This is a genomic window from Kluyvera ascorbata ATCC 33433 (assembly GCF_000735365.1).
Classification (GTDB): Bacteria; Pseudomonadota; Gammaproteobacteria; order Enterobacterales; family Enterobacteriaceae; genus Kluyvera; species Kluyvera ascorbata.
On the sequence record NZ_JMPL01000001.1, the window covers coordinates 1 to 114,296 of the forward strand.

General features: G+C 54.3%; 107 protein-coding genes, 2 tRNA genes, 1 other RNA gene and 2 pseudogenes (1 of these 112 running past the window's edge). 50 read left to right on the plus strand and 62 right to left on the minus strand.

The features are described 5' to 3' along the window. Positions 1 to 37: 37 nt before the first annotated feature. The 6 genes from GKAS_RS00005 to GKAS_RS00025 all read right to left on the minus strand — a co-directional run bounded on the left by GKAS_RS00005 (position 38) and on the right by GKAS_RS00025 (position 6,623). Positions 38 to 1,363, minus strand: coding sequence for an SLC5/6 family protein (locus tag GKAS_RS00005; protein ID WP_035891018.1), 1,326 nt, complete (start codon positions 1,361 to 1,363; stop codon positions 38 to 40). A gap of 547 nt (positions 1,364 to 1,910) precedes the next feature. Then, positions 1,911 to 2,291: RNase P RNA component class A (rnpB, locus tag GKAS_RS23425), an RNA gene on the minus strand. A 32-nt stretch (positions 2,292 to 2,323) separates the two neighbouring features. Continuing rightward, complete coding sequence (gene garK, locus GKAS_RS00010) at positions 2,324 to 3,469, minus strand: glycerate 2-kinase (RefSeq protein WP_035891022.1); 1,146 nt, start codon at positions 3,467 to 3,469, stop codon at positions 2,324 to 2,326. A 95-nt stretch (positions 3,470 to 3,564) separates the two neighbouring features. Beyond that, positions 3,565 to 4,455, minus strand: coding sequence for a 2-hydroxy-3-oxopropionate reductase (gene garR / locus GKAS_RS00015; RefSeq protein WP_035891024.1), 891 nt, complete (start codon positions 4,453 to 4,455; stop codon positions 3,565 to 3,567). Between the two features lie 30 nt (positions 4,456 to 4,485). After that, the gene (garL, locus tag GKAS_RS00020) at positions 4,486 to 5,256 is read right to left on the minus strand and encodes a 2-dehydro-3-deoxyglucarate aldolase (RefSeq protein ID WP_035891260.1); all 771 of its coding nucleotides are present in this window, start codon (positions 5,254 to 5,256) and stop codon (positions 4,486 to 4,488) included. Between the two features lie 26 nt (positions 5,257 to 5,282). Further along, complete coding sequence (locus GKAS_RS00025; protein ID WP_035891026.1) at positions 5,283 to 6,623, minus strand: MFS transporter; 1,341 nt, start codon at positions 6,621 to 6,623, stop codon at positions 5,283 to 5,285. A 412-nt stretch (positions 6,624 to 7,035) separates the two neighbouring features. Between GKAS_RS00025 and garD the strand changes: the two genes are divergently transcribed. Next, positions 7,036 to 8,607 carry a galactarate dehydratase gene (garD, locus tag GKAS_RS00030; RefSeq protein ID WP_035891028.1) on the plus strand — a complete coding sequence of 524 codons (1,572 nt, stop codon included), beginning with the start codon at positions 7,036 to 7,038 and terminating at the stop codon, positions 8,605 to 8,607. Positions 8,608 to 8,661: 54 nt separating this feature from the next. On the opposite strand, the gene GKAS_RS00035 is transcribed toward garD, so the two are convergent. After that, the gene (locus GKAS_RS00035) at positions 8,662 to 9,471 is read right to left on the minus strand and encodes a DeoR family transcriptional regulator (RefSeq protein ID WP_035891030.1); all 810 of its coding nucleotides are present in this window, start codon (positions 9,469 to 9,471) and stop codon (positions 8,662 to 8,664) included. A gap of 268 nt (positions 9,472 to 9,739) precedes the next feature. Here GKAS_RS00035 and kbaZ point away from each other — a divergent pair, with 268 nt between their 5' ends. The 10 genes from kbaZ to GKAS_RS00085 all read left to right on the plus strand — a co-directional run bounded on the left by kbaZ (position 9,740) and on the right by GKAS_RS00085 (position 19,965). Further along, on the plus strand, positions 9,740 to 11,017 hold the full coding sequence (gene kbaZ, locus GKAS_RS00040) for a tagatose-bisphosphate aldolase subunit KbaZ (protein ID WP_035891032.1): 1,278 nt from the start codon (positions 9,740 to 9,742) through the stop codon (positions 11,015 to 11,017). A 19-nt stretch (positions 11,018 to 11,036) separates the two neighbouring features. Beyond that, positions 11,037 to 11,510, plus strand: a complete 474-nt coding sequence (agaV, locus tag GKAS_RS00045) for a PTS N-acetylgalactosamine transporter subunit IIB (protein WP_035891033.1) — start codon at positions 11,037 to 11,039, stop codon at positions 11,508 to 11,510. Between the two features lie 10 nt (positions 11,511 to 11,520). Next, positions 11,521 to 12,300, plus strand: a complete 780-nt coding sequence (gene agaW, locus GKAS_RS00050; RefSeq protein WP_035891034.1) for a PTS N-acetylgalactosamine transporter subunit IIC — start codon at positions 11,521 to 11,523, stop codon at positions 12,298 to 12,300. After that, positions 12,290 to 13,168, plus strand: coding sequence for a PTS N-acetylgalactosamine transporter subunit IID (gene agaE / locus GKAS_RS00055; RefSeq protein WP_035891035.1), 879 nt, complete (start codon positions 12,290 to 12,292; stop codon positions 13,166 to 13,168). Before agaW ends, agaE begins: the two co-directional genes overlap by 11 nt. 17 nt (positions 13,169 to 13,185) lie before the next feature. Further along, positions 13,186 to 13,620, plus strand: coding sequence for a PTS galactosamine/N-acetylgalactosamine transporter subunit IIA (agaF, locus tag GKAS_RS00060; RefSeq protein ID WP_035891037.1), 435 nt, complete (start codon positions 13,186 to 13,188; stop codon positions 13,618 to 13,620). Beyond that, the gene (gene nagA / locus GKAS_RS00065) at positions 13,617 to 14,750 is read left to right on the plus strand and encodes an N-acetylglucosamine-6-phosphate deacetylase (RefSeq protein ID WP_035891039.1); all 1,134 of its coding nucleotides are present in this window, start codon (positions 13,617 to 13,619) and stop codon (positions 14,748 to 14,750) included. Before agaF ends, nagA begins: the two co-directional genes overlap by 4 nt. Before the next feature lie 301 nt (positions 14,751 to 15,051). Next, positions 15,052 to 16,206, plus strand: a complete 1,155-nt coding sequence (locus GKAS_RS00070; RefSeq protein ID WP_035891041.1) for an SIS domain-containing protein — start codon at positions 15,052 to 15,054, stop codon at positions 16,204 to 16,206. Positions 16,207 to 16,218: 12 nt separating this feature from the next. Beyond that, entirely contained in the window at positions 16,219 to 17,091 is an 873-nt protein-coding gene (gene kbaY, locus GKAS_RS00075) for a tagatose-bisphosphate aldolase subunit KbaY (protein ID WP_035891042.1), read from the plus strand. Positions 17,092 to 17,213: 122 nt separating this feature from the next. Beyond that, positions 17,214 to 18,785 carry a maltose/glucose-specific PTS transporter subunit IIBC gene (malX, locus tag GKAS_RS00080; RefSeq protein WP_035891043.1) on the plus strand — a complete coding sequence of 524 codons (1,572 nt, stop codon included), beginning with the start codon at positions 17,214 to 17,216 and terminating at the stop codon, positions 18,783 to 18,785. Positions 18,786 to 18,798: 13 nt separating this feature from the next. Next, complete coding sequence (locus GKAS_RS00085) at positions 18,799 to 19,965, plus strand: MalY/PatB family protein (protein WP_035891046.1); 1,167 nt, start codon at positions 18,799 to 18,801, stop codon at positions 19,963 to 19,965. A gap of 44 nt (positions 19,966 to 20,009) precedes the next feature. On the opposite strand, the gene GKAS_RS00090 is transcribed toward GKAS_RS00085, so the two are convergent. Both GKAS_RS00090 and rsmI read right to left on the minus strand, forming a co-directional pair. Beyond that, positions 20,010 to 21,011 carry a Fic family protein gene (locus GKAS_RS00090; protein WP_035891048.1) on the minus strand — a complete coding sequence of 334 codons (1,002 nt, stop codon included), beginning with the start codon at positions 21,009 to 21,011 and terminating at the stop codon, positions 20,010 to 20,012. A gap of 2 nt (positions 21,012 to 21,013) precedes the next feature. Beyond that, positions 21,014 to 21,877 (minus strand): 16S rRNA (cytidine(1402)-2'-O)-methyltransferase, encoded by an 864-nt coding sequence (rsmI, locus tag GKAS_RS00095; protein WP_035891050.1) that lies wholly within the window; start codon positions 21,875 to 21,877, stop codon positions 21,014 to 21,016. 62 nt (positions 21,878 to 21,939) lie between these two features. On the opposite strand from rsmI, the gene GKAS_RS00100 reads away from it, so the two are divergent. From GKAS_RS00100 to dolP, 4 genes are read left to right on the plus strand one after another with little or no spacing between them, the layout of a single operon-like run. Next, on the plus strand, positions 21,940 to 24,033 hold the full coding sequence (locus GKAS_RS00100) for a penicillin-binding protein activator (RefSeq protein ID WP_035891052.1): 2,094 nt from the start codon (positions 21,940 to 21,942) through the stop codon (positions 24,031 to 24,033). Then, a complete protein-coding gene (locus GKAS_RS00105; RefSeq protein ID WP_035891054.1) occupies positions 23,991 to 24,380 on the plus strand; it encodes a YraN family protein in 390 nt (129 codons plus the stop codon). Before GKAS_RS00100 ends, GKAS_RS00105 begins: the two co-directional genes overlap by 43 nt. Positions 24,381 to 24,396: 16 nt before the next feature. Further along, positions 24,397 to 24,987, plus strand: coding sequence for a DnaA initiator-associating protein DiaA (diaA, locus tag GKAS_RS00110; RefSeq protein WP_035891056.1), 591 nt, complete (start codon positions 24,397 to 24,399; stop codon positions 24,985 to 24,987). A gap of 9 nt (positions 24,988 to 24,996) precedes the next feature. Then, positions 24,997 to 25,572 carry a division/outer membrane stress-associated lipid-binding lipoprotein gene (gene dolP, locus GKAS_RS00115; protein ID WP_035891058.1) on the plus strand — a complete coding sequence of 192 codons (576 nt, stop codon included), beginning with the start codon at positions 24,997 to 24,999 and terminating at the stop codon, positions 25,570 to 25,572. A 24-nt stretch (positions 25,573 to 25,596) separates the two neighbouring features. Here the strand turns inward: dolP and GKAS_RS00120 are convergent, their stop codons facing one another. The 5 genes from GKAS_RS00120 to GKAS_RS00140 form a co-directional block, all read right to left on the minus strand. Further along, on the minus strand, positions 25,597 to 26,235 hold the full coding sequence (locus tag GKAS_RS00120) for an NAD(P)H-binding protein (RefSeq protein ID WP_035891061.1): 639 nt from the start codon (positions 26,233 to 26,235) through the stop codon (positions 25,597 to 25,599). A gap of 125 nt (positions 26,236 to 26,360) precedes the next feature. Next, a complete protein-coding gene (locus GKAS_RS00125; protein ID WP_035891062.1) occupies positions 26,361 to 29,504 on the minus strand; it encodes a CusA/CzcA family heavy metal efflux RND transporter in 3,144 nt (1,047 codons plus the stop codon). Between the two features lie 10 nt (positions 29,505 to 29,514). After that, complete coding sequence (locus GKAS_RS00130; RefSeq protein WP_035891063.1) at positions 29,515 to 30,750, minus strand: efflux RND transporter periplasmic adaptor subunit; 1,236 nt, start codon at positions 30,748 to 30,750, stop codon at positions 29,515 to 29,517. Beyond that, on the minus strand, positions 30,750 to 31,094 hold the full coding sequence (locus tag GKAS_RS00135; protein ID WP_035891064.1) for a copper-binding protein: 345 nt from the start codon (positions 31,092 to 31,094) through the stop codon (positions 30,750 to 30,752). Before GKAS_RS00135 ends, GKAS_RS00130 begins: the two co-directional genes overlap by 1 nt. A 24-nt stretch (positions 31,095 to 31,118) precedes the next feature. Next, positions 31,119 to 32,504 carry a Cu(I)/Ag(I) efflux RND transporter outer membrane protein gene (locus GKAS_RS00140; RefSeq protein ID WP_035891065.1) on the minus strand — a complete coding sequence of 462 codons (1,386 nt, stop codon included), beginning with the start codon at positions 32,502 to 32,504 and terminating at the stop codon, positions 31,119 to 31,121. 508 nt (positions 32,505 to 33,012) lie between these two features. On the opposite strand from GKAS_RS00140, the gene GKAS_RS00145 reads away from it, so the two are divergent. The 3 genes from GKAS_RS00145 to GKAS_RS00155 all read left to right on the plus strand — a co-directional run bounded on the left by GKAS_RS00145 (position 33,013) and on the right by GKAS_RS00155 (position 36,538). After that, the gene (locus GKAS_RS00145; RefSeq protein ID WP_035891066.1) at positions 33,013 to 34,299 is read left to right on the plus strand and encodes an ABC transporter substrate-binding protein; all 1,287 of its coding nucleotides are present in this window, start codon (positions 33,013 to 33,015) and stop codon (positions 34,297 to 34,299) included. Between the two features lie 120 nt (positions 34,300 to 34,419). After that, complete coding sequence (locus GKAS_RS00150; protein ID WP_035891067.1) at positions 34,420 to 35,103, plus strand: copper/silver response regulator transcription factor; 684 nt, start codon at positions 34,420 to 34,422, stop codon at positions 35,101 to 35,103. After that, positions 35,093 to 36,538, plus strand: a complete 1,446-nt coding sequence (locus GKAS_RS00155; RefSeq protein WP_035891068.1) for a Cu(+)/Ag(+) sensor histidine kinase — start codon at positions 35,093 to 35,095, stop codon at positions 36,536 to 36,538. Before GKAS_RS00150 ends, GKAS_RS00155 begins: the two co-directional genes overlap by 11 nt. On the opposite strand, the gene GKAS_RS00160 is transcribed toward GKAS_RS00155, so the two are convergent. Continuing rightward, a complete protein-coding gene (locus GKAS_RS00160; RefSeq protein ID WP_035891070.1) occupies positions 36,535 to 36,960 on the minus strand; it encodes a YhbP family protein in 426 nt (141 codons plus the stop codon). The genes GKAS_RS00155 and GKAS_RS00160 overlap by 4 nt on opposite strands. Positions 36,961 to 37,014: 54 nt before the next feature. On the opposite strand from GKAS_RS00160, the gene GKAS_RS00165 reads away from it, so the two are divergent. Further along, positions 37,015 to 37,299, plus strand: coding sequence for a GIY-YIG nuclease family protein (locus GKAS_RS00165; protein WP_035891072.1), 285 nt, complete (start codon positions 37,015 to 37,017; stop codon positions 37,297 to 37,299). On the opposite strand, the gene GKAS_RS00170 is transcribed toward GKAS_RS00165, so the two are convergent. Both GKAS_RS00170 and ubiT read right to left on the minus strand, forming a co-directional pair. Next, positions 37,286 to 37,789, minus strand: coding sequence for a GNAT family N-acetyltransferase (locus GKAS_RS00170; protein WP_035891073.1), 504 nt, complete (start codon positions 37,787 to 37,789; stop codon positions 37,286 to 37,288). The two genes, GKAS_RS00165 and GKAS_RS00170, sit on opposite strands and share 14 nt — an antisense overlap. After that, positions 37,783 to 38,307 carry a ubiquinone anaerobic biosynthesis accessory factor UbiT gene (gene ubiT / locus GKAS_RS00175; protein WP_035891075.1) on the minus strand — a complete coding sequence of 175 codons (525 nt, stop codon included), beginning with the start codon at positions 38,305 to 38,307 and terminating at the stop codon, positions 37,783 to 37,785. The genes GKAS_RS00170 and ubiT overlap by 7 nt, the downstream gene beginning before the upstream one ends. Before the next feature lie 220 nt (positions 38,308 to 38,527). On the opposite strand from ubiT, the gene ubiU reads away from it, so the two are divergent. The 3 genes from ubiU to GKAS_RS00190 all read left to right on the plus strand — a co-directional run bounded on the left by ubiU (position 38,528) and on the right by GKAS_RS00190 (position 41,553). Beyond that, a complete protein-coding gene (ubiU, locus tag GKAS_RS00180; RefSeq protein WP_035891076.1) occupies positions 38,528 to 39,523 on the plus strand; it encodes a ubiquinone anaerobic biosynthesis protein UbiU in 996 nt (331 codons plus the stop codon). 8 nt (positions 39,524 to 39,531) lie between these two features. Then, on the plus strand, positions 39,532 to 40,410 hold the full coding sequence (locus GKAS_RS00185) for a U32 family peptidase (protein ID WP_035891078.1): 879 nt from the start codon (positions 39,532 to 39,534) through the stop codon (positions 40,408 to 40,410). A 135-nt stretch (positions 40,411 to 40,545) separates the two neighbouring features. Beyond that, a complete protein-coding gene (locus GKAS_RS00190) occupies positions 40,546 to 41,553 on the plus strand; it encodes a luciferase-like monooxygenase (protein WP_035891080.1) in 1,008 nt (335 codons plus the stop codon). A 104-nt stretch (positions 41,554 to 41,657) separates the two neighbouring features. Here GKAS_RS00190 and mtr read toward each other — a convergent pair whose 3' ends face one another. The 12 genes from mtr to GKAS_RS00245 form a co-directional block, all read right to left on the minus strand. Further along, positions 41,658 to 42,902, minus strand: a complete 1,245-nt coding sequence (gene mtr, locus GKAS_RS00195) for a tryptophan permease (RefSeq protein ID WP_035891082.1) — start codon at positions 42,900 to 42,902, stop codon at positions 41,658 to 41,660. 145 nt (positions 42,903 to 43,047) lie between these two features. Then, positions 43,048 to 45,009, minus strand: coding sequence for a DEAD/DEAH family ATP-dependent RNA helicase (locus tag GKAS_RS00200; RefSeq protein ID WP_035891085.1), 1,962 nt, complete (start codon positions 45,007 to 45,009; stop codon positions 43,048 to 43,050). Further along, positions 45,002 to 45,082, minus strand: coding sequence for a protein YrbN (yrbN, locus tag GKAS_RS24730; protein WP_100249910.1), 81 nt, complete (start codon positions 45,080 to 45,082; stop codon positions 45,002 to 45,004). Before yrbN ends, GKAS_RS00200 begins: the two co-directional genes overlap by 8 nt. 106 nt (positions 45,083 to 45,188) lie before the next feature. Next, a complete protein-coding gene (gene nlpI, locus GKAS_RS00205) occupies positions 45,189 to 46,073 on the minus strand; it encodes a lipoprotein NlpI (RefSeq protein WP_035891088.1) in 885 nt (294 codons plus the stop codon). Positions 46,074 to 46,184: 111 nt separating this feature from the next. Continuing rightward, positions 46,185 to 48,320, minus strand: a complete 2,136-nt coding sequence (pnp, locus tag GKAS_RS00210) for a polyribonucleotide nucleotidyltransferase (RefSeq protein ID WP_035891091.1) — start codon at positions 48,318 to 48,320, stop codon at positions 46,185 to 46,187. A 357-nt stretch (positions 48,321 to 48,677) separates the two neighbouring features. Beyond that, entirely contained in the window at positions 48,678 to 48,947 is a 270-nt protein-coding gene (gene rpsO, locus GKAS_RS00215) for a 30S ribosomal protein S15 (protein WP_035891092.1), read from the minus strand. A gap of 152 nt (positions 48,948 to 49,099) precedes the next feature. Continuing rightward, positions 49,100 to 50,044 carry a tRNA pseudouridine(55) synthase TruB gene (truB, locus tag GKAS_RS00220; RefSeq protein ID WP_035891093.1) on the minus strand — a complete coding sequence of 315 codons (945 nt, stop codon included), beginning with the start codon at positions 50,042 to 50,044 and terminating at the stop codon, positions 49,100 to 49,102. Further along, entirely contained in the window at positions 50,044 to 50,448 is a 405-nt protein-coding gene (rbfA, locus tag GKAS_RS00225) for a 30S ribosome-binding factor RbfA (protein WP_035891095.1), read from the minus strand. The genes truB and rbfA overlap by 1 nt, the downstream gene beginning before the upstream one ends. 101 nt (positions 50,449 to 50,549) lie before the next feature. Beyond that, positions 50,550 to 53,243: a translation initiation factor IF-2 gene (gene infB, locus GKAS_RS00230; RefSeq protein WP_035891097.1), complete on the minus strand. Its 2,694-nt coding sequence runs from the start codon at positions 53,241 to 53,243 to the stop codon at positions 50,550 to 50,552. A gap of 24 nt (positions 53,244 to 53,267) precedes the next feature. Further along, entirely contained in the window at positions 53,268 to 54,755 is a 1,488-nt protein-coding gene (gene nusA, locus GKAS_RS00235; protein ID WP_035891100.1) for a transcription termination factor NusA, read from the minus strand. A gap of 28 nt (positions 54,756 to 54,783) precedes the next feature. After that, positions 54,784 to 55,236 (minus strand): ribosome maturation factor RimP, encoded by a 453-nt coding sequence (gene rimP / locus GKAS_RS00240; RefSeq protein ID WP_035891101.1) that lies wholly within the window; start codon positions 55,234 to 55,236, stop codon positions 54,784 to 54,786. Between the two features lie 208 nt (positions 55,237 to 55,444). Next, positions 55,445 to 55,521, minus strand: a tRNA-Met gene (locus GKAS_RS00245). 334 nt (positions 55,522 to 55,855) lie between these two features. On the opposite strand from GKAS_RS00245, the gene argG reads away from it, so the two are divergent. Further along, the gene (gene argG, locus GKAS_RS00250) at positions 55,856 to 57,199 is read left to right on the plus strand and encodes an argininosuccinate synthase (protein WP_035891104.1); all 1,344 of its coding nucleotides are present in this window, start codon (positions 55,856 to 55,858) and stop codon (positions 57,197 to 57,199) included. Positions 57,200 to 57,258: 59 nt separating this feature from the next. On the opposite strand, the gene GKAS_RS00255 is transcribed toward argG, so the two are convergent. Then, positions 57,259 to 58,164 carry a cupin domain-containing protein gene (locus GKAS_RS00255; protein WP_035891106.1) on the minus strand — a complete coding sequence of 302 codons (906 nt, stop codon included), beginning with the start codon at positions 58,162 to 58,164 and terminating at the stop codon, positions 57,259 to 57,261. Between the two features lie 116 nt (positions 58,165 to 58,280). On the opposite strand from GKAS_RS00255, the gene GKAS_RS00260 reads away from it, so the two are divergent. Further along, positions 58,281 to 58,817 (plus strand): carboxymuconolactone decarboxylase family protein, encoded by a 537-nt coding sequence (locus GKAS_RS00260; RefSeq protein ID WP_035891107.1) that lies wholly within the window; start codon positions 58,281 to 58,283, stop codon positions 58,815 to 58,817. Between the two features lie 149 nt (positions 58,818 to 58,966). Here GKAS_RS00260 and GKAS_RS00265 read toward each other — a convergent pair. From GKAS_RS00265 to rlmE, 6 genes and pseudogenes are all read right to left on the minus strand, one after another. Beyond that, positions 58,967 to 59,053, minus strand: a tRNA-Leu gene (locus GKAS_RS00265). A gap of 13 nt (positions 59,054 to 59,066) precedes the next feature. After that, on the minus strand, positions 59,067 to 59,399 hold the full coding sequence (gene secG / locus GKAS_RS00270; protein WP_035891109.1) for a preprotein translocase subunit SecG: 333 nt from the start codon (positions 59,397 to 59,399) through the stop codon (positions 59,067 to 59,069). A gap of 225 nt (positions 59,400 to 59,624) precedes the next feature. Further along, entirely contained in the window at positions 59,625 to 60,962 is a 1,338-nt protein-coding gene (gene glmM / locus GKAS_RS00275) for a phosphoglucosamine mutase (RefSeq protein WP_035891112.1), read from the minus strand. Beyond that, a pseudogene (gene folP / locus GKAS_RS00280) lies at positions 60,955 to 61,804 on the minus strand (dihydropteroate synthase). The gene glmM and the pseudogene folP overlap by 8 nt, the downstream one beginning before the upstream one ends. Before the next feature lie 95 nt (positions 61,805 to 61,899). Then, on the minus strand, positions 61,900 to 63,831 hold the full coding sequence (gene ftsH, locus GKAS_RS00285) for an ATP-dependent zinc metalloprotease FtsH (RefSeq protein WP_035891115.1): 1,932 nt from the start codon (positions 63,829 to 63,831) through the stop codon (positions 61,900 to 61,902). A gap of 103 nt (positions 63,832 to 63,934) precedes the next feature. Beyond that, entirely contained in the window at positions 63,935 to 64,561 is a 627-nt protein-coding gene (rlmE, locus tag GKAS_RS00290) for a 23S rRNA (uridine(2552)-2'-O)-methyltransferase RlmE (protein ID WP_035891117.1), read from the minus strand. A 126-nt stretch (positions 64,562 to 64,687) separates the two neighbouring features. Here rlmE and yhbY point away from each other — a divergent pair, with 126 nt between their 5' ends. Continuing rightward, positions 64,688 to 64,981, plus strand: a complete 294-nt coding sequence (gene yhbY / locus GKAS_RS00295; protein ID WP_035891263.1) for a ribosome assembly RNA-binding protein YhbY — start codon at positions 64,688 to 64,690, stop codon at positions 64,979 to 64,981. Positions 64,982 to 65,134: 153 nt separating this feature from the next. On the opposite strand, the gene greA is transcribed toward yhbY, so the two are convergent. Beyond that, positions 65,135 to 65,611 carry a transcription elongation factor GreA gene (gene greA, locus GKAS_RS00300; RefSeq protein WP_035891119.1) on the minus strand — a complete coding sequence of 159 codons (477 nt, stop codon included), beginning with the start codon at positions 65,609 to 65,611 and terminating at the stop codon, positions 65,135 to 65,137. Between the two features lie 246 nt (positions 65,612 to 65,857). Here greA and dacB point away from each other — a divergent pair, with 246 nt between their 5' ends. Beyond that, positions 65,858 to 67,291 (plus strand): serine-type D-Ala-D-Ala carboxypeptidase, encoded by a 1,434-nt coding sequence (gene dacB / locus GKAS_RS00305; RefSeq protein WP_035891120.1) that lies wholly within the window; start codon positions 65,858 to 65,860, stop codon positions 67,289 to 67,291. Between the two features lie 123 nt (positions 67,292 to 67,414). Here dacB and cgtA read toward each other — a convergent pair whose 3' ends face one another. From cgtA to rplU, 4 genes are all read right to left on the minus strand, one after another. Beyond that, on the minus strand, positions 67,415 to 68,590 hold the full coding sequence (gene cgtA / locus GKAS_RS00310) for an Obg family GTPase CgtA (RefSeq protein ID WP_035891123.1): 1,176 nt from the start codon (positions 68,588 to 68,590) through the stop codon (positions 67,415 to 67,417). Positions 68,591 to 68,605: 15 nt separating this feature from the next. After that, positions 68,606 to 69,571, minus strand: a complete 966-nt coding sequence (locus tag GKAS_RS00315; RefSeq protein WP_035891126.1) for a DMT family transporter — start codon at positions 69,569 to 69,571, stop codon at positions 68,606 to 68,608. Positions 69,572 to 69,684: 113 nt separating this feature from the next. Further along, a complete protein-coding gene (gene rpmA / locus GKAS_RS00320; RefSeq protein ID WP_035891128.1) occupies positions 69,685 to 69,942 on the minus strand; it encodes a 50S ribosomal protein L27 in 258 nt (85 codons plus the stop codon). Positions 69,943 to 69,961: 19 nt separating this feature from the next. Next, positions 69,962 to 70,273, minus strand: coding sequence for a 50S ribosomal protein L21 (rplU, locus tag GKAS_RS00325; RefSeq protein ID WP_003025032.1), 312 nt, complete (start codon positions 70,271 to 70,273; stop codon positions 69,962 to 69,964). Positions 70,274 to 70,529: 256 nt separating this feature from the next. Here rplU and ispB point away from each other — a divergent pair, with 256 nt between their 5' ends. Further along, a complete protein-coding gene (gene ispB / locus GKAS_RS00330) occupies positions 70,530 to 71,501 on the plus strand; it encodes an octaprenyl diphosphate synthase (protein WP_035891132.1) in 972 nt (323 codons plus the stop codon). A gap of 194 nt (positions 71,502 to 71,695) precedes the next feature. Next, a complete protein-coding gene (gene sfsB, locus GKAS_RS00335; RefSeq protein WP_035891135.1) occupies positions 71,696 to 71,968 on the plus strand; it encodes a DNA-binding transcriptional regulator SfsB in 273 nt (90 codons plus the stop codon). A 54-nt stretch (positions 71,969 to 72,022) separates the two neighbouring features. Here sfsB and murA read toward each other — a convergent pair whose 3' ends face one another. The 7 genes from murA to mlaF form a co-directional block, all read right to left on the minus strand. Beyond that, complete coding sequence (murA, locus tag GKAS_RS00340) at positions 72,023 to 73,282, minus strand: UDP-N-acetylglucosamine 1-carboxyvinyltransferase (RefSeq protein WP_035891138.1); 1,260 nt, start codon at positions 73,280 to 73,282, stop codon at positions 72,023 to 72,025. A gap of 65 nt (positions 73,283 to 73,347) precedes the next feature. Further along, a complete protein-coding gene (gene ibaG, locus GKAS_RS00345) occupies positions 73,348 to 73,602 on the minus strand; it encodes a BolA family iron metabolism protein IbaG (protein WP_035891140.1) in 255 nt (84 codons plus the stop codon). A gap of 138 nt (positions 73,603 to 73,740) precedes the next feature. Next, positions 73,741 to 74,031 carry a lipid asymmetry maintenance protein MlaB gene (gene mlaB / locus GKAS_RS00350; protein WP_035891143.1) on the minus strand — a complete coding sequence of 97 codons (291 nt, stop codon included), beginning with the start codon at positions 74,029 to 74,031 and terminating at the stop codon, positions 73,741 to 73,743. Beyond that, on the minus strand, positions 74,031 to 74,666 hold the full coding sequence (gene mlaC, locus GKAS_RS00355; RefSeq protein ID WP_035891146.1) for a phospholipid-binding protein MlaC: 636 nt from the start codon (positions 74,664 to 74,666) through the stop codon (positions 74,031 to 74,033). The genes mlaB and mlaC overlap by 1 nt, the downstream gene beginning before the upstream one ends. Positions 74,667 to 74,684: 18 nt before the next feature. Next, positions 74,685 to 75,239: an outer membrane lipid asymmetry maintenance protein MlaD gene (mlaD, locus tag GKAS_RS00360; protein ID WP_035891150.1), complete on the minus strand. Its 555-nt coding sequence runs from the start codon at positions 75,237 to 75,239 to the stop codon at positions 74,685 to 74,687. A 4-nt stretch (positions 75,240 to 75,243) separates the two neighbouring features. Then, positions 75,244 to 76,026: a lipid asymmetry maintenance ABC transporter permease subunit MlaE gene (gene mlaE / locus GKAS_RS00365; RefSeq protein WP_035891153.1), complete on the minus strand. Its 783-nt coding sequence runs from the start codon at positions 76,024 to 76,026 to the stop codon at positions 75,244 to 75,246. Positions 76,027 to 76,033: 7 nt separating this feature from the next. Then, positions 76,034 to 76,846, minus strand: coding sequence for a phospholipid ABC transporter ATP-binding protein MlaF (gene mlaF / locus GKAS_RS00370; protein WP_035891154.1), 813 nt, complete (start codon positions 76,844 to 76,846; stop codon positions 76,034 to 76,036). Positions 76,847 to 77,034: 188 nt separating this feature from the next. Between mlaF and GKAS_RS00375 the strand changes: the two genes are divergently transcribed. The 11 genes from GKAS_RS00375 to npr are packed head-to-tail and all read left to right on the plus strand — an operon-like array spanning position 77,035 to position 84,909. Further along, entirely contained in the window at positions 77,035 to 78,009 is a 975-nt protein-coding gene (locus tag GKAS_RS00375; RefSeq protein WP_035891156.1) for a calcium/sodium antiporter, read from the plus strand. A 14-nt stretch (positions 78,010 to 78,023) separates the two neighbouring features. Then, the gene (gene kdsD, locus GKAS_RS00380) at positions 78,024 to 79,010 is read left to right on the plus strand and encodes an arabinose-5-phosphate isomerase KdsD (protein ID WP_035891159.1); all 987 of its coding nucleotides are present in this window, start codon (positions 78,024 to 78,026) and stop codon (positions 79,008 to 79,010) included. A gap of 15 nt (positions 79,011 to 79,025) precedes the next feature. Continuing rightward, positions 79,026 to 79,592 (plus strand): 3-deoxy-manno-octulosonate-8-phosphatase KdsC, encoded by a 567-nt coding sequence (gene kdsC, locus GKAS_RS00385; protein ID WP_035891161.1) that lies wholly within the window; start codon positions 79,026 to 79,028, stop codon positions 79,590 to 79,592. Next, a complete protein-coding gene (gene lptC / locus GKAS_RS00390) occupies positions 79,589 to 80,164 on the plus strand; it encodes an LPS export ABC transporter periplasmic protein LptC (RefSeq protein WP_035891163.1) in 576 nt (191 codons plus the stop codon). The genes kdsC and lptC overlap by 4 nt, the downstream gene beginning before the upstream one ends. Beyond that, positions 80,133 to 80,687, plus strand: a complete 555-nt coding sequence (gene lptA, locus GKAS_RS00395) for a lipopolysaccharide ABC transporter substrate-binding protein LptA (protein ID WP_035891165.1) — start codon at positions 80,133 to 80,135, stop codon at positions 80,685 to 80,687. The genes lptC and lptA overlap by 32 nt, the downstream gene beginning before the upstream one ends. A gap of 6 nt (positions 80,688 to 80,693) precedes the next feature. After that, positions 80,694 to 81,419: an LPS export ABC transporter ATP-binding protein gene (gene lptB, locus GKAS_RS00400; protein ID WP_035891167.1), complete on the plus strand. Its 726-nt coding sequence runs from the start codon at positions 80,694 to 80,696 to the stop codon at positions 81,417 to 81,419. Between the two features lie 45 nt (positions 81,420 to 81,464). Further along, positions 81,465 to 82,898, plus strand: coding sequence for an RNA polymerase factor sigma-54 (gene rpoN, locus GKAS_RS00405; protein ID WP_035891169.1), 1,434 nt, complete (start codon positions 81,465 to 81,467; stop codon positions 82,896 to 82,898). Between the two features lie 22 nt (positions 82,899 to 82,920). Then, positions 82,921 to 83,208, plus strand: coding sequence for a ribosome hibernation promoting factor (gene hpf, locus GKAS_RS00410; protein ID WP_035891170.1), 288 nt, complete (start codon positions 82,921 to 82,923; stop codon positions 83,206 to 83,208). Positions 83,209 to 83,263: 55 nt separating this feature from the next. Continuing rightward, the gene (gene ptsN / locus GKAS_RS00415; RefSeq protein ID WP_035891171.1) at positions 83,264 to 83,752 is read left to right on the plus strand and encodes a PTS IIA-like nitrogen regulatory protein PtsN; all 489 of its coding nucleotides are present in this window, start codon (positions 83,264 to 83,266) and stop codon (positions 83,750 to 83,752) included. A 33-nt stretch (positions 83,753 to 83,785) separates the two neighbouring features. After that, positions 83,786 to 84,640 (plus strand): RNase adapter RapZ, encoded by an 855-nt coding sequence (rapZ, locus tag GKAS_RS00420; protein ID WP_035891172.1) that lies wholly within the window; start codon positions 83,786 to 83,788, stop codon positions 84,638 to 84,640. After that, complete coding sequence (gene npr / locus GKAS_RS00425) at positions 84,637 to 84,909, plus strand: PTS phosphocarrier protein NPr (RefSeq protein WP_035891174.1); 273 nt, start codon at positions 84,637 to 84,639, stop codon at positions 84,907 to 84,909. Before rapZ ends, npr begins: the two co-directional genes overlap by 4 nt. Positions 84,910 to 85,020: 111 nt before the next feature. Here npr and mtgA read toward each other — a convergent pair whose 3' ends face one another. The 3 genes from mtgA to mnmL form a co-directional block, all read right to left on the minus strand. Beyond that, positions 85,021 to 85,740 (minus strand): monofunctional biosynthetic peptidoglycan transglycosylase, encoded by a 720-nt coding sequence (gene mtgA, locus GKAS_RS00430; protein ID WP_035891176.1) that lies wholly within the window; start codon positions 85,738 to 85,740, stop codon positions 85,021 to 85,023. Between the two features lie 224 nt (positions 85,741 to 85,964). After that, positions 85,965 to 88,304 carry an aerobic respiration two-component sensor histidine kinase ArcB gene (gene arcB / locus GKAS_RS00435; RefSeq protein ID WP_035891177.1) on the minus strand — a complete coding sequence of 780 codons (2,340 nt, stop codon included), beginning with the start codon at positions 88,302 to 88,304 and terminating at the stop codon, positions 85,965 to 85,967. Positions 88,305 to 88,500: 196 nt separating this feature from the next. Beyond that, positions 88,501 to 89,424, minus strand: a complete 924-nt coding sequence (gene mnmL / locus GKAS_RS00440) for a tRNA modification radical SAM protein MnmL/YtqA (protein ID WP_035891181.1) — start codon at positions 89,422 to 89,424, stop codon at positions 88,501 to 88,503. A gap of 685 nt (positions 89,425 to 90,109) precedes the next feature. On the opposite strand from mnmL, the gene gltB reads away from it, so the two are divergent. After that, entirely contained in the window at positions 90,110 to 94,570 is a 4,461-nt protein-coding gene (gltB, locus tag GKAS_RS00445) for a glutamate synthase large subunit (protein ID WP_051910706.1), read from the plus strand. A 9-nt stretch (positions 94,571 to 94,579) separates the two neighbouring features. Beyond that, positions 94,580 to 95,998 (plus strand): glutamate synthase subunit GltD, encoded by a 1,419-nt coding sequence (gene gltD, locus GKAS_RS00450; protein WP_035891183.1) that lies wholly within the window; start codon positions 94,580 to 94,582, stop codon positions 95,996 to 95,998. Positions 95,999 to 96,158: 160 nt separating this feature from the next. Here gltD and sspB read toward each other — a convergent pair whose 3' ends face one another. The 5 genes and pseudogenes from sspB to zapE all read right to left on the minus strand — a co-directional run bounded on the left by sspB (position 96,159) and on the right by zapE (position 99,889). Continuing rightward, positions 96,159 to 96,659, minus strand: a complete 501-nt coding sequence (gene sspB / locus GKAS_RS00455) for a ClpXP protease specificity-enhancing factor (protein WP_035891185.1) — start codon at positions 96,657 to 96,659, stop codon at positions 96,159 to 96,161. A gap of 4 nt (positions 96,660 to 96,663) precedes the next feature. Next, on the minus strand, positions 96,664 to 97,302 hold the full coding sequence (sspA, locus tag GKAS_RS00460) for a stringent starvation protein SspA (RefSeq protein ID WP_035891186.1): 639 nt from the start codon (positions 97,300 to 97,302) through the stop codon (positions 96,664 to 96,666). 300 nt (positions 97,303 to 97,602) lie between these two features. Next, on the minus strand, positions 97,603 to 97,995 hold the full coding sequence (rpsI, locus tag GKAS_RS00465) for a 30S ribosomal protein S9 (RefSeq protein WP_000829815.1): 393 nt from the start codon (positions 97,993 to 97,995) through the stop codon (positions 97,603 to 97,605). Between the two features lie 15 nt (positions 97,996 to 98,010). Beyond that, positions 98,011 to 98,439 (minus strand): 50S ribosomal protein L13, encoded by a 429-nt coding sequence (gene rplM / locus GKAS_RS00470; RefSeq protein WP_035891189.1) that lies wholly within the window; start codon positions 98,437 to 98,439, stop codon positions 98,011 to 98,013. A 324-nt stretch (positions 98,440 to 98,763) separates the two neighbouring features. After that, positions 98,764 to 99,889, minus strand: a pseudogene (zapE, locus tag GKAS_RS00475) (cell division protein ZapE). Positions 99,890 to 100,087: 198 nt separating this feature from the next. Between zapE and zapG the strand changes: the two are divergent. The 3 genes from zapG to degS all read left to right on the plus strand — a co-directional run bounded on the left by zapG (position 100,088) and on the right by degS (position 103,248). Beyond that, positions 100,088 to 100,486, plus strand: a complete 399-nt coding sequence (gene zapG / locus GKAS_RS00480; protein ID WP_035891191.1) for a Z-ring associated protein ZapG — start codon at positions 100,088 to 100,090, stop codon at positions 100,484 to 100,486. A gap of 138 nt (positions 100,487 to 100,624) precedes the next feature. Next, entirely contained in the window at positions 100,625 to 102,001 is a 1,377-nt protein-coding gene (degQ, locus tag GKAS_RS00485) for a serine endoprotease DegQ (protein ID WP_035891192.1), read from the plus strand. A gap of 179 nt (positions 102,002 to 102,180) precedes the next feature. Then, positions 102,181 to 103,248, plus strand: a complete 1,068-nt coding sequence (gene degS / locus GKAS_RS00490; RefSeq protein WP_035891193.1) for an outer membrane-stress sensor serine endopeptidase DegS — start codon at positions 102,181 to 102,183, stop codon at positions 103,246 to 103,248. Positions 103,249 to 103,302: 54 nt separating this feature from the next. On the opposite strand, the gene mdh is transcribed toward degS, so the two are convergent. Continuing rightward, positions 103,303 to 104,241: a malate dehydrogenase gene (gene mdh, locus GKAS_RS00495; protein WP_035891194.1), complete on the minus strand. Its 939-nt coding sequence runs from the start codon at positions 104,239 to 104,241 to the stop codon at positions 103,303 to 103,305. Positions 104,242 to 104,696: 455 nt separating this feature from the next. Here mdh and argR point away from each other — a divergent pair, with 455 nt between their 5' ends. The 3 genes from argR to yhcN-B all read left to right on the plus strand — a co-directional run bounded on the left by argR (position 104,697) and on the right by yhcN-B (position 106,182). Further along, positions 104,697 to 105,167 (plus strand): transcriptional regulator ArgR, encoded by a 471-nt coding sequence (gene argR / locus GKAS_RS00500; RefSeq protein ID WP_035891195.1) that lies wholly within the window; start codon positions 104,697 to 104,699, stop codon positions 105,165 to 105,167. 377 nt (positions 105,168 to 105,544) lie between these two features. Then, on the plus strand, positions 105,545 to 105,808 hold the full coding sequence (gene yhcN / locus GKAS_RS00505) for a peroxide/acid stress response protein YhcN (RefSeq protein WP_035891196.1): 264 nt from the start codon (positions 105,545 to 105,547) through the stop codon (positions 105,806 to 105,808). Between the two features lie 107 nt (positions 105,809 to 105,915). Further along, a complete protein-coding gene (gene yhcN-B, locus GKAS_RS00510) occupies positions 105,916 to 106,182 on the plus strand; it encodes a DUF1471 family stress response protein YhcN-B (RefSeq protein WP_035891197.1) in 267 nt (88 codons plus the stop codon). A gap of 54 nt (positions 106,183 to 106,236) precedes the next feature. Here the strand turns inward: yhcN-B and GKAS_RS00515 are convergent, their stop codons facing one another. Next, entirely contained in the window at positions 106,237 to 106,512 is a 276-nt protein-coding gene (locus GKAS_RS00515; protein WP_035891198.1) for a barstar family protein, read from the minus strand. A gap of 26 nt (positions 106,513 to 106,538) precedes the next feature. Beyond that, entirely contained in the window at positions 106,539 to 107,993 is a 1,455-nt protein-coding gene (locus GKAS_RS00520) for an NAD-dependent succinate-semialdehyde dehydrogenase (protein ID WP_035891201.1), read from the minus strand. A gap of 148 nt (positions 107,994 to 108,141) precedes the next feature. Here GKAS_RS00520 and GKAS_RS00525 point away from each other — a divergent pair, with 148 nt between their 5' ends. Next, on the plus strand, positions 108,142 to 109,470 hold the full coding sequence (locus GKAS_RS00525) for a CoA transferase (protein WP_147281522.1): 1,329 nt from the start codon (positions 108,142 to 108,144) through the stop codon (positions 109,468 to 109,470). 36 nt (positions 109,471 to 109,506) lie between these two features. On the opposite strand, the gene aaeB is transcribed toward GKAS_RS00525, so the two are convergent. Genes aaeB through aaeX form a run of 3 tightly spaced genes read right to left on the minus strand, consistent with a single transcriptional unit; the run spans position 109,507 to position 112,623 of the window. Then, positions 109,507 to 111,474, minus strand: a complete 1,968-nt coding sequence (gene aaeB, locus GKAS_RS00530) for a p-hydroxybenzoic acid efflux pump subunit AaeB (RefSeq protein WP_035891202.1) — start codon at positions 111,472 to 111,474, stop codon at positions 109,507 to 109,509. A gap of 5 nt (positions 111,475 to 111,479) precedes the next feature. Then, the gene (gene aaeA, locus GKAS_RS00535; RefSeq protein WP_035891203.1) at positions 111,480 to 112,412 is read right to left on the minus strand and encodes a p-hydroxybenzoic acid efflux pump subunit AaeA; all 933 of its coding nucleotides are present in this window, start codon (positions 112,410 to 112,412) and stop codon (positions 111,480 to 111,482) included. A 7-nt stretch (positions 112,413 to 112,419) separates the two neighbouring features. After that, a complete protein-coding gene (gene aaeX / locus GKAS_RS00540; protein WP_035891204.1) occupies positions 112,420 to 112,623 on the minus strand; it encodes a p-hydroxybenzoic acid efflux pump operon protein AaeX in 204 nt (67 codons plus the stop codon). 129 nt (positions 112,624 to 112,752) lie between these two features. Here aaeX and aaeR point away from each other — a divergent pair, with 129 nt between their 5' ends. Together aaeR and GKAS_RS00550 are read left to right on the plus strand one after the other, a co-directional pair. Next, entirely contained in the window at positions 112,753 to 113,679 is a 927-nt protein-coding gene (aaeR, locus tag GKAS_RS00545; protein WP_035891206.1) for an HTH-type transcriptional activator AaeR, read from the plus strand. 239 nt (positions 113,680 to 113,918) lie between these two features. Further along, positions 113,919 to 114,296: the 5' portion of a YagU family protein gene (locus GKAS_RS00550; RefSeq protein ID WP_035891208.1), read on the plus strand. Its footprint extends 237 nt past the window's final position; 378 of the gene's 615 nt are visible here — the first part of the coding sequence; the start codon lies at positions 113,919 to 113,921; the stop codon falls past the right edge of the window.

Here is a 114,296-nt window from a genome sequence, read left to right on the forward strand (position 1 = left end):
CATTGTTACTTCAACCATATTCGTTACCACGCGTAAATCAGGAGAATGCCAGGAATGGAGAGACGCAGAGCAGCAGGCCGGTAATGATGATAATCACCAGCGAGACGCCTTTGTATTTGTGTAGCGCCGGAACTTTGTAGACCAGCCAGGCCGGAATCAGGCAACCCACCATGCCGAAAATCGGGCTACAGATAGAGGTGAAGCTCAGCACCGGCGCATTGAGCACAATGGCGCTCCAGGCCAGCAGGATGGCGAAGATCATAATCCCGCGCTGAACCAGCTTCTGATTGATTTTGTCTTCCGGCATTTTGCGGCGCAGCAGGTTGATAACAATCCCCTGCGTCGCTTCGCGAAAGCCCAGATAAACGCCAAAGAACGCGGTCATCACGGCAAAGATATTGAGGATGACGCTCACCACGGTGACCCATGCACCCGCGCTGCCATTAATAAACTGGGCGGCAATCGCCAGCGCCGAGATGTTCTGCTCATAGGCTTTCACCGCTTCATCGTGGCCCATCGCCAGCGTAAAGGAGACGGCGTAGAAGAAGACCACCACGAACAGAATACCGAAGGCAATGTTCATCGCCCGCAGCGCTTTGTGGCGCGCCACTTCGCGGGATTTCTCCTTTGAGCGATAAGAGATAACCATCGGGCTCAGGGTCTGAATAAACAGGATAGAGGTCAGGGTAAATGGCAGCGTAATGATGGCGTTTTTAATCAGCAACCCCATCGGCGGCAGCGTGCCGGCGTTGTACAGATGCCACATCCCCACCATCGATACACCCAGCGCCGCCACGACCAGCAGCTTAGTCAGCACCATAAAGCTGGAGACTTTAAACAGCAGCTTTTCACCGCGCGACGAAATGGCCACCAGCACGCAGATAAGCACCAGACCATAGAATGGGTTTTCCGAGAGCAGCCCATCGGTGACGCCGAAAGTATGCAGATAAGAGGCGCTGTCGTTGGTAATCGCCGTGGAGTAAACGAACATCCAGATAACCAACATGATGAAGTAGAGCGCGCCGAGCAAGATCCCCCAGTTTTTGCCGAGGTAGCCGCTGATAACGCTCGGGTAGTCTTTACACTCCGGTGATTCAGCAAGCGTATTAATAAACAGACGCTGGAACAGGTACATCGCCGGGTAGCCGACGATGGAGGAGAGCAGGAAGACCCACAGTCCCATCAGGCCAACCTGAACGGGTAAGAACACGATCCCCGCCCCGATAGCCATCCCGATACTCATAATGACCCAGCCAACGTCGGTACTGTCGAATTTTATTGCCTCCTGCCATTCACTTTCTGACATGCCCGCTCGAGCGGCCGCAGACGACGTCTGTGCGGGTGCAACTGAGATTGTTTCCATAACAAATTCTCACTCTTAGTGTGTAGGGGTTTATTGTTTTATTACAGTTTGATGTTCCGGATAGTCCGAATATTACAGGCTTATTCACTGCCTTTTTTAGAGTAAGAAAATGATAACGCGGGTTCAGGAGAAAAAGCTTGCAACTCTTTACGTAGGGAAACGCTGAAAATAGAAAATATTCCTATGATTAGCGCAAAATTAACCAATGTATTTCTCTTTTACTAATAAAAGAGAGATTTCGGTGGTTTTTGCTTTCGAATGGATAATTATAATTAATTGTTTTTTAAGTAATTTTAACTTGATAATGATTTCTGAGACGTTGAGCGCTGCGAGGGTTTTGTGAGATAGCACAACGCGCCATGTTAATAAGATGTGACGTTAAAGAAAGGCAAAAAATGATGGCTATCACACCAACGCCTCGATTTAGTGAATAACTCCATTGTTTGTATGGATATGGTAAACAATCAGAATATTACGCTACGATGCAGAGCGTGCTTTGCCAGATGCTGAAAAGCAAAAACCCCGCCGAGGCGGGGTTTTCTTTAAAGAGTGAAACTGACCGATAAGCCGGGTTCTGTCGTGGACAGTCATTCATCTAGGCCAGCAATCGCTCACTGGCTCAAGCAGCCTACCCGGGTTCAGTACGGGCCGTACCTTATGAACCCCTATTTGGCCTTGCTCCGGGTGGAGTTTACCGTGCCACGGACTGTTACCAGCCGCGCGGTGCGCTCTTACCGCACCCTTTCACCCTTACCTGATCCCGCTTGCGCGGGCCATCGGCGGTTTGCTCTCTGTTGCACTGGTCGTGGGCTGTTACACCCCCCAGGCGTTACCTGGCACCTTGCCCTATGGAGCCCGGACTTTCCTCCCCTCCGCCCGTCTCCCCCGAAGAGGACGACGACGAAGCGGCGACTGTCTGGTCAGCTTCGGCGCGAAGTATAGAGGGTTTGCGCGTCGATGTCACCCTTCGATCCGCATCCCGACCTGAATTGTGGCGGCGATGTTCCGGGAAGTGTGGTAAATATTCTCCGCCGCATCGCGGAAGGCTTCTTCCAGTGAACCAATGCGGTTCAGCACGCTGAATACCGAATCAATCCCGTACTGGTGTACCATGCCAACATCGCGCGTCAGGCTACCGGCAATACCGATAACCGGCTTGTGGTACTTCTTCGCCACGCTGGCCACACCTACCGGCACTTTGCCGTGAATGCTCTGGCTATCGAGGCGGCCTTCACCGGTCACCACCAGCGTGCAATCATGGATATGTTCTTCAAGGTTCAGCGCCTGGGTCACAATCTCAATGCCGCTGCGCAGCTCCGCGCCGAGGAACGCCATCAGCGCCGCCCCCATCCCGCCAGCCGCGCCGGAACCAGGCACTTCTTTTACGTCAATGCGCAGCGATTTCTTAATCGCGTCCGCGTAGTGCGCCAGATTACGATCCAGCTCGACGATCATCGCCTCCGTCGCTCCTTTCTGCGGGCCAAAGATACAGGATGCGCCAAAAGGTCCGGTCAGCGGGTTCGTCACATCGCAGGCCACGCGAATCGCGCAGTTTTTCAGGCGAGCATCAAGTCCTGAAATATCAATATGGTTGAGGCTCATCAGGCTACCGCCACCAAAACCGATTTCCGTGCCGCTGGCATCGCACAGCTTCGCGCCCAGCGCCTGCACCATACCGGCGCCACCGTCATTGGTTGCGCTGCCACCAATGCCGATAATAATGTTTTTCGCCCCGCTCTCCAGCGCCTGAAGGATCAGCTCCCCGGTGCCGTAAGAGGTGGTAATCAGCGGGTTGCGCTGCTCTGGCAGCACTAATGCCAGACCGCTTGCCGCCGCCATTTCAATAAAAGCGGTATTCCCGTCGCCGGAGATCCCCCACTGTGCTTCCACGGCTTCGCCAAGCGGACCGGTGACCGTTGACGTCACTGAACGACCCTGCGTTGCCGCAATCATCGCCTCAACCGTTCCTTCTCCACCGTCGGCGACCGGCACTGACACGAATTGCGCTTCCGGAAAGATTTCCCGAAATCCTTTTTCTATGGCCTGAGCTACCTCAGTGGCAGAAAGGCTTTCTTTATAAGAGTCTGGGGCGATTACGATTTTCATATCTGAGCCTATTAGCGCACGACGCCGGAGGGCGTTTCACAGCTCCGGCCTACCCTGTAAGCCCGGCACGCAATGCGCCACCGGGCACAACGTCCTTAGCGAGTGACTTCCACTTTCGCCAGTTTTTCGTAATAGCACGCCAGAGCGCTATGGTCGGCGGTTCCAAGACCATCTGCACGCAGCGCCTGCATCATCTCCATCACCGCGGCAGTCAGCGGCAGCTGCGCGCCCACGCCGTGCGAGGTATCCAGCGCATTCGCCAGATCTTTAATGTGCAGGTCGATACGGAAGCCCGGTTTGAAGTTACGATCCATCACCATCGGTGCTTTCGCATCCAGCACGGTGCTGCCCGCCAGTCCGCCACGAATCGCCTGATAGACCAGATCCGGGTTAACGCCCGCTTTGGTCGCCAGCGTCAGCGCTTCAGACATTGCCGCAATGTTCAGCGCCACGATCACCTGGTTTGCCAGCTTGGTCACGTTGCCCGCACCAATATCGCCGGTATGCACCACGGAACCCGCCATCGCTTTCATCAGATCGTAATACTTATCGAAGATGGCTTTATCACCGCCGACCATCACCGACAGCGTGCCGTCGATAGCTTTTGGTTCACCGCCGCTCACCGGCGCATCGAGCATATCAATGCCTTTCGCCTTCAGCGCGTCGCTAATTTCACGGCTGGCCAGCGGTGCAATCGAGCTCATGTCGATAAGCACGGTGCCCGGCTTCGCGCCTTCGATAATGCCGTTTTCACCCAGCGCCACTTCTTTCACGTGTGGCGAGTTTGGCAGCATGGTGATGATCACATCACACTGTTCAGCAATCGCTTTTGCCGTGGTCGCCGTTTCAGCACCGGCGGCAATCACTTCGGCAATCGTTTCAGGATTACGGTCAGAAACCACCAGCGAGTAACCCGCTTTCAGCAGGTTTTTACTCATCGGTTTACCCATGATACCCAGGCCAATAAAACCAACTTTCATCGTCATTTCCTCAAATGTGTATGTATTCGGTGGTGGTTACTTCTTGAAGGCGTCAGCCAGCTTCTGCGTACCGGCACGGAACACGCCGAGATCGCTGCCAACCGCCACAAAGGTCGCGCCCCACTCCAGATAGCGGCGCGCATCGGCTTCTACCGGTGCCAGAATGCCGCTTGGCTTACCGTGCGCTTTGGCACGGGCGAAAATATGTTGAATCGCCTGCTGCACTTCCGGGTGAGAAGCGTTACCCAGATGGCCTAACGCCGCGGCCAGGTCGCTTGGGCCAACGAAGATGCCATCTACGCCTTCAGTGGCGGCAATGGCATCAACGTTGTCGACGCCCAGCTGGCTTTCGATCTGCACCAGGATGGTGATGTTTTTATTGGACTGCGCGAAGTAATCCGGCACGGTGCCAAACATGTTGCCGCGATGAGAAACGGACACGCCGCGAATGCCTTCTGGCGGATAACGGGTCGAAGAGACCGCCTGTGCGGCTTCTTCTTCGGTTTCCACAAACGGAATCAGGAAGTTGTAGAAACCGATATCCAGCATGCGCTTGATAATCACCGGCTCGTTGGTCGGGATACGCACAACCGGTGCGCTCGCGCTGCCTTTTAAAGCCATCAGCTGCGGGATGAGCGTCGTCACGTCGTTCGGCGCATGTTCACCGTCCAGTACCAGCCAGTCGAAACCGGCCAGTCCTAACACTTCAGTGCTGATTGGGCTGGAGAGTGCGGACCAGCAGCCAATCTGAACCTGTTTTGCCGCCAGCGCAGCTTTGAATTTGTTAGGGAAAATCGCGTTATCCATTTTCATTACCTTAAGTTAGTCGTGGCTTACTTACGCAGTTCCAGACGTTTGATGTCGCCAACCACGAACAGGTAGCAAACCATCATCATCAGCGCAGAGCAGCCTACAAAAATCAGTGCGCCATTAAAGGAGTGCAGCTCACTCACGATATAGCCAATCACCAGCGGCGTGACGATAGACGCCACGTTACCGAAGACGTTAAACAGCCCGCCGCACAGCCCTACAATCTCTTTTGGCGCCACGTCGGAGATAACCGGCCAGCCGAGTGCACCAAAACCTTTACCGAAGAATGCCAACGCCATCAGGGTAACCACCAGCGCGGTGTTATCGGTGTAGTTACACAGAATAATCGTCGATGCCAGCAGCATGCCCAATACGATAGGCAGCTTACGGGCAAAGGTCAGCGTACAGCCACGACGAATCAGGTAGTCGGAGAACAACCCGCCCAACACGCCACCGGCAAAGCCGCACAATGCAGGAATAGACGCCACGAGCCCTACTTTCAGAATCGACATGCCTTTGTCCTGCACCAGGTAAATTGGGAACCAGGTGAGGAAGAACCACGTAATGGTGTTCAGGAAGTACTGACCGAAGAAGATCCCTAACATCATACGGCTGCTCAGCAACTGCTTGATGTAATCCAGCTTCGGACCTTTTGCCGCATCGCTGCCCGGCTTTTTATGGTCCATATCGACCACGGCACCGTTATCCGCAATGAACTTCAGCTCATCTTTGGACATGCGCGGATGGTCGGTTGGGTTATGGACGAACTTCACCCACATCCCGGTCAACACGAAACCAATCACACCCATCACGGTAAAGACGTGCTCCCAGCCCCAGGCGAAGGTTAACCAGCCCAACAGTGGCGAGAACAGCGCTAAAGAGAAGTACTGCGCGGAGTTAAAGATAGCGGACGCCGTGCCGCGCTCTTTGGTCGGGAACCAGGCCGCTACGATACGGGCGTTAGCCGGGAAGGAAGGCGCTTCAGAGAAGCCCAGCATAAAGCGCATGAAGAACATTGAGACGCCCGCCCATGCCAGTGGGAAGAAGCCAACAAAGCCCTGCAGGAAAGTAAACAGCGACCAGAAGAACAGACTATAGGTATAGACTTTCTTCGAACCAAATTTATCCAGTAACCAACCACCGGGGATCTGCATGAGCAAATAAGCCCAACCGAACGCAGAGAAGATGTACCCCATTTCGACCGCGCTCAGACCCAGCTCTTTTGCCACCGACGTACCGGCGATGGAGAGCGTGGCGCGGTCCGCATAGTTAACGGCCGTAACAATGAAAATAACTAAAAGAATTAAATAACGGGTATGCATTCCTTTTGTTGATCCAGAAACATCAGCTGTATCGTGTATCATTTTATTATCCTCGGGCACAGAGAACCTTAATTATATTTTTATTATTAAGGTCTATTTCGCTGATTATTTATTGATAACTGGCAATCTTAATCAATCGATAATACGCCATGAAATCGAGATTCAGTATAATCAGGAAACGATAGCCATACATTGTGCAAAAACACAATTTAATAGCCTTATAAAATCTTTTAGTTATTCATATGCACATAACACTGGGCGCTGATGCACAATTTCAATTTTTGATACCCTTGCGCCACAAGGCATGACGACAATAGGTGATCTTTATCACATTTTTAGATTCCAACACCTGACATGCTTTATTCCATAATCAAAGTGTTCTTATTTTCCACATTGAATAACCTGACACTTATAACATTTATTATTTTACCCACTGGCTGGAGAATGCTGGACAATGGCTAACATCGAAATCAGACAAGAATCGCCGACTGCCTTTTATATTAAAGTGCACGATACAGACAATGTCGCGATTATTGTTAACGATAATGGATTAAAAGCAGGAACCCGCTTTCCTGACGGTCTGGAATTAATTGAGCATATTCCTCAAGGGCATAAAGTGGCCCTGGTGGATATTCCCCACAATGGCGAAATTATCCGCTACGGTGAGGTCATCGGCTACGCCGTTCGCGACATCGTCAAAGGGAGCTGGATTGATGAGTCCATGGTTATTCTGCCGAAGGCACCGCCGCTGAATACCTTACCGCTGGCAACCCGAGTGCCAGAGCCGCTGCCGCCGCTGGAGGGCTACACTTTCGAAGGCTACCGCAACGCCGATGGCAGCGTGGGTACCAAAAACCTGCTGGGTATTTCAACCAGCGTACACTGCGTGGCGGGCGTGGTGGATTATGTGGTCAAAATTATTGAACGCGATCTGCTGCCCAAATACCCCAACGTCGACGGCGTGGTTGGCCTCAATCACCTGTACGGCTGCGGTGTGGCGATCAACGCCCCGGCGGCCATCGTGCCCATTCGCACCATTCACAACATCGCCCTGAACCCTAACTTTGGCGGCGAAGTGATGGTTGTGGGCCTCGGCTGTGAAAAATTACAGCCAGAGCGTCTGCTTCAAGGTACCGAAGATGTAGAGAGCATCCCGGTCGACAGCGCCAGCATCGTACGTTTGCAAGATGAACAGCATGTTGGTTTTCGCTCAATGGTCGACGACATTTTGCAGGTGGCCGAACGTCACCTGGAAAAACTCAACAAGCGCCAGCGCGAAACCTGCCCGGCCTCTGAACTGGTCGTCGGCATGCAGTGCGGCGGAAGCGATGCGTTCTCCGGCGTGACGGCAAACCCAGCGGTAGGCTACGCGTCTGACCTGCTGGTGCGCTGCGGCGCAACCGTGATGTTCTCGGAAGTAACCGAAGTGCGTGACGCCATCCACCTGCTCACGCCGCGCGTCATCAACGAAGAAGTGGGCAAACGCCTGCTGGAAGAGATGGCCTGGTACGATAACTATCTCGATATGGGCCAGACCGACCGCAGCGCCAACCCGTCTCCGGGCAACAAGAAAGGTGGACTGGCAAACGTGGTGGAAAAAGCGCTGGGCTCTATCGCTAAATCCGGCAAGAGCGCCATCGTGGAAGTGCTTTCACCAGGCCAACGCCCAACCAAGCGCGGCCTGATTTATGCCGCCACCCCGGCAAGCGATTTTGTCTGCGGCACCCAACAGGTCGCTTCCGGCATTACCGTACAGGTCTTCACCACCGGCCGCGGTACGCCGTACGGTCTGATGGCCGTACCGGTCATCAAGATGGCCACCCGCACCGAACTGGCGAACCGCTGGTATGACTTAATGGATATCAACGCCGGGACCATTGCCACGGGCGAAGAGACGATTGAGGATGTGGGCACGAAGCTGTTTGAGTTCATTCTGGACGTGGCGAGCGGGCGTAAGAAAACCTTCTCGGATCAGTGGGGTCTGCATAACCAGCTGGCGGTGTTTAACCCGGCTCCGGTGACTTGATTACGTGATATTCAAGAAAAAGGTTATCGGGAGGCTATCATGCCTCCCGATTTTTTATGCACTCACTAAAATCACGTCAATGCCCTGCCGACGCAACCCTTCCAGACTTTCATTCGGCACGCCCTCATCAACAATAATCACATCAATACGCTGGGTATCAATGATCTTATGCAGGCTGGAGCGGTTAAATTTCGTGGAGTCCGTGACGACGACAATGCGCTCAGCCACTTCACACATCCGGCGGTTAAGCCGGGCTTCGTCTTCATTATGCGTGCTGATGCCGCGCTCGAGATCAATGGCATCGACGCCAAGGAACAGAATGTCGAAGTGATAATTCTGTAACGACTGCTCCGCCTGGTCGCCGTAAAACGACTGCGACTGACGACGCAGGTGGCCACCGGTCATCAGCAGCTCAACGCCTTCTGACTCCAGCAACGCATTCGCGACGTTCATGCCGTTAGTCATGGCAATGACGTCCGTATGCTGGCGCATCAACCGTGCAATCTCATAGGTAGTGGTACCGGAGTCAAGAATCACGCGATGGCCGGGTTTAATCAGCTCAACGGCGGCTTTCGCGATGCTACGCTTCACCGCCGTATTCAGAGAGCTTTTGTCTTCGACAGAAGGTTCGGTCGCTGGCGTATTGCTATCGCAGATGAGTGCGCCGCCATATGCGCGCACGGCAATGCCCTGCTTTTCCAGGAAGGCAAGATCGTTACGGATCGTTACCGTCGATACGCCGAACCATTCAGAAAGATCGTTTACCTGCACGCTACCCTGCTGCCGCAACCGCTGGATAATCTGCTCGCGTCTTTCACTGGTTCCCGTCACACGCTTATCGGCAGAAGAGTCGGTGTTGCTCATAAAGATTCCTTTGATTGATTCTTTCGTTTCATTTCTTTTTGCTTATTAACACCTTTCTTTTCTCGGAATGCAAGCCTTAAAAAGGCCTCGCATGGCGACAAACCCCCTCAACACACCTTTCATTTTGTTTCTTTTGTGAAACAGATCCGAAAATGGAAATCTTTCATTTTATTTTTAAATCCACGTAACGCAGTATTAAATGAAACAAAACGAAAGATAAGTATCATTACAATCTGAGTTGGAGAGGAAAGTGAAATATCTTACAACTATGGTGGAGCAGCACAAACGGGGAAAAACAAACGGAATTTATGCCGTTTGTTCCGCGCATCCACTGGTCCTGGAATCCGCCATTCGTTATGCCCAGGCAAAACATTCTCCGCTGCTCATTGAAGCAACGTCGAACCAGGTCGATCAGTTCGGTGGCTATACCGGCATGACCCCGGCTGATTTTCGCCGCTTTGTCTGTGAGTTGGCTGACTCACTGAACTTCCCGCAGGATCGCCTGATTCTGGGGGGCGATCACCTTGGCCCTAACCGCTGGCAAAACCTGCCGGCCGATCAAGCAATGAATAACGCCGACGATCTGATTAAAAGGTATGTGGAAGCTGGCTTTAAAAAGATCCACCTCGATTGCAGCATGTCCTGCGAGGGCGATCCCGTTCCATTAACCGATGCGATCGTCGCCGAGCGCGCTGCTCGTCTGGCTAAAATTGCCGAGCAAACCTGTGCTGAACACTTTGGTGAATCGGATCTTGTTTACGTTATTGGCACAGAAGTTCCCGTCCCTGGCGGTGCCCATGAAGCATTAACTGAACTCGCCGTCACGACGCCTGATGCCGCTCGTGCCACGCTGGAAGCGCACCACCATGCGTTTGAAAAGCAAGGGTTGGATGCCATCTGGCCACGCATCATTGCGTTGGTTGTCCAGCCGGGCGTTGAGTTTGACCACACCCACATTATTGATTATCAGCCGCAGAAAGCGGTTGCGCTAAGCAAGATGGTGGAAGCCTATGACACGCTGGTCTTCGAAGCACACTCCACGGATTATCAAACACCGCACTCGCTGCGTCAGTTAGTGAAAGATCATTTCGCTATTTTGAAAGTTGGCCCTGGGCTGACCTTCGCCCTGCGCGAAGCGCTGTTCTCACTGGCGGCGATTGAAGAAGAACTGCTTCCCGCCAAAGCCTGCTCTGGCCTGCGCCATGTTCTTGAAACCGTGATGCTCGATCGCCCGGAATACTGGCAAAGCCACTACCACGGTGATGGCAACGCTCGCCGTCTGGCTCGTGGCTATAGCTACTCTGACCGCGTTCGCTACTACTGGCCAGACAGCCAAATTGATGAAGCCTTTGAAAGACTGGTGCGCAATCTGGCGGACGAACCCATTCCCTTGCCGCTCATTAGCCAGTACCTCCCTTTACAGTACGTAAAAGTCCGCGAGGGAGATCTCAACGCTACACCGCGTGAACTCATCATTAACCATATTCAGGACATACTTCAGCAGTACCACGCCGCCTGTCAGGGCGTTCCGTCTCATAACGAATAACAACAAAGAGGAAAGCGCTATGCCAAATATCGTACTCAGCCGCATCGATGAAAGACTGATTCATGGTCAGGTCGGCGTGCAGTGGGTCGGGTTTGCGGGGGCAAATCTGGTATTGGTCGCCAATGACGAAGTCGCAGAAGACACCGTGCAGCAAAACCTCATGGAAATGGTACTGGCTGAAGGGATAGCCGTGCGTTTCTGGTCGCTACAGAAAGTTATCGACAATATTCACCGCGCTGCTGACCGACAGAAAATCTTACTGGTGTGCAGAACGCCAGCTGATTTTCTCAAGCTGGTTGAAGGCGGCGTTCCCGTCACCCGCATCAACGTAGGCAACATGCACTACGCCGAAGGTAAACAACAAATTGCCAAAACCGTTTCTGTCGACGCCAATGATATCAACGCGTTCAACGGCCTGAAGGCCGCCGGAGTGGAATGCTTCGTTCAGGGCGTTCCGACAGAACCTGCTTTGGATCTCTTTAAACTACTTTGAGGGATTCACAATGGAAATTAGTCTGTTACAGGCTTTTGCACTAGGCATTCTCGCCTTTATTGCAGGCCTGGATATGTTCAACGGGTTAACGCATATGCACCGCCCGGTAGTGCTGGGCCCACTGGTTGGTCTGATTCTGGGCGATCTGCACACCGGTATTCTTACCGGCGGTACGCTGGAGCTGGTGTGGATGGGTCTGGCACCGTTAGCCGGTGCCCAACCGCCTAACGTCATTATCGGTACCATTGTCGGTACAACGTTTGCCATTACCACCGGCGTGAAGCCTGATGTTGCCGTCGGCGTTGCGGTGCCGTTTGCCGTCGCCGTGCAAATGGGCATTACTTTCCTGTTCTCCGTCATGTCCGGCGTCATGTCCCGCTGCGACCGTATGGCGGCCAATGCCGATACCGCAGGTATTGAACGGGTCAACTATCTGGCTCTGCTGGCGTTAGGCATTTTCTACTTCCTCTGCGCTTTCCTGCCGATTTACTTCGGCGCGGAACATGCGAAAACCGCCATTGATGTCCTGCCAGAACGTCTGATTGATGGGCTGGGCGTCGCGGGCGGCATCATGCCAGCGATCGGTTTTGCCGTGCTGCTGAAAATCATGATGAAAAACGTCTACATCCCTTATTTCATCATTGGTTTCGTTGCCGCAGCCTGGCTCAAGCTTCCGGTCCTGGCCATAGCCGCCGCCGCGCTGGCCATGGCGCTCATTGACCTGCTACGTAAATCCCCTGAACCGACTCAACCTGCGGCACAGAAAGAGGAATTCGAAGATGGCATCTAATCAACAGACCCTGCCGAGTGTTTCCGATAACGATGAGACGCTGCTGACCGGAGTTAACGAAAACGTTTATGAAGATCAGCGCATTGGCGCAGATCTGACTAAAAAAGATATTAACCGCGTGGCCTGGCGTTCCATGCTGTTACAGGCCTCTTTTAACTATGAACGTATGCAGGCTTCCGGCTGGCTTTATGGCCTGCTGCCCGCGCTGAAAAAGATCCATACCAACAAGCGCGACCTCGCCCGTGCCATGAAAGGCCACATGGGTTTCTTCAACACCCACCCGTTCCTGGTGACCTTTGTGATTGGCATTATTCTGGCGATGGAGCGTTCGAAGCAGGACGTGAACAGCATTCAAAGCACTAAGATTGCCGTAGGCGCGCCACTCGGCGGCATTGGCGATGCCATGTTCTGGCTGACGCTGCTGCCTATCTGCGGCGGCATTGGTGCGAGCCTGGCGCTTCAGGGTTCCATCCTCGGCGCGATTGTCTTCATTGTGATGTTCAACGTGGTGCATCTCGGCCTGCGTTTTGGTCTGGCCCACTATGCTTATCGCATGGGTGTCGCGGCGATTCCGCTAATCAAAGCCAACACCAAAAAGGTGGGACATGCCGCATCAATCGTCGGTATGACCGTCATCGGCGCGCTTGTTGCCACCTACGTTCGTCTGAATACCACGCTTGAAATTAAAGCGGGTGATGCCGTCGTCAAACTGCAGGCTGATGTTATCGATAAGCTGATGCCGGCCTTTTTACCGCTGGTGTATACCCTGACCATGTATTGGCTGGTTCGTCGTGGCTGGAGCCCGCTGCGCCTCATCGGCATCACCGTTGTACTGGGTGTCGTCGGTAAATTCTGCCACTTCCTGTAAAACAAAAGAGGTCTGAGATGTTGGGAATTATTTTGACCGGGCATGGCGGATTTGCCAGCGGAATGGAAAAAGCGATGAAGCAGATCCTCGGCGAACAAACGCAGTTTATCGCCATCGATTTTCCAGAAACCTCCACCACCGCGCTGCTCACGTCGCAGCTTGAACAAGCCGTAAACACGCTGGATAGCGAGGACAGTCTGGTGTTTCTGACCGACCTCCTTGGCGGCACGCCATTCCGCGTGGCCTCAACGCTGGCGATGCAAAAACCCGGCAGAGAGGTGATTACCGGCACTAACCTGCAGCTCCTGCTGGAAATGGTGCTGGAGCGTGAAGGCCTGAGCAGCGAAGACTTTCGCCTACAGGCGCTGGAGTGTGGGCACCGCGGCCTGACAAGCCTGGTTGATGAGCTGGGGCGCTGTCGTGAAGAGGTTCCAGCAGAGGAAGGGATATGACGCAAATCCTTCGCGCCAGACGCTTGCTGACGGAACGGGGCTGGCTTGACGATCATCAGATAAGCATTGATGACGGTATCATTACCGCCATCACTCCCATACCTTCAGGCAGCCCGCAGCGCGATGCTGAGCTGCTTTGTCCAGCCTACATCGATACCCACGTCCACGGTGGTGCGGGTGTCGATGTCATGGATGAAGCACCGGACACGCTCAACAAGCTGGCAATGTATAAAGCGCGTGAAGGGGTGGGTAGCTGGCTCCCCACCACCGTTACAGCTCCGATTGAGCAGATCCATCGCGCGCTGGAGCGTATTGCCCAATGCTTCCATGCTGGCGGCCCTGGTGCTCAGGTTTTAGGTAGCTATCTTGAGGGCCCTTACTTCACACCACAGAATAAGGGCGCTCATCCTCCTGATTTGTTCCGGGAGTTGGACATCCACGAGCTGGATAAACTAATAGCCCTCTCGCAGGGCACGCTGAGGGTGGTCGCCCTCGCGCCGGAAAAACCAGGCGCGATACGGGCTATTCAACATCTTAAACGACAAGGCGTGCGGGTAATGCTGGGGCATAGTGCGGCAACCTGGGCGCAGACCAGCGCCGCTTTCGATGCTGGAGCAGACGGTCTCGTGCACTGCTATAACGGTATGACCGGCTTACACCATCGGGAACCTGGCATGGTCGGTGCGGGGTTAACCGACCCGCACGCGTGGCTCGAACTGATTGCTGACGGGCACCACGTTCACCCAGCCGCGATGAAACTCTGCTGTTGTTGTGCAAAAGATCGGGTCGTATTGATTACCGATGCCATGCAGGCTGCGGGTATGCCTGACGGCCCCTACACGCTGTGCGGTGAAAAGGTCGAGATGCGCGGCGGCATTGTACGAACCGTTTCCGGCGGTCTGGCAGGGAGTACGCTCTCGGTGGATGCCGCCGTGCGTAATATGGTTGAGCTCGCCGGGGTTTCTCCTGAAGAGGCAATCCATATGGCCTCTCTGCACCCAGCCCGCCTTCTGGGGGTAGACCAACAGCTTGGTTCACTACAGGCAGGTAAACGCGCCAGTATTATCGCCCTCGACGGCGGGCTGCATGTGCAGCGCGTTTGGATTCAGGGTCAGCACCTCTCCTTTTAACCCGCCTTTACGATGAGATTACCTGGCCTTCGTTCATCGAACGAAGGCCTTTCTTTTCCTTTCTTTTAATCAAACCACTAATCCGCTAATGGTTTTATCTATGCATTACAAATCAATAAGATAGAAAACAACAGCGTTTCATTGATCACAGTTTTCGTTTTATTTCATTTTGCATCATTGAACTTTCGATTTCTTTTCTATAGATTTTAATTAACTGATACGCGAAAAAGTGAAACGAAACGAAAGACAACGACATTTTGCCTGCGTCGGATGTGGACTTCACAAGACTAAGGACTGAGTTATGCCAGAAATCTATACCCCCGCGCCCGCTGCAACCGGTACCTGGACCGAAGAAGAGATCCGCCAGCAGCCTAACAGCTGGATCCGCTCACTGAATAATATCGCCAGCATCCGATCCGATATTGACGGGTTTCTTGCACCATTACTTTATAAGCACGATCTGCGGATCGTACTGACCGGAGCTGGTACCTCTGCATTTATCGGCGAGATAATCGCCCCCTGGCTCGCCAGCCATACCGGCCAGAACATCAGTGCAGTACCAACCACCGATCTTGTCACTAACCCAATGGATTACCTGAACCCGGCGCATCCGCTGCTGCTGGTCTCTTTTGCTCGCTCCGGCAATAGCCCGGAGAGCGTCGCCGCCGTTGAACTGGCGAATCAATTCGTACCTGAGTGCTACCACCTGTCGATTACCTGCAACGAAGCAGGCAGCCTGTATAAAAACGCGGTCAATTGCGACAACGCGTTCGCTCTGCTGATGCCAGCAGAAACCCACGATCGCGGCTTTGCCATGACCAGCAGCATCACCACGATGATGGCAAGCTGTTTGGCCGTGTTTGCACCCCAGGTCATCAATAGCGAGACCTTCCGCGACGTCGCCGACCGCTGCCAGGCCATCCTGACCTCACTGGGTAACTTCAGCCACGGTGTCTTCGGCCACGAAGCCTGGAAACGAATCGTCTATCTCGGTAGTGGTGGATTACAAGGCGTTGCGCGTGAGTCAGCCCTGAAGGTGCTCGAGCTTACGGCCGGTAAACTGGCAGCATTCTATGACTCACCAACCGGTTTCCGCCACGGGCCAAAATCACTGGTCGATAGCGAAACGCTTATCGTGGTGTACATCTCTAGCCACCCTTACACGCGCCAATACGATCTGGATCTCCTTGCAGAGCTTCGCCGCGATCGACAGGCAATGCGCGTGGTCGCGATTGCGGCGGAAACGGATGCCGTCATCGAAGCCGGCCCGCATATTCTACTACCGCCAGCACGTCACTTTATCGATATGGAGCAGGCATTCTGCTTCCTGACGTACGCCCAGATCTTTGCCCTGACGCAGTCAATTCATGTTGGTAATACGCCAGATACCCCATCCGCCAACGGCACGGTTAACCGTGTAGTACAAGGCGTTGTTATTCATCCCTGGTTGGCTTAAGAGGAATACATCATGAGCATTATTTCTACCAAATATCTTCTGCAAGACGCCCAGGCAAAAGGCTACGCGGTGCCTGCATTCAACATTCATAACGCAGAAACTATCCAGGCAATTCTCGAAGTTTGCAGCGAAATGCAGTCGCCGGTGATCCTGGCCGGCACGCCAGGTACGTTTAAACATATTGCGCTGGAAGAGATCTATGCGCTGTGCCGCGCTTACTCCAATACCTACGATATGCCGCTGGCGCTTCATCTTGATCACCATGAATCCCTGGATGATATCCGCCACAAAGTGAATGCTGGCGTACGTAGCGCCATGATTGATGGCAGCCACTCTCCGTTTGAAGAGAATGTGAAGCTCGTGAAATCGGTAGTGGATTTCTGTCATGCCCATGATTGCAGCGTAGAGGCTGAACTCGGACGTTTAGGCGGCGTGGAAGACGACATGAGCGTCGATGCGGAAAGTGCTTTCCTGACCGACCCTATGGAAGCAAAACGCTTTGTCGAACGTACTGGCGTAGACAGCCTTGCCGTCGCCATTGGCACTGCGCATGGCCTCTATACCAAAAAACCAAAAATCGATTTCCAGCGCCTGGCGGAGATTCGTGAAGTGGTTGATATTCCGCTGGTGCTGCATGGCGCAAGTGATGTACCGGATGAATATGTGCGCCGCACCATCGAGCTCGGCGTGTGTAAGGTCAATGTCGCGACCGAATTGAAAATAGCTTTCGCTGATGCAGTCAAAGCGTGGTTTATTGAAAACCCACAGGGGAACGATCCGCGTTATTACATGCGCGTCGGTATGAACGCTATGAAAGAAGTGGTGCGCAGTAAAATCAATGTATGCGGTTCTTCTCAACGGTTGTTACCTACGCTGCATGATTAATATCCGTTAACAGATTTACTCATAAAATATATTAATAACAACTTACCTCTCATTTTGAAAAGGTCATGATTAATTTCTCATGACCTTCATATTATACTAATGGAAATAATGGAGTACTCTACATGACACAGGACAATTCCATAAAGTCACGAGTATGGGAGTTTTTTCAAAGCCTCGGCAAAACATTTATGTTCCCCGTCTCCTTATTGGCGTTCATGGGATTATTATTAGGAGTCGGCAGTTCAATTACTAGCCCTTCAACAATTAAAAGCTTCCCATTTTTAGGTGGTGAGCTAACACAATTAACTTTTGGATTTATTGCTACCGTCGGGGGCTTTGCTTTCACCTATTTACCGGTGATGTTCGCCATCGCGATTCCATTCGGCATGGCAAAAAGAAATAAAGCAGTAGGCGCTTATTCAGGATTTGTCGGCTATATGCTGATGAATATGAGCATTAACTATTATCTGACAGCCACCCATCAGCTTGCCGATGCCGCTACCATGAAACAGGTAGGACAGTCGGTTGTATTGGGTGTACAGACGTTAGAAATGGGGGTGTTAGGCGGTATCATTGCCGGGGTAATCACCTATTTTCTGCACGAGCGCTTTCAGGACACCGTATTGCATGATGCCTTTGCCTTCTTTGGCGGCATCCGCTTTGTCCCTATCATTACCTCACTGACGCTCTCCATCGTCGGCCTGGCACTCCCTATTCTCTGGACTTACGTGGCCATGGGTATTGCCGGTATTGGCCATATCATTCAAAGTACCAGCGTATTCGGCCCGTTCCTATACGGTGTAGGGGTGCTACTGCTCAAGCCTTTTGGACTCCACCATATTCTGCTCGCAATGGTACGTTTCACCCCTGCAGGCGGTATTGAAATGGTCAACGGACACGAAGTGGCTGGCGCGTTAAATATATTCTACGCTGAGCTTAAAGCTGGCCTGCCGTTCAGTCCACATGTTACCGCATTTTTATCACAAGGCTTTATGCCGACCTTTATTTTTGGTTTACCTGCCGTCGCCTATGCTATTTATCGCACGGCGAAACCAGAAAATAGACCTATTATTAAAGGGCTGTTACTTTCCGGCGTGTTAGTTTCTGTGATTACCGGTATTTCCGAACCTATTGAGTTTTTATTCCTGTTTATCGCACCTGCGCTATATGTATTCCATATTATTATGTCAGGCCTGGCATTAATGGTAATGGCAATTCTTGGTGTTACCATTGGTAATACCGATGGCGGCATTCTGGATCTGTTAATTTTTGGCGTGATGCAAGGAACATCAACCAAATGGTACTTACTGTTCCCGGTCGGCGTGGTCTGGTTTGCCGTCTACTTCCTGGTATTCCGCTGGTACATCTTAAAACACAACATTAAAACACCGGGCCGTGAAGATTCATCTGATGGTGCTGCGCAGGCTGTCGCTGCAAACACTAAAGCCCGAGGTAAATCGAAATACGACCATGGCGTGATTTTAAATGCGCTCGGCGGCAAAGAAAACATCAGTTCCCTGGATAACTGTATCACCCGACTTCGCCTGGTCGTGAAGGACATGACAAAGGTCGATCAGCAGACCTTAAAAAATGCGGGTGCACTTTCCGTGGTCGTTCTCGATGCGCATAGCGTGCAGGTAATCATCGGCCCTCAGGTACAGAGCGTAAAAACCGGCATTGAAGCCTTAATTTAATCAGGAGTTAGCCATGTTCGATTTCGATAAAATCATCGAGCGTAAAAGCGATAAGTGTCGTAAATGGGATCATCAATTTGTCTGCTCTCGCTTCGGTGAAGTTCCGCAGGACTTTATTCCGCTGTGGATTGCCGACATGGATTTCACGTCACCTCCTGCGGTTATCGAAGGCTTCCAGCGTATTGTTGAGCACGGGACTTTTGGTTACACCTACAGTTTTGATGAATTTTACGATGCCGTGATCGGATTTCAGCGCGACCGTCATTATGTCAACGTCGAACGAGACTGGATAACACTCAGCTATGGCACCGTCTCGACGCTCCACTATCTGGTGCAAGCCTTTTGCCAGACGGGTGACTACGTCATGATGAATACGCCGGTCTACGATCCTTTCGCCATGGCAACACAGCGCCAGGGCGTTCAGGTTCTGGCGAATCCGTTGAAGATTGAAGATAATCGCTATCACCTGGACTTTACGCTTATCGAAACCCAGCTTAAGCAGCACAAGCCTAAACTGTGGTTTCTGTGCTCGCCGCATAATCCGTCCGGGCGCATATGGACGCAGGGTGAAATTCGTCAGGCATCCGAGTTATGCCAGCGCTATGGCGTTATTCTGGTGGTTGATGAGGTTCATGCTGAACACCTTCTGGAAGGTGAATTTACCAGCTGTCTGGCCTCTGGCTGCGCCGCGCAGGATAATCTGATCCTGCTAACCTCACCCAATAAGGCGTTTAACCTGGGGGGGCTAAAGACCTCTTATTCCATCATCCCGGACAAGCATCTGAGAGTGCGCTTCCGTCAGCGCCTGGAACAGAACTCCATCACCTCTCCGAATATTTTTGGAGTATGGGGGATTACGCTTGCCTATCAGCATGGGCTGCCGTGGCTTGATGCACTCAATGACTATTTACGTAGTAACGCCCACTATCTTGCCGATACTATTCAGACGCATTTCCCGGCATGGAAAATGATGACGCCGGAGTCATCTTATCTGGCGTGGATTGATGTCAGCGGCAGCGGCTGCACCGCAAGCGAAGTGGTGAATCATTATGCTCGCCACGCGGGGGTGATCATTGAGGACGGCAGTCATTATGTTCAGGATGGGGAACGCTTTATTCGCATTAACTTCGGTACACAGCGGTACTGGCTGGAGCGAGCGATAGAGAGGATGCAAAAGTAGTATTAAGTGAAAACCACACCCTTAGGGTGTGGTTTTCACAGAAACTAACATATCCGCCAGATGCCACCTTTAGTGGCGCCAATACGCTGTAGTGCCCCTTTTTGCTGTAATACCTTAAGGTATCGCTCAATCGTTCTCGCTGAAACACCGCATTCCTGGGCCATATTCTTTGCCGAACTCGCAGGTCGGACGGATAAAATCTGTAAAATCTGTTTTTCTATTGCAGTGAAATCGATAACACTTTCTTCCGACATTTCTTCCGACATTTTTTCCGACATTGCCGCCGGTTTTTCCAGCCCTTCTTTTAGCGCAGCAGCGATGTTTTCCAGCATAAACGCAATAAACAGCGTGCAATCACTCTGTCGATCGCACTGCCCCAGCACTTGATAATAACGATCTTGTTGGTAATGAATAAGCGTCTCAACAGGCAACCAACCAAGCTCACGACGCCACTCGCTGAGAATCAACGTCTGCCACAGGCGCCCCATCCGTCCGTTACCATCGGCAAAAGGGTGAATAAATTCGAACTCGTAGTGGAACACTGCGCTAGCAATTAGCGGATGAATATCTGTTGTTTTCAGCCACTGCAGCAGTTCATCTATCAAACGTGCAATTTGCGAGGCGGGTGGTGCCATATGGACCAGCTTCTGACCACGATAGACACCAACATCGCCTGCGCGTAGCTGGCCAGGGGCATCAACCAGCCCCGTCATTAAGATCCGATGTGCTTTGAGCAAATCCGGTAAACGATGGCTTTTCCATTCCGACATATGGTCATAAGCCAGAAGGGCATTTCTGACTTCCTGGATATCTTTCGCCGGTGCTAGCACTCGCTTCCCTTCCATCAACGCAGTGACCTGCCCGGCAGTGAGAGAGTTGTGCTCAATGGCCAACGAAGCCTGAATAGTACGAATTCGGTTTTCTTTACGCAGCAAAGGAGATGCCCAACCCGCCATCGAAGCCCAATGGCCCATTAACTCACCAATCTCAACAACCTGGCTGAGTATTCCTGGGCTAATGACAAACGGTGGTTGGTAGGCGCTCATCCTTACTCCCCCTGCTGCTCCAGCGCATACTTATACAGCGCATTCTTCTTCACGCCGTGGATTTCCGCCGCCAGCGCCGCCGCTTTCTTCAGCGGCAGCTCAGCCTGCAGCAGCGCCAGCGTGCGCAGCGCATCGGCAGGCAGTTCGTCTTCCTGCGCTTTGTGCCCTTCAACAATCAGCACCATCTCACCTTTACGGCGGTTTTCATCTTCCTTGACCCACGCCAGCAGTTCACCCACCGGCGCACCGTGAATGGTTTCCCAGGTTTTGGTCAGCTCACGAGCCAGCACCACGTAGCGAGATTCCCCCCAGACGGCGACCATATCTTCCAGGCTGTCGAGCAGACGGTGGGTGGATTCGTAATAAATCAGCGTGCGCGGTTCCGCTTCGATAGCCTTCAGCGTATCGCGACGGCCTTTTGACTTGGCTGGCAGGAAGCCTTCGTAGCAGAAACGGTCAGATGGCAGACCGGCGGCGCTCAGGGCGGCAATCGCCGCGCACGGGCCCGGCAGCGGCACCACGCGGATACCCGCTTCACGGCAGGTGCGCACCAGATGGTAGCCTGGGTCATTGATGAGCGGCGTACCGGCATCGGAAACCAATGCGATGTTCTGCCCTTCCTTCAGTTTTGCCACCAGCGTTTCGGCTTTTTGTTGCTCATTGTGATCGTGTAAGGCAAACAAACGGGCGTTAATGGCGAAGTGTTGCAGCAATAAACCCGTATGGCGAGTGTCTTCAGCCGCAATTAAATCAACAGCTTGCAATACTTCGAGCGCTCGTTGGGTAATATCAGCCAAATTTCCGATAGGAGTAGGTACAATAAAGAGTTGGCCTTGAGAATTATCCGCCGATTCGTGTTGTTTCATTGTTTCGTCCGTATTGCCGATTTAATATTGAGCATTGCGTAAAAAATATTACTGGATACAGAATGGTACCCTCAACATTTTCTCGTATGAAAGCCGCGCGCTGTCTGCCGGTACTCCTGGCAGCGCTGCTGTTTGCAGGCTGTGGCACCCAGGCCCCCGATCAGAGTGCAGCCCAACTTCAGGGCGCGACGCAGGCTGACTCCGGCTTTTATCTGCAGCAGATGCAGCAAAGCTCGAATGATAGCAAGACCAACTGGCAATTACTCGCCATTCGTTCATTACTGAAGGAAGGTAAGAGCCAGCAGGCGCTGGAGCTGTTCAATCAGCTTCCTCAGCAGTTGAACGCGGCTCAGCATCAGGAACAGGCGCTGCTGGCGGTGGAACTGAAGCTGGCGCAGAAAGACTACGCCGGGGCTCAGGCGCTGCTGCAAAAGCTGAAGGCCGATGATTTCGACAATGCGCTGCAGGCGCGCTTCTGGCAGGACACCATCAGCGCTGAGCAGGGTAAACCATCCCTGACGCTGCTGCGCGCCCTGATTGCCCAGGCGCCGCTGTTGACCACTCAGCCGGAAAAACAGCAAAACATCGATGCCACCTGGCAGGCGCTTTCCTCCATGACCAAGGAGCAGGCCAACGCGCTGGTGATCAACGCCGATGAGAACGTACTGCAAGGCTGGCTTGATCTGCAGCGCGTCTGGTTTGATAACCGTAACGATCCCGATATGCTGAAAGCCGGTATTAAAGACTGGCAGACCCGCTATCCGCAGAACCCAGGCGCGAAAATGCTGCCGTCGCAGTTGGCGAACGTGCAGAACTTTAAGCCAGCGTCGGTCAACAAAATCGCCCTGCTGCTGCCGTTAAACGGCCAGGCATCGGTCTTTGGCCGTACCATTCAACAGGGCTTTGAAGCGGCGAAAAACGGCACCATGCCGGTGAGCGGCAGCGCGGTACCTGAACAGGTCGCGCAGGCTGCGACCACTGCCGTAGTGAGCCCGTCTCAGGCAGAAGTGACCGATCTGACCACGCCACAAAATCAGGCCCCCGTTCAGGCTCCAGAAGCTGCGCCGGTTCAGGCCGCACAGACCAGTAGTGCAGCCGTACCAGCAACTCAGGCACCAGCGGCCGATGCAGCTCCAGCTCAAACACCGGCAGTTCAGCCCGTTGCTAGCGTGGCAGCAAACCCATCGGCAGAGCTGAAAATCTACGACACCTCTTCCCAGCCGCTGAACCAGATCCTGGCGCAGGCGCAGCAGGATGGCGTCAGCCTGGTGGTTGGCCCGCTGCTGAAAAACAACGTTGAAGAGCTGATGAAGAGCAACACCACGCTTAACGTGCTGGCGCTGAACCAGCCGGAAGCGGTGAGCAACCGCGCGAACATCTGCTACTTCGCGCTGTCGCCGGAAGATGAAGCCCGCGATGCGGCGCGTCATATTCACGATCAGGGTAAACAGTCTCCGCTGCTGCTGGTACCGCGCAACGCCCTCGGCGAACGCGTGACTCAGGCCTTCGCCGATGAGTGGCACAAAATCGGCGGCGGTACGGTCTTACAGCAGAAGTTTGGTTCACTGTCCGAGCTGAAAGGCGGCGTGAACGGTGGTTCCGGTATCTCGCTGTCCGGTACACCGGTTATCTCCGCGCAGTCTCAGCCGCAGGGCGTCACCATCGGTAACCTGACCATTCCAGCCGCACCGACCGACGCGCAAATCACCGGCAGCAGCAAAGTAGACGCGGCCTATATTCTGGCAACCCCGGAAGAGATCGCCTTCATCAAACCGATGATTGTGATGCGCAACGGCAGCCAGAGCGGCTCCATGCTGTACGCCAGCTCCCGCAGCGCACAAGGCACCGCTGGCCCAGATTTCCGTCTGGAAATGGAAGGCCTGCAGTACAGCGAAATCCCAATGCTTGCTGGCAGCAACCCGGCGCTGATGCAGCAGGCGCTGCGTGCGGTAAACAATGACTATTCACTGGCTCGTCTCTATGCCATGGGTGCGGATGCCTGGGCGCTGGCGAATCACTTTGCGCAGATGCGCGGCGTGCCTGGCTTCGAGCTGAACGGTAACACCGGCGATCTGAGCGCTACACCAGACTGCGTGATTAACAGGAAGTTATCATGGCTCAAATACCAGCAAGGGCAGATAGTCCCCGCCAGTTAACGACAAAACAGGTTGGCGACGCCGCGGAACAGCGCGCGCGTCGCTGGCTTGAAGGCCAGGGACTCGGCTTTATCGCCGCCAACGTGCGTGAGCGTAGCGGCGAGATTGATTTGATTATGCGAGAAGGAACGGTCACGGTTTTCGTGGAAGTTCGTTACCGCGCCTCGGGCGCATTCGGCGGTGCTGCCGCCAGTGTGACCCGGAGCAAACAAAACAAACTGTTACAGACTGCCCGCATGTGGCTTGCCCGCCATAATGGGAGTTTTGATACTGTGGATTGCCGTTTCGATGTGATAGCCTTCACGGGCAATGAAATCGAATGGTTTTCAAACGCTTTTAGCTCATAGAATGTAAAGGGATATCGTGCTCGAAAGAATCAAAGTGTGCTTCACCGAAAGCATTCAAACCCAAATCGCCGCGGCAGAAGCGCTCCCGGACGCCATCTCCCGAGCTGCGATGACCCTGGTACAGTCGCTGCTGAACGGCAACAAAATTCTCTGTTGTGGTAACGGTTCATCCGCCGCCAACGCACAGCATTTTGCTGCCTGCATGATTAATCGTTATGAAACAGAGCGTCCCGGTTTACCTGCGATTGCACTTAATTCCGATAATGTGGTCTTAACGGCAATAGCGAACGATCGCCTGCATGATGAAATCTATGCCAAGCAGGTGCGCGCGCTGGGCCACGCCGGTGATGTTCTGCTGGCTATTTCAACCCGTGGTAACAGCCGCGATATCGTGAAAGCGGTGGAAGCGGCTGTCACGCGTGACATGACCATCGTCGCCCTGACCGGCTATGACGGCGGCGAACTGGCGGGCCTGCTTGGGCAACAGGATGTGGAGATCCGCATTCCGTCGCACCGCAGTGCGCGTATCCAGGAGATGCACATGCTCACGGTAAACTGTCTGTGTGATTTGATTGATAACACCCTTTTCCCACACCAGGACGACTAAGGAGAACAAATGAAGGTAATTTCGACCCTCGCGGTCCTTATTTCCGCACTGCTGCTCCAGGGATGCATTGCAGCCGCCGTTGTCGGCACGGCTGCAGTCGGTACCAAAGCCGCAACTGACCCACGTACGGTAGGCACTCAGGTGGATGACGGTACGCTGGAAGTTCGTGTGAACAATGCCCTGTCTAAAGATGCACAAATTAAGAAAGAAGCGCGTATTAACGTGACCGCCTACCAGGGCAAAGTCCTGTTGACCGGTCAGGCACCGGATCTAAGCCTGGCTACCCGCGCGAAACAGATAGCCGTGGGCGTTGATGGCGCAACTGAAGTTTTCAACGAAGTGCGCCAGGGGCAGCCGATTAGCCTCGGGACATCGTCTTCCGATACCTGGATTACCACCAAAGTCCGCTCCCAGCTGCTGGCGAGCGACCAGGTCAAATCCTCCAACGTGAAGGTCACCACCGAGAACGGTGAAGTGTTCCTGATGGGTCTGGTCACCGACCGTGAAGGTAAAGCGGCGGCCGATATCGCCAGTCGCGTTAGCGGCGTTAAACGCGTAACGACCGCGTTCACCTATATCCAGTAAGTCCTTACTATCCGCCCGGCAGGCTCACTGCCGGGCTATTTCCCTGAGCTTACGCGACGATAACACCTTAACCGGCGCCGTGTCGGGGTGTCTGGCTTCTCTCAACATGGCTTTCGCCACATCATGTGATTCAATCGCCTTCCAGTTTCCCGGCAGCAGGCTAAACAACGGTGCCAGCAGGCGTTCGTTCAGGCGCGGCGTACCGCGTTGACCGAGCAGCATTGAAGGCCGCGCGATAACCAGACGCGGCCAGCCCTGGTCTATCAGCGCCGCTTCCATTTCTCCTTTCACACGATTGTAGAAAAAAGGTGAGCGGGCATTGGCCCCCATTGCGCTGACCACCAGCAACTGCTGAGCGCCTAAGCGCAGGCCGGTTCGGGCGGTTTCCAGCACCAGATCGTAGTCGACGTGGCTGAAAGCAGCTTTAGAGCCTGCGTCGCGTATCGTGGTGCCGAGGCAGCAGAAAACGGTATCGACAGGCGACGTGACCTTCGCCAGCGCAGCGCTGAGATCGGGGTCGTGCGGGTTAGCAATACCGAAGGCGTGCTCCAGCGGATGGCGGGTAGGCGCGACAATGGATTCAACCTGCGACTCCCGGCGAAGTAAGTTAAGTAAGTGCCCACCAACAAGGCCGGTGGCACCGGTAATGAGGGCGTGGTGCATGAGGGTCTCCGTATTTCCCTGGTATCGAATGGTTCACCGTTTGTCGTTTGTAGGCCTGATAAGCGCAGCGCCATCGGGCAATACGGTGCACATTGCCGGATGGCGGCGTGACCGCCTTATCCGGCCTACAAACTACGCCTGTGCCGATACAACCATATCAATTTATAGGCCGCCGGAATGATAAACAGCGACAGCAGCGGCGCGGTGATCATGCCACCAATCATCGGCGCAGCAATGCGGCTCATCACTTCGGAACCGGCCCCGGTTCCCCATAGTATGGGCAATAGCCCGGCAATAATCACGGCCACCGTCATCGCTTTTGGCCGCACGCGCAGCACCGCCCCGTGATACAGCGCTTCATCCAGCGCCTGCGGGCTAAAGGTATCGGTGTTTTGCAGTCGCGGCTCGGCTTCAATGGCGTGACGCAGATACATCAGCATCACCACGCCAAACTCGGCCGCCACCCCCGCCAGGGCGATAAACCCGGTTCCCGTCGCCACCGACATATGGAACCCCTGCCAGTAGAGAAACCAGATGCCGCCCACCAGCGCAAACGGCAGGCTCATCAGGATCAGCAGTGCTTCATCCGCCCGACGGAAGGCCAGATAGAGCAGGATGAAGATAATCATCACCGTCATCGGCACCATCAACTTGAGCTTCTTATTGGCATGCTCCAGCAGCTCAAACTGCCCGGAAAACGCCACGCTGGTGCCCGGCTTCAGCGTCACGCTGCGGCTAATCGCCGTTTGCAGGTCATGCACGACGGAGACCATATCGCGGTCGCGGGCGTCGATGTAAATCCAGCTCGCCGGGCGCGCATTCTCGGTTTTCAGCATCGTCGGGCCGGAAACCACCTTCACCTCCGCCACGTCGCCGAGGGTGATTTGCTGCTTCGCGGGCGTGAGAATCGGTAACTGGCGCAGCGCCGTCGGCCCATCGCGGAAGCCCTGCGGATAGCGAATATTAATAGGGTAGCGTGCCACGCCCTCTACCGTTTCGCCCACCGTCGCCCCACCGATAGCCGACGAGACAAACAGCTGCACATCGCCCACCGTCATGCCGTAACGCGCGGCTTTCTCCCGGTTGATATCAACGTCAATATAGCGCCCACCTTCCAGCCGTTCTGCCAGCGCGGAGACCACGCCCGGCACGGTTTTGGCCACCGTTTCAATATGCTGGGCGGCTTCATCGATATCTGCCAGCGACGTGCCGGAGACCTTAATACCAATCGGGCTCTTAATCCCGGTGGAGAGCATATCAATACGGTTACGAATCGGCGGCACCCACAGGTTCGCCAGCCCCGGCAGCCGTACGGTGGCATCCAGCTCGTCGATAATTTTGTCGAGCGTCATTCCCGGCCGCCACTGATCCTGCGGCTTGAGCTGAATAGTGGTTTCAATCATCTCCAGCGGCGCGGAGTCGGTGGCGGTTTCCGCTTTCCCCGATTTCCCGAACACCGATGCCACTTCCGGCACCGTCTTAATCAGCTTATCGGTTTGCTGGAGCAGCACCGCCGCCTGCCCCGGCGAAATCCCCGGCAGCGTCGAAGGCATGTAAAGCAGGTCGCCTTCGTTAATTTTTGGCAGAAACTCACCGCCCACTTTGCTGAGCGGCCACACGACGGTGAAAATAGACAGCAGCGCCACCAGCAAGGTGAGCTTCGGCCATTTCAGTACCTTCAGCAGCAGCGGGTGGTAAATCGCAATCAGGAAGCGGTTCAACGGATTGCGCGATTCCGCCGGGATCTTACCTTTGATCCAAAAGCCCATCAGGATAGGGATCACCACGACAGCCAGCGCCGCCGCCCCGGCCATGGCGTAGGTTTTGGTAAACGCCAGCGGGCCAAACAGCCGCCCCTCCTGCCCTTCAAGTGTGAAGATCGGGATAAACGACAGCGTGATAATCAGCAGGCTGATAAACAGCGCAGGCCCCACTTCTACCGCCGCATCGGTTATCTCTTTCCAGCGGGTGGCGTTGTCCATCTGTTCATCCGGATGCGCATCCTGCCAGTGCTCGAGCCGCTTGTGGGCGTTTTCGATCATCACGATCGCTGCGTCCACCATCGCGCCGACGGCAATCGCTATCCCGCCCAGCGACATGATGTTGGCGTTCAGCCCCTGGAAATGCATGACGATAAAAGCAATGCACAGCCCCAGCGGCAGCGAGACAATCGCCACCAGCGCCGAGCGGACGTGCCAGAGGAACAGCGCGCAGACCACCGCCACCACGATAAACTCTTCAATCAACTTGGAGCGCAGGTTGTCGATGGCCCGGTCAATCAGCTGGCTGCGGTCATAAGTGGTCACCACCTCAACCCCTTCCGGCAGGCTTTTTTGCAGCGAGGCGAGCTTCTCTTTCACCGCCGAAATCACTTCTCGGGCGTTCTTACCCGAGCGCAACAACACCACGCCGCCCGCTACTTCACCCTCACCGTTCAGTTCAGCAATACCACGGCGCATTTCCGGGCCAACCTGCACCCGCGCCACGTCCTTGAGGTAGACCGGTACGCCGTTCGCTTCGGCTTTCAGAACGATATGGTTAAAGTCCTCCAGGCTTTTGAGATAACCGGTGGCCCGCACCATATATTCCGCTTCCGCCATCTCCACCGATGAACCGCCCGCCTCCTGATTAGAGGTGGTCAGCGCCTGCTTCACGTCGCTAAGACTGATGCCGTACTGGGTGAGCTTCATCGGGTCGACCTGCACCTGATACTGCTTCACCACGCCGCCGACGGAAGCCACTTCTGCCACGTTAGGGATAGTTTTCAGCTCATATTTCAGGAACCAGTCCTGCAGCGAACGCAGTTCGGCAAGGTCATGCCTGCCGCTTTTGTCTACCAGCGCGTATTCAAAGATCCAGCCCACGCCGGTGGCGTCCGGGCCAATCTCCGAACTGACGCCCTGCGGCAGTTTGCCCTGCACCTGATTGAGGTACTCCAGCACGCGCGAGCGCGCCCAGTAGAGGTCGGTGCCATCCTCAAAAATCACGTACACGTAGGAGTCGCCAAACTGCGAGAAGCCGCGCACCGTTTTCGCGCCCGGCACCGACAGCATGGTGGTGGTGAGCGGGTAGGTCACCTGATTCTCGACAATCTGCGGCGCCTGCCCCGGGTAGCTGGTTTTGACAATCACCTGCACGTCAGAGAGATCCGGCAGCGCATCCACCGGCGTATTCACAATGGTCCAGCCGCCCCAGAGGCTCAAAAACAGCACGCCCATCATCACCAGGAAACGGTTGGCGACCGAGCGCCGGATAATCCATTCAATCATCACCGTCTCCTTAATGCCCGGCGTGGGCGTCAGCGGTATGCCGCATTCTGTCCAGCGCGCCGCTGATATTGGCTTCGGAATCGATCAGGAACAGGCCGTTCAGCACCACCGATTCCCCTTCCGACAGCCCCGCACCAATTCCGGCCTGATGCTGGGATTCATGCAGTACCTGGATTTTTTTCGGCACGAACTCACCGTTGCTCGCCACCGTAATCACCCGTTGCTCGTCGCCGGTATCAATCACCGCCTGAGACGGAATCAACAGCATCTCGTCGCTTTGCGCGTTCAGCTTCAGGTAGGCGTTCATCCCCGGCTTCAACAGCTCATCCGGATTATTGACCTGCAGGCGCACCTGCAGCGTGCGCGTGGTCTGGTCGACGCTCGGCAAAATAGACCATTTCTGGATCGGGAAGGTTTTGTCCGGGTAAGCCGGGATAGCCACCGTAAACTGCGTGGTGTCTTTGAGTAGCCAGGCGATAGACTCCGGTACGGCGGCGGTGATCCACACCGGATCCATACCCTGAATCTGCGCCACCACGCTGTCTTTGGCGATATTCATGCCGCTTTTCAGGCTAAAAGCCGTCAGCACACCATCGATAGGCGCGGTGAGGATAAAACGCGTCTGTACGCGTCGCGTGCTGCGCATCCGCTGGATATCCGCTTCCGGCATGCCCGCCAGACGCAGACGTTCCAGCACGCCATCCAGCTGGCTTGCCGTGCCGCCTGAGCTCGCCAGCAGCAGGTATTCACTCTGCGCTTCCACCCACGAAGGAATGGTCACCTCAACCAGCGGCGTGCCTTTACGCACTTTGTCGCCCACCGTCAGCGGAGAGACCTTTTCGATAAATCCTTCGGCGCGCGCCTGAACAATCACAAACTGGTACTCGTTGTAGCTGACGTTCGCGGGAAGGGTCTGGCCATAGTTGAGGCGGCCCTTGCTGACTTTCTCCGTGCGCAGCCCCAGATTGTGCACCTGAGTAGGGTCGATGCGTACGCCGCTCGATTGCGTATCCCCGCCCTCGTCGGCGTATTTCGCCACCAGGTCCATATCCATAAACGGCGATTTACCCGGCTTATCGAAACGCACGTCGGGTTTCATCGGATCGTACCAGTAGAGCACCTTACGCTCGGCAGCTTGAGATTCAACCTGGGCGCTTGGCGCAATAAAGCGGCTTATTGTGGCCGTCGCCAGCCCGCCGATAATCAGGCTACAGGCAATGACGGCGGTATATTTTAAGGTAGCCATCAGATTGACTTAATATCCTGAAGCAGCGAGAGGTTCCCCTGCTGAATGAAGGAGAAGTTCACGTGGCTGCCTGCTTTTAGCTGATTAATCGCTTCGGTGGGCTCGGTGTAGGTAAAGCGCATGGTCATTGCCGGCCAGCCAATGGCGGGAATGGCTTCGTGGGCGATAGTGATTTTTTTCGCCGTTTTATCCACCGACTGCACCACGCCGGTTCCCTGAATAACCGCCTGCTCGGCGTTCATCTCCATCATCTGTCCATGTCCGTCATGCTGCATTTCGGCGGCCTGAACGCTCAGCGTCATCGCCATCAACATTCCGCCAACCAGCATCGTTACATTACGCATATCGAGAATCTCCTGAATAAAGGGTTACGCTTTCCAGCCGCCACCCAGTGCGGTGAATAAATTAATTTCGTTAACCTGTTGGGAATAAATTAAATCGAGGATCGCCTGCTGCGTGGTGAAGATAGAGCGCTCGGCATCGAGCACTTCGATATAGCTCACCGCACCGCTGGCATATAATCCACGGGCGCGTTGCAGGGTAATTTGCAGCGAGGCTAAATAGCGCTGCTGCGCCACCAGCTGGCCTTCGATGCTTTCACGCAGCGACAGCGCATCCGCCACCGCTTTAAAAGCCGCCTGAATTTTCTGCTCGTAGTTCACCACCGCCTGACGCTGCTTCACGTTGGCGAGCGCCAGGTTGGCTTCGTTACGCCCGGCGTTGAAGATGGGTAGATCCACCTTCGGCACGAAGTTCCACATGCCGCTGGCCGCGTTGAACAGGCTGGAGAGCGATGAACTGCTGCTGGATATGCCGCTGGTTAACGTTATCGAGGGGAAGAAGGCCGCGCGGGCCACGCCGATATTGGCATCCGCCGCGCGTAGCTGGTGCTCGGCTTCCATGATATCGGGGCGCTGTAGCAGAATGGTCGACGGCAGGTTTGCCGGCAGCGGCACGGGTTTAACCGCTGCGCTATTGCGCTCACCGTCGTCGAGCGATGTGCTGTAGGTCCCCAGCAGCTGCTGCAACGTATGATTGGCCTGCGCCAGTTCACCTTCCCGCTGGGCGATATCCGCACGAGTGCTCTCAATGACCCCGCGCGCCTGCTCCAGCGCCAGTACGTTGGTGCTGCCGGTGACCAGCTGCTGTTCTACAAACGCGTAAGACTGCTGGTAGTTGCGCAGCGTCTCTTTGGCGATGGCTAACTGCGCGGCCAGCCGCCGCTGGTTGAAGTATCCCTGCGAGACGTTGGTCACCACCACAATTTGCGCCGCGCGCTGGGCGGCCTGGCTGGCGAAGAAGTTCTGCCTGTCCGCCTCGCTCATGTTTTTCAGCTTGCCGAAAAAGTCGAGTTCAAAGCTCAGATTCAACCCAGCGCTGTAGCTTTTGGCGGTGGCGTTTTTTCCCTGTAGGTCGCCTTCATAGCTGCCGCCCGTCGAGCCATCAAGCTGCGGGTAGCGCCCGGCATCGGTCACGTTGTACTGCGCACGCGCGGCTTCAACGTTCAGCACCGCCATGCGTAAATCACGGTTATTGTGCAGGGCGACGTCAATCAGACGCTTCGCCTGAGGGTCAACAAAGAAGGTTTGCCAGCCGGTCTCCTGCCACTGGCCGCCGGTTGGCACCAGCATGCCCTTCGCGAGTGAAAACTGCTGCGGCACCACATTTGCTGGCGGCTGATAGTCCGGCGCCAGCGAAGTGCATCCGGCCAGAATAAACGCCATCACCAGCGTCAGTTGCTTTACTTTAAACATGTCACGTCCTGTTCAGCCGAATCAAAAGAGGCTGGCTATGCGACTACTTTACGGAGGTGACTCTGTTTGCAACGTGACGGGTTAATGACAAAGCTGTCATTTAAGCGCAGCGACGCGTGATCGGTATGGCAAAAAATGAGCCGTCATAGCGGCGGGAAATAATAATGGGCGAATAAAACGCACATTTTCACTGCAATATTCATTGGCGATCACGTTTTAGCGGAAAAAGGCTAGCTCGCTCACAGGTTTATTCTTTTCCCAGCCACCGGATATATTTAGCGGGAAACACCAACGTTAATATTTTCATGAAGTTATATTATTAAGAATAAACAGAGAGTTATTTTCCTTGTGAACCCGACCACATAATCATCTGATATTTCAGGAATCACATTTTCAAAACATTGTTTCATCCTCGTCCCACTCCTATCATCATTTCGTTCCTTTTTTCACCAATCCTTACCTCTGTTCAGGGATGGCAAATATCTACCGTAAAAATCGGAGTCAATATATGCAATTCAAAACCAAAGCGCTGGGTTTGGCCCTGTTAATTAGCCTTTCACATAATGCCTTCAGCGAAGAACTGGATGTCTGGATCCGCGCCAGCAACGATTCAAAAGTGATTTACCAACAGCTGGCGGACCAGTTTAAAAAAGAGACCGGGATATCGATTAAATACTTCAACGCGGTAACCGATTTCGACCAGCGTCTGGCACGGGCGGCCACCGGCAACGCGCTGCCGGACGTGGTGTTTAACGATGCGATTATCGTCGGCCAGATGGTGCAGCTCGGCATCGTAGATGAAATCACGCCTGGCGAGTTAAAGGGCGGCGGCGATGTTTATGAGGCTGCGTGGAAATCCACCCAACTGCCGGACGGCAAATATTACGGCGTCCCGACCTCCGCGCATACCTACGCGCTGTTTATCCGTCAGGACTGGCTGAATAAGCTCAACCTGAAAGCGCCTACCACCTGGGAGGAGCTGAAAAACGTGGCAAAGGCATTCACCCATGACGACCCGGACGGCAACGGTAAAAACGACACCTATGGCTTTACCATGCCGTTAGCCACCACTCGTGGCTACGCCAGTTCGTTCTCGTCGTCATATCTGTGGCAAGCGGGGGCGAACTACCTGGTCCCAACCCAGCCGGGGAAATTTAAAGCGGCGCTGGACAGCAAAGAGATGGTCACCGCGATGACGTTTATGCGTGGAATGGTCTGTGAAGGGCTAGCGCAGCCGGGGGCAATTAACCACACCACCGCCGACGCCAACACCTCGTTCCGTTCGGGGCAGACCGGGATGTACTCTTCCGGCCCTTATCACATTGCGCTGTTCGATAAAGATCCTGGTAAAGAAACCTACACCGTTGTACCACCACCGGCTGGCCCCGGCGGCGCCATCTCCATGGCGGAAGGCACCACGGCATTCCTGATGAAAACCAGCCAGCATAAAGCGGCGGCAAAGCGGTTCCTCGAGTTTTTGATCTCGCCAGAGGGGCAGAAGATCGGCATGGCGACCGACAGCGCGTCGATGCCGATCGTTCGCCTGCCGATTAACAAGACGCTAAACATCAAGGATTACCACGACGATCCGCGCTGGGAAGTGTTTGCGGAAACCTACGCCAAAGAGGGGCGCTACATGCCGCAGATCCCAAACTGGATCCCGGTGCGGCAAATCACCGCCGACGGCTTTAATAAAATCTACGCCAGCTGCGATGGCGATATTCCCGCCGTACTGAAGGAGATCAACGGCAAGGTGAACGAGGAGTTGAAGCGCCAGAACGCGTGGGCAGAGTAGCCCGGACGAGGTGGGCTACGATGGCCTTAAATGACAATGCTGTCATTTAAGGCCTCGGTCGTTGCCATCAACGTTCGCTCCATTAGAATGGCTCCATCACGCAGCGGCGATGGAGGGCAGATGAAAATTCTGGTGGTGGAAGATGAGATCAAAACGGGCGAGTACCTGGCAAAGGGGCTGACGGAGGCGGGCTTTGTGGTGGACCACACCGACAACGGCCTCAACGGTTATCACCTGGCGATGACCGCCGATTACGACCTGATTGTGCTGGATATTATGCTGCCTGACGTCAACGGCTGGGATATTGTTCGCATGCTCCGTGCCGCTAACAAAGGCATGCCGATTCTGCTGCTCACCGCGCTCGGTACTATTGAACACCGCGTAAAAGGGCTAGAGCTGGGCGCTGATGATTATCTGGTGAAACCCTTCGCCTTCGCCGAGCTTCTGGCGCGCGTTCGGACGCTGCTGCGCCGCGGAGCCGCGGTGATAGTGGAAAGTCAGCTACAGGTTGCCGACCTGACCCTCGACCGCGTCTCCCGTAAAGTCACGCGCGGCGACACCCGCATCACGTTGACCAGTAAAGAGTTTACGCTGCTAGAGTTCTTTCTGCGCCATCAGGGCGAGGTGCTGCCACGTTCACTGATAGCCTCCCAGGTCTGGGATATGAATTTCGACAGCGACACCAACGCCATCGACGTTGCCATCAAGCGCCTGCGCGCCAAAATGGATAACGATTTTACGCCGAAGCTGATTCAGACAGTACGCGGCGTGGGCTACGTGCTTGAGGTTCGCGATGAAGGCTAACGCGCGCCGCCGCCCGTTCTCGCTGGCTACCCGCCTGACCTTTTTCATCAGCCTGGCGACCATTATCGCGTTTGCCGCCTTCACCGGGATGATGCTGTATTCGGTGGAAAAACACTTCGCCGAGCAGGATGTGAACGACCTGAAGCAGGTGAACGCGACGCTTAACGCGCAGCTCACCGCTCCGGATACGCCGGAAGCCGAGAAAATGGCCAACGTCCAGAGCGCGCTGGCGGGGTATCGCAATATTGTCGTGCTGCTGAGAAGCGAAGATAACCCGCAGCTTTACCGCTCGCCGGCCGGACCCGATCTGTCGCCGATCTTTGCATCTCCCCAGTTTTCGCAGGCGTTGAAATCTCAACGCATGTTCCGCTGGGTTGGCAGCAGTATGCCTGCGATGGCAGGCCATGAGGCCAGCGCTATGTCGACGACGACCTACCGGGTTATCGCGTCAACGATTCAGAGCGATAGCCATCGCTACACGCTGCTCACCGCGCTGTCGATAGACTTCCATCTGCACTATCTCAAAGAACTCAAGCGCAACCTGATGATGATCGCCGCCGTCATCAGCCTGCTTATCGTGGTGATCGTGCTGATCGCGGTACGTAAAGGCCACCAGCCGCTGCGCGACGTCAGCCTGGAGATCAAAAATATCACCTCGGAAAATCTCGACGTGCGGCTGGATCCCACGCGGGTACCGATCGAGCTGGAGCAACTGGTTATCTCGTTTAACCAGATGATCGGCCGGATCGAAGACGTGTTCCGTCGTCAGGCCAACTTCTCCGCCGATATCGCCCATGAAATTCGCACGCCAATCACCAACCTGGTGACCCAGACTGAAATCGCCTTAAGCCATCCGCGCACGGTGAAAGAGCTGGAAGACGTGCTCTACTCCAGCCTCGAAGAGTACAACCGGATGGCAAAAATGGTCAGCGACATGCTGTTTCTGGCGCAGGCGGATGAAAATCTGTTGGTGCCGGAGAGCGTACCGCTGGATCTACAAACCGAAACCATAAAGGTATTTGAGTTCTTCGAAGCCTGGGCGGAAGAGCGCGACGTGGCGCTCCGCTTTGTCGGGCAGCCGTCGCTGGTGATGGGCGATCCGCTGATGATCCGCCGGGTGATCAACAACCTGCTCTCCAACGCTATTCGCTACACTCCACGCGGAATGTCGGTGACCGTGCAGGTGAGCTCGCAGGACGATAAGGTTATCTACAGCGTGGAAAATCCGGGGACGCCGATTTCAGACGAGCATCTGCCGCGCCTGTTCGATCGCTTCTACCGGGTTGATCCTTCACGGCAGCGGAAAGGGGAAAACAGCGGGATTGGGCTGGCTATCGTGAAGTCGATTATTCGCGCCCATCACGGGAAGATTAGCGTGACGTCCGATACCGTCGCCACGCGCTTTATCATTGAATTGCCAAAACTGAAGGTTTAGTCGCGCAGCCAGTGCAGCTTCTTGCCGAAGCCGAGGGTGTTATCGGTGAACTTCAGTTCATCAAGGCGCAGTTCCCACACCGGCGCGGAGAGCATCCGGGCAACGGGAAAGCGTTTGACGTAGAGCGCGCGTTTTTCTTCGGCTTCTTCACCGCTCAGCAGGCGAATTTCCCCCTTGAACTGCACGCCGCGAATCAGCGCGACGGTCTTTGGCTGGCCGTTGATTGTGCCCGCCACCGGCGCCCGTTGGCCCGTCATCTGACCGTGGCGGGTGGTCTCTTCACTTAGTAGGTAAAACGCTACGCGCTGGGGGTCATACACGTAGAACGCGTTCGCGCACCACAGCTCGCCTTCCTTCGCCACGCACCAGCTGACAACGTGTTGTTTTGCCAGCCAGCGGCTAATGGCAGTGAGGGTTTCCATCTGTTCTCTCCGTTATGCTATGGTGCGTTCACACACATAGACAGGTTGCCGCACGTGCGTTGGTTTCTGTATCTCGTCCGTACCGAGGACGACAAATTGTATACCGGTATCACTACCGACGTTGAACGACGGTTCCACCAGCATCAAAGCGGTAAAGGGGCGAAAGCGCTGCGCGGCAAAGGCGAACTGCGCCTGGCGTTTTCCGGTGAGGTCGGCGAGCACTCGCTGGCGCTGCGCCTCGAGTATCGCATTAAGCAGCTAACGAAGCGCCAGAAAGAGCGCCTCGTTGCCGGTGACGGTTCATTCGAAACGTTACTGAGCAGCCTTAAACACGATTGAAGTGGTCAGAATACTCCACCAGCCCGTGAACGCCGTTCAGCGCATCGTCCGCCAGACGATGTACCATAAACGCGTCTTCGGTGCCCGGCCAACGGCAGCGCAGATCGTACTGTGCCGCACGCTCAAAGCCGAAACGACCGTAAAGTTCAGGTTCACCCAGCGTCACTACCGCCGCGTAGCCAAATTCATTCAGTGAATCCAGCCCTTCATAGACCAGCTGACGCGCCAGCCCCTGACCGCGGTATTCTTCGTCAACCGCCAGCGGAGCCAGGCCCACCCACTGCAGCTCTTCACCTTCAATGCTGACCGGGCTAAAGGCCACATAGCCCACGACGTGACCTTCATCGTCCGTCGCGACCAGCCCGAGCGTGATCAAGCCATCTTCACGCAGCTCGCGCACCAGATTGGCTTCACCGTCACGCTTAAAGGTTCGACGCAGCAGCGCGTCGATGCCCGGCGCATCAATTCCAATTTCTACTCGAATCAGCATGGCTCACCTACCGATGTATGTTTAGTTTCTGATGGTGATTTTAGGCCAGCCTCAACGAAATCGGCCAGCTGCATCAGCATCATGCGCAGCGCCTTTGGCATCTGCTCAAGCTCAATGGCATCCATCAGGTTTTTGACATAGAGACCCAGCTCCGTGTCCCCTTCAATCACCAGCCGGCGCTGGAAGAAGAGCGTATCCGGGTCCTGTTTGCGCGCGGCGATCATTAACAGATCGCTGGCATCCGCGCTGAAGCTCACGTCCGCCTGAGCGGCGTCGCTGACAACCAAGCGCCCGTTCTCAACGGAGGTAAACCAGGTGAGGCCGATATCACGCACCTCAATACTCAGCCAGCGGCCATCGAGAAAATCCAGTTCACCGTCATCCAGCGCCTGGCGGAACTGCCAGCTTAGTACCTGCTGAAGGACCTGCCGTTTAAGCGCGAACGGCGTGAATTTCACCGGAACGCTCATCAGAGTCGGTGCGACATGGACCAGACGTGAACGCAGTTTATCCAACACAAGCTTTACTCCCTGAATGCAATAGTTCCGTTATTTTGCCATATCAGTTAAACGACATAGCGGCGTAAATCAACAATTATGTCGTGAGGTAGAGGGATTATTGGCGTCATCAATACGCTTTTGTCTGCCTCAAATCAAAAATGATTAGCGATAGGTTAACTAAAATCTCCATTCATTAACAATAATGCGCCCCAGCCGGGCCGCAAACTCAGGAAGAATTATGGAGTTGCTCTGCCCTGCCGGAAACCTTCCGGCGCTTAAGGCGGCTATCGAAAACGGTGCCGATGCGGTGTATATCGGGCTGAAGGACGACACTAACGCCCGCCATTTCGCCGGTCTGAACTTCACCGAGAAAAAGCTGCAGGAAGCGGTGAACTTCGTACACCAGCATAAACGTAAGCTGCACATCGCGATCAATACTTTTGCGCACCCGGACGGCTACGTCCGCTGGCAGCGTGCCGTAGATATGGCCGCCCAGCTGGGTGCCGACGCCCTTATCCTCGCCGACCTCGCCATGCTTGAGTATGCCGCAGAGCGCTACCCGCATATTGAGCGTCATGTCTCCGTTCAGGCATCGGCGACCAATGAAGAGGCGATTAATTTCTACCATCGCAACTTTGACGTGGCCCGCGTAGTACTGCCGCGCGTACTTTCTATTCATCAGGTGAAACAGTTAGCCCGCGTCACGCCGGTGCCGCTGGAGGTGTTCGCCTTTGGTAGCCTGTGCATCATGGCCGAAGGCCGCTGCTACCTCTCCTCTTATCTGACCGGTGAGTCACCAAATACCGTCGGCGCCTGTTCGCCTGCGCGCTACGTTCGCTGGCAGCAAACCCCACAGGGGCTAGAGTCTCGCCTTAATGAAGTGCTGATCGACCGTTATCAGGACGGCGAAAACGCGGGCTACCCGACGCTGTGTAAAGGTCGTTATCTGGTCGACGGCGAGCGCTATCACGCGCTGGAAGAGCCAACCAGCCTTAACACGCTGGAGCTGCTGCCGGAGCTGCTGGCCGCCAATATTGCCTCGGTGAAAATCGAAGGCCGTCAGCGTAGCCCGGCGTACGTCAGCCAGGTGGCAAAAGTGTGGCGTCAGGCGATCGATCGCTGCATGGCGGACCCGCAGAACTTTGCCCCGCAGGCGGCGTGGATGGAAACGCTCGGATCGATGTCGGAAGGCACTCAGACCACACTTGGCGCATATCACCGTAAATGGCAGTAGGAACAGCAATGAAATATTCATTAGGGCCAGTGCTTTACTACTGGTCAAAAGAGACGCTGGAAGATTTTTACCAGCAGGCCGCCGCGAGCCACGCCGATACCATTTATCTCGGTGAAGCGGTATGCAGCAAGCGCCGCGCCACCAAAGTGGGCGACTGGCTGGATATGGCAAAATCCCTCGCGGGCAGCGGCAAGCAGGTGGTGCTCTCTACGCTGGCGCTGGTTCAGGCATCGTCCGAACTGGGCGAACTCAAGCGCTACGTGGAGAACGGTGATTTTCTGATTGAAGCCAGCGACCTTGGGGTGGTGAACCTGTGCGCCGAGCGCAAGCTGCCGTTTGTCGCCGGCCATGCACTGAACTGCTACAACGCTGTCACCCTGCGGATATTGCAAAAACAGGGAATGGTACGCTGGTGTATGCCGGTTGAACTCTCTCGCGATTGGCTGGTGAACCTGCTTAATCAGTGCGAAGAGCTGGGCATCCGCGATAAGTTTGAAGTGGAAGTGCTGAGCTACGGTCATCTGCCGCTGGCCTACTCCGCCCGCTGCTTTACCGCGCGTTCGGAAGATAAGCCAAAGGATGAGTGTGAGACCTGCTGCATCAAGTACCCGAACGGGCGCAGCATGCTGTCGCAGGAGAATCAGCAGGTGTTCGTGCTGAACGGTATTCAGACCATGAGCGGCTACGTTTACAACCTCGGCAATGAACTGACATCGATGCATGGGCTGGTTGATATGGTGCGTCTGTCACCGATGGGCAATGAGACCTTCGCCATGCTCGACGCCTTCCGCGCCAACGAAAACGGCAATGCTCCGCTGCCGCTGACGGCCAATAGCGACTGTAACGGTTACTGGAAGCGTCTGGCCGGGCTGGAATTGCAGGCCTGATAAAACCGCTCACTTTGTTAACAACAATGGTCAGATTTTAATGCATTATTAAAGATGCAGCTTTTCTGGCCGGGGATATCCCGGCTGGAACAAGACCTTCAATCTGATGACTATGCTGTAGCAAAGTGAGCCTTTATGACTGACAAAACCGTTGCATTCTCGGTGCTCGACCTCGCGCCGATCCCTCAGGGTTCCTCCGCGCGAGAAGCCTTCTCCCATTCGCTCGATCTGGCACAGCTCGCTGAAAAGCGCGGCTACCACCGCTATTGGCTGGCGGAACACCACAATATGGTAGGTATCGCCAGCGCGGCAACTTCGGTACTGATTGGCTATCTCGCCGCCCACACCACCACGCTGCATCTGGGCTCCGGCGGCGTGATGCTGCCTAACCACTCGCCGCTGGTGATTGCCGAGCAGTTCGGTACGCTCAATACGCTCTATCCTGGCCGTATCGATCTCGGTCTGGGGCGTGCGCCGGGCAGCGATCAGCCGACGATGCGCGCGCTGCGCCGTCATATGAGCGGCGATATCGATAACTTCCCGCGTGACGTCGCGGAGCTGGTGGACTGGTTTGATGCGGTCGACCCTGACCCACAGGTGCGCCCGGTACCGGGCTATGGCGAGAAGATTCCGGTGTGGCTGCTCGGTTCCAGCCTGTACGGCGCGCAGCTTGCCGCGCAGCTTGGTCTGCCGTTTGCCTTCGCATCACACTTCGCGCCGGATATGCTCTTCCAGGCGCTGCATCTCTATCGCACCAACTTCAAGCCGTCGGCGCGGCTGGAGAAACCGTACGCGATGGTGTGCATCAATATCATCGCCGCCGACAGCAACCGCGATGCCGAATTCCTCTTCACCTCAATGCAGCAGGCGTTCACCAAACTGCGCCGTGGTGAAACCGGGCAGCTACCGCCACCGATTCAGCAGATGGAACATTTCTGGTCACCATCGGAGAAATACGGCGTGGATCAGGCGCTGCGGATGTCGCTGGTGGGCGATAAGGCAAAGGTGCGCCACGGGCTGGAGTCAATTCTGCGGGAGACGCAGGCGGATGAGATTATGGTCAACGGCCAGATTTTCGATCACCAGGCGCGACTGCATTCGTTTGGGTTGGCGATGGATGTGAAGCGGGAATTGCTGGGGTAGCCCGGAATCAACAGGTAGCCCGGCCGAGCGAAGCGACGCCGGGGAAAATCCCGGAGTCGGCGTAAACGCCTCGTCCGGGCTACAACGATTGTTGGATCGTTGCCTTACTGATAAACCGGCAGCAGATTAAAACTCGACAGCACATGCACCAGCGCGTTACCCACACCAAACACCAGAATCAGCACAATCATCGGCTTACCGCCCCATACGCGGAATTTCGGGCTACCGAAACGCTTGCGGGATTTACGTGCCAGCAGCGCTGGCACAATCGCCGCCCAGATGGTCGCCGCCAGCCCGGCATAGCCAATAGCGTACAGGAAACCGTTCGGCCACAGCAGACCACCGATAATCGGCGGCAGGAAGGTTAGCAGCGCGGTTTTGAAACGGCCCAGCGCAGAATCATCAAATTTGAATAAATCCGCCAGATAGTCGAACAGACCCAGCGTCACGCCGAGGAATGAACTCGCCACCGCGAAGTTGGAGAACACCACTAGCAGCAGGTCCAGGCTACGGCTATTGAGCACGCCGCTCAGCGCCTGCACCAGCACATCAATGTTGCCGCCCTTCTGCGCAATACCGATAAACTCCGGACGCGGTATGTTACCCATCGTCCCCAGCAGCCAAACGGCATAAAGCGCCAGCGCCAGCAGCGTACCGTAGACCAGGCACTTCACGATGGTCTTCGGATCTTTGCCGTAGTACTTCATCAGGCTCGGTACGTTACCGTGATAGCCAAACGAGGCCAGACAGAACGGCAGCGTCATCAGCAGGTAAGGCGTATAGCTGGCGTGCGTCTCCGCTACGTTAAACAGCGTAGCGGGCGTGACGTGGCCCATCAGGCTACCGAAGGTCAGGAAGAAGGTAATCACCTTAGCGCCCAGTACGATAGCCGTCATACGGCTTACTGCTTTGGTGCTCAACCACACCACGAACGCCACCAGCAGCGCAAAGCCAAAGCCTGCCGCACGCGCGGGAACATTCAGCGACATCTCACCGAAGGTGTGATGCAGAATGGAGCCACTCGCCGAAATATAGGCGTAGGTCAGGATATAGAGCACGAAGGCAATGGAGATACCGTTTACCACGTTCCAGCCTTTGCCCAGCAGATCTTTAGTGATGGTGTCGAAGCTCGAGCCAATACGGTAGTTCAGGTTCGCTTCGAGGATCATCAGCCCGGAGTGCAGCATGCAGAACCAGGTAAACACCAGCGCCGCCATCGACCAGAAGAACCACGCACCGGACATAACCACCGGCAGAGAGAACATCCCCGCACCAATGATTGTGCCGCCGATGATCACCACGCCGCCAAGCAGCGAAGGTGACGTTTGGGTGGTGGTTAGTGTCGCCATACAGCCTTTTCTCCAGTGTATTGTTTTGCTACTGCATTTTAATGTGTCGCACTGTACCAGTACACGAGTACAAATGAAATAAAAAAAGCCCCAATCATGACGATCGGGGCTGTATATATTACTTTACGCTTTTAAACCGTGAGGCTTATGCGTCACCGCCGAAACGACGACGACCGGTAGAGTCATCACGACGTGGAGCAGAAGTGCCAGCATCATCACGGCGCGGCGCACGGTTACCACCGTCACGACGTTCACCGCTGAAACGACGACCATCACCACGGCCGCCTTCACGACGCTCACCACCGAAACCACGACCGCCTTCGCGACGTTCGCCACCGAAGCTACGACCGCCTTCACGGCGTTCGCCGCCGAAGCTACGACCGCTACGCTCTGGACGAGGCTGCGCGTCGCCGATCAGCTGCATGTTCATCGGTTTGTTGAGGATGCGGGTACGAGTAAAGTGCTGCAGTACTTCGCCCGGCATGCCTTTTGGCAGTTCGATAGTAGAGTGGGTACCGAACAGCTTGATGTTACCGATGTAACGGCTGCTGATGTCGCCTTCGTTCGCGATAGCGCCAACGATGTGACGAACTTCAACGCCGTCATCACGGCCCACTTCAATGCGGTACAGTTCCATATCGCCAACGTCACGACGTTCGCGTTTAGGACGATCTTCGCCACCACGGTCATTACGATCGCGTGGACCACGGTCGTTACGGTCACGACGTTCGAAACGATCGTCACGGTCACGGAACTCACGCTTAGGACGCATTGGCGCATCTGGTGGAACGATCAGAGAACGTTCGCCCTGTGCCATTTTCAACAACGCAGCGGCCAGCGTTTCAACGTCCAGCTCTTCGCCTTCCGCGGTCGGCTGGATTTGCGCCAGCAGTGCACGGTACTGATCCAGATCGCTGCTTTCCAGCTGCTGCTGTACTTTCGCGGCGAATTTTTCCAGGCGGCGTTTGCCCAGCAGATCTGCGTTTGGCAGCTCAACTTCTGGAATGGTCAGCTTCATAGTACGTTCGATGTTGCGCAGCAGACGACGCTCGCGGTTCTCGACGAACAGCAGCGCACGGCCAGCACGACCCGCACGACCGGTACGACCGATACGGTGAACGTAAGACTCGGAGTCCATCGGGATGTCGTAGTTAACGACCAGGCTGATACGCTCAACGTCCAGACCACGTGCCGCAACGTCGGTTGCGATCAGGATATCCAGACGACCGTCTTTCAGACGATCCAGAGTCTGCTCACGCAGGGACTGGTTCATGTCACCGTTCAGCGCAGCGCTGTTGTAGCCGCTACGTTCCAGGGCTTCAGCCACTTCCAGGGTCGCGTTTTTGGTACGAACGAAGATAATCGCCGCATCAAAATCTTCAGCTTCCAGGAAACGTACCAGCGCTTCATTTTTGCGCATGCCGTACACAGACCAGTAGCTCTGGCTGATGTCAGGACGGGTCGTTACGCTGGACTGAATGCGTACTTCCTGTGGATCTTTCATAAAGCGACGGGTAATACGACGGATAGCTTCCGGCATGGTTGCAGAGAACAGAGCGGTCTGATGACCTTCTGGAATCTGAGCCATGATGGTTTCAACGTCTTCGATAAAGCCCATACGCAGCATTTCATCAGCTTCGTCCAGTACCAGACCGCTCAGTTTAGAGAGATCCAGAGTACCGCGCTTCAGGTGGTCAAGCAGACGACCTGGGGTACCGACGACAATCTGTGGCCCTTGACGCAGGGCACGTAACTGCACGTCATAACGCTGGCCGCCGTACAGGGCAACCACGTTTACGCCGCGCATATGTTTAGAGAACTCAGTCATGGCTTCAGCTACCTGAACCGCCAGTTCGCGGGTCGGTGCCAACACCAGAATCTGTGGTGCTTTCAGCTCAGGATCAAGATTGTTCAGCAGTGGCAGGGAAAACGCTGCGGTTTTACCACTACCTGTCTGGGCCATACCCAGAACGTCACGACCGCCCAGCAGGTGCGGAATGCACTCAGCCTGGATCGGAGATGGTTTTTCGTAACCCAGATCGGTAAGGGCTTCAAGGATAGGAGCCTTCAGGCCCAGATCTGCAAAAGTGGTTTCGAATTCAGCCATGTAGTACAAGTGCCTCGATATTAATGGCGGCCAGTCTACATAACTCATCATGAAATTGATCTGCAATTTTCATTGAAAAGTGTGAACCGGCTCAAAGTAGGTGTATTAACGAACAACAACGCCCTCACCCGCGAAGGTGATGGCAATCAAAAAAGATTACGGGCTGATGTAGTCGTCAGCTATTGCTGGTCCGATTCTGCCAGGTCATCTTGGTCCTGGCCCAGGAGCGATAATTCCAACAATGCGTATCGGTGCTCAACGTAGTTATGTACGTTGTTGGCAACCGCCAGTTTGAACAGTGCCGTAGCGCTGTTCTTGTCCCCAAGACTTAGGTAATACTTACCTAAATAGAAGTTGGTTTCACTGAGATGCTCAGCGAGCGAGGTGTTATCCGTTGCGTCCGCCTTCAGGCGCTCCATTAACGTTTTTTCGTCAATGTTGCCTAAGTAGAACTCGACAATGTTCCATCCCCACTGTTCTTTATCCGATTTGTCGAAGCGTTGCTTCAACGCATCTTTCGCCTGCTTCTCATCGAGCTTCTGCTCAGCGAGATAAAGCCACAGACTGCGGAAAGGATCATTGGGATCGTCTTGATAAAACGCCAGCAGATCATCTTGCGCTAACTTCGCACGGCCACCGTAATAAAGCGCGATGCCGCGGTTCAAGTGCGCATAATTGTAAGTTGGATCAAGCTCAAGTACAGAATCAAACGCTTCATAGGCAGCATCAAAATTGCCTGCCTGCGTTAAATAAATGCCTAAGTAATTGAATACTTCAGGCATATCAGGTCGGATTGCCAGCGCTTGCGAGAAATCGTTACGCGCTAATGCCCTCAGACCGAGACTATCATACAACACTCCGCGCTCATATAAAAGCTGTGCGCGTTCGTCATCGGTTAAAGCCCGACTGGCAAGTATTTGTTCCATGCGTGCCAGGATCACTTCCTGCTGTAACGTCGGTTGCAATGGCACTGCGAGGACTTCACTCTTACGCCAGGCAGAGTTGCTGCATCCTGCCAGCGTGAGTGCTGTCGCAACGAAACACCAGCGCAAAAAAGGCTTCATTTCCCACTCCCGAAGACAACAATTGGATGAACGTCCTGTCCCCCGCCTGCAAACAAGGCATCCTGCCAGCTAAATGTGCCCTCCGCAAACGCGGAGGGCAAAAGGCAAACCTTACTCGCCCTGTTCCGCTACCGGAGCTTCCGGTGCGGCGGCAGGCTGAGACTGCTCGGTTGCTTCTTTAATGCTAAGACGGATACGGCCCTGACGGTCAACTTCCAGAACCTTAACCGGTACTTCCTGGTTCATCTGCAGGTAGTCGGTCACTTTCTCAACGCGCTTGTCAGCGATCTGAGAGATGTGTACCAGACCTTCTTTACCGCCACCGATGGCAACGAACGCGCCAAAGTCAACGATACGGGTCACTTTACCGTTGTAGATACGACCTACTTCGATTTCTGCAGTGATCTCTTCGATACGACGGATAGCGAATTTCGCTTTCTCACCGTCGGTCGCTGCGATCTTAACGGTACCGTCATCTTCGATTTCGATGGTGGTGCCGGTTTCTTCGGTCAGGGCACGGATTACAGAACCGCCTTTACCGATAACGTCTTTGATCTTGTCTGGATTGATCTTGATGGTGTGGATACGTGGAGCGAACTGAGAAATGTCGCCACGTGGCGCGTTAATCGCCTGTTCCATCACGCCCAGGATGTGCAGACGCGCACCTTTAGCCTGGTTCAGAGCAACCTGCATGATCTCTTTGGTGATACCTTCAATTTTGATATCCATCTGCAGTGCAGAGATACCGTCGCGGGAACCCGCAACTTTGAAGTCCATATCGCCCAGGTGGTCTTCGTCGCCCAGGATGTCAGACAGAACAACAAAGTTGTCGCCTTCTTTCACCAGACCCATCGCGATACCCGCAACGGCAGCTTTGATTGGCACGCCTGCGTCCATCAGCGCCAGGGAAGCACCACAAACGGAAGCCATGGAAGAAGAACCGTTAGATTCGGTGATTTCAGAAACCACACGAACGGTGTACGGGAATTTGTCCAGCTCTGGCATTACCGCCAGCACGCCGCGTTTCGCCAGGCGACCGTGACCAATTTCACGACGCTTAGGAGAACCGACCATACCGGTTTCACCTACGCAGTACGGAGGGAAGTTGTAGTGGAACAGGAAGTTGTCAGTACGCTCGCCCATCAGTTCGTCGAGGTTCTGTGCATCACGGGTGGTGCCCAGGGTCGCCGTAACCAGCGCCTGAGTTTCGCCACGGGTGAACAGCGCGGAACCGTGAGTACGTGGCAGAACGCCAGTACGTACGTCCAGACCACGGATCATGTCTTTTTCGCGACCATCAATACGCGGCTCGCCTGCCAGTACGCGGCTACGAACAACGTTTTTCTCGATAGCGTGCAGGATTTCACCCAGTTCGTTAGCGTCCAGGGTTTCGTCTTCTGCAGTCAGCTGAGCGATAACTTCAGATTTGATCACGTCAACCTGAGCATAACGCTCCTGTTTATCGGTGATGCGGTAAGCGTCGCTCAGGCGAGATTCTGCCAGCGCAGCAACGCGCGCGTTCAGCGCTTCGTTGACGGCTTCTGGCTGCCAATCCCAACGTGGTTTGCCGGCTTCTTTAACCAGATCGTTGATTTCTTTGATAACAACCTGCTGCTGCTCGTGACCGAATACTACGGCGCCCAGCATCTGGTCTTCGCTCAGCAGTTCTGCTTCGGATTCAACCATCAGTACAGCAGCTTCGGTACCGGCAACAACCAGGTCCAGCTTGCTTTCTTTCAGCTCGTCCTGAGTCGGGTTCAGCACGTACTGGTCATTGATGTAACCCACGCGAGCAGAACCGATTGGACCGTTGAACGGAATACCGGACAGGGACAGGGCAGCAGATGCGCCAATCATAGCAACGATGTCTGGGTTAACCTGTGGGTTAACGGAAACCACGGTCGCGATAACCTGAACTTCGTTAACGAAGCCTTCTGGGAACAGCGGGCGAACCGGGCGGTCAATCAGACGCGCGATCAGGGTTTCGCCTTCGCTTGGGCGGCCTTCACGACGGAAGAAGCTACCTGGAATACGACCAGCAGCGTAGGTACGCTCCTGATAGTTAACGGTCAGCGGGAAGAAGTCCTGGCCTGGTTTCGCTTTTTTCTGACCGACAACGGTAACGAATACCGCAGTGTCATCCATGCTAACCATAACAGCGGCAGTTGCCTGACGCGCCATCATGCCGGTTTCCAGCGTTACGGTGTGTTGGCCGTACTGGAACTTACGAACGATCGGATTAAGCAAAATTCTATCCTTTCTTATTAAATGGCGGCACACCCTCTGGCGTACCGACCGATGAAACCGATCTTCTTTGCATCCTCGCGACTAATGACAACCCTAACCCGATGCGGGTAAAGCCTCTCATTAGCCGCGCGAACCTCTGCAACGAAGAATATGCACAACAACAATACATTATACCCGTTATCTTTCAAAATACTGCTGTGTCGGTAATTTCAGCTCAATTTTGTCTAAACAAGACGTAGACAGGGAGGATTACCGGGGCACAAACAGCGTTTCTACGGGCACTCTGTTCTCTTAAATTGGCGTTGTCTGGTGGAAAAAAGGGGCCATAAAGGCCCCTCTTTCTGAAACTCGCTAGAATTAGCGACGCAGACCCAGACGCTCGATCAGCGCGGTGTAGCGTGCAACATCTTTACGTTTCAGGTAGTCGAGCAGTTTACGACGCTGAGAAACCATGCGCAGCAGACCACGACGGCTGTGGTGATCTTTTTTGTGCTCTGCAAAGTGACCCTGCAGGTGGTTGATCTGTGCAGTCAGCAGTGCAACCTGAACTTCGGTAGAACCACTGTCGTTAGCGCCACGACCGAACTCAGAAACGATTTGTGCTTTAGCTTCAACGCTTAGAGACATTTTGAACTCCAAATTTAAAAGAAAGAAAGGGTGCCGATCTCTAATTCAGCAACCCCTGATGTAACGCTTGCCAATTGTTAAACAATTAAGCAGGCGTTAAGCCGCGATATTCTACTCGCAGCGCTCTGTTATCGCAAGCCACACAATCTGACTTACTCGGTGTATTCGACCACCAGACGGCGTGGTGCCACGCGGCCTTCGTCGTCGATTTCACCCATGCCAAGAAATTTGCCTTCTTCACCTTCCGTCACGCGTACCAGACCTTCCAGAGGCGCGCCTGACGTCCGCACCGGGTTACCATTTTTAAAGTAGACCGATGAGGTTAAAGGAATATTGACTATCGGATAGTCTGAAGCCGGACTGTCCATTGGCATTAATAGCGGATCGAGCAGTTCCGCTGCCGGAACGCCCTGCTGCTCAGCCTGTTCGACCAGGGCATGCAGTTGCTCCAGCGTAACCATACGGTCGACCGGGTATTTGCTGACCGCCAGACGACGCAGGAAAATCACGTGCGCGCCGCAGCCGAGCTTTTCACCCAGATCGTCGATAATGGTACGAATATAGGTGCCTTTCGAGCAGTGAATCTCCAGCTCCAGTTCGTTACCTTCGTGGCGGATAAACAGCAGCTCATAGACGGTAATCGGGCGGGCTTCACGCGGTACGTCGATGCCCTGACGTGCATATTCGTAAAGCTTTTTACCCTGGTACTTCAGCGCCGAGTACATGGATGGCACCTGCTGGGTGTCTCCACGGAAGCTCTCCAGCGCCTCAGCCAGCTGTGCATCGCTGAAGGTCACCGGACGTTCTTCCACGATCTGACCATCGGCATCCGAGGTATCGGTGCGCTGACCCAGGCGGGCAATCACACGATAACGCTTGTCGGAGTCCAGAAGATACTGAGAAAACTTGGTGGCTTCACCGAGGCAAATCGGCAACATGCCGGTAGCCAGCGGGTCCAGCGCGCCGGTATGCCCGGCGCGGTTGGCGTTATAAATACGCTTTACCTTCTGCAGCACATCATTGCTGGACGCGCCTTGCGGTTTGTCCAGCAACAATACGCCGTGAATATCACGGCCGCGACGACGAGGACGACTCATCAGTCCTCCTTGCTGTCGTCCGCTGGGTTCACACGACGTTCGTCGTCATGCTTCACCACGCTGGTCACCAGGTTAGACATGCGCATACCTTCAACCAGCGAGTTGTCGTAGAAGAAGGTCAGTTCCGGCACGATACGCAGGCGCATCGCTTTCCCCAGCAGGGAGCGGATAAAGCCAGAGGCTTCCTGCAGCGCTTTGATGCCGGCTTTAATCGCCGCTTCATCTTTGTCGTTGAGGAAGGTGACAAACACTTTGGCATAGGCCAGGTCACGAGACATTTCGACACCGGAAACGGTAGTCATCATGCCCAGACGAGGATCTTTAATTTCGCGCTGCAGGATGATTGCGATCTCTTTTTGCATCTCCTGGGCCACGCGCTGCGGGCGACCAAATTCTTTCGCCATAATAAATTCTCCAGACAAAAAAGGGGCTATCAGCCCCTTTTGAAATAATTGCCGGGTTGCACGAGGCTTTCCCGGCCTACAATCGACAATCTTAACGAAGATTAAGCGATGGTACGTTGGATCTCGATGATTTCGAACACTTCGATCATATCGCCAACGCGAACGTCGTTGTAGTTCTTAACGCCGATACCACATTCCATGCCGTTACGGACTTCGTTAACGTCATCTTTGAAGCGGCGCAGGGATTCCAGCTCGCCTTCATAGATAACCACGTTGTCGCGCAGAACGCGGATTGGGTTGTGACGCTTGATGGTACCTTCGGTAACCATACAGCCCGCGATCGCACCGAATTTCGGTGATTTGAACACGTCACGTACTTCAGCCAGACCAATGATCTGCTGTTTCAGCTCCGGAGACAGCATGCCGCTCATTGCCGCTTTCACTTCGTCGATCAGGTTATAGATGACGGAGTAGTAGCGCAGATCCAGGCTTTCTGACTCGATAACTTTACGTGCAGAGGCATCAGCACGTACGTTGAAGCCAACCAGGATAGCGTTAGATGCTGCAGCCAGGGTCGCGTCGGTTTCGGTGATACCACCTACGCCAGAACCGATGATCTTCACTTTCACTTCGTCGGTAGACAGTTTCAGCAAGGAGTCGGAGATCGCTTCCACAGAACCCTGTACGTCGGCCTTCAGTACGATGTTCACTTCGTGAACTTCGCCTTCGGTCATGTTGGCGAACATGTTCTCGAGTTTAGATTTCTGCTGACGAGCCAGTTTAACTTCACGGAATTTACCCTGACGGTACAGAGCAACTTCACGAGCTTTCTTCTCGTCACGAACAACGGTCACTTCGTCACCGGCAGCCGGAACACCGGACAGACCCAGGATTTCCACTGGAATGGACGGACCCGCTTCCAGCACTTCCTGACCCAGTTCGTTACGCATCGCACGAACGCGACCGTATTCGAAGCCACACAGTACGATATCGCCCTTGTTCAGGGTACCTTCGCGAACCAGGACGGTAGCGACTGGGCCACGACCTTTATCCAGGAAGGATTCGATAACCGCGCCGCTCGCCATACCTTTACGAACCGCTTTCAGCTCCAGAACTTCAGCCTGCAGCAGGATAGCGTTCAGCAGGTCGTCGATACCGGTACCCGCTTTTGCAGATACAGGGATGAACTGCGATTCGCCGCCCCACTCTTCCGGCATAACGCCGTACTGAGACAGTTCGTTCTTAACGCGGTCCATATCGGCTTCTGGCTTATCGATTTTGTTCACAGCAACAACCAGAGGCACCTGCGCCGCTTTCGCGTGCTGGATTGCTTCGATGGTCTGCGGCATCACGCCGTCGTCTGCTGCAACAACCAGAACAACGATATCCGTTGCCTGAGCACCACGAGCACGCATGGAGGTAAACGCAGCGTGGCCTGGGGTATCCAGGAAGGTGATCATCCCGTTTTCAGTTTCAACGTGATAAGCACCGATGTGCTGAGTAATGCCGCCCGCTTCGCCAGAGGCCACTTTCGTAGAACGAATGTAGTCCAGCAGAGAGGTTTTACCGTGGTCAACGTGACCCATGATGGTCACAACTGGTGCGCGCGGTTCAGCCGCAGCACCGGTGTCACGGTCGCTCATTACCGCTTCTTCCAGCTCGTTTTCACGACGCAGGATAACTTTGTGGCCCATCTCTTCGGCAACCAGCTGTGCGGTTTCCTGGTCGATGACCTGGTTGATGGTGGCCATTGCGCCCAGCTTCATCATCGCTTTGATGACCTGAGAGCCTTTCACCGCCATCTTGTTAGCCAGATCGCCAACGGTGATGGTTTCGCCAATCACAACGTCACGGTTAACGGCCTGAGCTGGCTTCTGGAAGCCCTGCTGCAGCGCGGAACCTTTACGCTGTTTGCCGCCTTTACCACCGCGAACCGCTGCACGCGCTTCTTCACGGTCAGCTTTAGATTCAGCGTGTTTGTTGCCTTTCTTCTGAGGACGCGCTGCTTTAGATGCAGTACGCGCACGGCCACGGCCACCTTCAACTTCACGGTCGTTTTCGTCTTCAGCCTGGCGAGCATGGGTAGAAGTCGTGACGTGATAATCGCTGGCATCTTCAATAGGTTCAGCGTTATTCACACCATTCTTCTCATTTTCTTCTGCCATACGGCGAGCTTCTTCCGCTACGCGGCGAGCTTCTTCTTCAAGCTTGCGGCGTGCTTCTTCTTCCGCTTTACGCTTCAGCTCGGCAGCTTCATTTTCACGGCGGGCTTTTTCGGCCTGGGCAGTTTTGGTCATATCGTCGGTCTGTTGATTGCTCACTTTGTCTTTTTCCGCAGCTTCACGTTTCGCTTTGTCAGCGGCTTCACGATTAGCTTTTTCTGCGGCCTCACGTTCAGCTTTTTGTTGCGCCTCGCGTTTAGCTGCTTCTTCAGCTTCACGACGGGCTTGCTCTTCCGCTTCACGCTGCGCCTGCTCTTCCGCGGCCAGGCGTTCAGCCTCTTGCGGATCGCGTTTAACAAAGGTGCGTGTCTTGCGGACTTCGATTTGTACCGATTTGCTTTTTCCACCGGTACCTGGAATGTTGAGAGTACTGCGCGTTTTGCGCTGCAAAGTCAACTTATCTGGGGCAGAACCATTTTCACGGTTCAGGTGCGCCAGTAAGGTTTGCTTCTCTTGCGCGGACACAGAATCATCAGCACCTTTCGGGATGCCCGCATCAGCAAATTGCTGTACCAGGCGATCCACGGAGGTCTGTATTTCTGCAGCCAGCGTTTTAACGGTTACATCTGTCATACTGTTCCTTCCTGCTACAGTTTATTACGCTTCATCACCGAACCAGCAGATATTACGGGCAGCCATAATCAGCTCACCGGCTTTTTCGTCGGTTAAGCCTTCGATATCCACCAGATCATCAATACCTTGTTCGGCGAGATCTTCCAGCGTACAAACACCACGGGCAGCCAGTTTGAAGGCCATCTCACGATCCAATCCTTCCAGATTCAGCAGATCGTCAGCCGGTTTATTATCACCGAGGCTTTCTTCCTGGGCCAGTGCCAGAGTGGTCAGTGCGTTTTTAGCACGCTCGCGCAGTGCTTCAACGGTGTCTTCATCCAGGCCATCAATAGCCAGCAGCTCGTTCATTGGCACATAGGCCAGTTCTTCCAGCGTGGAGAAGCCTTCTTCAACCAGCACGGTAGCGAAATCTTCATCAATATCGAGATATTTAGTGAAGGTATCGATAGCCGCGTGTGCTTCAGCCTGGTGCTTCGCCTGCAGGTCATCAACGGTCATAACATTGAGTTCCCAGCCGCTCAGTTGAGAAGCCAGACGGACGTTCTGACCGTTACGGCCAATCGCCTGCGCCAGGTTGCCCGCTTCAACCGCGATATCCATGGTGTGCTTGTCTTCGTCAACCACAATAGATGCCACGTCAGCCGGAGCCATCGCGTTGATCACGAACTGCGCTGGGTTGTCGTCCCACAGCACGATATCGATACGTTCGCCGCCAAGCTCGGTAGAGACCGCTTGAACGCGCGCGCCGCGCATACCAACGCAAGCACCGACTGGGTCGATACGTTTGTCGTTGGTCTTAACAGCGATTTTGGCACGAGAACCCGGATCGCGAGCAGCAGCTTTGATTTCGATAACTTCTTCACCGATTTCTGGCACTTCAATGCGGAACAGTTCGATCAGCATTTCTGGCTTAGAACGGGTGACGAAGAGCTGCGCACCGCGCGCTTCCGGACGTACGGAGTACAGAACACCGCGGATACGGTCGCCTGGGCGGAAGTTTTCACGCGGCAGCATGTCTTCACGCAGGATAACCGCTTCAGCGTTGCTACCCAGGTCCAGAGAGATGTTGTCGCGGTTAACTTTCTTAACCACGCCGGTGATGATCTCACCTTCATGCTCACGGAACTGGTCAACAACCATTGCGCGTTCAGCTTCACGTACTTTCTGTACGATAACCTGTTTTGCAGTCTGGGTCGTGATACGGTCGAAGGTAACAGATTCGATCTGGTCTTCAACGTATTCGCCCACGTTCAGGCTTTCGTCTTCGAAGCGTGCCGCTTCGAGGGTGATTTCTTTAGTCGGCTGGGTCACTTCTTCGACAATAACCCAACGACGGAAGGTATCGAAATCACCGCTACGACGGTCAATTTCAACGCGAACGTCGATTTCTTGTTCGTATTTTTTCTTCGTTGCTGTAGCCAGCGCACTTTCCAGCGCTTCAAAAATTTTCTCGCGTGGCAGTGATTTTTCGTTGGAAACGGCTTCAACAACGGCCAAAATTTCTTTGTTCATCGCGGGCTTTTCACCTCAATCCAGACTGTTAAAAGTGGGGAACCAGGTTCGCCTTCTGGATGTTACTCAGCGCGAACACTTCATCTTTACCGTCGACTGTCACGGTGATCATCTCACCGTCTACCGCTTTAATAATGCCCTGCCACTTACGACGGTTCTGAACCGCCATACGCAGGACCAGCGTAACCTCTTCACCCATGAAACGCACATAGTGTTCAGCAGTGAACATAGGACGGTCGAGGCCCGGAGAGGAAACTTCCAGGTTGTAAGCCACAGTAATAGGATCTTCAACGTCCATCACCGCACTTACCTGGTGGCTCACATCAGCACAATCATCAACATTAATGCCATCTTCACTATCAATATAGATGCGCAGTGTTGATGTGCGACCACGAATAAATTCGATGCCGACCAGTTCGTAGCCAAGGGCTTCAACCGGCGCTGTAATCATCTCTGTTAATTTTTGCTCTAATGTGGACAAACCCACCCCCAAGACATAAAAAAAGGGCCTAAAGCCCAGTTATTCTGTAGTCAGATAACAAAAAACCCCGATAAATCGGGGCTTTAGATAACTGAACCCTATAGCCGCAACTGCGGCCTGGAGAACCTTCCGAAAGAATTTTTTTTCAAATCCAGCTACGAAGGCCTAAGTCTTCACAGTATATTTGAAAATGAACTCTAAGGGAAAGTGGTTGCGGGGGCCGGATTTGAACCGACGACCTTCGGGTTATGAGCCCGACGAGCTACCAGGCTGCTCCACCCCGCGCCTGAAACGTGGCAAATTTTACTCGTTTTGAGTAAAAAGTGCAAATAATGCTGGGATTTGGTACCGAGGACGGGACGTAAAATCGGCCTTTAGTATAGTGATCTCGCTCACAGCTTGTCAACCTCACATTCTATGCAGAAGAAATGCGTAAGTCGTCGCGGTATGGTATTACCGGCGATCATCACTGACGGCGCGGATTTTTTGAATAAAAATGCATGAATCTCTTCCGATGCCAGTCAAAACATGATTAAATGAAAACTCATTTATTTTGCATAAAAATTCACTGACAGCGAAAGCGATTTCTCCTTCAGTCAATCAAGCAGGGTTTTACTTTATGACGACGATTCTCAAGCATCTTCCAGCAGGTCAACGTATTGGTATCGCCTTCTCTGGCGGTCTTGACACCAGCGCAGCGCTGCTGTGGATGCGACAAAAAGGCGCTGTCCCTTATGCATATACTGCAAACCTGGGCCAGCCTGACGAAGAAGATTATGATGCGATCCCTCGTCGTGCTATGGAATATGGCGCAGAAAACGCTCGCCTGATCGACTGCCGCAAACAACTGGTTGCTGAAGGTATCGCCGCGATTCAGTGTGGTGCCTTCCACAACACTACCGGTGGCCTGACCTACTTTAACACCACCCCGCTGGGCCGCGCCGTAACCGGTACTATGCTGGTTGCCGCCATGAAAGAAGATGGCGTGAACATCTGGGGCGACGGCAGCACCTATAAAGGTAACGATATTGAACGTTTCTATCGTTACGGCCTGCTGACCAACGCTGAACTGCAAATTTACAAGCCGTGGCTCGATACCGACTTTATCGACGAGCTCGGCGGCCGTCATGAAATGTCTGAATTCATGATAGCCTGCGGCTTCGACTACAAAATGTCCGTCGAAAAAGCCTACTCCACCGACTCCAACATGCTGGGCGCAACGCACGAGGCAAAAGACCTTGAGTTCCTGAACTCCAGCGTGAAGATCGTTAACCCAATCATGGGCGTGAAGTTCTGGGACGAAAACGTGAAGATCCCAGCGGAAGAAGTCACCGTGCGCTTTGAGCAGGGACATCCGGTCGCGCTGAACGGTAAAACCTTCAGCGACGACGTTGAGATGATGCTGGAAGCGAACCGCATCGGCGGCCGTCATGGTCTGGGCATGAGCGACCAGATTGAAAACCGTATTATCGAAGCGAAGAGCCGTGGCATCTACGAAGCCCCGGGGATGGCGCTGCTGCACATTGCCTACGAGCGTCTGCTGACCGGTATCCACAACGAAGATACCATCGAGCAGTATCACTCTCATGGCCGTCAGTTGGGCAAACTGCTGTACCAGGGCCGCTGGTTCGATTCCCAGGCGCTGATGCTGCGTGACGGCCTGCAGCGTTGGGTCGCCAGTCAAATAACCGGTGAAGTGACGCTGGAACTGCGTCGCGGCAATGACTACTCCATCCTGAATACCGTGTCTGACAATCTGACCTATAAGGCTGAGCGTCTGACCATGGAGAAAGGTGAGTCCGTGTTCTCGCCAGACGATCGTATTGGCCAGCTGACCATGCGTAACCTCGACATCACCGATACCCGTGAGAAGCTGTTCGGGTACGCGAAAGCGGGTCTGCTGACCGCCTCTTCCGCAACCGGCCTGCCGCAGGTCGAGAACCTGGAAAACAAAGGCAAATAAGCCTGCGTTGAGAATGTAAAAGGCCGCTTATGCGGCCTTTTTTACGTCTGGGGATTGGTCTACCGGCGCCGCCATTCTCCCGGGGTCAGGCCATAGTGCTTTTTGAAAGTCTTTGAGAATGATGCCAGCGACTGAAATCCACAGCGCTCGGCAATCAGGTCGAGCCGGGCCTGTCTGTCCTGATGCAGCAATCTCGCCGCCATCGCCATGCGCAGTTGCGTCAGCCAGGCCTGGGGCGTCAGGTGATAAGCTCGGGCAAAGTGGCGGGCAAAAGTCGCGCGCGATAAAAAGGCGCGCGCTGCCATGCTTTCCATAGTCCAGGGCTGTTCCGGCGAGGCAAGAACGGCAAGCACCGCGGGCATCAGCCGTTCATCCCCCATCAGGCGCAACAATCCCCCCGGAGGCTCCTCTGCACCCAGCAGCGTACGGAGGAGTAGCACCAACAGCGTATCACCCAGGCTTCGGACAATGGCGCTGCCACCGGGATGCTCGGCCAGACTCTCGCGCACCAGTACGTTGAGCAGAATCTCCAGCTCTGGGCAATCTTCCCGCTCATCGGTGTGCAGATGAATAAGCTCCGTCTCCTCGGCGAAAAGCCAGCTAACGTGCGGGCCAAAATAAAACTCACCGCACAGCATCTCCAGCGCATCACTTTCACTGCCGGTGCGCATTTCGGTCAGCGTGCCGTTAAAGCGATGAGCAACAGGCAGCACTTGTCCCCACTCAACCAGACTCTCCATCAGATGCGGCGAACCGTGCGGCAACAAAATGACATCTCCCGCGCGCATATGCCGGGTTTGGCTCCCCACGGTGAGGCGCCCTTCCCCCCGCAACACAAAATGCCAGGGCACAATGCCGGAACGCATCTGCTCGTGCCCTGCCTGCCAGCGTCCGCCAAAACGGCAGTGCAGATTCACTTCGCAGCGCGGGGCTAACAGCGTCAAGAGATGGCTAAGACTGTCCATATCACTCCTGAGACGATAAGACAAAAAGATGAGACGAAGAGCGCCAGTCTAGCACGGTCCTTGCGACTAAGATGACGTCATTGCCACTACAAACCCTCTAGTAACAGGAGTATGACATGAGCCGTTTAGCTGAAATCCGTGAACAAGACGTAACAGGGAAAGCCGCAGAGATTTTTGGCGGTATCAAAAAAGCGATGGGTAAAGTGCCGAATACCTATCTGACCATTGGCGGGCATTCACCAGAATCACTGCAACAGGCGCTGGCGCATAATACGATGCTGCACAAAAGCAGCCTGAATGCGAAAGAATTGGAGACTATCAACCTTGCCGTCAGCGAAGCCACCGGGTGTGATTACTGCCTGGCCGCACACAGCATGATGGCGAAAAAGGCCGGCTTCAGCAGCGAGCAGATTCGTGAACTGCGCCGCGGGCAGTATGCTGAAGATGCGCATCTCGACGCGTTGGCAAAATTTGCGCAGACGCTGGTGACCACCACGGGTACGTTGCCGGAAGCTGATGTCACAGCGCTGCGTGACGCCGGATTCAGCGACCGTCAGGTGATTGAAGCCATCAGCGCCATCAGCGCCATTCTGTTCACCAACATGGTGAACCGCGTGAACGACACGGTGATCGATTTCCCTAAGGCTGACTAACCTAGCCCTGTAGGCCTGATAAGCGTAGCGCCATCAGGCAAGACAACGCGGAAGGCCGGAGACAGCGTTGCCTTATCCGGCCTACGAATTCACGTGGTTTTATACAGACGAAAAAAAAGACGCTTTTCAGCGTCTTTTTTTCGGAATATTGGTACCGAGGATGGGACTCGAACCCACAAGCCCGTTAGGGCACTACCACCTCAAGGTAGCGTGTCTACCAATTCCACCACCTCGGTACAGATACTGCTATTAGTGCGGGATATCGCTGGTCGGCTGGGCCGGTGCCGCTGGCTGAGTCGTTTGCTCAGTCTTAGGCGCAGTCAGATTTTCCCACTCGCTTCCTTTATTGATCTTGTTACTGTTGATGTTGCCCAGTACCAGACTGATAATGAAGAACAGCGTCGCAAACACGGCGGTCATACGGGTCATGAAGTTACCAGAACCACTAGAACCAAACAGTGTAGCGGAAGCGCCTGCTCCAAAGGAGGCTCCCATATCAGCGCCTTTACCTTGCTGCAGCATAACGAGGACCACAAGGCCAATCGCTACAATAAGGAAAACAACTAAAAGAGCTTCGTACATAATCAACCTGTTCCTTGCGGGGACACCGCGTACCAAGTGCTTCAACCAATAAAGCGGGATGTTTATGTTTCCCACTGAAGCGGGTGTGAATACTAACCAAAGCGAATGACCTTCGCAAGGGCAATTTTGACACATTGTATCAACTGCGGAAAAAAACAGCAAAACAACGTGTAATCAACAATAAAAAGGCGGCAAGCGCCGCCTTTTGAGTGACTTAGATAACTATTATACCGCTTTTACTGCATCGGCAATACGGTGGGCAAACGCGGTCACCTGCGCTTCTTCTTCACCTTCAACCATGACGCGAATCAGCGGCTCGGTGCCGGATTTGCGCAGTAAAACACGACCACGGTTACCCAACGCCGCTTCCACTTCTGCAGCCGCCGCTTTAACCGCATCATTTTCCAGCGGGTTAGATTTTCCATCGGTATAGCGCACGTTGACCAGCACCTGCGGGAACATCTTCATGCCGCTGCACAGATCGTGCAGGCTCATGTGGTTACGCACCATCGCCGCAACCACCTGCAGGCCAGCAACAATACCGTCGCCCGTGGTAGTTTTGTCCAGCAGGATTACGTGACCGGAGTTTTCCGCCCCGATACGCCAGCCTTTCTCCTGCATTTTTTCCAGCACGTAGCGGTCGCCCACTTTCGCGCGGGTAAACGGAATACCCAGCTGCTTCAGCGCCACTTCCAGACCCATATTGCTCATCAGCGTGCCCACGGCACCCCCGCGCAGTTGCCCCTGACGCAGCGCTTCGCGAGCAATGATGTACATGATCTGATCGCCATCGACCTTGTTACCTTCGTGGTCAACCATAATGACGCGGTCGCCGTCACCGTCCAGCGCGATACCGACATCGGCTTTTTCCGCCAGCACGCGCGCCTGCAGCGCACGCACATCGGTTGCCCCAACTTCTTCGTTGATGTTCACGCCGTTCGGTTCGCAGCCAATGGCAATAACGGTCGCACCCAGCTCGCGCAGCACGTTCGGCGCGATATGATAGGTTGCGCCGTTGGCACAATCGACCACGACTTTTAAACCGTTCAGGCTAAGATCGTTAGGGAAAGTCCCTTTGCAGAACTCAATATAACGGCCAGCGGCGTCAACGATACGGCTCGCCTTACCCAGCTCAGCAGAGTCCACGCAGGTGATCTCTTTTTCCATTTCGGCTTCAATCGCCTCTTCAACTTCATCCGGCAGTTTGGTGCCATTAATGGAGAAGAATTTGATGCCATTGTCATAGAATGGGTTATGTGATGCCGAGATAACGATGCCCGCTTCTGCGCGGAAGGTGCGGGTCAGATAAGCAACCGCAGGCGTTGGCATCGGACCGGTAAAGGAAGCAGAGAGCCCCGCAGCCGCCAGACCGGCTTCCAGCGCTGACTCCAGCATATAGCCGGAGATACGGGTATCTTTACCAATGATGATCTTACGTGAGCCGTGACTTGCCAGCACCTTACCCGCCGCCCAACCGAGCTTCAGCACAAAATCAGGGGTAATTGGCGCATCACCTACGCGACCGCGAATCCCATCGGTACCAAAATACTTGCGATTACTCATAACGTTTTTTTCCCTTCGCAGACAGCGTGGCTTCAACCACACGCATCGCCTCAACAGTTTCTTTGACATCGTGGACGCGAACGATATGCGCGCCCTGCATAGCTGCAATCACCGCACACGCCAGGCTGCCGCTGAGGCGTTCTGATGGCCCCACGTTCAGCAGTTGGCCAATCATCGATTTCCGCGACATGCCGACAAACAGTGGCAAACCGAAGTGGTGGAATTCTGACAGGCGAGCGAGTAATGCGTAATTATGGGAGAGATTTTTACCGAAACCGAACCCCGGGTCGAGCAACAATTTATCTTTTGCGATCCCAGCACGTTCACAGCGCGCGATCTGCTCCGCAAAATACTGATTCACCTCGGCAAAAACATCGTCGTATTTCGGCGCTTCCTGCATGGTTTTTTGGATTACCCTGCATGTGCATCAACGACACCGGCAACCCGGTTTCCGCCGCCGCTTCCAACGCACCCGGCTCGCTCAGTGAGCGAATATCATTGATGATGTGTGCCCCGACGCGGGCGGATTCACGGATAACCTCAGGTTTTGAGGTATCGACAGAAATCCATACTTCAAAGCGCTGGGCAATCGCCTCCACCACCGGGATAACGCGTTCCAGCTCTTCTTCAACGCTGACATCCAGCGCGCCAGGACGCGTGGACTCTCCACCCACATCAATAATCGTCGCGCCGGCGTTAATCATCAGGTTCGCATGTTTCACCGCCTCAACCAACGTATTGTGCGTGCCGCCGTCAGAGAACGAGTCCGGCGTTACGTTGAGGATCCCCATCACGTGCGGATGGGAAAGATCCAGGATGGAGCCCTGGGCGGTGAGTTTCATAGCGATTCCTTCTTATTTGTTATTTGTGACATAAAAAAACCCTGGAGCAAGCCCCAGGGTTTCAGGTGAAGCACAGTCATCAACGATGGGATAACTTATTTGTCGCCCAGCTGCTCTGACATGGTGCCAGAGTCCGGAGCGCGCGGTTCATCAACCGGACGCGGCGCACTTGGTTTCCCCGTGTTGCCAGAGTTGTTGGATGAACCCGGTTCTTCCCAGCCTGCTGGCGGACGCACGTCGCGGCGAGCCATCAGGTCGTCAATCTGCGGTGCATCGATGGTCTCATATTTCATGAGCGCATCTTTCATTGCATGCAGAATATCCATGTTGTCGTTCAGGAGCTGGCGAGCACGAGCGTAGTTACGTTCGATAAGCGCTTTCACTTCCTGGTCGATGATACGTGCGGTTTCATCGGACATGTGTTTCGCTTTGGCGACAGAGCGGCCCAGGAATACTTCGCCCTCTTCTTCCGCATACAGCAGCGGACCGAGTTTGTCGGAGAAGCCCCACTGGGTGACCATGTTACGTGCCAGGTTCGTCGCGACTTTAATGTCGTTCGATGCACCGGTAGAAACATGTTCTACGCCATAAATAATTTCTTCTGCCAGACGGCCGCCGTACAGGGTGGAGATCTGACTTTCCAGTTTCTGACGGCTGGCGCTAATCGCGTCGCCTTCAGGCAGGAAGAAGGTCACACCCAGCGCACGACCGCGTGGGATAATCGTCACTTTGTGCACCGGATCGTGTTCCGGTACCAGGCGACCGATAATCGCGTGGCCTGCTTCGTGGTAAGCGGTGGATTCTTTCTGCGCTTCCGTCATCACCATGGAGCGACGTTCCGCACCCATCATGATTTTGTCTTTCGCTTTTTCGAACTCAACCATCGATACCACGCGCTTGTTGCCACGAGCTGCAAACAGCGCTGCTTCGTTCACTAAGTTCGCCAGGTCTGCACCGGAGAAACCAGGAGTACCACGAGCAATGATTGCCGCATCGATATCTGGTGCCAGCGGCACTCGACGCATATGCACTTTCAGAATCTGTTCACGACCACGAACGTCTGGCAGACCAACCACAACCTGACGGTCGAAACGGCCTGGACGCAGCAGCGCTGGGTCAAGTACGTCTGGACGGTTAGTTGCCGCGATAACGATGATACCTTCGTTACCTTCGAAGCCATCCATCTCAACCAGCATCTGGTTCAGCGTTTGCTCACGTTCATCGTGACCACCGCCCAGACCTGCGCCACGCTGGCGGCCTACGGCGTCGATTTCATCGATGAAGATGATGCATGGTGCCGCTTTCTTAGCCTGTTCGAACATGTCACGCACACGAGATGCACCAACACCGACGAACATTTCTACGAAATCAGAACCGGAAATGGTGAAGAACGGAACTTTCGCTTCGCCAGCAATCGCTTTTGCCAGCAACGTTTTACCGGTACCCGGAGGGCCAACCATCAGCACACCTTTCGGGATTTTACCGCCCAGCTTCTGGAAACGGCTCGGTTCACGCAGATACTCAACCAGCTCACCCACCTCTTCTTTCGCTTCGTCGCAGCCTGCAACGTCGGCAAAGGTGGTTTTGATCTGGTCTTCCGTCAGCATACGCGCCTTGCTCTTACCGAACGACATGGCACCTTTGCCACCACCGCCCTGCATTTGGCGCATGAAGAAGATCCAGACGCCGATCAGCAGCAGCATCGGGAACCAGGAAATGAAGATAGAAGCCAGCAGGCTTGGTTCTTCAGGCGGCTCACCAACCACTTTGACGTTTTTCGTCAGCAGGTTATCAAGCAGCTTCGGATCGTTAACCGGAATGTAAGTCGTGTAACGGTTACTATCTTTCTTGGTAACGTTGATCTCACGTCCGTTGATACGCGCTTCGCGAACCTGGTCGTTATTGACCTCTTGCAGGAAGGTAGAATAGTCCACCTTATGGCTGTTCGATTCGCTGGGCCCAAAGCTCTGGAATACTGACATCAGCACGACGGCAATGACCAGCCAGAGTATTAGGTTTTTCGCCATGTCACTCAAGGGATTAACCTCATATTACAACTGTGTTAAAAACAGCGTCAGGATACTCTATATCCAGCTTCTTTCAAACTTTCGTTTGAAAAACCACCGTCTATCATTTTCGCCCGGTCGCTACAATGTACACTTCACGTGAACGCGCACGCGAAGAGTCCGGCTTACGAACTTTAACCTTCGTAAACAGGGAGCGAATTTCCCTTAGGTACTCATCGAAGCCTTCGCCCTGGAACACTTTCACTACAAAATTTCCGCCCGGCGCTAACACATCACGAGCCATTTCAAGCGCCAGTTCCACCAGATACATGGCCCGGGGGATGTCAACCGCCGGCGTTCCGCTCATGTTTGGTGCCATATCTGACATGACAACTTGTACTTTACTGTCACCCACGCGTTCCAGTAATGCCTTCATCACGAGTTCATCACGAAAATCGCCCTGAAGGAAGTCCACACCAACGATTGGATCCATAGGTAAAAGATCGCAAGCGATAATGCGGCCTTTGCCGCCAATCTGCGTGACCACGTACTGTGACCAGCCTCCTGGAGCAGCACCGAGGTCAACTACCGTCATCCCCGGTTTAAAAAGTTTGTCACTTTGCTGTATTTCATCAAGTTTAAACCAGGCACGGGAACGTAACCCCTTTTTCTGTGCCTCTTGAACATATTTATCGCTAAAGTGTTCCTGAAGCCAGCGGCTTGAACTGGCAGAACGCTTTTTACCTGTCATTTAACATTCCCATCGGGGCAGTTCATCGTAGCCTTTCGGCGTAAATTTCTACGCACTGTTTGGCGATATATGGGAGATGGCGGTAGAATGACCCGTTTTCAATCCCAACGTAAGCAAAAATATACGATGAATCTGAGTACTAAACAAAAACAGCACCTAAAAGGTCTCGCACATCCGCTCAAGCCTGTCGTTATGCTTGGCAACAATGGTTTGACCGAAGGGGTACTGGCCGAGATTGAACAAGCGTTAGAGCACCATGAACTTATCAAGGTGAAAGTCGCCTCGGAAGACAGAGAGACCAAAACTTTGATTGTGGACGCTATCGTTCGCGAAACCGGCGCCTGTAATGTACAGGTCATCGGTAAGATGCTGGTGCTTTATCGCCCTGGTAAAGAACGTAAAATCTCGCTGCCACGTTAAGAATATCCTAATTTCTGACACAACATTGTGTTAAATGAGGGATTTTCTATACAAGGGCTAGCAACATGCCACGCTCTTATGCTTGATAAAAGGCCGCTATGCGGCCTTTTTCTTATCTTTACACTTGTTCAACAATTCAGTGTTGAACAAATCTTACAGATAATCCACGTGGATGATTTCGAATTCAACTTCACCACCCGGGGTGCGGATAGTGACCACGTCATCCTGCTCTTTGCCAATCAACCCACGGGCAATTGGTGAGTTAACGGAGATCAGGTTCTGTTTGAAATCAGCTTCGTCGTCGCCCACGATGCGGTAAGTCTGCTCTTCGTCGTTATCCAGGTTCAACACCTTCACGGTAGCACCAAAAATCACACGACCATTGTTTGGGATCTTGGTGATGTCGATAACCTGGGCGTTAGACAGCTTCGCTTCGATATCTTTGATACGTCCTTCACAGAAGCCCTGCTGCTCACGGGCAGCATGGTACTCCGCGTTCTCTTTCAGGTCGCCGTGCTCGCGCGCTTCGGCGATGGACGCAATGATTTCTGGGCGGCGTACGGACTTCAGAAAGTCCAGTTCTTCACGCAGTTTTTCTGCACCACGAAGGGTCATCGGAATAGCTTGCATTGTTATACCTCTTAAACATTCCTGTTGGGAGCGGTTCGCCCCGCTCCGGCTGCTAAGCCCGCCTGAGTCGCTATCAACACCAGGCCAGAAGCAAAAGAAAACCGACCCGGGTACGAAGCCCCAGGTCAGCAGCAATTTTTAATTTGATACGCATTTTACCCCGAAGTTCACTACGGGTCATCGTTTACTTTACAGGGCGTTGCGCCGTAGTATGACGGCTTGTTTCCAGGTTGTTAGCGCGAGATTATGCGATTTTCCAGATTTATCATCGGATTGACTACCAGTATAGCGTTTAGCGTTCAGGCCGCGAATGTTGATGAATATATCAATCAGCTGCCCGACGGGGCCAACCTCGCGCTTCTGGTACAGAAAGTGGGCGCCCCCGCGCCGCTGATTGATTATCACGGCCAGCAGATGGCGCTACCGGCCAGTACCCAAAAGGTACTTACCGCGCTGGCAGCCCTGCTCCAGCTTGGCCCGGATTTCCGCTTTACCACCACGCTTGAAAGTAAAGGCAGCGTGGATAACGGCACTCTTAAAGGCGACCTTATTGCGAGATTTGGTGGCGATCCTACGCTAAAACGCCAGGATATTCGCAATATGGTCGCGACGTTGAAAAAGTCTGGCGTACAGAATATTGATGGCAACATCATGATCGACACGTCCATTTTCGCCAGCCACGATAAAGCGCCAGGCTGGCCATGGAACGATTTGACGCAGTGTTTCAGCGCACCGCCTGCTGCCGCGATTATCGACCGCAACTGCTTCTCTATTTCACTTTATAGCGCCCAGAAGGCTAACGATCTGGCGTTCATCCGCATTGCCTCTTACTACCCGGTGACGATGTTCAGCCAAGTGCGTACGCTGGCAAAAGGCTCGCCGGAAGCCCAATACTGCGAGCTGGATGTGGTGCCTGGCGACCTGAACCGCTACACGCTCACCGGCTGTCTGCCACAGCGTGCAGACCCTCTGCCGCTGGCGTTTGCCATTCAGGATGGCGCAAGCTATGCCGGGGCAATTATCAAAGATGAACTCAAGCAGGCCGGGATCACCTACACCGGTACGCTGCTGCGCCAGACGCTGGTGAATGAGCCCGGCACCGTGATCGCGAGCAAGCAGTCGGCACCACTGCACGATTTGCTGAAGATCATGCTGAAAAAATCGGACAACATGATCGCCGACACCGTGTTTCGTATGATTGGCCATTCGCGCTTTGGGGTTCCAGGCACCTGGCGAGCGGGCTCAGATGCGGTTCGCCAGATCCTGCGTCAGCAGGCAGGCGTAGATTTGGGTAATACGATCATTGCCGACGGCTCCGGCCTATCGCGACATAACCTAATCGCGCCAGCCACCATGATGCAGGCGCTGCAGTATATTGCCCAGCACGATAATGAGCTGGACTTCATCTCCATGCTACCGCTTGCCGGCCACGACGGTTCGTTACAGTACCGCGCGGGCCTGCATCAGGCGGGCGTAGATGGTAAGGTTTCGGCGAAGACCGGTTCACTGCAGGGTGTATACAACCTGGCGGGCTTTATTACCACCGCCAGCGGGCAGCGTATGGCGTTTGTGCAGTATCTGTCAGGGTACGCAGTGCCGCCTGCGGATCAGCGTAATCGACGTATTCCGCTGGTACGCTTTGAGAGCCGGTTGTACAAGGATATTTATCAGAACAATTGATAAAAAAGGGCCGCAGATGCGGCCCTTTTTATTTGATATTTGTAGCCCGGACGAGGTGTGATAACACCGACTCCGGGGGATCCCGGCGTCACTTCGTTCGGCCGGGCTACAGAGGACGTTGAATTAACGTTTGTAGATGAACTCAACGCCTTCTTCGTCGTCTTCATCCCAGTCGTCATCCCACTCTTCGTCTTCCGCTTCTGCGGCGACTTCGTCGAGCTGCTGGCGATGGTAGTCATCCCACATGAACTCGACTTTCTCTGGCTGGGCAGCTTCTTCAGCCTGAGCAATTGGGTTCTCGATGATGAAATTCATCACGTCCCAGCACAGATCTTTCACGCCAACCTGGCTTGCTGCGGAGATCAGGTAGTACTTATCTTCCCAACCCATCGCTTCGGCAATCGCTTTGGCTTTCGCTTCAGCTTCCGCTTTATCCATGGTGTCGATCTTGTTAAACAGCAGCCAGCGTGGCTTATTCGCCAGCTTCTCGCTGTATTTCTCAAGTTCACCAATGATGATTTTGGCGTTTTCAGCCGGATCGGAACCGTCGATTGGATCGATATCGATGATGTGCAGCAGCACGCGGCAGCGCTCAAGGTGCTTCAGGAAGCGGATACCGAGGCCAGCGCCTTCAGATGCGCCTTCAATCAGACCCGGGATGTCTGCGACCACGAAGCTCTTCTCGTTATCGACACGCACAACGCCAAGGCTTGGTACCAGCGTGGTAAACGGATAGTCAGCCACTTTTGGCTTCGCCGCAGACACTGCGCGGATAAAGGTGGATTTACCGGCGTTTGGCATACCCAGCATACCCACGTCCGCCAGCAGCATCAGTTCGAGCTGCAGGTCACGTTTATCGCCCGGCGTACCCATGGTCTTTTGACGCGGCGTACGGTTGACGGAAGATTTGAAACGGGTGTTACCCAGACCGTGCCAGCCGCCTTTAGCGACCATCAGACGCTGACCATGTTTGGTCATATCGCCCATGGTTTCGCCAGTGCCCTGATCGATAACGCGGGTACCCACCGGCACCTTGATGGTGACGTCTTTACCACGTTTACCGGTACAGTCACGGCTCGCACCGTTCTGGCCACGTTCAGCGCGGAAAGATTTTTCGAAACGGTAGTCAATCAGGGTGTTCAGGTTCTCGTCGGCTTCCATCCAGACGTCACCGCCGTCACCGCCGTCACCGCCGTCAGGACCACCACGAGGAATATATTTTTCACGGCGGAAGCTTACGCAACCATTACCACCATCACCTGCTACGACCAGGATCGTTGCTTCATCAACAAACTTCATTTTACTCTCCGTAAATCATTCGCCTGCGCGGGGTAACGGAACAACCGCTTCACGCTTACGCCACCGCCCCCATAGACGATGACCAATGGCGGAATACATCGCGCCCGCAACCACGACAAACGCACCGAGGTAACCAATAAGGTTCAACATCGGTCTGGCGAAGAAATCGGGCCAGGCCATTGATAATAAATCTGAAAATAACAGGGTAAACAGAGGAGTCAGCGTGATTAACGCGCTCACCTGTGCCGCCTGCCAGCGCGCCATCGCTTCCGCGAGCGCCCCATAACCGACCAGTGTGTTCAGACCACAGAAGATCAGACAGGCTAGCTGCCAGTCACTCAGTAGCCCAATAACCTCAGGCTTTGCTAACGGCAGCAGTGCAATTGTACATAAAGTGTACAATAAAAAGAGGATCTGCTGTGATGCCAGGCGTCGCAATAACACCTTTTGCGCGACACCGTAACTCACCCAGACCATCGCCGCGCTAACCCCAAAAATCACACCCCAGGTGTAATCGGTCAGGCGGGTAAAAATTTCAATCAGGCTGGTATTAAAGAACATGACCAGCCCGCAGATAAGCATGAGTGCGCCCACTACCTGCGTACCGCGCATCTTCTCCTTGAGGATAAAGACGCTGGCAACCATCATCCCAACGGGCGAGAGTTGGCCGATAACCTGGGACGCCGTAGGGCTTACGTACTGCAGCGATGAGCTAAACAGCACGAAGTTACCAAACAGCCCGCCGGTTGCGATAAGCAGCAGAACTAGCCAGCGCGGGTTGCGAAACAGCCGCAAAGAGGGCAGCTTGCGCTTCCAGGACAAAATGAGGCCAAGGCCACAGCTTGCCATCAAAAAGCGGTAGAAGACGATGGTGGGCGGTTCCATGACTTCCAGAACCTGTTTCATGGCAATTGGCAGTGCCCCCCAGCAAATCGCTGTGGTAAGCGCCAACATGATACCGATGCCCGCCTGCTGCTTCATTCCGGATTCCCTGCCCTGAAACGGTGGTACAACCCATCATTTTCCTGGCGTCGAATGTAAAAAGCCCCGCAACACGTTGCGGGGCTTTCATCCGTTACCGGGACGCGAAAAACTTATTCAGCAACGATGCTGATATAACGACGGTTTTTCGGGCCTTTCACTTCGAATTTCACTTTACCGTCTGCTTTAGCAAACAGAGTGTGGTCTTTGCCGCAGCCTACGTTAGAACCAGCGTGGAACTGAGTACCACGTTGACGAACGATGATGCTACCAGCCAGAACGGATTCGCCGCCGAAGCGTTTTACGCCCAGACGTTTAGCTTCTGAGTCGCGACCGTTACGAGTCGAGCCACCAGCCTTTTTATGTGCCATTTAATCTGCTCCCCTTAACTTAAGCGCTGATGCCAGTAATTTTCACATCAGTGAACCACTGACGATGGCCCTGCTGCTTACGGTAGTGTTTACGACGACGAAACTTAACGATTTTAACTTTCTCGCCACGACCGTGAGCAACAACTTCAGCTTTGATAACGCCGCCATCAACGAAAGGAACGCCGATTTTGACTTCTTCACCGTTTGCGATCATCAGAACTTCAGCGAATTCAACAGATTCGCCAGTTGCGATGTCCAGCTTTTCCAGGCGAACGGTCTGACCTTCGCTTACTCGGTGTTGTTTACCACCACTTTGGAAAACCGCGTACATATAAACTCCGCTTCCGCGCACCTCTTCGTGTGATTCAGAGTGCGCTATAAATATTCACAATAGGGCGCGAATATTACGCAAAACGCGAGCCTTTGACAAGTGCTAGCATCAATAGATGCAGAAAAAAAATACAACCTGCACGGCAACGTTTATCTGAGCCGTTTTTTCAGTACAATCGTAGGTACAACTCTAACGTAAAACCTTCGTTATCCCGTATGGATAAGTGGTAAACAGGACATTAAGCCCGGCTTTTGCGATGAATTTACAAAAAATCAATGAGTTAACCGCGCAGGATATGGCGGGTGTCAATGCGACGATTCTTGAGCAGCTCAACTCGGACGTCCAATTGATCAACCAGCTTGGCTATTATATCGTCAGCGGCGGCGGAAAACGGATTCGTCCAATGATCGCCGTCCTGGCCGCCCGCGCCGTTGGCTATCAGGGAAACGCCCACGTCACTATCGCCGCGCTGATCGAATTTATTCATACCGCGACGCTGCTGCATGATGATGTTGTCGATGAGTCCGATATGCGCCGCGGCAAAGCAACGGCCAATGCGGCCTTTGGTAACGCGGCCAGCGTACTGGTTGGCGACTTTATCTATACGCGTGCATTCCAGATGATGACCAGCCTCGGTTCACTGAAGGTACTGGAAGTGATGTCAGAAGCCGTTAACGTCATTGCAGAAGGCGAAGTCCTTCAGTTGATGAACGTCAACGATCCGGACATCACCGAAGAGAACTATATGCGCGTTATCTACAGCAAGACAGCGCGTCTGTTTGAAGCGGCGGCGCAATGTTCTGGCTTGCTGGCGGGTTGTACGTCTGAGCAAGAGAAAGGGCTGCAGGACTATGGCCGCTATCTCGGCACCGCTTTCCAGCTGATTGATGACCTGCTCGACTACAGCGCCGACGGAGAGACGCTGGGTAAAAACGTAGGCGACGATCTCAACGAAGGTAAGCCAACTCTACCGCTGCTACACGCCATGCGTAACGGCACGCCAGAACAGGCTCAGCTCATTCGCGGCGCTATCGAACAGGGTAACGGTCGCCATCTCCTGGAGCCCGTACTGGATGCAATGGCCGCCTGTGGTTCTCTGGAATGGACGCGCCAGCGTGCCGAAGAAGAAGCCGATAAGGCGATTGCTTCTCTGGCTTCTCTGCCGGATACACCATGGCGCGATGCGCTTATCGGCCTCGCCCATATCGCCGTTCAACGCGACCGATAGCCCCAGAATGCCCTACCTGCAACCGTGCGGGTACATTCCTGAAAGCGCCTGAAGGCGCTTTTTTTTACCAGAAATTTGATGTTTTCCTAATTTAAAGAAACTTACTCGAACTCTTTATGAACTTATAAAAAAGAGAGATACAGTATATTCCTCACTTAGCGTAACGAGTTAACGACGGCTTTCAGGGAGGAAGTATGGAGAGGTTTAGCGACTGGCATCCCGCAGACATCATCGCGGGTTTACGAAAGAGAGGCACATCGATGGCTGCAGAGTCACGCAAAAACGGACTTAGCTCATCGACGTTAGCTAACGTCCTTTCTCGTCCATGGCCGAAAGGAGAGATGATCGTAGCAAAAGCCCTGGGGACTGAACCCTGGGTGATTTGGCCGTCACGTTATCACGATCCAATAACCCATGCGTTTATCGATAGAACACAGGCTATCCGCAGCGGTAAGCAGGAAAAATAGCAGAGGGAGAGAAGCGCCCACCATCAATAGCGGGCGCTTTATTCACGGCAGCGATTACTCGCCCTTGATACGCTCGATATTCGCGCCTAAACCACGCAGTTTATCTTCAATGCGCTCATAACCACGATCGATGTGGTAGATACGGTCAACGATCGTCGTGCCCTGAGCGATGCAACCCGCCAGCACGAGGCTCGCAGAAGCTCGCAGGTCAGTCGCCATTACCTGGGCACCGGAAAGCTGCTCAACGCCGTGGCAAATCGCGGTGTTGCTTTCGATTTCCGCACGCGCGCCCATACGAATAAGTTCAGGAATGTGCATAAAGCGGTTTTCAAAGACCGTCTCAGTGATAACCCCTGTACCTTCCGCGACCATGTTCAGCAACGTGAACTGCGCCTGCATGTCCGTCGGGAACGCCGGGTGTGGAGCTGTACGCACGTTCACCGCTTTCGGGCGCTTGCCGTGCATGTCGAGGCTAATCCAGTCTTCGCCCACTTCAACGTCAGCACCGGCTTCACGCAGCTTAGCCAGTACAGCATCCAGCGTATCAGGCTGTGCGTTACGGCAGACAATTTTGCCGCCGGAGATAGCCGCCGCCACCAGGAAGGTGCCGGTTTCGATACGGTCTGGCAGAACGCGGTATACGCCGCCGCCCAGACGCTTCACGCCTTCGATGGTAATACGGTCGGTACCCTGCCCCGTCACCTTCGCGCCCATCGCGTTGAGGAAGTTCGCCGTATCGACGATTTCCGGTTCACGCGCGGCGTTTTCGATGATGGTGGTGCCTTCCGCCAGCGTCGCGGCCGTCATGATGGTAACGGTCGCGCCAACGCTGACCATGTCCATGACGATATGCGCGCCTTTTAAACGACCGTTGACGGACGCTTTGACGTAACCTTCTTCCAGCTTAATTTCTGCGCCCAGTTGCTCAAGGCCAGAGATGTGCAGGTCAACCGGGCGCGCACCGATGGTGCAGCCGCCCGGCAGAGAAACCTGTCCTTGACCAAAGCGAGCCACCAGCGGCCCCAGCGCCCAGATAGACGCACGCATGGTTTTCACCAGCTCGTACGGCGCACAGAAAACATTGACCGGGCCAGCGTCAATCCAGACCGAGCCGTTACGTTCAACTTTGGCACCCAGCTGCGTCAGCAGCTTCATGGAAGTATCAACGTCTTTCAGCTTCGGTACGTTCTGGATCTCTACCGGGTCTTCTGCCAACAGCGCGGCAAAAAGAATCGGCAGGGCAGCGTTTTTTGCACCGCTAATGGTGACCTCGCCCTGAAGGCGGGTTGGCCCCTGCACACGAAATTTATCCATCAAATCTAATCTCTGTTAAGTATTCACGTTCGCCACCGGAAAAGTGCACGCACTTTTCCCCTGGCTCAAAAACCGTTAAGTTTGCGATCGCGTGCCCACTCTTGCGGGGTATACGCTTTGATCGACAGGGCATGGATGCGGTTATCCGCAAGGTATTCCATCAGCGGGCCATAGATAGTCTGCTGCTTCTTGACGCGGCTCATGCCATCAAACATCTCACCCACGGCAATAACCTGGAAGTGGCTGCCATCGCCAGAAACGAGAACTTCCTGAAGGGAGAGTGCATTCATCAGCACGGTCTGAATTTCATTATTTTCCATAGGTTCGCATTTCATTTGAGAGTGAAAACAAGCCCCACATCTTAGAGGAAAGTGGCGCGGTCTTAAACAAGCAAAAAGCCCCATCGTTGAGATTGATGGGGCTTTATCAGAAACCATGACAGTAACGTGCTGAAACTGTTAGGGGATCATACCTTCTGGCAGGTTGTATAAGCTTTTCAGGGTCGCGACTTTTTCGCTTACCCCTTCCAGGCTCGGCGTACGCCCCTGCGCGCGGATAAGTTCAACCAGATGCACCAGCAGCGCCAGGCCTGCCGTATCGACGCGGCTTAGGCCGCTGAGGTCGATAATGGATACTCCCTGCGTAGCCTCGGTTCTGGCATCCCACAGGGATACCAGAAAATCCTGATCCAGTTCACCGTGCAGCGCCAGGCGTTCACCATCGCGCTTCCAGCTTAGCTGTTCGGCCATTATTTTTTCTGATCCAGGGTGATTGGCTGTGCAGAAATAGATTTCAGCTGTGCGGTCAGGCCGTCAATGCCTTTGGTACGCAGCAGGTCGCTCCATTCGTTCTGCTTGGTGGTGATCATACTCACCCCTTCCGCAATCATGTCGTATGCCTGCCAGTTACCCGTCTGGGTATTTTTACGCCACTGGAAGTCAAGACGCACCGGAGGACGGCCGTTCGGATCGATGATGGTCACACGAATAGGCACGATGGTCGCATCGCCCAGCGGCTGTTCTGGCGCAATCTGGTAGGTCTGGCCGTGGTACATCGCCAGCGCCTGACCGTACGCCTGCTTCAGGTATTCGCGGAAAGCGGTGAAGTAAGCTTCACGCTGAGCGGGCGTGGCATCTTTGTAGTAGCGACCCAGTACCAGCGCACCGGCATATTTTACCTGAACATACGGCAGCAGTTCCTGATCGACCACGTCACGCAGGTAGTTCGGGTTAGAACGAATCTTCGGTTGTTCATTCTTCAGGCGATCGAACGTCTTCTGCGCCGCTTCATTCATCAGCTTGTAAGGGTTGGTTTGGTCTGCCGCAGTGGCTGCCGTTAACGGCGCAATCACCAGCATGGCGACCATCAGTAAACGTTTAAACATGTCGAGTATCTCCTGAGATTAATTCGTCGCGCCAGTCGCAGGCGTCGTCGTACCAGTATGTCCTTCTATAGAACCCTGCGCATCGCCAGAATTCTGATTGTCGCTGCCCTTGCTGTTGTAAAGGAACTGGCCAATCAGGTCTTCCAGTACCATCGCCGATTTGGTGTCCTGAATGGTACCGCCATCTTTAAGGATAGACGTTCCGAGATCGGGATCTTCAAAACCGACGTTCAGCGCCAGATACTGTTCCCCAAGCAGGCCAGAAGTACGAATGGCCAAGGAACTGGTATCGGGGATGTGGTTATAGCGATCTTCGATGTCGATAGCGACGCGCGGTAAGTACGTTTTCGGATCCAGTTCAATATCCGCGACGCGGCCAATCACTACACCGCCAATCCGCACCGGTGAACGGTTTTTCAGGCCGCCGATGTTATCGAAGGTGGCGTAAATGCGGTAGGTTGGTTCTGATTTCATTGACGAAACATCCGCCGCCTTCAGGCAGATAAACAGCGCCGCCAGCAGGGCAACCAACAGAAAAATACCGACCCAGATTTCACTCTTTTTCGTTTGCATTCACTCAATTCCCAAACATCAGTGCCGTCAGCACAAAGTCCAGCCCAAGAACCGCCAGCGAGGAGTGCACCACGGTGCGCGTCGTCGCCCGGCTAATTCCGGCAGAAGTGGGGATCGCATCGTAACCGTTAAATAACGCAATCCATGTCACCGTAATGGCGAAAACAACGCTCTTGATCAGGCAGTTCACCAGATCAAGACGCCAGTCCACCGCATTTTGCATCGCCGACCAGAAGAACCCGGCATCAATACCTTTCCAGCTTACGCCAACCAGTGAACCACCCCAGATGCCGACGGCCACAAAGATAATGGTCAGTAGCGGCAGCGAAATGACGCCAGCCCATAAGCGAGGGGAGATAACGCGGCGCAGCGGATCCACCGCCATCATCTCCATGCTGGAGAGCTGCTCGGTGGCGCGCATCAGGCCGATTTCCGCGGTCAGCGCAGAACCCGCGCGCCCGGCGAACAGCAGCGCGGCAACCACCGGCCCCAGTTCACGCAGCAGCGACAGCGCCACCAGCATGCCGAGACTGGTCTCAGCGCTGTAGGTGGTCAGCACGAGGTAACCCTGCAGCCCCAGCACCATGCCAATAAATACGCCCGACACGATGATGATAACCAGAGAAAGCACGCCGACGTTGTACAGCTGGCGCACCAGCAGCGGCGCGTGTTTGCGGAACTCCGGCTTGCCGATAACGGCATTGAATAACATTAACCCAGCTCGCCCAAACGTCGCGACGGTCTTGATCCCGCGATGTCCAAGCGCTGCCAGTGCATTTAACAGCATAAGTCGATTAACTCCCTGTGCCGATGAGATCGCGGCGATAGTCGCCCGCAGGATAACGGAACGGCACCGGGCCGTCGGCAATACCGTCGAGGAACTGACGCACTCGAGGATCGCTGTTTTCCTGCAATGAAGAGGCGCTGCCGTGCGCGACAATTTTCTGGTCCGCCACGATATAAGCGTAATCCGCAATGCTCAGTACTTCCGGCACATCGTGAGAAACCACAATACAGGTGACACCCAGCGCACTGTTGAGTTCAGAAATCAGCTTCACCAGCACGCCCATGGTAATCGGGTCCTGGCCGACGAAAGGTTCGTCGAACATGATGAGATCTGGCTCCAGGGCAATAGCACGCGCCAGCGCAGCGCGGCGGGCCATACCGCCAGAGAGTTCCGATGGCATCAGCGTTGCAGCACCGCGCAGGCCAACGGCCTCCAGCTTCATCATTACCGTGCTTTTCAGCAACGGCGCCGGTAAGCGGGTATGCTCACGAATGGGATACGCCACGTTATCAAACACGTTCATGTCGGTGAACAGCGCACCGGACTGAAACAACATGCTCATACGCTTGCGTACGGTATACAGGCGAGAGCGCGACATTTTCGGCACGTTCTCACCGTCAAAGAGGATCTCTCCGCTATCCGGGGGGATTTGCCCGCCAATCAGGCGTAACAGCGTGGTCTTGCCAATCCCCGACGGCCCCATAATCGCGGTAATTTTTCCGCGCGGTACCGACAGCGAGATATTGTCAAAGATGACCCGATTGCCACGCGAAAACGTGACATCTCGCACCTCGACCAGATTCTCGATATTTTGGCTCATAGGCTTACCTTTCCAGGTCCTTAAGTAGGGCAAACTCCTGCTTGCCCCCGCATTCTTACAGAATCCTAACCGCTCTGGTTAACGAAATCTGGCATTTGTTTTACTTTTCCTGCGCATAAAGTCAAAATTAGGAATTCGTTACGTCCAGACCTGCGGACCGGCGATTATACCCGAATAAAGGACTTTTGATGCTCTTAGCCACGGCTCTGTTAATTATTGGTTTACTTCTGGTGGTCTACAGCGCCGACCGCCTCGTGTATTCCGCCTCCATTCTGTGCCGTGCTTTAGGTGTTCCCCCCCTGATTATAGGTATAACCGTTGTCAGCATCGGTACCTCACTGCCGGAAATCATCGTCTCCGCGGCCGCCTCGCTGCACGGGCAGGTCGATCTGGCCATCGGCACCGCCGTCGGCTCTAATATCGTCAACATTCTGCTCATTCTTGGGCTTACCGCCCTGTTCCACCCATTTACCGTGCATTCTGATATTCTGCGCCGCGAATTACCGCTAATGTTGGTCGTAAGCCTGGTCGCTGGGTATGTCCTGTATGATGGAGAACTGTCCTGGTTTGACGGTGTCTTTTTATTTATTCTGGCCGGATTATGGCTGTTGTTTATCATTAAAATAGCCCGTCTCGCCGAACGTCAGGGTAACGACAAATTTACCCAGGAGCAGTTATCCGAACTGCCGCGCGACGGTTCTCTGCCCGTCGCCTGTTTATGGCTTGGCGTCGCGCTGATTGTCATGCCAATGGCGACCAGAATGGTCATCGATAACGCGACCGTGCTGGCGAACTACTTCGCCATGAGCGAACTGACCATCGGCCTGACCGTTATCGCGCTGGGCACCAGCCTGCCAGAGCTGGCAACCGCTATCGCAGGCGTGCGCAAAGGTGAAAACGATATTGCCGTCGGCAACATTATCGGCTCGAACTTCTTTAATATTGCTATCGTACTGGGGATCCCCGCCCTCATCGCGCCGGGAACGTTTAATCCCCTCGCGTTTACCCGTGACTATGGCGTAATGATGCTGGTCAGCGTGGTCTTCGCTCTGCTTTGCTGGCGTCGACGCCAGGTTGGCCGCGTCGCCGGTTTACTGTTAATCAGCGGGTTTGTGTTATGGCTGGCGCTGCTTTACTGGGGCACGCCGCTTTTCATCGATTGAACTGGGATAACATTATGTCGCAAATAGATTTGCCGTCAGATTTCGACTTCCAGCAGGCAGGAAGAGACGTTCTGGCGATTGAACGGGAAGGGCTGGAACAGCTTGATCAATACATTAATCAGGACTTTAGCGAAGCCTGCGAGAAGATCTTCTACTGCACCGGCAAAGTGGTCGTCATGGGAATGGGCAAATCCGGGCATATTGGCCGCAAGATGGCAGCCACCTTCGCCAGCACCGGGACTTCTGCCTTTTTTGTTCACCCTGGTGAGGCAGCACACGGCGATTTAGGCATGGTAACACCCCAGGATGTGGTGATTGCCCTATCCAACTCCGGCGAGTCCAATGAAATTCTGGCGCTGATCCCGGTATTAAAACGTCTGCGCGTACCGCTTATCTGTATGACCAGCCGACCAGACAGCAGCATGGGCCGCGCGGCGGATATTCATTTGTGCGTCAAAGTCCCGCGTGAAGCCTGCCCGTTAGGGCTCGCTCCGACGTCCAGCACCACCGCAGCGCTGGTAATGGGCGATGCGCTGGCCGTTGCGTTGCTGAAAGCGCGCGGCTTTACCGCAGAAGATTTTGCGCTCTCCCACCCCGGTGGCGCATTAGGCCGCAAGCTTCTGCTGCGCGTTAACGATATTATGCACACTGGCGATGAGATACCGCACGTCAGCGTTGATGCCTCACTACGAGATGCCCTGCTGGAAATTACCCGTAAAAATCTGGGTATGACGGCCATCTGCGATGACAACATGCAGATCAAAGGTATTTTCACCGACGGCGACCTGCGACGCATCTTCGATACCGGTGCCGATGTGCGCAGCCTCGGCATTGCCGACGTCATGACGCCGGGCGGCATTCGTATTCGCCCCGGCATGCTGGCGGTCGATGCGCTGAACCTGATGCAATCCCGTCATATCACCTGCGTGCTGGTTGCCGATGGCGACCATCTGCTAGGTGTGATACATATGCACGACCTACTGCGCGCAGGCGTAGTGTAATCAAGGATATAAAGAATGAGTAATGCTGTCGCATCGGTCGCCACCTGTTATGGCCCGGTGAGTCCACAATTTATGGCGAAGGCGGAGAAAATCCGTCTGCTTATCCTCGACGTCGACGGGGTGCTTTCTGACGGCCTGATTTACATGGGCAACAGCGGTGAAGAACTCAAAGCGTTTAACGTCCGCGACGGCTATGGCGTACGCTGTGCGCTCACTTCAGATATCGAAGTGGCGATAATTACCGGGCGAAAAGCTAAACTGTTAGAAGACCGCTGTGCGACGCTTGGCATCACCCATCTTTACCAGGGGCAGTCAGATAAACTGATCGCCTACCGTGAACTGCTCGCCACGCTGAACCTCCAGCCGGAAGAGGTCGCCTACGTCGGCGACGATCTGATTGACTGGCCGGTGATGGCGGAAATTGGCCTCAGCGTAGCGGTGGCGGATGCACACCCGCTGCTGCTGCCTCGCGCCGACTATGTGACGCGTATTGCAGGCGGCCGCGGCGCCGTTCGTGAAGTCTGCGACCTGCTGCTGATGGCGCAAGGGAAGCTGGAAGAAGCCAAAGGGCAATCGATATGAGTAAAACCAGACGTTGGGTTATCATTGTGCTATCGCTGGTGGCGCTTGTCCTGATCGGCCTGAACCTTGCCGATAAAGACGACAGCAGCCAGGTCGTGATTAACGCAAACGATCCAACCTATAAAAGCGAACATACCGATACCGTGGTGTACAGCCCCGAAGGCGCACTGAGCTACCGGTTAACCGCCGAGCATGTGGAGTATTTTTCCGATCAGGCAATATCGTGGTTTACCCACCCGTTCCTGACCACCTTTGACGCGAATAAAGTACCAACCTGGTCGATTAAAGCCGATAAAGCCAAGCTGACTAACGACCGCATGCTCTATCTCTATGGGCACGTTGAAATCAACGCGCTGACAGAAGACGCACAACTGCGTAAGATTACGACGGATAATGCCCAGGTGAACCTGACGACTCAGGATGTTTCCTCTGACGATCTGGTGACGTTATACGGAACAACATTTAATTCCAGCGGCCTGAAAATGCGCGGCAATTTACGCAGCAAGAACGCCGAGTTGATTGAAAAGGTTAGAACCTCTTATGAAATTCAGAACAAACAAACTCAGCCTTAAGCTGGCACTTGCCGGTTCTTTGCTGGCCGCCAGCCTGCCGGCCATGGCGCTTACTGGCGATACCAATCAGCCGATTCATATTGAATCCGATCAGCAGTCGCTGGATATGCAGGGCAACATCGTCACCTTCACCGGTAACGTCGTGGTGACCCAGGGCAGTATCAAAATCAATGCCGATAAGGTCGTCGTGACTCGTCCAGCGGACCAGAAAGGTAAAGAAGTCATCGACGGCTACGGTAACCCGGCCACCTTCTACCAGATGCAGGACAACGGCAAGCCGGTAAAAGGCCGCGCCTCGAAAATGCATTACGAGCTGGCGAACGACTTCGTCGTACTGACCGGCAATGCTTACCTTGAGCAGTTGGATAGCAACATCAAAGGCGACAAGATCACCTATCTGGTCAAAGAGCAGAAAATGCAGGCGTTTAGCGATAAAGGCAAACGCGTGACCACCGTTCTGGTTCCGTCGCAGCTGCAGGACAAATCCAAAGACCAGGCTCCGGCACAGAAGAAGAGTAACTAATTCGTTATGGCGACATTAACTGCAAAAAATCTGGCAAAGGCCTACAAAGGCCGCCGCGTCGTGGAAGATGTCAGTCTGACCGTGAATTCCGGTGAGATTGTGGGCCTGCTTGGGCCAAACGGCGCGGGCAAAACCACCACCTTCTACATGGTCGTTGGGATCGTGCCGCGCGATGCCGGCAATATCATCATCGACGATGAAGACATCAGCCTGCTGCCGCTGCACGCGCGCGCGCGTCGCGGCATTGGCTATCTGCCGCAGGAAGCCTCGATTTTCCGTCGTCTGAGCGTCTATGACAACCTGATGGCGGTGCTGCAGATCCGTGACGATCTGAGCAACGAGCAGCGCGAAGACCGCGCCAAAGAGCTGATGGAAGAGTTTCACATCGAGCATCTGCGCGATAGCCTGGGCCAGGCGCTTTCCGGCGGTGAACGTCGCCGCGTTGAAATCGCCCGTGCACTGGCGGCAAACCCGAAATTTATCCTGCTGGATGAACCGTTTGCCGGCGTTGACCCGATCTCCGTTATCGATATCAAACGCATCATCGAACACCTCCGTGACAGCGGCCTTGGCGTGCTTATCACCGACCACAACGTACGTGAAACGCTGGCCGTATGTGAACGCGCCTATATCGTCAGCCAGGGGCACCTGATTGCCCACGGCACCCCGCAGGAGATCCTACAAGACGAACATGTTAAACGCGTGTATCTTGGGGAAGACTTCAGACTCTGATAGGGTAGTGGTTTACGACGTTAGCGGGAGATATTCGTTCTGAACATGAAGCAAGGTTTGCAATTAAGGCTCAGCCAACAGCTTGCCATGACGCCACAGCTGCAGCAGGCAATCCGTCTGTTGCAACTGTCTACGCTGGAACTTCAGCAGGAACTCCAGCAAGCGCTGGAGAGCAACCCCCTGCTTGAGCAAACCGATCTTCACGAAGAAGTTGAGACCCAGGAAACCGTCGATAACGAAACGCTGGACAGCGTCGACGCGCTGGAAAAGCCCGATATGCCCGAAGAGCTGCCGCTCGACGCCAGCTGGGATGAAATCTACACCGCCGGAACCCCTTCCGGAACCGGGGCTGATTATCAGGACGATGAACTGCCGGTGTATCAGGGCGAAACCACTCAGTCACTGCAAGACTATCTGATGTGGCAGGTTGAGCTAACGCCGTTTACCGATACCGACCGGGCCATTGCGACCTCGATTGTCGACGCGGTAGACGATACCGGCTATCTCACCGTCACGGTGGAAGACATTCATGAAGGCATCGGCGATGACGAGATTGGTCTCGATGAAGTGGAAGCCGTGCTCAAACGGATCCAACGATTCGATCCGGTCGGCGTCGCCGCTAAAGATCTCCGCGATTGCCTGCTGATCCAACTCTCTCAGTTCTCTCCTACTACGCCGCGCATCGACGAAGCCCGCCTGATTATCAGCGATCATCTCGATCTGCTCGCTAATCATGACTTCCGCTCGCTGATGCGCGTCACGCGTCTGAAAGAAGACGTGTTGAAAGAGGCGGTGGATCTGATCCAATCATTGGATCCGCGCCCAGGTCAATCGATCCAGACCGGCGAGCCGGAGTATGTGATCCCTGACGTGCTGGTGCGCAAGGTAAACGGCCGCTGGGCCGTTGAATTGAACGCCGACAGCATCCCGCGCCTGCAAATCAACCAGCACTACGCGGGCATGTGTAACAACGCCCGTAATGACGCCGACAGCCAGTTTATCCGCAGCAACCTGCAGGATGCGAAGTGGCTGATTAAGAGTCTTGAGAGCCGTAACGATACGCTACTGCGGGTAAGTCGCTGCATCGTCGAGCAGCAGCAGGCCTTTTTCGATCTCGGCGAAGAGTATATGAAACCGATGGTGCTGGCGGACATCGCCCAGACCGTCGAAATGCACGAGTCCACGATTTCGCGTGTTACCACGCAAAAGTATTTGCATAGCCCACGAGGCATTTTCGAGCTTAAGTATTTCTTTTCCAGTCACGTCAGCACCGAGGGCGGTGGCGAAGCTTCGTCCACGGCGATTCGCGCGCTGGTTAAGAAATTAATTGCCGCGGAGAACCCCGCAAAACCACTGAGCGACAGTAAACTGACCACCATGCTCTCTGAACAGGGTATCATGGTGGCACGGCGTACCGTTGCAAAGTACCGAGAGTCTTTATCCATTCCGCCGTCTAACCAGCGTAAACAACTGGTCTGACACAACTGATAAGGAAGACACTATGCAGCTCAACATCACTGGACACAACGTCGAAATTACCGATGCGATGCGCGAATTTGTGAATGCGAAATTCGTTAAGCTCGAACAGTATTTCGAGAGGATCAATCAGGTCTACATTGTGTTAAAGGTGGAGAAATTGACGCACATCTCGGACGCCACATTGCACGTTAACGGAGGCGAACTTCATGCCAGCGCGGAAGGGCAGGATATGTACGCCGCCATCGACGGTTTGATTGATAAACTGGCGAGACAGTTAAACAAGCATAAAGATAAACTAAAACAACATTGATTGTCCGAGCAGTCGCCCGATATGCCCGCATACCGGGCGATGCTTAGGTGAAATTATGACAAATAACGATTCGGCTCTTCAACTGAGCAATGTCCTTAACCAGGAATGTACCCGCAGTGCTGTTCACTGTCAGAGTAAAAAACGCGCGCTGGAAATCATCAGCGAACTGGCGGCAAAACAGCTGAGCCTGCCTCCGCAGGTTGTCTTTGAGGCAATTTTGACCCGCGAGAAGATGGGCAGTACCGGCATTGGTAACGGTATCGCTATTCCTCACGGCAAGCTGGAAGAAGATACGCTGCGCGCGGTTGGCGTGTTTGTGCAGCTGGAAACCCCGATCGCCTTCGATGCCATCGACAATCAGCCCGTCGATTTACTCTTTGCGCTCCTGGTGCCGGCAGACCAGACCAAAACCCACCTGCATACGCTTTCTCTGGTGGCAAAACGCCTGGCGGATAAAACCATTTGCCGTCGTCTGCGTGCTGCGCAGAGCGACGAAGAGCTGTATCAAATCATCACCGATACGGAAACCCACGATGATGCATAATGGACATCACGTCGTTCTGAGGAGAAACGGTACATGGTACTGATGATCGTCAGCGGCCGCTCAGGCTCCGGAAAATCGGTCGCCCTGCGCGCGCTGGAAGATATGGGCTTTTACTGCGTCGATAACCTACCGGTCGTGCTGCTGCCAGAATTGGCAAAAACGCTTGCCGACCGTGAGATATCCGCCGCCGTCAGCATTGACGTGCGTAACATGCCCGAATCACCGGAAATCTTTGAGCGGGCAATGGAAAACCTGCCGGATAACTTCTCCCCGCAGCTGTTGTTCCTTGATGCCGATCGCAACACCCTGATTCGCCGCTACAGCGATACCCGCCGTCTGCACCCACTCTCCAGTAAGAATCTGTCGCTGGAAAGCGCCATTGATGAAGAGAGTAACCTGCTGGAACCGCTGCGCTCTCGTGCCGACCTTATCGTCGACACCTCCGAAATGTCAGTTCATGAACTGGCCGAGATGCTGCGTACTCGCCTGCTGGGTAAACGCGAGCGTGAGCTGACGATGGTATTCGAATCCTTTGGCTTCAAGCACGGCATTCCTATCGATGCTGACTACGTTTTCGACGTACGCTTCCTGCCAAACCCGCACTGGGATCCTAAGCTGCGTCCGATGACTGGCCTGGATAAACCGGTCGCCGCGTTCCTCGACAGGCACACGGAAGTTCACAATTTTATCTATCAAACGCGCAGCTATCTTGAGCTATGGTTACCTATGCTGGAAACCAACAACCGTAGCTATCTGACCGTTGCTATCGGTTGTACTGGCGGTAAACACCGTTCGGTCTACGTTGCCGAACAGCTGGCTGACTACTTCCGCTCGCGCGGTAAGAACGTGCAGTCTCGTCACCGGACGCTGGAAAAACGCAAATCATGACCGTAAAGCAGACCGTTGAGATAACCAACAAGCTGGGCATGCACGCTCGCCCGGCGATGAAGCTGTTTGAGCTGATGCAACATTTCGACGCAGAAGTTCTGCTGCGTAACGATGAAGGGACCGAAGCGGAGGCAAATAGCGTGATTGCGCTGCTGATGCTGGACTCGGCCAAGGGTCGCCAGATTGAAGTCGAAGCCACCGGGCCGCAGGAAGAAGAAGCGCTGGCCGCGGTGATTGCGCTGTTTAACGCCGGGTTCGACGAAGACTAGTCTCGTAGGCCGGATAAGGCGTTTACGCCGCCATCCGGCGATACAGCGGCGCCTTACAATGCCTGATGGCGCTACGCTTATCAGGCCTACAAAATTCACCGCAACCTGCGGTTAATACAGCTTGTTCTCCCGCATAAACCCCTCTCCGCCCAATTGACGCATCTGACGTAAAATCCACGCCTGGCGACTACGCACATACCCTGACGGCGCGCTGGCTTTAAAACGGATCGGGTTCGGCAACACGGCGGCCAGCAGTGCGGCTTCGGCCATCGTCAACCTGCTCGCGGGCTTGTGGAAATAGCGTTGAGACGCGGCTTCCACGCCAAAAATACCGTCACCGAATTCAGCAATGTTCAGGTACACGGTCAGGATGCGTTTCTTACTCCAGACTGTTTCCATGCCCAGCGTCAGACCCGCTTCCAGCCCTTTACGCACCCAGCTACGTCCATCCCACAAGAACAGGTTTTTCGCCGTTTGCTGCGAGAGCGTAGAAGCTCCGCGGATACGGTTTTCATTGCGCTCGTTGTGCGCCAGCGCTTTCTCAATCGCCGAGACGTCAAACCCCCAATGATCCGGGAATTTTTGGTCTTCAGCGGCAATCACCGCCAGCCCCATAAACGGCGAGATAGCACTCATGCTGACCCAATCAGAGTGCGCCACGTAGCCAAAGTCGCCCGTCATCCAGGCGCCAAGCTGACGCTCAATCATCACTGCGGAAAATGGAACCGGCAAAAAACTGAACGCGGCGATGCCGCCGCCCCAGAAAAGCGCCAGCAGCAGCAACAGTCGCCAGAACAATTGTTTTAGCCCCGCTACTTTCATTAAAGCCATCTTCTTCACGCTAACTCTCTGACGCCGATTAATATTTCTGATTAAGTCGTTATGCTTCACACATTTTACTGATTCACGTAACAAACATTTTAAGTTTTGCTATCTTATTGAGCGTGCAATCGTATTTCAGGTTGTGTCATCAACAAAAAACAAGCTAATCATCTGACGCAGCCACCAGTTCCCTGGTGTTGGCGCAGTATTCGCGCACCCCGGTCTAGCCGGGGTCATTTTTTATCAGCGTTCGCCACCCAGGCTTTTAATACCGCGACATCCTGCTGCCACTCGGATTTCATTTCCTCAACCCATTCACCGACGTTATCCCACCAGGCCGGAAGGTCGGGAGACTGGATCTGTTGCCCCAGCTGTTGCAGGTGACGCAGGCCGACGGAACCGGCAGCGCCTTTAATCTTATGACCTTCTTCAACAATGCCTTTCTGGTCGCGCGCGGTCAGGTTCGATTCCAGTACCGCGAGGTAGCCCGGCATCATTTTCTCGAAGACCGCCAGACCGTCGGTAATCAGCTTCGGCCCAACCAGTTCGAGGTACTGCTCCAGCATCGGAATATCCAGTAGCTGCTGCGATTTGCTGCTTTCAACAGGGGTCACGGTACTCTCCTCTTCGTCTTCAACGGTATCCCAGAACTTCTTGATCATCGCGGTCAGGGCCGGTACCGAGAGCGGTTTACTCAGCACATCGTCCATCCCGGCTTCCAGATACTCTTTCTTATCTTTCAGCACGTTCGCCGTCAGCGCAACCAGCGGAGGCAGGTCGTCAGCGTGGTATTTACGCGTCAGTTCGCGGGAGATATCTAACCCCGTCATATCCGGCAGTTGGATATCCAGCAGCACCAGGTCATATTCGCCCGGCGTGAACATCTCCAGCGCATCTTTGCCGGTCATGGCGACATCCACGCTGTTGCCCAGTTTCTCTAGCACCGAACGGGCGACAATCACGTTCAATTCAATGTCTTCCACCAGCAGGACGTGCAGCGCAGGCAGCGGCATTTCATCGTCCTCAAACGCATCTTCAACCTCTTCCGCCACCGCTGGTGCATGCACCGTCAAGGTGAAGGTCGCGCCGTGTCCGGCCTGGCTTGAGACTTCAATATCACCGCCCATGCTTTTCGCCAGACGACGAGAGACCGCGAGGCCAATGCCGGTCCCGGTGGCAGGTTTACCGCCCTGGCTGTCTTTAACCTGATAATACATGGCGAAGATTTTATCCTGCTCTTCCTGCGGGATACCGATACCGGAGTCTTCGACTTCAAAGTGAAGCATATCGCCTGCGTCATAGCGTACGCGCACCGTCACGCTGCCCTTCTGGGTAAACTTCACGGCGTTGCTGATAAGGTTCCACAGGATCTGGCGCAGTCGGGTGCCGTCGGTAATCACCTTATGCGGCAGCGGTAACGTTGGCTCCATCACGAAGCGCAGACCTTTTTGCTGCGCCTGCAGACCGGAGAGGTTTTCCAGGTCGGCCAGGAAACCTGTGAAATCGACCGGCTGGTTATCCAACTGGACTTTGCGACGTTCCATTTTGTCCATATCGATAATATCGTTGAAGATATTACCCAGCGTGACCGCCGAGACATGGATGGTTTTCAGGTATTTTTCTTGTTCAGCCGTCAGGTTGGTGTCGAGCAGAATGCGGCTTAAGCCGACGATGCCATTCAGCGGCGTACGCAGCTCATGGCTGATGGTAGAAATAAAGGTAGTCTTATCGCGGCTGGCACGCTCAAGCGCATCCTGATAGCGCTTACGCTCGGTAATATCGCGGCCAAAGCCCATCAGGCCGTGGCGTTTACCCACGCGGTCGTAATACGGCACTTTACGAATCTCGAAGCAGGCTTTGCGTCCGTCGGGATAATCAAGCCACTGTTCGTAGGTGAGCGAGACGTTGTGGCGGAAGACTTTTTCATCGGTTTCAATGACTTTCGCCGCTGCTTCAGGCGCATAAACCTCTTCCGGGTGCAGGTGAATCAACTGCTTCTCGCTTTTGCCGGTCAGCAATTCCATCGCCCGGTTACAGCCGGAGAACTCTTTATCTTCATTGCGATAGAAAACCAAATCCGGAGAAGCATCAAGGAAAGAGCGCAGGAAGGAGGATTGTTGCTCGAGGCGGATCTGCGTTTCTTCGCGCTCCTGTACCTCAATTCGCAACTGCTCTAGCGTCGCAAGGCGCTCGGCCTCGGCTTTTTCGCGATCGCTAATCTCCTGATTGAGCTGCGAAATATTGTCTTTGAGCTGGACGTTCAGCTTGAGGTCGCGCTCGCGCATCTCTTCAAGCTTCTCCACTAGCCGGGAGAGACGTTGTCGTGACTCTTCAAGCTGTTCAACCACGACCGAAAGGAAGTAGACCGCCCAGGGCGTAATCAGCAAACCGAAGAAGATAGAACGGATAACATCAATGCTTTCAACCTGGCCGTGCAGCACCATGGTTACCGCCATTTGTACCACAATGGCCAACACCACCAGCGCCAGCGCCAACAGCATGGAGAAACGTACCAGACCCAGCTTCATCATCAGGTCGACGTAATACTGCGCCAGCATACGGATTTGCTTCATAAGGGATTCCTTAACGACAACGTCGTTCAATAATACCCAATTCTGAGCGTGGCGCGGTAGGTTGTGCGAAAAATGCGGGGATTATCTGCTAATTGGGCCACGGAGCCATTCCCGGCGGCGCTTCGCTTGGCCGGGCTACACGGCTACATTGCCGTTGTAGGCCGGATAAGGCAGCGCCGCCATCCGGCAATGGGCGCTATGGCTGCACCCACGGAGTGCCCAGCGCCGAGCCCTGCACGCCATGTTCGTTCAGGTACTTATCCAGCTCGACCATTCCTGTCCAGCGGTTCTCACACCACAGCGGAGCCAGCAGCGTCGGGCGACGTGCGCTGGCGGAGATACGATGATAAATCACCTCCGGCGGCGTATGGCGAATCATCTCACCCGCGGTTACCGTATAGTCGTCCAGCTCAAGACCGTTCAGACGCCCGGCTTCCCAGGCTTTGGCCATGATGCTGCCGGTAACAATATGCAGCGGATGCAGCTTAATGCCGTCAACACCGGTTTCAACCACCTGCTGGAGCGTCTCCAGGCATTCGCTCTGCCCTTCGCCCGGCAGGCCGACAATCAGGTGGCTACACACCTTTAGCCCGCGTTCGCGCGCCAGACGTGTGGTGTTCTGATAGCAGGCGAAATCATGGCCACGGTTAATCCGGTGCAGCGTTTTATCGTGCGCCGTTTGCAGGCCGAGCTCCAGCCACACTTCATAGCCCTGCTCGTGGTACTCACTTAGCAGGTCGAGTACCGCCTCCGGCACGCAGTCCGGGCGCGTGCCAACGCACAGCCCAACAATATTTGCCTGGCTTACCGCCTGTTGATACATCGAACGCAGCACCTGCACTTCGGCAAAGGTGCTGGTATAGGCCTGGAAATAGGCCAGATAGCGTTTTGCGCGGTTCACCAGCTGCGCCTGATGCGCCAGCTGCTCGGCAATCGACTTATACTGCTGCTCTTCATCGGCAAACGAGGCGACATTACAGAACGTACAGCCGCCGCGGCCGATGGTGCCATCGCGGTTTGGGCAGCTAAATCCACCATGCAGCGTCAGTTTATGAACCTTTTCGCCATAACGACGCGTAAGATCCCCACCAAACATATTGACTAATTTTTGTAACTGCATAATCTGATAGACCGGCCTGAAGAAAGGGGCCAAGCCTGCCACTTTTAGTCTCGATCGGCGATGACCTGGATCAATCGCCATGTAGACCTTTTATCTCATTGCATAACAAATCAAAATAACTGCAATTTCATTCAAAGCCATATAGATTATTTTTACTTATGTTCAGCGGCTAATTTGCAATAATCTATCTGCCGTTGAAAAACAGAGTGATCCTATACCCCCACACTCCATGCCAGCATTAAATGCTACTTATTGCAGAATAAACAGTGCATGACGATTAAAACAGCGCTTTCAGATAGTGAGACAGATCACACTCGTGAATCCCCTTCAGCACGGTTAACGCCAGTCTAAAATGTCACATTTTTCTTATATATCATTGTGTTAATTGCTCTATAGCACATTTCTGTATAAATAAGATTGCCATTTGACCTATGTATCGATTCCCGATAAGTTGGGAATCCGCTGGAAGCTTTCTGGATGAGCAGTCTGCTCATCATATTTATGCAGTAATTGAGATTCCCTCTTAAGCAAGTCCTCAAACTTGTGCGACCTACGCGAAAAGGATAAAAGAGGGCGAATGCGAGGTTAGGCAGATGAATGCCATACCCCGTCGCCATGCTCTTGCTGTGCCTTGCGCGCAATCGATTAAGGGGGCGTCCCGTAGAGCCTGGGGAGGTTCACTGATATGTTGTACGATAAATCCCTTGAGAGGGATAACTGTGGTTTCGGCCTGATCGCCCACATAGAAGGCGAACCTAGCCACAAGGTAGTGCGTACCGCGATACACGCACTGGCCCGAATGCAGCACCGCGGCGCAATACTCGCCGATGGTAAAACCGGTGACGGTTGTGGCCTGCTGCTGCAAAAACCTGACCGTTTCTTTCGCATCGTCGCCGAAGAGCGCGGCTGGCGCTTAGCGAAAAACTATGCCGTTGGGATGCTGTTCCTGAATAAGGATCCTGAACTGGCTGCGGCGTCTCGCCGTGTTGTAGAAGAAGAACTGCAGCGTGAAACCCTGTCTATCGTCGGCTGGCGCGATGTGCCAACCAATGAAGGCGTGCTGGGTGAAATCGCCCTCTCCTCTCTGCCTCGCATTGAACAAATTTTCGTTAACGCCCCTGCGGGCTGGCGTCCACGCGATATGGAACGCCGTCTGTTTATCGCCCGTCGCCGTATCGAAAAACGCCTCCAGGAAGATAAAGACTTCTACGTTTGTAGCCTGTCGAACCTGGTCAACATCTATAAAGGTCTGTGTATGCCGGCGGATTTGCCGCGCTTCTACCTGGACCTCGCGGACCTGCGTCTGGAGTCGGCCATCTGCCTGTTCCACCAGCGCTTCTCCACCAACACCGTTCCACGCTGGCCGCTGGCTCAGCCGTTCCGCTACCTGGCGCACAACGGCGAGATCAACACCATCACCGGTAACCGCCAGTGGGCGCGCGCGCGTACCTATAAGTTCCAGACCCCGCTAATCCCGGATCTGCACGACGCTGCGCCTTTCGTTAACGAAACCGGCTCCGACTCCAGCTCCATGGATAACATGCTTGAGCTACTGCTGGCAGGCGGGATGGACATCATTCGCGCCATGCGTCTGCTGGTACCACCGGCCTGGCAGAATAACCCGGATATGGACCCGGACCTGCGTTCGTTCTTCGACTTTAACTCCATGCACATGGAGCCGTGGGATGGCCCGGCAGGTATCGTCATGTCTGACGGTCGCTATGCCGCCTGTAACCTCGACCGTAACGGTCTGCGCCCGGCGCGCTACGTCATCACCAAAGACAAGCTCATCACCTGCGCTTCTGAAGTCGGTATCTGGGATTACCAGCCTGACGAAGTGGTTGAAAAAGGCCGTGTAGGCCCAGGCGAGCTGATGGTTATCGACACCCGCAGTGGCCGCATTCTGCACTCTGCTGAAACCGACAACGATCTGAAAAGCCGCCACCCGTACAAAGAGTGGATGGAGAAAAACGTTCGCCGCCTGGTGCCGTTTGAAGATCTGGCCGATGACCGTGTTGGCAGCCGCGAGCTGGACGACGATACGCTTGCCAGCTATCAGAAACAGTTTAACTACAGCGCCGAAGAGCTGGATTCCGTTATCCGCGTGCTCGGCGAAAATGGCCAGGAAGCGGTCGGCTCAATGGGTGACGATACCCCGTTTGCCGTGCTCTCCAGCCAGCCGCGTATTATTTACGACTATTTCCGTCAGCAGTTTGCGCAGGTGACCAACCCGCCAATCGACCCGCTGCGTGAAGCGCACGTGATGTCGCTGGCGACCAGCATCGGCCGTGAAATGAACGTCTTCTGCGAAGCGGAAGGCCAGGCGCACCGTCTGAGCTTCAAATCACCGATTCTGCTGTACTCCGATTTCAATCAGCTCACCACGATGAAAGAGGAGCACTACCGCGCCGATACGCTGGATATCACCTTCGATGTGACGGAAACCAACCTTGAAGAGACGGTGAAAGCGCTGTGCGACAAAGCCGAAGAGATGGTACGCAATGGTACCGTTCTGCTGGTGCTTTCTGACCGTAACATCGCCAAAAATCGTCTGCCGGTACCGGCACCGATGGCGGTAGGCGCCATTCAGGCTCGTCTGGTTGATAAGAGCCTGCGCTGCGATGCCAACATCATCGTCGAAACCGCCAGCGCCCGCGACCCGCACCACTTTGCGGTACTGCTCGGCTTTGGCGCCACGGCAATCTACCCGTACCTGGCTTATGAAACCCTGGGACGTCTGATTGATACGCATGCTATCGAGAAAGACTACCGCACGGTGATGCTGAACTACCGTAACGGCATCAACAAAGGCCTGTACAAGATCATGTCCAAAATGGGCATCTCGACCATCGCGTCCTATCGCTGCTCCAAGCTGTTTGAAGCCGTGGGTCTGCACGATGACGTGGTTGAGAACTGCTTCCAGGGCGTGGTTAGCCGCATCGGCGGTGCATCGTTCGACGACTTCCAGCAGGACCTGCTGAACCTGTCGAAACGTGCCTGGCTGGCGCGTAAACCGCTGGATCAGGGCGGCCTGCTCAAATACGTTCACGGCGGTGAATATCACGCTTATAACCCGGACGTGGTGCGTACTCTGCAACAGGCAGTACAGAGCGGTGAGTACAGCGATTACAAAGAATATGCAGAGCTGGTGAACAACCGTCCTGCGGCAACGCTGCGCGATCTGCTGGCGATCACCCCGAACGGGGAAACCGTAAACCTGGCCGACGTTGAACCAGCGAGCGACCTGTTCAAACGTTTCGACACCGCAGCGATGTCTATCGGCGCACTGAGCCCGGAAGCGCACGAAGCGCTGGCTGAAGCGATGAACAGCATCGGCGGTAACTCGAACTCCGGCGAAGGCGGCGAAGACCCGGCGCGTTACGGCACCAACAAAGTATCGCGCATTAAGCAGGTGGCTTCCGGTCGCTTTGGCGTGACCCCAGCGTATCTGGTTAACGCCGACGTGATTCAGATTAAAGTTGCCCAGGGCGCGAAGCCAGGCGAAGGCGGTCAGTTGCCGGGTGATAAAGTCACCCCGTACATCGCCAAACTGCGCTATTCCGTACCGGGCGTGACGCTGATTTCTCCGCCACCGCACCACGATATTTACTCTATCGAGGATCTGGCGCAGCTGATTTTCGACCTGAAACAGGTCAACCCGAAAGCGATGATCTCCGTGAAGCTGGTTTCCGAACCGGGCGTCGGCACTATCGCCACGGGCGTAGCGAAAGCTTACGCTGACCTGATTACCATCGCTGGCTATGACGGCGGCACCGGCGCAAGCCCGCTGTCTTCCGTCAAATATGCGGGCTGCCCGTGGGAACTGGGCCTGGTGGAAACCCAGCAGGCGCTGGTTGCTAACGGCCTGCGTCACAAGATTCGTCTGCAGGTAGACGGCGGCCTGAAAACCGGCGTCGACATCATTAAAGCAGCGATCCTCGGCGCAGAAAGCTTCGGCTTCGGCACCGGTCCAATGGTCGCGCTGGGCTGTAAATACCTGCGTATTTGCCACCTGAACAACTGTGCAACCGGTGTTGCAACTCAGGATGACAAACTGCGTAAGAACCACTATCACGGCCTGCCGTTCAAAGTGACTAACTACTTTGAATTTATCGCCCGTGAAGTGCGCGAGCTGATGGCCGAGTTGGGCGTAACCCGCCTCGTAGACCTGATTGGCCGCACCGACCTGCTCAAAGAGCTGGATGGCTTCACCGCCAAGCAGCAGAAGCTGGAGCTGTCTCGTTTGCTGGAAACCGCCGAGCCGCACCCAGGTAAAGCGCTGTACTGCACCGAAAACAACCCGCCGTTTGATAACGGCGTGCTGAACGCACAGCTGCTACAGCAGGCGAAACCGTTTGTTGATGACCGCCAGAGCAAAACCTTCTGGTTCGACATCCGCAACACCGACCGTTCCGTAGGCGCGTCGCTGTCTGGCTATATTGCCCAGACGCACGGCGACCAGGGACTGGCATCGGATCCGATTAAAGCGCACTTCAGCGGCACCGCAGGTCAGAGCTTCGGCGTGTGGAACGCAGGCGGCGTTGAGCTGTACCTGACCGGCGATGCCAACGACTACGTCGGTAAAGGGATGGCGGGTGGTCTGCTGGCGATTCGTCCTCCGGTGGGTTCTTCCTTCCGCAGCCATGAAGCGAGCATTATCGGTAACACCTGCCTGTACGGCGCAACCGGCGGTCGTCTGTACGCCGCAGGGCGTGCGGGTGAACGTTTCGGCGTACGTAACTCCGGGGCGATTACCGTGGTGGAAGGTATTGGCGACAACGGCTGTGAATACATGACTGGCGGCATCGTCTGCGTGCTGGGCAAAACGGGCGTTAACTTCGGCGCCGGTATGACGGGCGGCTTCGCCTACGTACTGGATGAAGACGGTGATTTCCGTAAACGCGTGAACCCGGAACTGGTGGAAGTGCTGGATGTCGACTCGCTGGCGATTCACGAAGAGCACCTGCGCGGTCTGATTACCGAACACGTGCAGTTAACCGGTTCTTCCCGCGGCGAAGAGATCCTGGCGCACTGGCCGTCTTACTCCGCGAAGTTCGCGCTGGTTAAGCCGAAGTCCAGTGATGTGAAAGCCCTGTTGGGTCACCGTAGTCGTAGCGCAGCTGAGCTGCGTGTGCAGGCGCAGTAAGAGGTCATCATGAGTCAGAACGTTTATCAATTTATCGACCTGCAGCGCGTTGATCCGCCAAAGAAACCGCTGAAGATCCGCAAGATCGAATTTATTGAGATCTACGAGCCGTTTTCCGAAGGCCAGGCTAAAGCACAGGCGGATCGCTGCCTGTCCTGCGGTAACCCTTACTGCGAGTGGAAATGTCCGGTACATAACTACATCCCGAACTGGCTGAAACTCGCCAACGAAGGGCGTATTTTTGAGGCAGCCGAGCTGTCGCACCAGACCAACACCCTGCCGGAAGTTTGCGGGCGCGTCTGCCCGCAGGACCGCCTGTGCGAAGGTTCATGTACGCTGAACGACGAGTTCGGCGCAGTGACCATCGGCAACATCGAACGCTATATCAACGATAAAGCGTTCGAGATGGGCTGGCGTCCAGACCTGACCGGCGTGAAGCAAACCGGCAAGAAAGTCGCCATCATCGGTGCGGGCCCTGCGGGCCTGGCATGCGCCGACGTGCTGACCCGTAACGGCGTGAAGGCTGTGGTCTTTGACCGTCACCCTGAAATCGGCGGTCTGCTGACATTCGGTATCCCGGCCTTCAAGCTGGAAAAAGAGGTGATGACCCGCCGTCGTGAAATCTTCACCGGCATGGGCATTGAGTTCAAACTCAACGTCGAAGTAGGCCGTGATGTTCAGTTAGACGACCTGCTTAAGGATTACGATGCCGTCTTCCTAGGCGTGGGCACCTATCAGTCCATGCGCGGCGGCCTGGAGAACGAAGACGCGTCCGGCGTATTCGACGCTCTGCCGTTCCTGATTGCCAACACTAAGCAGATCATGGGCTTCGGCGAAACCGCCGAAGAACCGTACGTCAGCATGGAAGGCAAGCGCGTGGTGGTACTGGGCGGCGGTGATACTGCGATGGACTGCGTGCGCACCTCCATTCGTCAGAATGCGGCTCACGTTATCTGTGCTTATCGTCGTGACGAAGAGAACATGCCAGGTTCGAAACGCGAAGTGAAAAACGCGCGTGAAGAAGGCGTGGAATTCCAGTTCAACATCCAGCCGCTGGGCATTGAAGTGAATGCCAACGGCAAAGTGAGCGGCGTGAAGATGGCGCGCACCGAAATGGGCCAGCCGGATGCGAAAGGCCGCCGTCGCGCGGAGATCGTCGCCGGTTCCGAGCATGTCATCCCGGCCGATGCCGTCGTGATGGCGTTTGGCTTCCGTCCACACAGCATGGAATGGCTGGCGAAACACAGCGTTGAGCTGGACTCTCAGGGCCGCATCATTGCGCCCGAAGGTCACGAAAATGCCTTCCAGACCAGCAACCCGAAAATCTTCGCCGGTGGTGACATCGTGCGCGGTTCGGATCTGGTGGTGACAGCGATTGCCGAAGGCCGTAAGGCGGCTGACGGGATTATGAACTGGCTGGAAGTGTAAAGTCCTTATCTGGCCCCTTTCTCCGCTTGCGGATAGGGGCCTTGTTTTTCCCCAACTTTCTCAGCCATTCGTTGAAAATCACTCGCAAATGGCGTTGGCAGCACGAAAAACACGACCTGACTGACATAACAAAACAGGCCCCAAAGGGCCTGTTCTCATCTTACTTCACAACGCGCAGCGCCGGTCGCCCACCGCGAGGTGGTGGCGGCGTATCATCCGGATCGTTGTCATCGCTGATATCAGGCTTATCGCCATCAATCACCGACATCACCGTTTCGCTTCCACCGTTATCCACGGCTTCATCGTCGTTGAAGCTGTCCGCATTCTCATCGTACGCGGCTTCAGGTTCGAACATGGTTCCAGCGCCGTTTTCACGGGCATAGATAGCCAGCACGGCAGCCAGCGGCACATTAACCTGACGCGGTACGCCGCCAAAGCGCGCGTTAAAGCGCACTTCATCGTTGGCCAGTTCAAGATTGCCCACCGCGCGTGGCGCGATATTCAATACGATCTGTCCATCGCGCGCGTACTCCATTGGTACGTTCACGCCTGGCATCATGACATCGACCACCAGATGCGGCGTCAGCTGGTTATCCAGCAGCCACTCGTAGAACGCACGCAGCAGGTACGGGCGGCGTGGAGAAAGCTGTGAAACTTCCATTCAATTAACCCCGGCCAAGGCGCATTTCGCGCTCGGCTTCCGTTAAAGAGGCGAGGAAAGAATCACGTTCGAAGACGCGAGTCATATAGCCTTTCAGCTCTTTCGCACCGGCACCAACCAGCTCGATACCCATGACAGGCAAGCGCCACAGCAGTGGAGCCAGGTAGCAATCGACAATACTGAACTCGTCGCTCAGGAAAAATGGCTTCTGAGTGAAGACCGGCGCAATCGCCAGCAGCTCTTCACGCAGTTGCTTACGTGCAGCATCAGCCTGAGCAGAAGAACCATTCATCACGGTGTTCATCAGCGAGTACCAGTCTTTTTCGATGCGGTGCATGTACAGACGGCTTTCACCGCGTGCGACCGGGTAGACAGGCATCAGCGGCGGATGAGGGAAACGCTCATCCAGGTATTCCATAATGATGCGTGACTCCCACAGAGTCAGTTCACGATCCACCAGTGTCGGTACGCTTTGATTCGGGTTGAGGTCAATCAGATCCTGCGGTGGATTGTCCTTTTCCACATGCTCTATCTCAAAGCTGACGCCTTTCTCAGCCAGCACGATGCGGACCTGATGGCTATAGATGTCAGTAGGACCAGAAAACAGCGTCATTACCGAACGTTTGTTGGCAGCGACAGCCATGAAAACCTCCAGGTATATTCAGAATTTTTACTGCTACCAGCCGCAAAGGCGGCTAGCCAGATGATTAGCCTTATCTGCACGCTGTACGACATTCCCGTTTACGAATTAAACAAAAAATGAACAATCGCGCGCATTTGGGCAGAAAATTGGATGATAGTCTACCAGATTTTGAACGGCTTGTGGTGAGGGGATTCCGGAAAAGCGGAAAAAGAGCCCACTGGCTTCTGGTTTACAGGCATAAAAAAACCCGCCTGAGCGGGTTTTTTTTCGCCAATTGTTGTCTGCCGAAGCAGAAACAAATTAACGTTTGGAGAACTGAGGACGACGACGTGCTTTACGCAGGCCGACTTTCTTACGTTCAACCTGACGAGCATCACGAGTAACGAAGCCAGCTTTACGCAGTTCGCCACGCAGGGACTCATCGTACTCCATCAGAGCGCGGGTGATACCGTGACGGATCGCACCAGCCTGACCAGAGATACCACCACCTTTAACAGTGATGTACAGATCCAGTTTCTCAACCATGTCGACCAGTTCCAGCGGCTGACGAACTACCATGCGGGCAGTTTCACGACCGAAGTACTGTTCCAGAGAACGTTGGTTGATAACGATTTTGCCGTTGCCCGGTTTGATGAAAACGCGAGCTGCGGAACTTTTGCGGCGACCAGTGCCGTAGTATTGATTTTCAGCCATTGCCTATAATCCCGATTAGATGTCAAGAACTTGCGGTTGCTGTGCCGCGTGGTTGTGCTCGTTACCTGCGTAAACTTTCAGTTTACGGAACATTGCACGACCCAGCGGGCCTTTTGGCAGCATGCCTTTAACCGCGATTTCAATCACACGCTCAGGATGGCGAGCAATCATCTCTTCAAAGGTCGCTTCTTTGATACCACCAACGTAGCCGGTGTGGCGATAGTACACTTTGTCAGTACGCTTGTTGCCGGTTACAGCAACTTTATCAGCGTTCAGAACGATGAGGTAATCACCAGTATCCACGTGCGGAGTGTATTCCGCTTTGTGCTTGCCGCGCAGGCGCAGAGCCAGTTCGGAAGCCAGACGGCCCAGAGTTTTACCGGTCGCGTCAACAACATACCAGTCGCGTTTTACGGTTTCTGGTTTAGCTGTAAAAGTTTTCATTAAAAGCTTACCCAAATAAATTAGTTACACGTTGGTGAACACCCAAACGTTTTGTCAGTTGAGGTTCACACGACATTGTCCAGCAAACCTACCCCTTCGAATAGCCTATGCCGGCGCAGAGAAAGTTTTGGGAAAAAAACTCTCTTGTAACGTGGGGTCGCAAGATTATAGAGAAGTCGGGGTCAAAGATCGACCCCTTTATGTGATTTGCCGCGGGTTTTGTTTGTCCACGTAGCTCGGCCGAGCGAAGCGGCACCGGGAATTCGCGTAGGGGTTTCCCGGGGTCGGCGTGAACGCCTCGCCCGGGCTACATGGGCTATGTATTTATGGCATGTGTGGGCGTTTGAGGTACTCTTCGCTCTGCATTTCCTGCAAACGCGACAGGCAGCGCTGGAACTCAAACTTCAGCCGCTCCCCTTGATAGATGTTGTAAAGCTCAACTTCAGCGCTCACCACCAGCTTCACGTGACGTTCATAAAACTCATCGACCAGCGCGATAAAGCGTCGGGCTTCGCTCTCAAGCAGCGGCGTCATCACCGGCACGTCATACAGCATCACGGTATGGAACAGCCGTGAGAGCGCAATATAGTCGTGCTGGCTACGCGCATCGACGCACAGCGTGGTAAACGATACCGCCAGCGTCTGATTCTCCACGCCGAGCGTTGGCAGTTGACGGTGGTTTATCTCAAGCGTCGTCTGGTTTTGCTGCGGCGTGCCCGCCAGCGCCAGCCACAGTTTGTTCATCTGCTGGCGGGTGTCGTTATTCAGCGGGGAAAGCCACAAATGCGCCTGCGTTAACGTTCGCAGTCGATAGTCGATGCCTGCGTCCACGTTCATGATGTCGCAGTGCTCTTTAATCGCTTCAATTGCCGGCAGGAAGCGCGCGCGCTGCAAACCATTTCGATAAAGTTCATCCGGTGGAATGTTGGAGGTCGCCACCAGCGTAATACCGCGAGCAAACAGCGCCTTCATCAGGCCACCCAGCAGCATCGCATCGGTAATATCAGAGACAAAAAACTCATCGAAGCAGAGCACGTCCGTTTCGGCCTTAAAACGCTCCGCCACGATTTCCAGCGGATCGCTGTGCCCCTGTAATTCCCCCAGTTCTTCGTGCACCCGCAGCATAAAACGGTGGAAGTGCAGACGCTGCTTACGCGTGCCAGGCAGGCTTTGATAGAACATATCCATCAGCCAGGTTTTGCCTCGCCCTACTCCGCCCCACATATAGAGGCCGCGAACGGCAAGCGGTGTGTCGGACTCTTTCTTACCCAGCAGCTTACCAAAAACGCGCACGCAGGCCACCGCCAGATACGGGGGCGGGCGTTTTGTTTTGCAGTTCCTGGTAAATGGTGTCGAGGCGGTTAACCGCCTCACGCTGAACATCATCAGGTTGATGACTGCCCTCTTCGAGAGCCTGGAGATAGCGCGATGTGGGGGACTGGCTTTGCATGATCTAATTGTTATTCCTTTGAAAACCGGTATGTCTTACTTCACGATTGACTAAAAAAAGTCCGTTCTACACTACGCGATGATGCGTCAGGATTCCACTTCTACGGGATTAGCGGTTATAGTGGCACTATCGGGCGCAGGCATGGAGTTGCCGAAGCCGCCAATACCCTATGGAACTATAAAACAACGGGAGATGTTCATGACCTGGGAATACGCGCTAATTGGGTTAGTTGTCGGTATCATCATCGGTGCCGTGGCCATGCGTTTTGGTAATAGCAAATTACGTCAGCAGCAGGCGCTGCAGTACGAGTTGGAGAAAAACAAAGCCGAGCTGGAAGAGTACCGCGAAGAGTTGGTGAGCCATTTTGCGCGCAGCGCAGAACTGCTTGATAACATGGCAGATGACTATCGCCAGATTTATCAGCATATGGCGAAAAGCTCCAGCAATCTGCTGCCGGGCATGTCTCCGGATGCCAACCCGTTCCGTAACCGTCTGGCCGAATCCGAAGCGGGTAACGACCAGGCGCCGGTTCAGATGCCGCGCGACTATTCTGACGGCGCATCCGGCCTGCTCCGCGGTAGCGCAAAACGCGATTAATCTGCATTCCATAAATATTTCACGGGCGCATCACTTGCGCCCGTCCTCTTCTGCTCACGCCGACTATATTTACTTCAATAACATCAGTCTTTTCGGGAAGTATTGTCCTTGCATCCAGGGTCATGAGGGCCAGCATCAATGAAGAAATCGACTTTACTGTTAAGTGCATTGGCATTAAGCATTGGATTATCGCTTGCCGTACCGGCGCCGGTACTGGCCTCGCTGCCAACGCAGGTTCCGGGTCAGGGTAGTCTGCCAAGCCTCGCGCCGATGCTGGAGAAAGTTCTGCCTGCCGTGGTGAGCGTGAAGGTTGAAGGTTCCGCACCGGTGAATCAGCAGGTTCCGGATGAACTGAAGAAGTTCTTTGGTGATGACGGCAGCAATCCGGCCAATGAGCCAACGCAGCAGTTTGAAGGGCTGGGTTCCGGCGTCATCATCGACGCCATTAAAGGCTATGTGCTGACCAATAATCATGTGGTGAGCGACGCGCAGAAGATCAGCGTGCAGCTCAACGATGGTCGCGAATTTGAGGCCAAACTTATCGGCAGCGATGACCAGAGCGACATCGCCCTGCTACAAATCCAGAAAGCCAGCCATCTAACGCAAATTGCTATCGCCGACTCCGATAAGCTGCGCGTAGGCGATTTCGCCGTCGCCGTCGGCAACCCGTTCGGCCTCGGTCAGACCGTAACCTCCGGGATTGTTTCAGCGCTGGGTCGCAGCGGGCTGAACCTCGAAGGGCTGGAAAACTTTATTCAGACCGATGCCGCCATTAACCGCGGTAACTCCGGCGGTGCGCTGCTTAACCTGAACGGCGAGCTGATTGGTATCAACACCGCCATTCTGGCGCCGGGCGGCGGCAGCATCGGTATCGGTTTTGCTATCCCGAGCAATATGGCGCAAACCCTGGCGCAGCAGCTGATTCAGTTTGGTGAAATCAAACGTGGCCTGCTCGGTATTCGCGGCATGGAGATGACGGCCGATATCGCGAAAGCGTTCAATCTTGATGTGCAGCGCGGCGCGTTCGTCAGTGAAGTGCTGCCAAACTCGGGCTCAGCCAAAGCCGGGATTAAGTCCGGCGATGTCATAACCAGCCTGAACGGTAAGCCGCTCAACAGCTTTGCCGAACTGCGCTCCCGTATCGCCACCACTGAACCGGGCTCGAAGGTCAAACTGGGCCTGCTTCGCGATGGCAAACCGCTTGAAGTGGAAGTGACGCTGGATAAAAGTACGTCGTCCACCGCCAGCGCACAGCTCATTATTCCGGCGCTGGAAGGGGCAACGCTGAGCGACGGCCAGGCGAAAAGCGGTACCAAAGGCGTGGTCATCTCCAACGTCGAGAAAGGCAGCCCGGCGGCTCAGGTTGGCCTGCATAAAGATGATGTCATCATCGGCATCAACCGCCAGCAGACCGCATCAATTGCTGAGCTGCGTAAGGTGCTGGAAGCCAAACCGGCGGTGATTGCCTTGAACGTCATGCGCGGCAACGAGAGCATTTACCTGCTGATGCGTTAATCCTTAAAAGCCGGAAAGCGGATAAGTGAAATCATGCTGTAGGCCGGATAGGCAAAGCGCCATCCGGCCTACAGCTCACCAAAACCCTTAACGGACCCGCACTGGAAATCGTGTGGAATGTATGTCTGGTAAAGTCGTGGTATGCTTCGCCCAGTTTCCTCATAAACGATGCCTGTATCATGCTTCTAAAGCTCTTACGTTCCGTCGCACTAGGCTTACTGGTTGGCGGCATATTGATTGTTACCGTCCCGTCTTTGCGCCAGTGGAACCCGCTCGCCACTCAGCGCTTTAGCAGCACGGACGAAACCCCTGCCAGCTACAACTCGGCGGTGCGCCGTGCCGCACCTGCGGTGGTTAACGTCTATAACCGTAGTCTGAACAGCAATACCAACAGCCAACTCGAGATTAAAACCCTCGGTTCCGGCGTGATTATGGATCAGCGCGGATACATCGTTACCAATAAGCACGTCATTAACGATGCGGACCAGATTATTGTCGCACTGCAGGATGGTCGCGTGTTTGAAGCGCTGCTCGTCGGCTCCGATAGCCTGACCGACCTCGCGGTTCTCAAGATTAACGCCACCGGCGGTCTGCCGGTCATTCCGATTAACCCAACCCGCGTGCCGCACATTGGCGACGTGGTACTGGCTATCGGCAACCCGTATAACCTCGGGCAGACCATCACGCAGGGGATCATCAGCGCCACCGGTCGTATCGGCCTGAACCCAAGCGGTCGACAGAACTTCCTGCAAACCGATGCCTCCATCAACCACGGTAACTCCGGCGGCGCGCTGGTGAACTCGCTGGGCGAGCTCATGGGCATCAATACCCTTTCGTTCGATAAGAGCAACGATGGCGAAACGCCAGAAGGGCTAAGCTTTGCCATCCCGTTCCAGCTGGCAACTAAGATTATGGATAAGCTTATCCGTGACGGACGCGTGATTCGTGGTTTCATCGGCATCAGCGGCCGCGAAATCGCACCACTGCGCGCGCAGGGCGGCAGTATCGATCAGATTCAGGGGATTGTGGTTAACAAAATTGAGCCAGACGGCCCCGCTGCGCAAGCCGGTATTCAGAACAACGACGTGATTATCTCGGTGAACGGTAAACCGGCAGTTTCCGCGCTGGAGACCATGGACCAGGTCGCGGAGATCCGCCCAGGTTCAGTAATTCCAGTCGTGGTCATGCGTGACGATAAGAAGTTAACGATGCAGGTAACGATTCAGGAATACCCAGCGTCCAACTAAACGACCAAAAGCAAAGGGGCCCTCGGCCCCTTTGTTATATTCAGCGGTCAGATCTTATTTATTGATAAAATCTTCGCCAAGCTGGATATCTTTTCTCAGCGTATCCAGCATTCCTTCCAGCGCCTGCTGTTCGTAAGCGCTCAGTTTGCCGATAGACTGACGTTCTTCAATCCCATTTTTACCCAGCAGCAGCGGCTGTGAGAAGAAACGAGCATATTCGCCATCGCCTTCAACATAGGCGCATTCAACTACCCCTTTCTCACCCTGCAGAGCGCGAACCAGGGACAAGCCAAAGCGTGCAGCAGCCTGGCCCATGGACAGGGTTGCTGAGCCGCCACCGGCTTTTGCTTCAACCACTTCGGTACCCGCATTCTGGATACGCTTGGTCAGGTCATTGACTTCTTGTTCAGAGAAGCTGACGCCTGGGATTTGCGACAACAAAGGAAGAATCGTTACGCCGGAGTGGCCGCCGATAACCGGGACCTCGACGTCACCGCATTTTTTACCTTTCAGCTCAGCCACAAAGGTATTGGAGCGGATGATGTCCAGCGTCGTGACGCCAAACAGTTTGTTTTTGTCGTATACGCCCGCTTTTTTCAGCACCTCAGCGGCAATGGCCACGGTGGTGTTGACCGGGTTGGTAATAATGCCAATACAGGCTTTAGGCGCGGTTTTTGCGATTTGCTGCACCAGGTTTTTGACAATCCCGGCGTTAACGTTAAACAGATCGGAGCGATCCATACCGGGCTTACGCGCTACCCCAGCAGAGATCAGGACAACATCCGCCCCTACCAGCGCAGGCGTCGCATCTTCACCAGAGAACCCTTTGATTTTGACATCAGTAGGAATATGGCTGAGATCGACAGCCACGCCAGGCGTGACGGGGGCAATATCATAGAGGGAGAGTTCTGAACCTGAAGGCAGTTGGGTCTTTAGTAGTAGGGCAAGCGCCTGGCCAATACCGCCGGCGGCACCAAGGACTGCGACTTTCATCCTAAACTCCTTATTATGGTTAATGACATTCAGGTAATAACCTGTCGTGGACCGCATAACCGACGCAAGAGATACCTGTTGTTACTCCGTTGCGGCGACCTTAATTCACAAGGTAAATAATTACAATATAATTGCTTACAGAATGCGGGTATGACAGCAGCATTGCTGGCGTTACCGCACTACTCCCAGAAAAAGGTCTATCTACGAAACCAAACTTTCATCAACTATCGATTACAATATACTCAGCACGTTGCGTAAAACAACAGCAATTTAATAACAATTCATTTACTTTTAACTTATTTAGATCCCGTGATATAGGCATGTTTCTTAGGTCTAATTTTTGCTAAAATCCGGCCTTTCTCTATTTGGCCTAGCCTCTTGGGATAAATTGTTTTGCATAAAAATTCACCTATATGCATAATAATGTTAATTTCACCACCATACTCGGGTGACTTATGCGAAGTTCAACTAAACAAGAAGAATTAGTTAAAGCCTTTAAAGCGTTACTGAAGGAAGAAAAATTTAGCTCTCAGGGCGAAATTGTTCAGGCCTTACAAGAAGAAGGCTTCGATAATATCAACCAATCCAAAGTCTCTCGTATGCTGACGAAGTTTGGCGCAGTGCGAACTCGCAACGCCAAAATGGAGATGGTTTACTGCCTGCCAGCAGAACTGGGTGTACCGACCACCACCAGCCCGTTGAAGAATCTGGTTCTGGATATCGACTACAATGACGCAGTCGTTGTGATTCATACCAGCCCAGGCGCCGCACAGCTTATCGCGCGCCTTCTGGACTCTTTAGGCAAGGCTGAAGGTATTCTCGGCAGCATTGCCGGTGATGACACTATCTTCACCACACCGGCTCGAGGCTTCACTGTTAAAGATCTCTACGAGGCCATTCAGGTTCTGTTTGAACAGGAGCTGTAATCCCTCGTGATACTCCTCTGGTCCCTCCGGAGGAGTCCGCTTTCCCACCGACTCACCCGCCGTTTCTTCTGCCGCTTCGTTAACATTTAGTGCGATTTTCCACCCTAAACCATAGTTTCAGTGAATATATCCCAACTTAACCGCACAAAACATCAAATTATCCTATCCGTTTGATTTTACGCATTATTGACGACGAACTTTGCCAAAATATGCGTTTTTTTATACGTATATCTTCTAAAAATGACGATTCCTGACAACTAATTACACGAGAAACAATTAGCGGGGTATTAATATTTTTCGTGATTAGTGTATACTTAATTTCGTGATGAGGGTCACAAAACAAAGGCCCTCCAAAAAAATACGACGAGGTGAGTATCATGAAAATCAAAACAACCGTTGCCGCTCTGAGCATCCTATCTGTTATCTCGTTTGGCGCTTTCGCCGCTGACTCTATCAACAGCGACCAGGCACAAACCCGTCAAGCAATCGGCACCGTATCTGTCGGCTCTGTCGGTTCAAACCCGATGGACATGCATGAAATGCTGAACAAAAAAGCAGAAGAACAAGGTGCATCTTCTTATCGCATCATTGAAGCGCGTACCGGTGACCATTGGCACGCAACGGCAGAACTGTACAAATAAGTTAGTGTGAAGCAATACGTCGGCATTCAGTAAAAATTTCCACAGCGGTCCCAGGAATCAGCAACAACATCCTCTCACCGCTGCAAAATAAGGTGAGGAGTAAGAATATGAAAAGCGCAATTATCATCGCATCCCTTGGTCTGGCATCTGTACTTTCTTTCGGCGCAAGCGCCGCAGCACACCAGGTAAGTCAGGACCAGGCACAGAACCTGCAATCAATGGGCACCATCTCTGTTTCACAGGTTGGTAGCGACCCGATGGATATGCGTAGTGAGCTAGCCGCAAAAGCAGAGAAAGAAGGTGCTAGCAGCTATCGTATTATCGAAGCACGTACCGGTGACCATTGGCACGCTACAGCTGAGCTGTACAAATAAACCCTCGTCGTCTTGACCGACGACTTGCCCTCGCTTTTTGGCGAGGGCTTTTTTTTATCCGCGCTGGACGTTAAAGCGCAGCATCCCTTCCAGCTCTTCTTCTGCTTCATCAAAGAGCAAAATAAGCGCGCCGTAACGTCGGCGCTGCTTTTCGTCCAGATGCAGGAACTCAATCTCCACGGGTAACGGTATTTCTTTGCTGGTCACCACATCCCACAACGTGTCCAGATCGCGTATTTTCTCGCGATCGAGGGCAAAGAGACGGGCGAACTCCCGGTAAAAATCGCCCTGATCCTCTATCTCGTCAAAATCAAAAGTATAGATTTTCATCTTACGCCCTCATCCCATTCAACTGACTAAAGTCCCCCAATGTGCAACGTTTTCACTTCGAGGTACTCTTCCAACCCCAGCACCGAACCTTCGCGGCCAAGCCCGGACTCTTTCACGCCACCAAACGGCCCCAGCTCGGTTGAAACCGCGCATTCGTTAATGCCGATCATCCCACTTTCCAGCGCCTGCGAGACACGGAAGACGCGGGACAGGTTTTGGGTATAGAAATAGGCCGCCAGTCCGTAAGGTGTATTATTCGCGCGATGAATAACATCCTCTTCGTCGCTAAAGCGGAAACAGGCCGCCAGCGGGCCAAAGGTCTCTTCCTGCGCCAGCAGCATCGTTTCCTGACAATCTCCCAATACCGTTGGCTGCCAGAAGTTTCCCCCCAGTGCATGCGGCTGACCGCCGGCTAATACTTTCGCCCCTTTCGATACCGCATCTTCAACGTGCTCACGCACTTTTTTAACCGCAGCAGGCTCAATCAGCGGCCCAACAACGACACCGTCATCCAACCCGTTCCCCACTTTTAACGCTTTCACTGCGGCAGCAAGCTGGCTGACAAAACGCTCATACACGCTGTCATGGATATAAAAACGGTTCACGCTCACGCATACCTGCCCGGCATTGCGGAACTTGTTGGCTATCGCCCCCTTCACCGCAGCATCGATATCAGCATCTTCAAAAACGATATACGGTGCATTCCCCCCGAGCTCCATGGAGACTTTCTTCATGGTTTCGGCCGCGTTACGCACCAGCGTCTTTCCGACCGATGTCGAGCCGGTAAAGGAAATTTTTCGCACGTCATGGCTCGCCATAATAGCGTCGCTTATCTCTAGCGTATTCCCTGCAACCGCATTCAGTACGCCATCAGGGATCCCCGCTTTCTTCGCCAGCGCCAGCAGTGCAAACGCGCATAGCGGCGTGTTATTCGCGGGTTTGATAACACCGGTACAGCCCGCAGCCAGCGCAGGCCCCAGCTTGCGGGTGAGCATTGCCATCGGGAAGTTCCACGGTGTGATAGCCGCGACAACACCGATTGGCTCGCGGGTTGCCAGAATACGTGAACCCGGTTTAGCCGGCGGAATAATCTCGCCGTTCGCTCTTTTGCCCTGTTCAGCAAACCACTGAATAAAGCTCGCCGCGTAATCCACCTCGCCTTCAGCCTCTTTCAACGGCTTGCCCTGCTCGATGGTCATCAGTTTCGCCAGCCAGCTTTTATGTTCGATGATGAGCTGGTACCAGCGATACAGCAGTTCTGAACGCGCCTTCGCCGTTTTTGCCCGCCATAGCGGGAAAGCGCGCGCTGCGGCGGCAATGGCCTGCTCCGTCTCCTGTTTCCCGGCCTTCGCGACTTTGGCGACAACCTCGCCCGTCGCGGGGTTGAGTACATCAAAGGTGGTGCCGAGCTGATGCCATTCGCCGTTCACCAGGTAGCCCGTCTGGAAAAGATCGTTGTCCTGCCATGCTTGCGTGGTCATTACACCCTCCTGAATAGTGTTTCCATTTAAGTATAGCTATCGCTTTTGGCGTAATAGTTGTCAGAATAACGAAAGTCTTATTAACGATAAGGAACCTGCGGTGAAGCGCGACAATCCTGTTTTCAATAAGCTGTGTCACGACCTTGGTATGACGCATTTGGCCGTTGAGAGGGTGTCATTCGCCCACAACACGCCTGTCTATCCTACCCCTTTTGCCATTGGTGAAGCCGCGGCCTCGGTGCTGGCGCTACAGGGCATGATGCTTGATGTGCTTCGCGGCAAGCAGCAGCCGATTACCGTCGATTGTCATAGTGCCGCCGCCTCAACCCATGCTGTGACCTTCCAGCAGCAGAACGGCTTTAACTGGCAGTACAACGATCCGGATTACCCCACGACCGATTTCTATCTTACTGCCGACAATCGTTGGATATTCCTGCACGGCGGCTACCCGCGTTTACGTGATGGGATCCTCGATATCCTCGATGTGCCAAATAGCCGTCATCGGGTGGCGCAGGCGGTCGCGCAGTGGGAAGCGCACAAGCTGGAGGAGACCATCGCCGAAGCGGGGCTATGCGCCGCTATCGCCCGTAGCCATAAAGAGTGGCTGGCTCATCCCCAGGGGCTTGCGGTCAGCCAGGAGCCGCTCATTCGTCTGACACGGCTAACCGATAGCGCGCCCAAAAACCGTCGTTACGATACGCCACGGGTACTGAAGCCGCTGCGCGTTCTCGACTTCACTCACGTTATTGCCGGGCCAACGGCAACCCGCGGGCTGGCGCAGATGGGAGCCGATGTGCTGCATCTGTCGTCGCCTTATCGCCCGCGTATTCTGCCGTTTGATGTGGATACCAACCACGGCAAACGCAACGCTTATCTTGAACTCTCCACCGCAGAGGGCCGCGCAACGGCGGCACAGCTGGTGCGTGACGGTGATGTTTTTGTCCAAAGCTACCGCCCCGGCGCTCTCGCCCGCTATGGGCTGAGCGATGAAGAGATGGCGCAGATTAATCCGCAGATCATTACAGTTAATCTGAACTGCTACGGCCACCGCGGGCCATGGAAAGACCGACCTGGCTTTGAGCAGCTTGCTCAGACCGTCACCGGTATGGCGGTTGCACAGGGCGGCACCTGGCAACCGGTGCTGGGGCCAACTTACCCCAATGATTATCTCAGCGGCTATCTCGCCACGCTGGGCGTGCTGATGGCGCTGGAGCGTCAGCGTAATGAAGGCGGAGCATGGCGGGTAGACGTGTCATTGTGCCGGACAGCAACGTGGCTGCAGCAGTTGGGGAGTATTGCGGATTATCAGACGATTGCCCCACCAGACGAGGCGGCGATCGCGCGTTGTATGGTAAGCGAAGAGGGGCCGTTCGGTGAGTTGCGCTATTTCAACAGCGCGCTGGAGCTTGCACAAACGCCGATGGCGTTTGCGATGCCGGCCATGCCTTTAGGTGCGCATCGCGCGGAATGGTGGTAAGGCTCCCGGAGTCGCTGCGCTCGTCCGGGAAAACACTCAGCTACTGGTCAACGCGCCCTGATATTTATGCAGCATCGTCACCAGCCGCTCAACCGGCTGAGTAACCTGCTCAGGAGCTTCCCAGACGCGCAGTTTTTCCTGATAAACCCCGAGTTCCTCCAGCAAACGCGTGAAGTAATAACGGCGTTTGTCATCGCTGGTTGCTGAAATCACTCGGTCAGCGGTGCGGCGCAGCTGACGGTGGAAGGCCGACAGATCGTCATTCACCGGAATAGGCGCATCGCGCAGGCGTTGATGCGCGATGATAAGCGTCAACGCCAGACGGAACTTCGCAATATCCCCTGGGAATTTGTTCAGCAGCAAAAACAGCTGCTGGTAGAGTCCCGGCAGGTGGTTCTCTTTTCGACGAGCCATATTGGTGGTCATCGCCGACACCGCCGCAAACACAAACTGGTTCAGCAGCACGCGCCCGGTACGCAGACGGGAGTTATCGCGGATAAGCAGAATGACGATAAACGCCATAAAGCAGCCGACAATCTGCCCTAATGCACTGTCGAGGAACTGGCTGAAGTGGAAGGTCATCGGGTTATCCAGCACCAGAATGTTGATGGTACTGGCCAGTGCCCCCATCGATCCCAACCGGCGCTTTTGCACTTCAATGCCAATAAAGAAGCACATGACCGCCAGACTAATACACAACAGCAGCATACTTTGTTGCGTCGCGGGGATGATAATCAGGAAATAGAGCGCCCCCAGCGGCAGCGCCGCAATGGTGCCGTAGATAAAGTCTATCGCCACCATGCGCGGATTCGGTAAACGCATGGCCAGTGAGGTAACCACGGCAATCATCACCATCGCCCCGCTACCCGATGTCCAGCCGGTCCACAGCCAGAAAAGAATGCCCAGCGCGCAGGAGAGCGTGGTACGCCAGAAGTTGATCATCGCGTGGTGACGTTCGGCGGACTCCGGTCGCACGACCACTTCGCTTTGTAGAATTTCTTCTTCGCGGGCGCTGATTTTCGTATTACCAATCACGCCACGTTTGAGCAGCAGATAGCGCGTGGCGGCCCCTACCCAGCTGTAAATCGTTACCGGCGTATCGTGCTCACCCGTCCACGCCAGCACGCGGCGCATTCGTTTAAGCTGGCGGTGAACATCCTGCACCGTTTCAACCGGCTCTTCGAACAACTCACGATAAGCGTCAGTGACCAGCTCAGGCCGCGAGTTTTGCATGATGAAGGTTTCACAAGCCTGAGTCACCATGGTCAGCGAAACGGTGTTCAGCGCCTTCAAGCGACGGTTGGCCCACGCCCAGCGTGAGGACTCCATATTCAAGTTGCCGCGCATCCCTTCCAACGCAGCGGTACGACGCAGCAGAGCCAGCCAGGCTTTGTCCATCTCATCGCTATCGCCATGCTTGATGCACAGCTGCATCAGGCGATATTGATCGATAAGGATGGCATCGAGTTCGTTGTCGATCTCTTTTTTGATCGATCGCGGTGAAAACAGGAGATCGGCGACGATCGCACAGATAATCCCTAACACGATCTCGCTACAGCGTTCCACGGCAAACTGCGGCGTCAGCAGCGGTTCGGCCTGAATCGTGATAACGATAATCAGCGCTGTATAGCCGGAAAGCCCCCAGGCGTAGGAGTTTTCAACGCGAACCAGCGAAGAGATCCAGGTACAGAAACCGGCCCAGATGCTACAAACCAGCAGCATCAGCAGCGGCGCACGGATCATGGTGATGATAATCACCAGCGCGGCGATACAGCCGATAAAGGTCCCGACAATACGCAGCATCCCGCGATAGCGGATTGCCCCCGCGTAGGGTTCTCCACCCGCAGCGAAGGCCGGACCGGCCGCCACAATAGCGGCAGTCAGCACCGCCCAGCGCGGCGTTTCAAGCTGAAAGTGGAAGCCGACAAACAAGGCCAGCACCACCGCACAGGCCAGTTTGACGGCAAAGCGGATGTGCTGGTTGGCAATGCTAAAAATGCCCATGGCAATTAACCGAATTCACGCAGACGCAGCGCCAGCTTCTGGAAGAAGCTCATGCGGCTGGCATCGCGGTCTTTCTCACCGGTAATGACCACCGTGGCGGTCGTACCCGCTGGCCACAGGTTACCTGTCTGTTCATCCAGACGGATACGCACCGGTACACGCTGAGCCAGACGAACCCACTCCAGGTTGGAGTCGATGGTCGCCATCCCTTTGCTGTCGACGCTGCTACTGGCGTTGGTGACACCCGCCGCAACGCTATCAACGGTTCCTTTAATTACATGGTTGCTGCCCAGCGGGGTAATTTCAGCGCGGTAACCCGGACGTACGCTTGAGAGCTTGGTCTCTTCAAGGTAGGCCATCACATAGAAGGAGTGCTGTTTCACCAACGCGACCGCTGTAGAACCACGGGTAATAAATTCACCGGCGTAGACATTCAGGTTAGTCACCCAGCCATCCGCTGGCGCGCGAATCACCGTGCGATCCAGATCCAGACGCGCTAGATCGCGCGTGGCTTGCGCTTTCGCTAACTGGTGCAGCACGGTTTGCAGCACGTTATTGGATTGGTCTATCTCTTCGCGAGACATGGCAATCACGCCCAGCTTGTTACGACGCCCGGCTTCACGGCTTTTCTCGTCCGCCAGCGCTTTGTAGTAGGCGACGTCAGCATTCGCTTCTTCCAGTGCCTTCTGGTAGCGCGGCTGGTCAATAATAAACAGAACCTGATTTTTGCTAACCAGTTGGTTATCCTTGACCTGAACATCGGTAATCAGGCCGGATACGTCTGGAGCAATGGCGACGACGTCCGCGCTAAAACGCGCATCACGCGTCCACGGAGACTCGGTGTAATAGACCCAGGCACGAAAAATAGCGATGAATGCCAGGATGACCAGTATCACCGTAATAGCGGTACGGGAGATATTTCTTGTTAGTGTTTTCACATCTACCTCAGACGAACAAACGTGATATTAGATAAAACAGGCAGCAATACAGTGCGGTGTTGAACAACGCGGGATGCCAGACAAAATCATAGATCCCGGTTGGCGTCAGCACGCGACGCACCAACCAAAAAATGGCGAGCGATAAGAGCAGCTCAAAGAAGATCGGCGGGAATGAGAGACCGAAAATCACGATGACAGGAAACAGGCTCATGTTGACCTTACTAAACTAGCGTGCAGGTGAGATTGGAACTTTAATTATTCAGCTAACAGTATTTTAACGTAACTGTTATAGCCTTATCTACATAGTGTGATGCAAATCACTTTTAAGCCAGAGTGAACAATGGAACGACTAAAACGGATGTCGGTTTTTGCCAAAGTTGTCGAGCAAGGCTCCTTTACTGCCGCGGCACGTCAGCTACAGATGAGCGTTTCTTCCATCAGCCAGACTGTTTCTAAACTGGAAGATGAGCTGCAGGTCAAACTGCTTAACCGCAGCACCCGCAGCATTGGCTTAACCGAAGCCGGTAAAATTTACTATCAAGGTTGCCGCCGAATGCTGTTCGAAGTGAAGGATGTACACGAACAGCTTTATGCCTTTAACAACACGCCGATTGGTACGCTGCGCATCGGCTGTTCTTCAACTATGGCACAAAATGTACTCGCTGCCATGACGGCGGAAATGCTCAAAGAGTATCCAGGATTAACCGTAAATCTGGTGACGGGCATTCCAGCGCCGGATCTGATTGCCGATGGTCTGGATGTGGTTATCCGCGTCGGGGCACTGCAAGACTCCAGCCTCTTCTCTCGCCGTCTGGGCAGCATGCCGATGGTCGTTTGTGCGTCCAGGAAATACCTCGCGCAGTTTGGCGTGCCCGAAAAACCAGCGGACCTGAGTAACCATTCGTGGCTGGAATATAGCGTTCGTCCGGATAACGAGTTTGAGCTGATTGCCCCAGAAGGGCTGTCGACTAAACTGCTGCCAGAGGGGCGATTTGTCACCAACGACCCGATGACCATCTCTCGCTGGCTGGTCGCCGGTGCCGGCATCGCCTACGTCCCGTTGATGTGGGTGATCAATGAGATCAACAGCGGTGAACTTGAGATCTTATTCCCGCGTTATCAGTCCGATCCGCGCCCGGTGTACGCCTTGTATACCGAAAAGGACAAGCTGCCGCTCAAAGTGCAGGTCTGTATTAACTATCTGACCGACTATTTTGTCAAAGTCGCGGAGCTGTTTCAGGGGATGCGTGGAAGAAGGAAAGAATAAGCAAGGTCATCTATATTCCGAAACTGAACATCCCGACTAAAGATATTTGGCATAAATATTTCCTGAATTACAGCAGCGGTAATTCAGGAATAAGTCATTCGTACTATTAAGTTTGGCTAATTGACACCGTGGCCGTCTGACTATTATCTTGTATTACGTCTAATACTCAGACGGTTGCATTTAATTAAAATATAAAAACAGAATGCATTGAACAGGACCATTTTAACCAAGGACTCAGAATGAATCTATTCGAACAAACACCGCCTTCACGCAGGCGTTATGGGCTTGCCGCGTTCATAGGGTTAATCGCAGGGATCGTCTCCGCGTTTGTGAAATGGGGTGCAGAAGTGCCTCTTCCTCCGCGCAGCCCTACCGATTTATTTACCGGTGCATGCGGGCCTGAACAGTTAATAAGAGCCGCGAGCCAAATCGATTGTTCCCGTAATTTTCTCAACCCCCCGTATGTATTTCTTCGCGACTGGTTGGGCGTCGCAGACCCCAATGCCGCCGTTTACACCTTTGCAGGACATATATTTAACTGGGTCGGCGTAACGCATATTATTTTCTCCATCGTCTTCGCTGTGGGTTATTGCGTGGTTGCTGAAGTCTTCCCGAAA

What these genes read in the sequence shown, in the direction of transcription:
- mlaE (WP_035891153.1), bottom strand. Translation starts at nt 76,026, where the DNA reads ATGCTGTTAAATGCACTGGCAGCGCTTGGACATCGCGGGATCAAGACC.
- ubiU (WP_035891076.1), top strand. Translation starts at nt 38,528, where the DNA reads ATGGAGTTGCTCTGCCCTGCCGGAAACCTTCCGGCGCTTAAGGCGGCT.
- rpmA (WP_035891128.1), bottom strand. Translation starts at nt 69,942, where the DNA reads ATGGCACATAAAAAGGCTGGTGGCTCGACTCGTAACGGTCGCGACTCA.
- cgtA (WP_035891123.1), bottom strand. Translation starts at nt 68,590, where the DNA reads ATGAAGTTTGTTGATGAAGCAACGATCCTGGTCGTAGCAGGTGATGGT.
- ispB (WP_035891132.1), top strand. Translation starts at nt 70,530, where the DNA reads ATGAATTTACAAAAAATCAATGAGTTAACCGCGCAGGATATGGCGGGT.
- secG (WP_035891109.1), bottom strand. Translation starts at nt 59,399, where the DNA reads ATGTACGAAGCTCTTTTAGTTGTTTTCCTTATTGTAGCGATTGGCCTT.
- agaW (WP_035891034.1), top strand. Translation starts at nt 11,521, where the DNA reads ATGGAAATTAGTCTGTTACAGGCTTTTGCACTAGGCATTCTCGCCTTT.
- lptA (WP_035891165.1), top strand. Translation starts at nt 80,133, where the DNA reads ATGAAATTCAGAACAAACAAACTCAGCCTTAAGCTGGCACTTGCCGGT.
- argG (WP_035891104.1), top strand. Translation starts at nt 55,856, where the DNA reads ATGACGACGATTCTCAAGCATCTTCCAGCAGGTCAACGTATTGGTATC.
- GKAS_RS00140 (WP_035891065.1), bottom strand. Translation starts at nt 32,504, where the DNA reads ATGTTTAAAGTAAAGCAACTGACGCTGGTGATGGCGTTTATTCTGGCC.
- kbaY (WP_035891042.1), top strand. Translation starts at nt 16,219, where the DNA reads ATGAGCATTATTTCTACCAAATATCTTCTGCAAGACGCCCAGGCAAAA.
- gltD (WP_035891183.1), top strand. Translation starts at nt 94,580, where the DNA reads ATGAGTCAGAACGTTTATCAATTTATCGACCTGCAGCGCGTTGATCCG.
- yhbY (WP_035891263.1), top strand. Translation starts at nt 64,688, where the DNA reads ATGAATCTGAGTACTAAACAAAAACAGCACCTAAAAGGTCTCGCACAT.
- GKAS_RS00260 (WP_035891107.1), top strand. Translation starts at nt 58,281, where the DNA reads ATGAGCCGTTTAGCTGAAATCCGTGAACAAGACGTAACAGGGAAAGCC.
- yrbN (WP_100249910.1), bottom strand. Translation starts at nt 45,082, where the DNA reads ATGAAAATTGCAGATCAATTTCATGATGAGTTATGTAGACTGGCCGCC.
- GKAS_RS00520 (WP_035891201.1), bottom strand. Translation starts at nt 107,993, where the DNA reads ATGACCACGCAAGCATGGCAGGACAACGATCTTTTCCAGACGGGCTAC.
- dacB (WP_035891120.1), top strand. Translation starts at nt 65,858, where the DNA reads ATGCGATTTTCCAGATTTATCATCGGATTGACTACCAGTATAGCGTTT.
- dolP (WP_035891058.1), top strand. Translation starts at nt 24,997, where the DNA reads ATGAAGGTAATTTCGACCCTCGCGGTCCTTATTTCCGCACTGCTGCTC.
- garD (WP_035891028.1), top strand. Translation starts at nt 7,036, where the DNA reads ATGGCTAACATCGAAATCAGACAAGAATCGCCGACTGCCTTTTATATT.
- truB (WP_035891093.1), bottom strand. Translation starts at nt 50,044, where the DNA reads ATGAGTCGTCCTCGTCGTCGCGGCCGTGATATTCACGGCGTATTGTTG.
- rplU (WP_003025032.1), bottom strand. Translation starts at nt 70,273, where the DNA reads ATGTACGCGGTTTTCCAAAGTGGTGGTAAACAACACCGAGTAAGCGAA.
- rlmE (WP_035891117.1), bottom strand. Translation starts at nt 64,561, where the DNA reads ATGACAGGTAAAAAGCGTTCTGCCAGTTCAAGCCGCTGGCTTCAGGAA.
- npr (WP_035891174.1), top strand. Translation starts at nt 84,637, where the DNA reads ATGACCGTAAAGCAGACCGTTGAGATAACCAACAAGCTGGGCATGCAC.
- degQ (WP_035891192.1), top strand. Translation starts at nt 100,625, where the DNA reads ATGAAGAAATCGACTTTACTGTTAAGTGCATTGGCATTAAGCATTGGA.
- mlaC (WP_035891146.1), bottom strand. Translation starts at nt 74,666, where the DNA reads ATGTTTAAACGTTTACTGATGGTCGCCATGCTGGTGATTGCGCCGTTA.
- rsmI (WP_035891050.1), bottom strand. Translation starts at nt 21,877, where the DNA reads ATGAAACAACACGAATCGGCGGATAATTCTCAAGGCCAACTCTTTATT.
- GKAS_RS00120 (WP_035891061.1), bottom strand. Translation starts at nt 26,235, where the DNA reads ATGCACCACGCCCTCATTACCGGTGCCACCGGCCTTGTTGGTGGGCAC.
- garL (WP_035891260.1), bottom strand. Translation starts at nt 5,256, where the DNA reads ATGGATAACGCGATTTTCCCTAACAAATTCAAAGCTGCGCTGGCGGCA.
- GKAS_RS00525 (WP_147281522.1), top strand. Translation starts at nt 108,142, where the DNA reads ATGACGCATTTGGCCGTTGAGAGGGTGTCATTCGCCCACAACACGCCT.
- ptsN (WP_035891171.1), top strand. Translation starts at nt 83,264, where the DNA reads ATGACAAATAACGATTCGGCTCTTCAACTGAGCAATGTCCTTAACCAG.
- GKAS_RS00135 (WP_035891064.1), bottom strand. Translation starts at nt 31,094, where the DNA reads ATGCGTAATGTAACGATGCTGGTTGGCGGAATGTTGATGGCGATGACG.
- rpsI (WP_000829815.1), bottom strand. Translation starts at nt 97,995, where the DNA reads ATGGCTGAAAATCAATACTACGGCACTGGTCGCCGCAAAAGTTCCGCA.
- rplM (WP_035891189.1), bottom strand. Translation starts at nt 98,439, where the DNA reads ATGAAAACTTTTACAGCTAAACCAGAAACCGTAAAACGCGACTGGTAT.
- gltB (WP_051910706.1), top strand. Translation starts at nt 90,110, where the DNA reads ATGTTGTACGATAAATCCCTTGAGAGGGATAACTGTGGTTTCGGCCTG.
- rbfA (WP_035891095.1), bottom strand. Translation starts at nt 50,448, where the DNA reads ATGGCGAAAGAATTTGGTCGCCCGCAGCGCGTGGCCCAGGAGATGCAA.
- kdsD (WP_035891159.1), top strand. Translation starts at nt 78,024, where the DNA reads ATGTCGCAAATAGATTTGCCGTCAGATTTCGACTTCCAGCAGGCAGGA.
- hpf (WP_035891170.1), top strand. Translation starts at nt 82,921, where the DNA reads ATGCAGCTCAACATCACTGGACACAACGTCGAAATTACCGATGCGATG.
- aaeX (WP_035891204.1), bottom strand. Translation starts at nt 112,623, where the DNA reads ATGAGCCTGTTTCCTGTCATCGTGATTTTCGGTCTCTCATTCCCGCCG.
- aaeB (WP_035891202.1), bottom strand. Translation starts at nt 111,474, where the DNA reads ATGGGCATTTTTAGCATTGCCAACCAGCACATCCGCTTTGCCGTCAAA.
- arcB (WP_035891177.1), bottom strand. Translation starts at nt 88,304, where the DNA reads ATGAAGCAAATCCGTATGCTGGCGCAGTATTACGTCGACCTGATGATG.
- nagA (WP_035891039.1), top strand. Translation starts at nt 13,617, where the DNA reads ATGACGCAAATCCTTCGCGCCAGACGCTTGCTGACGGAACGGGGCTGG.
- ftsH (WP_035891115.1), bottom strand. Translation starts at nt 63,831, where the DNA reads ATGGCGAAAAACCTAATACTCTGGCTGGTCATTGCCGTCGTGCTGATG.
- rapZ (WP_035891172.1), top strand. Translation starts at nt 83,786, where the DNA reads ATGGTACTGATGATCGTCAGCGGCCGCTCAGGCTCCGGAAAATCGGTC.
- sfsB (WP_035891135.1), top strand. Translation starts at nt 71,696, where the DNA reads ATGGAGAGGTTTAGCGACTGGCATCCCGCAGACATCATCGCGGGTTTA.
- GKAS_RS00100 (WP_035891052.1), top strand. Translation starts at nt 21,940, where the DNA reads ATGGTACCCTCAACATTTTCTCGTATGAAAGCCGCGCGCTGTCTGCCG.
- GKAS_RS00125 (WP_035891062.1), bottom strand. Translation starts at nt 29,504, where the DNA reads ATGATTGAATGGATTATCCGGCGCTCGGTCGCCAACCGTTTCCTGGTG.
- mtgA (WP_035891176.1), bottom strand. Translation starts at nt 85,740, where the DNA reads ATGGCTTTAATGAAAGTAGCGGGGCTAAAACAATTGTTCTGGCGACTG.
- GKAS_RS00025 (WP_035891026.1), bottom strand. Translation starts at nt 6,623, where the DNA reads ATGATACACGATACAGCTGATGTTTCTGGATCAACAAAAGGAATGCAT.
- yhcN-B (WP_035891197.1), top strand. Translation starts at nt 105,916, where the DNA reads ATGAAAAGCGCAATTATCATCGCATCCCTTGGTCTGGCATCTGTACTT.
- greA (WP_035891119.1), bottom strand. Translation starts at nt 65,611, where the DNA reads ATGCAAGCTATTCCGATGACCCTTCGTGGTGCAGAAAAACTGCGTGAA.
- rpoN (WP_035891169.1), top strand. Translation starts at nt 81,465, where the DNA reads ATGAAGCAAGGTTTGCAATTAAGGCTCAGCCAACAGCTTGCCATGACG.
- aaeR (WP_035891206.1), top strand. Translation starts at nt 112,753, where the DNA reads ATGGAACGACTAAAACGGATGTCGGTTTTTGCCAAAGTTGTCGAGCAA.
- agaE (WP_035891035.1), top strand. Translation starts at nt 12,290, where the DNA reads ATGGCATCTAATCAACAGACCCTGCCGAGTGTTTCCGATAACGATGAG.
- GKAS_RS00090 (WP_035891048.1), bottom strand. Translation starts at nt 21,011, where the DNA reads ATGAGCGCCTACCAACCACCGTTTGTCATTAGCCCAGGAATACTCAGC.
- rpsO (WP_035891092.1), bottom strand. Translation starts at nt 48,947, where the DNA reads ATGTCTCTAAGCGTTGAAGCTAAAGCACAAATCGTTTCTGAGTTCGGT.
- mdh (WP_035891194.1), bottom strand. Translation starts at nt 104,241, where the DNA reads ATGAAAGTCGCAGTCCTTGGTGCCGCCGGCGGTATTGGCCAGGCGCTT.
- murA (WP_035891138.1), bottom strand. Translation starts at nt 73,282, where the DNA reads ATGGATAAATTTCGTGTGCAGGGGCCAACCCGCCTTCAGGGCGAGGTC.
- GKAS_RS00105 (WP_035891054.1), top strand. Translation starts at nt 23,991, where the DNA reads ATGGCTCAAATACCAGCAAGGGCAGATAGTCCCCGCCAGTTAACGACA.
- mtr (WP_035891082.1), bottom strand. Translation starts at nt 42,902, where the DNA reads ATGGCGACACTAACCACCACCCAAACGTCACCTTCGCTGCTTGGCGGC.
- lptC (WP_035891163.1), top strand. Translation starts at nt 79,589, where the DNA reads ATGAGTAAAACCAGACGTTGGGTTATCATTGTGCTATCGCTGGTGGCG.
- GKAS_RS00160 (WP_035891070.1), bottom strand. Translation starts at nt 36,960, where the DNA reads ATGGAAACCCTCACTGCCATTAGCCGCTGGCTGGCAAAACAACACGTT.
- garR (WP_035891024.1), bottom strand. Translation starts at nt 4,455, where the DNA reads ATGACGATGAAAGTTGGTTTTATTGGCCTGGGTATCATGGGTAAACCG.
- GKAS_RS00315 (WP_035891126.1), bottom strand. Translation starts at nt 69,571, where the DNA reads ATGAAGCAGCAGGCGGGCATCGGTATCATGTTGGCGCTTACCACAGCG.
- GKAS_RS00255 (WP_035891106.1), bottom strand. Translation starts at nt 58,164, where the DNA reads ATGGACAGTCTTAGCCATCTCTTGACGCTGTTAGCCCCGCGCTGCGAA.
- garK (WP_035891022.1), bottom strand. Translation starts at nt 3,469, where the DNA reads ATGAAAATCGTAATCGCCCCAGACTCTTATAAAGAAAGCCTTTCTGCC.
- agaF (WP_035891037.1), top strand. Translation starts at nt 13,186, where the DNA reads ATGTTGGGAATTATTTTGACCGGGCATGGCGGATTTGCCAGCGGAATG.
- kbaZ (WP_035891032.1), top strand. Translation starts at nt 9,740, where the DNA reads ATGGTGGAGCAGCACAAACGGGGAAAAACAAACGGAATTTATGCCGTT.
- yhcN (WP_035891196.1), top strand. Translation starts at nt 105,545, where the DNA reads ATGAAAATCAAAACAACCGTTGCCGCTCTGAGCATCCTATCTGTTATC.
- infB (WP_035891097.1), bottom strand. Translation starts at nt 53,243, where the DNA reads ATGACAGATGTAACCGTTAAAACGCTGGCTGCAGAAATACAGACCTCC.
- GKAS_RS00515 (WP_035891198.1), bottom strand. Translation starts at nt 106,512, where the DNA reads ATGAAAATCTATACTTTTGATTTTGACGAGATAGAGGATCAGGGCGAT.
- sspA (WP_035891186.1), bottom strand. Translation starts at nt 97,302, where the DNA reads ATGGCTGTCGCTGCCAACAAACGTTCGGTAATGACGCTGTTTTCTGGT.
- kdsC (WP_035891161.1), top strand. Translation starts at nt 79,026, where the DNA reads ATGAGTAATGCTGTCGCATCGGTCGCCACCTGTTATGGCCCGGTGAGT.
- GKAS_RS00005 (WP_035891018.1), bottom strand. Translation starts at nt 1,363, where the DNA reads ATGGAAACAATCTCAGTTGCACCCGCACAGACGTCGTCTGCGGCCGCT.
- argR (WP_035891195.1), top strand. Translation starts at nt 104,697, where the DNA reads ATGCGAAGTTCAACTAAACAAGAAGAATTAGTTAAAGCCTTTAAAGCG.
- lptB (WP_035891167.1), top strand. Translation starts at nt 80,694, where the DNA reads ATGGCGACATTAACTGCAAAAAATCTGGCAAAGGCCTACAAAGGCCGC.
- zapG (WP_035891191.1), top strand. Translation starts at nt 100,088, where the DNA reads ATGACCTGGGAATACGCGCTAATTGGGTTAGTTGTCGGTATCATCATC.
- nlpI (WP_035891088.1), bottom strand. Translation starts at nt 46,073, where the DNA reads ATGAAGCCTTTTTTGCGCTGGTGTTTCGTTGCGACAGCACTCACGCTG.
- GKAS_RS00145 (WP_035891066.1), top strand. Translation starts at nt 33,013, where the DNA reads ATGCAATTCAAAACCAAAGCGCTGGGTTTGGCCCTGTTAATTAGCCTT.
- mlaF (WP_035891154.1), bottom strand. Translation starts at nt 76,846, where the DNA reads ATGAGCCAAAATATCGAGAATCTGGTCGAGGTGCGAGATGTCACGTTT.
- GKAS_RS00085 (WP_035891046.1), top strand. Translation starts at nt 18,799, where the DNA reads ATGTTCGATTTCGATAAAATCATCGAGCGTAAAAGCGATAAGTGTCGT.
- mnmL (WP_035891181.1), bottom strand. Translation starts at nt 89,424, where the DNA reads ATGCAGTTACAAAAATTAGTCAATATGTTTGGTGGGGATCTTACGCGT.
- GKAS_RS00130 (WP_035891063.1), bottom strand. Translation starts at nt 30,750, where the DNA reads ATGGCTACCTTAAAATATACCGCCGTCATTGCCTGTAGCCTGATTATC.
- GKAS_RS00155 (WP_035891068.1), top strand. Translation starts at nt 35,093, where the DNA reads ATGAAGGCTAACGCGCGCCGCCGCCCGTTCTCGCTGGCTACCCGCCTG.
- GKAS_RS00200 (WP_035891085.1), bottom strand. Translation starts at nt 45,009, where the DNA reads ATGGCTGAATTCGAAACCACTTTTGCAGATCTGGGCCTGAAGGCTCCT.
- glmM (WP_035891112.1), bottom strand. Translation starts at nt 60,962, where the DNA reads ATGAGTAATCGCAAGTATTTTGGTACCGATGGGATTCGCGGTCGCGTA.
- GKAS_RS00185 (WP_035891078.1), top strand. Translation starts at nt 39,532, where the DNA reads ATGAAATATTCATTAGGGCCAGTGCTTTACTACTGGTCAAAAGAGACG.
- mlaD (WP_035891150.1), bottom strand. Translation starts at nt 75,239, where the DNA reads ATGCAAACGAAAAAGAGTGAAATCTGGGTCGGTATTTTTCTGTTGGTT.
- GKAS_RS00070 (WP_035891041.1), top strand. Translation starts at nt 15,052, where the DNA reads ATGCCAGAAATCTATACCCCCGCGCCCGCTGCAACCGGTACCTGGACC.
- sspB (WP_035891185.1), bottom strand. Translation starts at nt 96,659, where the DNA reads ATGGAAGTTTCACAGCTTTCTCCACGCCGCCCGTACCTGCTGCGTGCG.
- GKAS_RS00170 (WP_035891073.1), bottom strand. Translation starts at nt 37,789, where the DNA reads ATGCTGATTCGAGTAGAAATTGGAATTGATGCGCCGGGCATCGACGCG.
- nusA (WP_035891100.1), bottom strand. Translation starts at nt 54,755, where the DNA reads ATGAACAAAGAAATTTTGGCCGTTGTTGAAGCCGTTTCCAACGAAAAA.
- GKAS_RS00150 (WP_035891067.1), top strand. Translation starts at nt 34,420, where the DNA reads ATGAAAATTCTGGTGGTGGAAGATGAGATCAAAACGGGCGAGTACCTG.
- GKAS_RS00035 (WP_035891030.1), bottom strand. Translation starts at nt 9,471, where the DNA reads ATGAGCAACACCGACTCTTCTGCCGATAAGCGTGTGACGGGAACCAGT.
- mlaB (WP_035891143.1), bottom strand. Translation starts at nt 74,031, where the DNA reads ATGGCCGAACAGCTAAGCTGGAAGCGCGATGGTGAACGCCTGGCGCTG.
- agaV (WP_035891033.1), top strand. Translation starts at nt 11,037, where the DNA reads ATGCCAAATATCGTACTCAGCCGCATCGATGAAAGACTGATTCATGGT.
- degS (WP_035891193.1), top strand. Translation starts at nt 102,181, where the DNA reads ATGCTTCTAAAGCTCTTACGTTCCGTCGCACTAGGCTTACTGGTTGGC.
- GKAS_RS00190 (WP_035891080.1), top strand. Translation starts at nt 40,546, where the DNA reads ATGACTGACAAAACCGTTGCATTCTCGGTGCTCGACCTCGCGCCGATC.
- malX (WP_035891043.1), top strand. Translation starts at nt 17,214, where the DNA reads ATGACACAGGACAATTCCATAAAGTCACGAGTATGGGAGTTTTTTCAA.
- ibaG (WP_035891140.1), bottom strand. Translation starts at nt 73,602, where the DNA reads ATGGAAAATAATGAAATTCAGACCGTGCTGATGAATGCACTCTCCCTT.
- GKAS_RS00375 (WP_035891156.1), top strand. Translation starts at nt 77,035, where the DNA reads ATGCTCTTAGCCACGGCTCTGTTAATTATTGGTTTACTTCTGGTGGTC.